We start from the raw sequence: 115,343 nt of genomic DNA, 5'->3' as shown, positions 1-115,343 counted from the left end.
ATACAACGTTTTTTACAGCTAACTTTATACTATTGGCATCATTTTCACTTAAAGTAAAATTCCATGAAATTAAAGTTGGATCTTTCTTGTAAATCACAGTATACAAAGTACAAGCCGCAGCATACGAGCCGGCGGCGGAAGGATGTGAAGCATCGCTTGCATATAAATTTAAACTTGGATTATTCATCCGAAGGTAACGCCAAACTGCACCTCCGGGAGCTACTTCTGCGTCATTATTTTGTGCCATAAATAAATAAGATGCTTGAATTGCATCGTCCATTCCTTCATAGGTGCAGGTCCACGGAATAAACGGACACAGACTTGGATCGCCACTTTCCCTTCCCCACGTCATGTAAAATAAGGGTTGGCTGCATTCGTTATTTTGCCTTACGGAATTGCTTAAAGTTTCAGCAAATGGATATACTTCACTCATTTTCTGAGTTTCGCTTAAAGCTATTTCCTGACTTTGAGCCTGCAGCACGACATAATCCCAAGTATTGGAATTAATCTTACTTAAAGTGGTTGCATCAGTTGCGTGATTCATAAAACGATAACCACCTGGAATATTTGAATCAAAAGTCAAAACATCACCTGTGCTATTTGCCATGTTTTGCACCAGTGACGGAACATCATTTACAGCGGTATAACTGTTTCCTAAAAAAAGCACTTTCTTAGTAATTTGCCCATGGCAAAGAAAAGGGAATACCAATACAAACAAGATGAAATATAAGAAGTGTTTCATAGTCTACTCGTCTGTTTTTAAATCTGCTCTTGGTATTTGAATAAAAAAGGTCGTTCCGATACCTGCTTCACTTTCAAACCAAATTTTACCTTTATTTTGCTCAACCATATCTTTGCAAAGCACTAATCCAATGTGGTGTCCTTTCTCGCCAGAAGTTCCTTGACTGATCGTATGTTCCAGTTTGAAAATTTTCTTTTGTTCTTCGACAGGAATTCCAATTCCTGAGTCTTTAATTGTGATCACCACATTTTTATCAATGATTTCACTTTTCAAAATAATTGAATCTCCCTTTTCACAAAATTTAATACTGTTAGAAAGTAAATTACGCAGCACTACATTCAGCATGTTTTTATCCGCAAAAACAGTTGCAGATTCGTAAATATGATTTTCAATCTGTAATTCTTTATCTACAATTTGCGTGTTCAGAATTTTCAAATTACGTTCGGCTAATACCCGAATTAAGAACACTTCAGGATTAACAATCATACCTTCCAATTGGCTTTTTGACCATTCCAGCAAGTTGTCAAGAAAGTCAGCCGTATTAAAAATATTTTCTTCTAATTTTTTCAACAACATGTTCATTTCTTCTTGCGTCAAATGTCCGCTGAAATACGAATTGAATAACATCTTTAAAGTGGCAATCGGACTTCGTAGATCATGAGAAACGATGGAGAAAAATTTATTTTTTACGCTGTTTATTCGCTCAAGCTCTATCTTCTGTTGATTTGTCAATTCATTTTGAACATGAAGCTCTTCATTCAAATTTTCTAATTCTGAATTAATCGCACTGATCTCCGTTTTCTGTTGTTGCAAAAGCAGGTTGATTTTATTTTTTTGCCTGATCTTTCTCAAATAAAGGAACAACAGTATCAAAAAAATCAATAACAGCGAACTGATGATAATGATTGCCTTTTGGTAGCTTACGTTTTTGGTGGAGATGACTTCATTATTTTTTTCTAACGTAGTATTCTCGGTTCGCATTCGTTGAAAATCAGAGAATATAAATTCGTTTTTAATTTTCTCAATATCAAGACTATCGTTCAATGCGATCACTTCCGTCTGGTATTCAAACGCTTTTTTAAAATCTTTCTTAATTTTTTTAATTTCTATTAGTTCGTCTAATGATCGAATGACAAGACCTTTAGAATTAACTTCTTTCGCTTTCTTATAAGCTAAGTTTGCACTCTTCAATCCATTTTCAATATCTCTTTCTGATACAAATACGCGAGTCAAAGTAATTAAAGCAACGGCTTCTTGGTACTTATTATCTAAAATTTTATTGTTGTCAATGGCAATTTTTAATGCTCTTTTAGCTTCCACGTATTGACCTTTTTTTAAATACAATTCACCCAAACCATAGTTAGCCAATGCAATACCATTTACATCACCTAATTTCTCGCGAATCGACAAGCTTTTTTCATAGTATTTATAAGCGTCCGCATCTTTATTTAGAGCTCGACTTGAATTTCCTAAAATATAATTACCATAAGCGATACCCGACTCATCTTTCATTTTTTCAAAACTTTCTAAAGCTTGTCGAAAATAAATTTCCGCTATTTTATATTCTTCCAAGTCAAAATAAAGGGAACCTAAATTTATGTATGTTTGATTTAAACCCTTTTGATGGTTCAGCTTTTTGAAAATTTTAAGTGCTAATTCATAATTTTTTATTGCTTCTTGTGGATTGTCTAACCGATCAAAAGTATATCCAATTCCTACATAAGCGCGTGCTTCTTGACTTGGTATTTTCTTTTCAATTGCAAGGCGTAAACCTTTAGTAAAGTAATACATCGAACTATCATAATTGGTTTTGATTCCATGGACCATCGCCATATCTAAATAGGCCAAAGGAATTATAGAGTCAATTTTATACTTTTCTGAGATATCACGCATTTGCTTTGCATAGATATATTTCTTGTCAGGGTCAATAGACGTTAAGTTTTGAGAAAGACCCCGTAAAATAGGAATTTTCTTTAAAGGTGTTTTCTCTTTTTCTAATGCAATGACAAGACTGTCTATTACTATATTTTGCGCAAAAACTGCCAAATTAGCAATTACTAAAAAAGTAGCTGTAATAAGGAATCGTTTAGTAATAAATGGATTAGACATACAAATGAAGGCTTATGATTAAATTTAGTCAATAGAACTCAGAAAATTTCAAAAAATACGGATGCAATTTTGTTAAAGGTACCAAAAATATGTTTTTATTATGAAAATAATTAAAGTCAAATCTTTTTTTATTACTATTTTCTATGGTAAATTACGTCAGTTATAATTATTCAAATAAAATTTAAAAACATACTATGGATTTCACTAAAAAAATGCTTCGCGACAATGCACTTGCAGACAAAGTTATTGTAGTAACAGGCGGCGGAAGTGGTTTGGGAAAAGCAATGACGAAATATTTTATGGAATTAGGAGCAAAAGTGGCCATCACTTCGCGCGATTTAGAAAAACTTAAAAATACTGCCAAGGAATTAGAAACAGAAACAGGCGGAATTTGCCTACCCTTGCAATGCGACGTACGTCATTACGACCAAGTGGAAGCGATGTTGCAAGCCACTTTAAAAGAATTTGGCAAAGTTGACGTGTTACTAAATAATGCAGCGGGAAATTTCATTGCTCCAACCGAACGTCTTTCTGCAAACGCATTTGATACCATTATTGATATTGTTTTGAAAGGTTCAAAAAACTGTACACTTGCTTTTGGAAAACATTGGATCGATTCAAAACAAGAAAGTTCTACCATTTTAAATATTGTAACTACGTATGCTTGGACAGGTTCTGCTTACGTCGTACCAAGTGCAACGGCAAAAGCAGGAGTTCTTGCCATGACACGGAGTTTAGCAGTTGAATGGGCCAAATACGGAATTCGTTCCAATGCCATTGCTCCAGGACCATTTCCTACAAAAGGCGCTTGGGACCGATTATTACCTGGAGATCTAGCAGAAAAATTTGACATGGCTAAAAAAGTGCCATTAAAACGCGTGGGCGATCACCAAGAATTAGCCAATCTAGCTGCGTATTTAGTTTCTGATTTTTCAGCATACATGAATGGTGAAGTAGTAACAATTGACGGTGGTGAATGGCTTAAAGGCGCTGGACAATTTAATTTATTAGAAGCCATTCCCGAAGAAATGTGGGACCATCTTGAGGCTCTGATTAAAGCAAAAAAGAATAAATAACAGCGTTATTTTATCACTGAAATCAAAACAAAAAGCCAACAGCGTAATTATGAACAAAGTAATTCACGCTGTTTTTTTGTTGATAAATAGATTTCTTAAACCCATAAATAATTGTATTTTTACGCTTCAAAATTCTATACAGTAAATGGGGAAAATAATAGCGATTGCCAATCAAAAAGGCGGTGTTGGAAAAACAACAACATCAGTCAATTTAGCGGCGTCATTGGGTGTTTTAGAAAAAAAAGTACTACTTATTGATGCTGACCCTCAAGCGAATGCAAGTTCAGGGTTGGGAATCGACATTGAAACCATTGAAATAGGAACGTATCAAATAATTGAACACAGTCACACGCCTAAAGAAGCAATTATCAAATGTTCGGCACCAAATGTGGATATCATTCCAGCTCATATTGACCTTGTCGCCATCGAAATTGAATTGGTAGACAAAGAAAATAGAGAATACATGCTGAAAGAAGCATTGGCATCCGTTAAAGATGATTACGATTACATCATTATTGATTGTGCTCCCTCTTTAGGATTATTAACGTTGAATGCGTTAACAGCGGCAGATTCTGTAGTAATTCCCATTCAATGCGAATATTTTGCATTGGAAGGTTTGGGGAAATTATTGAATACCATTAAAAGTGTTCAAAAAATACACAACCCAGATTTAGACATTGAAGGTTTACTTTTAACCATGTTTGATTCCCGTTTGCGACTTTCAAACCAAGTAGTAGAAGAAGTTCAAAAACACTTTAACGATATGGTTTTTGACACCATCATTCAACGAAATGTCAAATTAAGTGAAGCACCAAGTTTTGGCGAAAGCATCATTAACTTTGACGCCACAAGTAAAGGAGCGGCAAATTATTTAAGTTTAGCGCACGAAATCATCAAGAAAAATAGTTAGTTCATTCCATGGCAAAAGCGATAAAAAAACAAGCATTAGGAAGAGGTTTATCTGCCTTATTGAAAGATCCCGACAACGACATTAAATCCGTTGACGATAAAAATGCGGATAAAGTGGTAGGAAATATCATCGAGCTTGAACTTGATGCCATAGAAATCAATCCGTTTCAGCCGCGAAGTAATTTTAACGAAGAATCGTTACGAGAATTAGCGACTTCCATTAAAGAACTTGGTGTGATTCAACCGATTACCGTTCGGAAAATGGAGTTCAATAAATTCCAATTGATCTCAGGAGAACGCCGTTTACGTGCTTCAAAACTTGCAGGTCTAACTGTTATTCCCGCTTACATTCGAATTGCAAACGACAACGAGTCGTTAGTAATGGCTTTGGTAGAAAACATACAACGTCATGATCTAGATCCAATAGAAATTGCACTTTCGTACCAACGTTTGATTGACGAAATTCAATTGACTCAAGAACAAATGAGTGATCGCGTAGGAAAAAAACGTTCTACGATTACCAATTACCTGAGATTGTTAAAGCTAGATCCGATTATTCAAACCGGTATTCGAGATGGATTTATCTCGATGGGCCACGGTCGTGCAATCATCAGCATCGAAGATTTAGATATTCAAACTGATATTTACCAAAAGATTTTAAGCGAAAATTTATCCGTTCGTGAAACAGAAGCCTTTGTTAAGAATTACCAAGAAAGCTTAAAACCAAAACCTGTTTCAAAAGCAAAAACTACCGGTTTTGACGTAGAAGATGCCGAGAAAAAAGCCATGACCAATTATTTCGGTACCAAAGTCGACGTAAAAGTGGCAGGAAATGGAAAAGGAAAAATTACCATTCCGTTTCATTCTGAAGAAGAGTTTAAACGCATTCTAAAATTAATTCAAAATTAGTGAAAGCGTTTATCCACATAGTATTGTTGACTTTCAGCATCGGAATTTCTGCTGTTTATTCGCAAACGAAAACGGACGAACTGCAGATTGTTGCAGATACAATTATCCGAAAACCTATTGATCCACTTGCTCCAGCTCGAGCGGCTTTTTATTCTGCCATCGTTCCGGGATTGGGTCAGGCCTACACTAAAAAATATTGGAAAATTCCAATCGTTTACGGTGCACTTGGAACGGGTATTTATTTTTATTCTACAAATAACAGCGAATACCACCGGTATCGGGATGCTTATAAACAACGTTTGAAAGGCTTGGACGATGAATTCAAAGGGCAATACAACGACCAAACCTTAATTAATGCACAACGAAGTTTTCAGCGCAATCGCGATTTATCACTAATTATTACTGTTGGTTTATACGTTTTAAATATTGTGGATGCCAATGTCAGTGCCCATTTACAACAATTTAATGTAGACGACGACTTATCCTTCCGACCTGAAATTTATCCAACGGACATCAATCAAATACAAAACGTAGGTTTGTCAATGACCTACAAGTTTTAATATTTTTCAAACTAGTATTCTATGAAAATAGCGCTTTTAGGTTACGGCAAAATGGGACAAGTCATTGAACGAATTGCGTTAGAACGCGGCCACGAAATTGTCTTGAAAAAATCTAGAAATGCAAGTTTTGAAGGCCTGCAAAAGGCAGATGTAGCTATTGATTTCAGTATTCCAAATGCGGCTGTCGATAATATTTCGACTTGTTTAGAAAATGGAATTCCTGTCATTTCTGGAACTACAGGTTGGTTAGCACATTATCCAAAAATGGCGCAACTTTGTGAAGAAAAAAAAGGAGCTTTCATCTATGGTTCAAATTTCAGTTTAGGTGTAAACATTTTCTTTGAGTTGAATACTTATTTAGCGAAAATCATGTCTCAGTTTACACAATATTCGACTTCGATCGAAGAAATTCATCATGTCCAAAAATTAGATGCTCCAAGTGGAACCGCAATAACGTTAGCAGAAAGCATCATAAATAATTCGGATTATTCAAGTTGGGCTTTAGACGAAGCAGAAACTTCAGATGAATTAGTAATTAAAGCAGCACGAATTCCAAATGTTCCAGGAACCCATACCATTACTTATCAATCTCCGGTTGACACGATTGAAATCAAACATGAAGCACACAGTCGAGAAGGTTTTGCCTTAGGAGCTGTTGTCGCTGCGGAATGGCTTTTGGGTAAAAAAGGCGTTTACACCATGAAGGACGTTCTGAATTTAAAATAATTTGGCAACCATTTAACAGGTGCCTTTGTAACAATAATTATACTTTTTCTACCAATTAGAAAATGCAATAAAAACACATATTATGACAATACTTCAATGGTTCATTTTCTTCTTAGTAGTGCAGGTTATTCACTATTTGGCTACTTGGAAATTATATCAGAAAGCAGGAAGAAAATCATGGGAAGCTGCAGTTCCAATTTACAATGCGATTGTTTTGATGAAAATCATTAATCGACCAACTTGGTGGACTATTTTACTTTTTATCCCAGTAATCAATTTAATTATGATTCCTGTTGTTTGGGTGGAAACCATAAGAAGTTTTGGTAAAAACACTACTTTAGATACTGTCTTAGTATTGGCAACTTTAGGTTTTTACATTTTCTATATCAATTATACGCAAGACGTAACTTACATTCCCAATAGAAGTTTGCACTCTACAAGTCAAGCGGGAGATACTGTTAGTTCTTTATTGTTTGCAATAGTTGTTGCCACATTGGTGCATACTTACGTGATGCAACCGTTTACAATTCCAACTTCTTCCTTAGAAAAGTCATTGCTTGTTGGTGATTTTTTATTCGTAAGTAAGTTTCATTATGGAGCACGAACACCAATGACTCCTATTGCCGCTCCAATGGTACATGATACTTTACCTTTGTTAAATGTAAAATCGTATACGAAATGGCCTCAATTACCTTATTTCAGATTTCCTGGTTTTCAAAAAATTGAAAGAAATGATATTGTAGTATTCAATTGGCCGGTCGATACTGTTTATCAGTTTTTTGATCGTTCAGGACGAAAAGCAGTTTTAAAACCAATTGACAAAAAATCGAATTACGTAAAACGATGTGTTGGAATTCCAGGCGATAATCTTTCAATAAAAGACGGAGCCATTTACATTAATAATGAAATTTTGGTTTTACCAGAAAGAGCAAGACCACAGTTTCATTACCAAGTTATTTTCAAAGAGCCTGCCTATTCAGCTGTTCTAGAAGAAAATAAAATGAATGAGTATTTACCTTATTATTCGATTCCAAGAACAATTTGGGACAAACCAGAAGTAAAAGCATATTTGACTAGTGGAACAAGTACTACTCATTTGGCCGAAGTGACTCGCGACAGTACAAATGTTGTCGTTCATGGAACTATTACGCAAGAAGATTACACGAAACTGGGAATGAATTATTCGCAATTAGCGGGTGAAATCAACATGACAGAAGCCTTGAAAAATAAAATTGCAACGGATCCAAGAGTTCTTTCGGTGACCAAGGTAATTAATGAGAAAGACAAAAGTGTTTTTCCACAAACAGGTGAATGGTCAATTGATAATTTTGGACCAATTCACATCCCTGCAGCAGGAAAACAAGTTGCATTAACCACCGAAAATTTACCTTTATACAAACGAATCATTGAAGTATATGAAAATAATGATTTGAAAGTAAACGGAAATCAAATTTTAATCAACGGACAAGTAGCTACGAATTATACGTTCCAACAAAACTATTATTGGATGATGGGAGACAACCGCCATCGTTCAGAAGATTCGCGTTATTGGGGATTTGTACCAGCCGATCATATTGTTGGAAAACCTGTTTTAATTTGGATGAGTTTAGACCAAAACGTGCCTTGGGGAAAAGCCTTTGACAAAATCCGTTGGGAACGCCTCTTTACCACTGTTGGAGGTGATGGCCAACCTTATTCGTACTTCAAATTTTTCTTAATTGCTTTAGTTGCTTATTTTGGAATCACTTTTTACTTGAAGAAAAAGAAGCAAAAAGCAAATTAATTACATGCTAAAATTATAAAAAACACAAAATGGACGAGCGTCTGTTTTGTGTTTTCTTTTATACTACAAATATGGAAGCGTTACTACATCCCACTTATTTTCCGTCCATCAGTAATTTTGCTGTAATGGCGCAATCAGACAAAATAGTTTTTGAAATGGAAGATAATTTCCAAAAGCAAACGAATCGGAACCGAATGTATATTTACAGTCCAAACGGCATTCAGCTATTAAATATTCCAGTAAAACATAGTAAAGACGGATTACCTCAAAAAACAAAAGACGTTAAACTAGAAACGACTTTTGATTGGCAAAAACAACACTATAAATCTTTAGAAGCAGCTTATCGAAATTCGCCTTTCTTCGAGTTTTTTGAAGACGACATCCGTCCCATTTTCGAGAAGAAACATACCTTTCTGATGGATTTGAATTTACAAACAATCGAGATTGTATCGAAATGTTTAAGAATGCCTTTTGAAATAAACAAAACCATAGAATACCTTCAAAATCCGATTGAAACTGATTATAGAAATTTGGCAGACGGAAAAAAAGACACGAATCAATTTGAGTCTTATCCACAAGTTTTTGAGGAGAAATTTGGTTTTCTAAACAACTTAAGTGTTTTAGATTTGCTTTTTAATGAGGGAAATCATGCAATTACTTATTTGAAAAATCAGCAACTATAATTACTCGGTCTTCGCTTCGCTTAAAACGGTGAATATTGGGAAATGGTCCGAATCTACTACTTCAGGAAAGTTATTGAAGTGTTTGACTTTAAATTTCTTATCGGCAAAAATGTAGTCAATTCGAGCGGGATAATATTTGAAATCGTAACTTTTACCAAAACCACTTCCCGCCTCTTCAAAACTGTCTTGTAAATCGCCACGAATGACACGATAAACATACGAAAATGCACTGTTATTCATGTCGCCACACATAATGATTGGATACGGACATTCTTTTTTATGCTCCATTAAAATCTCGGCTTGTTGTTGTTGCACTTTAAAAGCACGACTCATTCTGCGAAACATTTTTTCCGACTTTTTTTGGTCAATTCCTTGAATGTCATCATTTATTTCGCTGACTTCAGGCGTGATGCTGATGGATTGTAAATGCATGTTGTACACTCTAATCGTATCTTTTTCGCGCTTTAAATCAGCAAAAATGACATTGTTATCAGAATGAGGAAAAACAATTTCACCCGAATTTATAATTTTATAATTCGAGAAAATGGCTTGTCCTGTTTTGATTTTATTTCCCTTCGATAAAATGAATTTGTACGGAAAATAACTGTAATCAAATTCCGGTGCGAATGAAAATTCTTGAATGCAAAGAATATCCGGTTTCTTTGATTTGACGAAATCGGAAATTTCAATAGGAACGGTTTTTTTCTCCGACCATTCGAATTTATTAAACAAACGAACGTTGTAACTCATCACTTTTAAGTCGGTGATTTCAGAAGTAAATTTCGGACTTGAAAATTTATAAAACTTGTTGATAAATGTAATTCCCAATAAAAGTACCACGCCAGAAAGTAAAATTTGGCGTTTGAACTGAATTCCCCAATATATAAAATACAGCACATTTATAATCAACATCATCGGTAAAAACAAAGTCAAAACTGATAATAACGGAAATGTTTTGGGTGCCAAAAAAGGCAAGACGTAGCCGACAATGGTCAATACAGTCAACACTATATTGAGAAAAAACATCATCTTATTAAACCACGAAAGTTTCCGCATAGTTGTAGGCTGTGTATTTTATTTTCCGGCTCGAAACAAAAAATCTTTCTCTTCTTTACTTAAAGCATCGTATCCCGAAGCGCTAATTTTATCTAGAATTTCGTCGATTTGTTGTTGGGTTTTATCTTTTTTTACAATTTTACTTTCCGTTGAAATCGGTGGTGATGGATTGTAATTTTTATGCACTTTTTTAAACGGTGTCTTTTTCTTTTTCGGAATCGATTTATTAACGAAAAAGTCGATTATTTTAGTAATTCCATCAGTCAAATCAGTTCCTTTTTTTAACAAAGTCATAAACAGGTAACCAAATAAAGCACCCCCTAAATGTGCCAAATGTCCTCCCGTATTCGCCATTGGTAGCTGAATCAAATCCAACGCAATTACAATAGCGGCAATGTGCCATAATTTCACCCGACCAATAAACATCAACCGCATTTCCATATAGGGATTGTAGGTTACGGTAGCAAATAAAATCGCCATAATTGAACCCGAAGCACCAACTAATGTTGAACTTGTATTTTCAAATACAGGCAATACCAAATAACTTGCAATATAAACTAATCCAGCGAAGATTCCACCCAAAATGTATAACCCCAACAATTGTTTTTGATTGAAATACGTAATAAACAATCGCGTCGAAAAGTGCAATACAATCATGTTAAAAAACAAATGAAAAATACCCGAATGAAAAACCGCATACGTAATTAATGACCATGGTTTCCATGCCAAAGAAGACGGTAGAGAATCTAAACTTACGTAATATAAATAGTCGATATGTAGACCAAACAAACTCAATAAGCCAAACACAATCGCAGGAATAGCAAACAAGCCCACGTTCCAGTAGATTAGTTTTTGGGCAATTCCTCCCGTGCGGTATTGCAATTTTAAATCGTCAAGTATGCTCATTCTTTTTTAAAATTTAATTCCAACGGTTTTTATCAAACTGCGATTTTTTCCAATAATACATCATTAAAAATCCGGTTAATGCGCCACCTAAATGGGCAAAATGTGCAATTCCTGAACCTCCGCTGAAAATCGCTTCTCCTTTGAATCCTAAAACTAAATCTATTAATAAAATTCCAGGAACAAAATATTTGGCTTTGATTGGAATGGGAATAAACATCAAGCCCAATTGTGCGTTTGGAAACATATAAGCAAACGCCACTAACAATCCGTAAATCGCTCCGGAAGCTCCAACAGCGGGAACTTTACTTTTACCAACTGCTTCAAGAATTATATTGATTTGTTCATAATTAGCTCCTACTTTTTGCATCAGAGTTTTAAACGGACCATCTATAATTCTTCCATTAACATCAAATGCAGTACTATAATCTAAATTTAATAACGTATGAACTTCAGCTTTTGAAAAATTTAACGACGAAACCTCGTTTAAAAGTGAATGAACATCGTAATAAGTATAGCCCAAATGCAATAAAGCCGCACCTAAACCACAAGAAATATAGAAAAACAAAAACTTTTTCGCTCCCCAAAAATGTTCCAAAGCACTACCAAAAGAATATAATGCAAACATATTGAATAAAATATGCATGATGTTCGGCATTTGAGCATGCATGAACATGTGTGTCAAAGGTTGCCACACTTGGAATTTGTCATTTTCAAAAAAGTATAAGGAAAACAATTCATACGCTTGTGCACCTAAAACTTGCGAACCAATGTAAAAAATAATATTTATAATCAATAACTGCTTGACAGTTGGCGTGATGTTCATCATATTGCAAATTTTTTATCTAAATCTTCCACTCTTATGGTGATAAAAGTTGGCTTTTGAAAAGGAGAAACATTCGGGTCTTTACAAGCAAAAAGTCCGTTGACTAAATTTTCTTGTTCCTTTTCGGTTAAATAACTTCCGGTTTTCACGGCTAAACTTTTCGCCATGGATTTGGCAATACTGTCGTTTTGACTGAAACTATTTTCCGGGATTCCGTCTTGTAAATCACCTAATAATTGTTCTAATAAAATCGAAACTTCACTTTCGGTTACATTCACAGGAATGCCAGAAATTTGTACATATTCATCGTTGGTTTCTTCAAAAACAAAACCTGTATTCACTAATGCTTCTTGCAATTCTGCAATCAAATGCATTTCATTCGACGAAAAAAACAAGCGTAAGGGAAACAATAATTGTTGGCTTGAAGCTTGATGAATGGTCATGTTTGACAGAAATTGTTCGTACAAAACACGTTGATGCGCTCTTTGTTGGTCCACAATTACCATTCCTGATTTAATCGGATTGATGATGTATTTTTTATGCAGCTGATAAGTTTTATTAACGACTTTCTGAACGTCTGTATCTTCAAATAAAGAAGAAGTCACCGTTTCACTTTCAACCTCTAAATCTGCTACATCCGTAAAATCATCCGTCGCTGCATTCAAACCTACATACAAACTTTCCCAACTTCCGCTTGATTTCGTTGGCGCTCTGTAACTCGTATTCGACGTTGCCCGTTCATTTTGCACATTGGCAAACGGATTGAAATTTCCATCCACTTGAATCGTCGGAAACGCACTTTCTTTATTTTTGTATTCGTAAGGAGTATCTAAATTGGCATCTCTATCAAAATCCAAAACAGGAGCGACATTAAATTGGCCCAAACTGTGTTTTATCGACGAACGTAAAATCGCATATAACGCGTGTTCATCGTCAAATTTAATTTCCGTTTTCGTGGGATGAATGTTGATATCAATCGTATGTGGAGGAACGTCGAGGTATAAAAAATAACTTGGTTGGCACCCGTCTTTCAACAATCCATCGTAAGCAGCCATAATTGCATGATGCAAATAACCACTTTTTATGTAGCGATTGTTGACAAAGAAGAACTGTTCGCCCCGACTTTTCTTGGCAAATTCAGGTTTGCTTACAAATCCTTGAATCGTTACAATTTCAGTCGTTTCTTGAACAGGAACTAATTTCTCATTGGTTTTCCCTGAAAAAATATTTACAATTCGTTGTCTTGAATTGCTTGGAGGCAAATTAAATAATTCGCTTCCGTTGTGGTAAAACGTAAAATAGATGTTGGGATGAGCCAATGCCACACGTTGAAATTCATCCACAATATGACGGTGTTCCACAACATCCGATTTCAAGAAATTACGTCGTGCAGGAATATTAAAAAACAAATTTTTAATAGCGAATGAAGTGCCTTTCGGTAAAACAGATAATTCTTGCGAAACCAACTTACTTCCTTCGATGATAATGTGATGACCTAATTCCTCTTGGTCTTGACGCGTTTTCATTTCGACATGAGCGATTGCCGCAATTGAGGCTAAAGCTTCACCGCGAAACCCTTTGGTATGCAAAGAAAACAAATCTTCCGCATGGCGGATTTTAGAAGTGGCGTGACGCTCAAAACAAAGTCGCGCATCCGTAACACTCATTCCTACACCATTATCGATGACTTGCACCAATGATTTTCCAGCATCTTTTATAATTAATTTGATGTCGGTTGCTTTTGCATCTACCGCGTTTTCTAACAATTCTTTCACCACAGAAGCCGGTCTTTGTACCACTTCTCCAGCGGCAATTTGGTTGGCAACATGGTCGGGAAGTAATTGAATAACACTTGACATTAATAGAAATCTTTTAGTTAGAATTTTTTGCACAAAGCGGTACAAATTTAGCGATTTTATCTCGGTTTGTCTGCCTTATGCAATCATAATTAAATCAAAAAACCCGCAACAATTAAGCTACAGGTTTTGACTATTTAAATTAAAAAGAATTTACAACTTTTCAATTTCCTTTACACTTTCTTCTAATAAGAATTGGTGTTCTTCAATCATTTTACTGTTGTGAAATTGGTAACTGAAACTGGCTTGATGTCTTAAAAAAGCCATTTTAATGGCTGCAATTGCTGCTTCAGTGCCTTTGTTTCCATGAATCCCTCCACTTCTATCAATGGATTGTTGTTCGTTATTATCGGTCAATACGCAGAAAATAACCGGAACATCTGACAACACGTTCAAGTCTTTAATTCCTTGCGTCACGCCGTCGCATACAAAATCAAAATGTTGGGTTTCGCCTTTAATGACGCTTCCAATCACAATTACCACATCGGGCTTTTGTGTTTCAATCATTTTTTTAGCACCATACACAAGCTCAAAACTTCCAGGAACATTCCAACGGATAATTTTTTCTTGCAAAGCACCACAATCTAAAAGTGCTGTGATTGCACCTGAAAAAAGGCCTTCAGTGATGTGGTGGTTCCATTCAGAAACAAGAATCCCAAACCGAAAATCTTTCGCGCTTGGGATTTTGTTTTTATCGTAATTGGATAAATCTTTATTCGCAGTAGCCATTTTTATACATTTTAAATTCAGCCCTAAAAGTAATTAGAAAATCTGAAATTTAAAAGTAAATTATTGTGCTAATCCAATCAAAGCATCAATTCCTTGAGCTTCAGCAGTTGCTTCGTATTTATCTTTAATATCTGTGAAAAATTTCAACGCTTCTTCTTTATTTCCTAAAGCTAAAGCTGTTTTTCCTGCTTTCAAAGTGAAACGTGGTGTTGTAAAATCGTTCTCATTTGAAGAAAGTGCTTTTTTATAAAAATCTAGCGCTTCTTTCATTTGGTTTTTCTGTGAATGAGCATCACCAATTGCTCCAAGAGCTAAAGCTTTCAACATTACGTCATCAGAACTGAATTTATCTAAATACGTAATCGCGTCATCAAATTTACCTGTATTCAAATAAGCCATTCCAGCGTAATAGTTTGCTAAATTACCTGCATCTGTTCCTGAAAACTCATCAGCAATTTTTACAAAACCTAACTTACCTTCAGCACCATTTAATGCCAAATTATATAATGAATCCGAAGCCGTTCCGTCAGAAGCCAGTTGGAAATTCTTTTGAGCCACATACATTTCGTTCGTCGCATCTACCTCTTTTGGTTCAACTACAAATTTAGTGTACAGGAAATACGCAATCGCCGCGATAAAAGCAGCAGCTACAATTCCCAAAATTAATTTTTGGTTTCTAGCAACAAAATCTTCTGTACGAGAAGCCGTTTCATCCAAAGAATTAAAGACTTCAGCAGTTGTACTGTCTTTCTCGTCAATGTTTACATCTTCAATATAATCATTGTCCATTTTATCGTCCTTAACTTTAGGTGCTTTGTATCCTCTTTTATTATACGTTGCCATTTAAATTTAATTTAGTGAGGTGCAAAAATAAAATTTTTATTGATATTTGAAAGGAGTTTCCAATGATATTTTTTTATATTTCAAAAACACTCCAAAATTACGGCACTTTTTTTGTTACTTTACGGCAAATATCTTCCTAAAAGCAGGCTTTTTAACATGCATTTAAAAAAATTATCCCTTTTCAATTATAAAAATTTTTCCGAAATTGATTTCGATTTTGACCCTAAAATCAACTGTTTCGTGGGGAAAAATGGCATTGGAAAAACTAATGTGCTTGACGCCATTTACCATCTCGCCTACGGCAAAAGTTATTTCAATCCTCTAGCGGTTCAAAACATTCGCCACGGGGAAGAATTCTTTGTCGTGGATGCTGAATTTACCAAACAAAACCGAACCGAACAGATTTTATGCAGTTTAAAGAAGGGTCAAAAGAAAATTTTGAAGCGAAATGGAAAAGTCTACGACAAGTTTTCAGACCATATTGGTTTTATTCCACTCGTAATTATTTCGCCGGCCGACCAAGATTTAATCATTGAAGGAAGCGAGACCCGTCGAAAATTTATTGACAGCGTAATTTCGCAATTAGACCGAAGTTATTTACAGCAACTCATTCAATATCAAAAAATAATCAGTCAGCGAAATGCTTTGCTGAAATATTTTGCTTTAAATCATGTTTTCGAAACGGACACGTTGACTATTTACAACGAGCAATTGCAACATTTAGGACAAACTATTTTTGAAAAAAGAAAAGAGTTCCTCGAAGCTTTTATTCCAATTTTCACCAAACACCATCATGCGATTACCGGTTCTGCAGAAAAAGTGCGATTGGTGTATGAAAGTAGTTTGCACGAAACGAATTTATTGCAATTACTAGAACAAAATATCGGTAAAGACCGCGCGTTGCAATATACAAGCGTCGGTATTCATAAGGACGATTTGTTATTTGAAATTGACGAATATCCGATAAAGAAATTTGGTTCGCAAGGCCAGCAAAAATCGTTTTTAATTGCGTTGAAATTAGCCCAGTTTGAGTTTGTCAAAAAAGAAAGTGGTGAAAATCCGATTCTGCTTTTCGATGATATCTTTGACAAATTGGACGAAAGTCGTGTCGAGAAAATCATTAAAATGATTGACAACGAACAATTTGGCCAACTTTTCATTTCAGATACGCATCCCGAACGCACCGAAAACATTATAAAATCAACGAATCAGAGTTATCGAATATTTAACCTTTAACTCGACAGAAATCATTATTTTTACCTTTTAAAATTTACAAAATTATGAACTACTTTAAAATTATATTAGCGGTATTTAGTTTCACTTTATTTTCTTGCCAAGGCCAAGAATCAGCTAAAGTTGAACAATTAGATGCGAAAACCTTTAGCGAAAAAGTAACAAGGAATGGTGAAGTGCAACTTTTAGACGTTCGAACGCCAGAGGAATTTAGTGACCAACATATTTTCAATGCGAAAAACATCAATTGGTTTGATTCTGATTTCGCAGATAGAGTTGCTGTACTGGACAAATCAAAACCGGTTTATGTGTATTGCAAAAGTGGTGGACGAAGTGCGAAAGCATCGGCAAAACTGTCAGAAATGGGTTTTACAAAAATCTACGAATTAGATGGTGGAATGATGAAATGGAATGCCGCAGGATTATCAAAACCAAGTACGGAAACCATCGGAATGACGCAAGACGATTTCAATAAATTATTGATTTCGGACAAAAAAGTGCTGATTGATTTTTACGCTGAATGGTGTGCTCCTTGTAAAAAGATGGGTCCGTATTTAGATAAAATGACTACAGAAATGGCCGATAAAGTAACCATTATTCGCATTGATGCTGATAAAAATAAAACGTTAGTTGAGCAAATGAAAATTGACGGCTTACCTACATTATTACTTTATGAAAATAAAGAATTGAAGTGGAAAAACCAAGGTTTCATAAGTGAACAAGATTTGATTAAAAAACTTTAAGATGCTTTCAAAAGATTCTTTACAATTCATCGATGATTTAACGGCAAACAACAACCGCGATTGGTTTGTCGAAAACAAAAGTCGGTACGAGAAATTCAAAGCCGATTACCATAATTTAGTAGCTGCATTTCTAGCAGAGATGAAGCCATTAGATCCTTCTTTGGAATTATTAGAAGTTAAAAACTGTACTTTTAGAATCAATCGAGACATTCGTTTTTCAAAAGACAAAACACCGTATAAAAATCATTTGGGCGTTTGGATGTCAACGGGTTTTAAAGGCTCAAATCGAGCGGGATATTACATTCATCTTGGCAAAAAAGATAGTTTTATCGCAGGAGGACTTTACGGTCCTGAAGCTGTCGATCTGAAAAAAGTAAGAAAAGAAATTGCTTTTTTCTACGATGATTTAGAGGAAATTGTACAAGAAAAATCATTTAAAAAAATCTTTGGAGGTTTAGACCAATCGAACAGTTTGAAAAACGCACCAAAAGATTACGACAAAGAGCATCCTGCGATTGCATTTTTAAAATTAAAAAGTTTCACTGCTACACAGAAAATAAATTATACAGACGCTACTCAACCTGATTTTGTAAAGAAAACGGTGGAAAAACTCATTCTCTTAAAACCATTAAATGATTTTATCAATCGCGCTTTGGCAACTGAAAATTAAATAATGCAAAAGCGAAAAATTCTCTTTTTAGGAGAAACCTATCGAGCCGATGCCATCACTTGGATGAATGGCTTGAAGGAATTTGGCGATTTTGATATTGTAACTTGGGAACTTCGAACTTCTAGTAAAAGCAAAATCAAACGTTTATTCCGATTTGCAGAATTTTATACCGCAATTTTTAAAATTCGACGAATTATAAAAAAAGAACGTCCTGATATGGTAATTGCGGAACGAACCACCAGTTATGGTTTTTTAGCCGCAATTTCTAGAATGCATCCCATAGCAATTGCACAACAAGGAAAAACCGATTTGTGGCCTGAAAACTCGATTTCGATTCCCTTAAAAAAATTCTTACAGAATTACGCGTTCAAAAAAGCCGATTTAATTCACGCTTGGGGTCCAATTATGGCTTCCCACATGAAAAACGTGAATGTCGATATGAAGAAAGTATTGGTTTTACCAAAAGGAATTAATTTAGAACATTTTCAATTTAAAAATGCGCCAGAAAACACGCAAAAAATAACCGCAATTGTCACGCGTTCTTTATTACCTGAATACCGACACGAAATTATTTTGAAGGCTTTCGCCAAAATCAAGCAGCAAAATATTGATTTTAAATTGACCATCGTAGGTGATGGAACTCAGCAAAATCGGTTAGCAGAATTGGCACAAGAACTAATGATTTCAGATGAAGTCATGTTTTCAGGAAGAATTGATAATTCCATTTTACCGCAACTATTGCAGCAATCTGATTTTTACATCAGTATGCCGAATACCGAAGGCGTTTCCGCATCTTTATTTGAAGCGATGGCGTCAGGTTGCTACCCAATTGTAACCGATATTGAAGGAAATCAGAGTTGGATTCAACACCGAGAAAACGGACAATTAGTAAAAGTAGACGATGCGGATCAATTGGCAACTGAAATAATTTGGGCTTTTGAAAATCCGAAATACCGAGAAAAGGCAGTTTCACAAAATCGAGCCTTTATTGAAAAACACGCAAATTACAGTGTGAACATGAAAATTATTTCAGACAAATACCACCAACTCATCGTTGATTTTCAATCTAAAAATTAAATTTATTTTTACTTCAAAAGCAGTTTAAATAGGTTAAATTTGAACCGTAAAATTCACATGCTATCTTATGGAACTTCTTGCTAATTTTTCTTTAAAAAACCACAATACTTTTGGCATCGAGGCAAAAGCTAAAGAGTTTATTGCCGTTCATTCAATTGAAGAATTGCGAAAAGTATTGCAGGAAAACGCTTCCAAAAAGAAATTTATATTGGGCGGCGGAAGCAATATGTTGCTAACGCAGGACATTGATGCTTTAGTGATTCACGTAGATTTAAAGGGAAAGAAAATCCTTAAAGAAACTGAAAGTCACGTTTGGGTGGAAAGTCAAGCAGGCGAAAACTGGCATGAATTTGTATTGTGGACTTTGGAACACGATTTCGGAGGATTGGAAAACATGTCTTTGATTCCGGGAAATGTAGGCACGACACCCGTACAAAACATTGGTGCTTATGGGACAGAAATTAAAGATACGTTCGATTCCTGTGAAGCGATGGAAATTGCTACACAAGAAATGAAAACCTTTGTGCATTCAGAATGTAAGTTTGGTTACCGTGAAAGTATTTTTAAACAAGAAGCGAAAGATCAGTATATTATTACTTCGGTGGTTTTTAAATTGACGAAAGTAAATCACACTATTAAAACTTCGTACGGCGACATCATCGCTGAATTGGCAAATCAAAACGTTACAAATCCAACGTTGAAAGACGTCAGCAACGCGGTTATTGCCATCCGGAGAAGCAAACTTCCTGATCCAAAAGAACTGGGGAACAGCGGAAGTTTCTTCAAAAATCCGATTGTTTTAAAAAGTGATTTCGAAAAAATACATCCTAAATTTCCGGGCATGAAATTTTACGAAGTTTCAGAAACTGAAGTGAAAGTTCCTGCAGGTTGGCTCATTGAACAAGCCGGATTTAAAGGAAAACGTTTTGGCGATGCTGGAATTCATAAAAATCAAGCGTTAGTTTTAGTCAATTATGGTGGAGCGACAGGTCAAGAAATTTTAGCGGTTTCTCACGATATTCAGCAAACCGTTTTTGAGAAATTTGGCATTCGTATTGAAGCCGAAGTGAATGTCATTTAAGCAGTAAGCAACACTTTTATCGCAAATAATTTTACCGATTATAACAGCAAAATAGCCTGTTTTAATTGGCAAAAAAAATGTTTTTTATAACCCTATTTTTACAAGAAAGTTTTACCTAATTTTGCACCCGATTTTAATAGGGTAAAAACAACATGATACTAACTGTACTTTTTTGGATTTTTGTAGCTGTAGTCGCAATTCAATTTTTGTATTACATAGTGGTTTTTGGAAAGTTTTCCTTTGTGAAAGCCAAGAAAAACAATCTCAAAAAGATTCCTATTTCTGTAATTGTTTGTGCGAAAAATGAAGCAGAAAATGTTACTAAATTTATTCCATTATTAATTCAGCAGAACTATCCTGATTTCGAAATTATATTAATTGACGACGCTTCAAGCGATGCAACTTTAGATATTTTTGAAGCCTACGAAAAAGAGCACGCCAATGTTAAGTTGGTAAAAGTCGTAAACAACGAAGCTTTTTGGGGAAACAAAAAATTTGCTTTAACGTTGGGAATAAAAGCAGCAACAAAAGAATATTTACTTTTTACAGATGCGGATTGTTATCCCACTTCTCCCAACTGGATTGCCGAAATGAGTTCCCATTTTACGATGCAAAAAACGATCGTTTTAGGGTATGGAGCTTATGAAAAAATACCGAAATCATTTATAAATAAAATCATCCGTTTTGAAACAGTACTTACTGCGGTTCAATATTTTTCGTGGGCGAGAATAGGAAAACCGTACATGGGAATTGGCCGAAATATGGCGTACAAGAAAGAGGAGTTTTTCAATGTAAATGGATTTATTGACCACATGAAAATTCGCTCAGGCGACGATGATTTATTCATCAATCAAGCCGCAACTCGCAAAAATACCACCGTTTGTTATACATCAGATAGTTTCACTTATTCAGAGCCAAAAACGACTTATAAGGAATGGTTTACACAAAAAAGAAGACACGTTTCAACGGCAACTTTTTACAAATCATTTGACAAAATGCAGTTGGGCCTTTTCTTCCTGACGCAATTACTCACTTTTATATTGCCTATCATTTTACTTGCATTCCAATTTCAATGGATTGCAGTAGTTAGTTTAGTTGCTTTTAGGTATTTATTTTCGTGGATTTCACTTGGCTTTGGAGCCGGAAAATTAAATGAAAAAGATGTGATGTTTTGGTATCCAATTATTGAAATTGTCCTTATCTTCACGCAACTGAACATGTTTGTCACCAATCTTTTTTCGAAACCAGCACATTGGAAATAAAAAAACAAATAGAAAAAGCGAAAAATGGCGATCAAATTGCCTTTACGTTTTTGTTGGATTATTATTGGAATGAAGTCTACGGTTTTATGCTCAAACGCACTGAAAACGAAACCGACACGGACGACATTACCATCGAAACTTTTGCGAAAGCATTTGACAAAATCAGCACCTACAACCCTGAATTTCAGTTTAACACTTGGTTAATTGCAATTGCAAAAAACGTACACATCGATTTGTTGCGCAAAAAAAAATCGTCTCTATTCGTAGAAATTACAGACGAGGAAGATTATCAAGCCTATAATGTAGCAGATACCACTCCATCAGCTGAAGATGAATTGATTACGGAACAAAACTTATCGCAACTGCTGCAATACATTAAACAATTGAAACCGCATTACCAGGAAGTGATTCAATTGCGTTATTTTCAAGAGCTTACTTATCAAGAAATTTCAGATAAAATTCAAGAACCCTTGAGTAATGTCAAAATCAAATTACTTCGTGCTAAAAAATTGTTAGCTGAAATCATTAAAGACCACCGTTAGGCTAATTTGGAGCGAACCGCTTGGGCTTTTTCAGCAATCCATATTCGCATCATCCTTCCAGCTCTCCCGAAAAAACGGGAGGATCTTCCCTCCTGCCGCGGCTATTTAATTATTTGTATTATTTTAAACCTTTTAACAATAAATACAATCACAATTGCGTTAAAAGAATAAACAATCCATACGTCATGAAACACATCTACTTTAACCCTAATTTATTTACATCATGGCAAATCAAAGTATCTACAGCGAAGAATGGATTGACGTCGTATTTGAAAACCGCAACAAAGAATACGGTGCGTATCAATTGCGGCATGAAAATCCAAAAACCACTTTAAAAGCATTAGGAATTGGTGTTTTGTTACTGACTTTTTTAGTTTCAATTCCAATGATGATGAATCTTTTTGGAACAAAACCAACGGCAACTGCTTCAATTCCTGAACTGGTAACACCACTTGTAATTTCACCCGTAATTTATCCTCCAAAAAAAACAGATACGAAAGACCTCTTTCCTCCTTTAACTCAGAAAGAAAATAAGAAACCAAAAACCGATATAAAAAAAGAAAATCTAATTGATCCAAAAGTAACTGAAGCCGAAAATGCAGTCACAGAAATTGCTCCAAATGATGATCCGCAAGAAAATGATGTAGAGCCAATTGATGGTGCAATTTTAGGAACAGAAAATAGTGGCGTAAAAGGAGGAACTGCAACACCATCAGGAACTACTGAAAGTGGAACAAGTGGGGCTGACAATGGAAGCCACGTTGCCGCGGTATTAGACAAACAACCCACATTCCCTGGTGGAATGACCAAATTTTACAATTATGTGGCTCAAAATTTCAAAACTCCAGAGACAGAACTGGCCAACTCAATTAAGGTCTATGTTTCATTTGTGATTGAGAAAGACGGTACAATGACTGATATTCAAGTCTTGCGAAATCCCGGTTTTGGTCTTGACAAAGAAGCTATTCGTGTTCTAAAAAGCTTAAAGACCAAATGGACTCCAGGAATTTTAAACGGAAAACCCGTTCGAACCGCCTACAACTTACCTATTTTGATCAAGCAAAATTAGCAAAACCCAATTATAAATAGAAACCGCAAGAAACAATTCTCTTGCGGTTTTGTCTTTTACATAAGTCATGATTTAAATACATTTAACGACTTTTTAAAATCTATATCCTTATCTTTGCACTTTCAAAAAATGTATCTATGGAAACCGTTTTAGAATCAAATATACTTCCGACAGCAAAACCAAAATGGCTGAAAGTAAAACTACCAATAGGGAAAAAATATACTGAACTTCGAAGTTTAGTTGATAAATATTCACTGAACACCATTTGTACTTCGGGAAGTTGTCCAAATATGGGTGAATGTTGGGGAGAAGGAACTGCAACGTTCATGATTTTAGGAAATACATGTACCCGTTCTTGTGGTTTTTGTGGTGTAAAAACTGGCCGACCAGAAACGGTAGATTGGGACGAACCCGAAAAAGTAGCACGTTCTATTAAGTTAATGAACATCAAACACGCCGTTGTAACAAGTGTGGATCGTGATGACTTGAAAGATGGTGGTTCCATTATTTGGATTGAAACTGTAAAAGCAATTCGTAGAATGAACCCAACAACGACTTTAGAGACTTTGATTCCAGATTTTCAAGGAATTGAACGAAATATAGACCGGATTATAGAAGCGAATCCTGAAGTAGTTTCGCATAATATGGAAACTGTAAGACGATTGACGCGTGAAGTGCGAATTCAAGCAAAATACGACCGAAGTTTAGAGGTTTTACGCTACTTGAAAGCGAATGGAATCAACAGGACGAAATCGGGAATTATGTTGGGCTTGGGCGAATTAGAAGAGGAAGTAATCCAGACGTTACATGATTTACGCGATGCAAATGTGGATGTAGTAACGATTGGTCAATATTTACAACCCAGTAAAAAGCATCTTCCAGTCAAAGAATACATCACACCAGATCAGTTTGCGAAGTACGAAAAAATTGGATTGGAATTGGGTTTCCGTCACGTAGAAAGTGGTGCTTTAGTGCGTTCTTCATACAAAGCACAAAAGCACATTTTATAAGCACAATTATTGAATTCCATTTTCTAAATGAATACAAAAACAAAAATTGCCATCAATGGTTTTGGTCGAATTGGACGAAATTTATTCCGTCTTTTATTGAACCATCCCACTATTGAAGTTGTAGCAATTAATGATATCGCAGACAATCGTACCATGTCGCACTTAATTAAGTACGACAGCATTCATGGTGTATTACCTTACGAATGCAGTTATGATGACAAGGCTATTATCGTAAACGGAAAATCTTATTTTTTCTCTCACGAACGTGAACTTAAAAATTTACCTTGGAAACAGCATGCAATTGACATCGTTGTTGAATGCACCGGTAAATTCAAAACATTTGACGAATTAAATACACATATTTTAGTTGGCGCTAAAAAAGTAATTCTTTCAGCACCTTCTGAAGTGGATTCCATTAAAACCGTGGTTTTAGGTGTAAACGACCATATTTTAGACGGTACAGAAACGATTATTTCCAATGCAAGTTGCACGACAAACAATGCAGCTCCGATGTTGAAAGTTATTGACGAATTATGTGGAATTGAACAAGCGTATATTACAACGGTTCACTCCTTTACTACTGATCAAAGTTTACACGATCAACCGCACAAAGATTTAAGAAGAGCTCGTGGTGCCAGTCAGTCAATTGTTCCTACAACAACAGGTGCTGCAAAAGCATTGACAAAGATTTTTCCCGAATTTGAAGGAAAAATTGGCGGAAGCGGTATTCGCGTCCCCGTGCCTGATGGTTCGTTAACAGATATTACTTGCTATGTAAAAAAGGAAGTAACTATTGAAGAAATCAACGAGCGATTTAAATTTGCTGCTGAAAACCAACTTAAAGGTATTTTAGCGTACACCGAAGATCCAATCGTTTCTGTTGACATTATTGGAAACCAAAACTCATGTGTCTTTGACGCGCAATTGACTTCTGTCTTACATAAGATGGTGAAAATTGTCGGTTGGTACGATAATGAAATCGGTTATTCTTCCCGTATTATTGATTTAATTGAACGTATTTCTCCTTCGAAATAATAACGAAAATATAAAACAAATATCATTTCGTTATTTAAAAATTCCTTTTAACTTGCAGGGCTTTACTTAAACTAAAATTGATGATAGTACTACCCAAATTTATCAAAAATCTACTGCTCGTTATACTGTTTTTTTGTTTTTCAAATACTGCAGTTCAAGCCCAATGTGTTCAAATTGAATCTTTATTAGTTGCCGCTTGCGGAACCCCTGAAGGGCATAATGAAATGGTGCGTTTTAAGGTTGGATCTACAGCATTAAATGCAAACAATTTAACAGTTGAATGGCCTAGTAATAATGGTTGGATTAATGTAGTTCAAAATGGAGTTACATCGGCAAAGGTTGCTATTTTAAATAATAATATCATTTTGGCAGGAGGTTGTGGTTCATTGCTTGAGCCAGTAGGAGGAGTTTTACCTGCTAATGCAACTGTAATTCTAGTCACAAGTTATCAGTTTGACACAGAAGCCAATTCTTTTGGAGCTTTAAATGAAGATATTTATATAATTTTTCATAATTCCATTGAAAATTCGGGATACCTTACAAATAATTTTGGAACAACAAATGTTATGAGAACTGTCAAAATTAAATTTGGTGCAAGTTGTTCAGATACTGTAATATATAATAAAACATTGTTGACTGGAGGTTTTGGTGGATCTGTGAACTTTAATCCTGCTGGTGTTCCCACATATTATAATAATGGTTGTTCAGCACCTGTTCAACCTTTTACAGTTGATGCTGGACCGCCAACTTTAACAAAATGTGCAGGAAACGTTTTAAATTTAACAGGCACATCACAAGGCACTCAAAGTGTACAGTGGACGGCGACAGAAGGAAGTTTCAGTAGTCCAACAGCATTAATTACTACATATACCGTTCCTCCAACGGCATCTGGAACAATTACCGTGACTTTGACGGGAACGAATACTTGCGGATCAACAATTAGCGACTCGATACTCATCACCGTAAATCCTTCTGTAACTCCGGTATTTGCAATAAATAATAATTTGTGTAATGGTCAAGCAGCACCGATTCTTCCAACGACTTCAGATAATGGAATTGTGGGAACTTGGTCGCCAACGACGGTAAGTAATACAGCGAGTGGAACGTATCTTTTCACACCTAATACGAGTTCTTGTGCGAACACATATACATTAAATGTAACAGTTGGAACAGAAACAACAGTCCCTACTTTCAACGCTGTTGCTCCAATTTGCAACGGCGAAACATCAGCGGCTTTACCAGCAACTTCTACCAATGGAATTACAGGAGTTTGGTCGCCAGCTTTAAACAATACAGCGACTACAATCTACACGTTCACCCCAAATGCGGGACAATGTGCAACAACTGTAACATTGACCATCACCGTTTATTCAAACGTGACACCAACATTTAATGCAATTAATCCAATTTGCGAAGGCGATACAATAGCACCACTTCCAACAACTTCTAACAATGGAATTAGTGGAACTTGGCTACCTGCCTTAAACAATTCCGCAACAACAACTTACACATTTACTCCAAATGCTGGACAATGTGCTACAACTACAACGTTGACCATCATCGTTAATGCAAATGTAACACCTACATTCGCTGCAGTTAATCCAATTTGTGAAGGCGAAACGTTAGCGCCACTCCCAACTTCTTCAAACAATGGAATTACCGGAACTTGGGCTCCTGCATTGAATAACACAGCAACAACAACTTATACTTTTACTCCAAACTCAGGACAATGTGGAACTACCACAACATTGACGATTACCGTAAACAGCGGTTCTGTCACTCCAACGTTTAATGCAGTTGCTCCTGTTTGTCAAGGAACGACTTTAACAGCACTTCCTTCCACTTCAACAAATGGAATTTCAGGAACTTGGTCTCCTGCATTAAATAACAATGCAACAACTACCTACACATTCTTACCTAATTCTGGTCAATGTGCGACAGATACAACTTTAACTATTACTGTAAACCCAACTGTAAATCCAACATTTACGGCTGTAGCGCCAATTTGCGAAGGCGAGACCTTGAATCCACTTCCTACATCATCAACTAATGGAATTACAGGAAATTGGTCTCCGGCTGTGAACAATACTCTAACGACAACTTATACGTTCACACCAAACACGGGTCAATGTGCAACTATTGCAACATTGACAATTGTAGTAAACCAAATTGCAACACCAACATTTGTAAGCGTAAATCCCATTTGCGAAGGCGATAATTTAGCACCGCTTCCTACGACTTCTCAAAATGGAATTACAGGAACTTGGGCTCCTGCTTTAGACAATACAACTACAAGTACGTACACGTTTACTCCTACTTTAGGACAATGTGCAACAAACACTACACTAACTATTATGGTTAACAATGCAGGAGCAGTAACTCCAATTACGGGAAACAGTTCCGTTTGTATAGGTGAAGAACTACAACTTTCAAATGCAACTGCTAGTGGAACATGGAACAGTAATAATCCAAATGTCGCCACTATAGACGCCAATGGTTTAGTAACACCACTTAGTCCAGGTTTTGCTCAAATTGTTTACACTACAACCTCTCAATGCAACGCAAGTTATTTCGATATTACTGTTTACTTGCCGCCAAATCCACTATTAACTGATCAATTTATTTGTTTAGATCCAATCACAAACAACTATTTAAATTCAGTTAATTTGCAATGTGGTGTTTCAAATGCAGATCATACCTTTGAATGGACTTTGAACGGCCAACCTTTACCAACAATTACAAATCTTCATGTAGCAACAGAAATAGGACTTTATACTGTTAACGTTACCAATAACACTACAGGTTGTAAAGCCGAAGCTTCTGCAACTGTTTCCGAGTCTTCCATTGCTATCGCAGAAGCGACTGTAAATGAAGATTTTGATAAAAACCAAATCATCACAGTGACTGTTACAGGAGGTTCAGGTGAATACGAATACCAACTGGACAACAATTGGCCTCAAGCCAGTAACCAATTTGTAGTTTCGCAAGGAATATATACCATAACGATAATAGACAAAAATGGCTGCGGAATCAAGGTTTTAACGGTTTTCGCTTTAAACTATCCTAGGTATTTCACTCCAAATAACGACGGCTATAACGATACTTGGTTTATCGAGGGATTATCCAATCAGCAAGAAGCTCAGATTTTTATATTTGACCGTTTTGGCAAACTGGTTAAATCAATTAAGCCGTATTTGAATGAATTTTGGGATGGAACTTTAAATGGTTATACCCTTCCTTCAACCGATTATTGGTTTACCTTAAACTACATCAATAAAGATGGCCTGAATAATGAATTTAAATCCCATTTTTCTCTGAAAAGATAACAAACATTAAAAAAGGACTTCAATTGAAGTCCTTTTTTAATAAAATTTAATACTGCATAATCAGTTCACGAATTAATTTCCTAACGTGCGGTTCAGCACTTTTTGCAGCCTCCAAAACTTCGGCATGCGTGATGCTTTCAATATTATCAGCATCTCCCATATCGGTAATTACTGAAACTCCAAAAGTTTCTAACTCCATGTGTCGCGCTACAATTACTTCAGGAACCGTTGACATACCCACACAATCTCCGCCTAATCTTTTCACCATACCATATTCAGCTAGTGTTTCAAACGTTGGGCCTTGAAGTCCTAAATAAATACCGTCGTGTACGTCAATTCCTGATTTTTCAGCAATTTCTTTAGCTTTAGCAATCATTTTTCTTGAAAATGGTTCGCTCATGTTTACAAATCGTGGTCCTAAACGTTCGTCGTTCTTTCCTCTCAAAGGATGTTCTGGCATCATGTTAATTTGGTCTTTCAATATAACAATTGAACCCACTTTATAATTCGGATTTACACCTCCCGAAGCATTCGAAACAATTAATTTCTCCACACCCAAATATTTCATTACACGAACGGGAAACGTCACCTCTTTCATATCGTACCCTTCATAGTAATGAAAACGGCCTTGCATCGCCACTACATTTTTAGCTCCAATTTTTCCAAAAACCAAAGCACCTTGATGTCCTTCAACAGTCGAAACAGGAAAGTTAGGAATTTCTGTATAAGGCAATGTAAATTCGATTTTGATATCATCAGTAAAACTTCCCAATCCTGAGCCTAATATCACACCATATTCGGGTGTGAAATTCGTTTTATTCTTAATGTAATTTACGGTTTCTTGAATTTTATTCCACATATTTTTTTTACTATTGAATTGTTGCATTTAAAAATAATTCTTCTACCAAAAATAGCAAATATTACGATGAGAATGCTTCATTTTCACAAGAACTCCTTAAAACGGGTCTAAAATAGAGTCGGTTTTTCTTATATTTGTTAAAAGCGACAATATCCACCGCCTCTCCATTCATTTAAGTGTGCACTTTTATTCTGTTGCATTGAAAAATCCCATCTTATCTTCGAATGATGAGTTTTACTTTTTTTGAAAAATGATCTGATAGGTTCGTTTAAAAAAGCAAGGTGTGAAATTATCCTATATTACTAAACATGAAAAAAGAAACCATCCAACAACTCATCGAATTACGACATATTTTACACCAAAATCCTGAACTTTCAGGATTAGAATTTAAAACCGCCAAACGAATAATTGAATTTATATCAGAATGCAATTCAACAGAAATACTACATCCCATTGGCGAAACAGGAATATTAGCAACTTTCAAAGGTAAAAATCCTGGTCCTACGACTTTAATTCGTTGTGAATTGGATGCTTTACCTATTCAAGAAATTAATAACTTCGAGCATAAATCAGGTATTGAAGGAGTTTCGCATAAATGTGGACACGACGGACACATGGCGATTTTATGTGGTGTTGCAACCTTACTTTCAGACGAAAATAATTTTAATGGAACGGTTCATTTGCTTTTTCAACCTGCGGAAGAAGACGGCGAAGGAGCAAAAAGAGTGTTAAATGACCCGCTTTTCAATCAAATTAAACCTGATTTCGTTTTTGCTTTACACAATTTGCCTGGTTTTTCTTTAGGTCAAATTGTAGTAAAAAATGAGACTTTTTCTTGTGCGGTAAACAGTATGATTATTCAACTTTCGGGAAAAACAGCGCATGCTGGGGAACCTGAAAACGGAATAAATCCTGCTTTAGCAATTTCAGAAATTATTTCAAATTTCAATCTTAAAATCCAAAGTGATATTTCGCTGGAAAGCTATTGTTTGATTACTCCAATTTACATTAATATGGGTAAAAAAGCATACGGCGTTTCTGCTGGTTTTGGAGAAATTCATTTTACCATTAGAAGCAACAGCAATAAAAATATGGATCGAATCCAACGAGAATTAATTGATTCTGTGACACAAATTGCAACGAGTCACAAACTAAAACCTACAATTGATTGGGCCCAACAATTTCGTGCCAATGAAAATAACAAGGAAGCAGTTTCCTTCATTCGAAAAGCAGCAGAAATCAACGGTTATGATATATTCGAAAAAGAAACACCATTCAGTTGGGGAGAAGATTTTGGCTTATTTACCGAATATTTTCCTGGAGCGATGTTTGGTTTAGGAGCGGGTGAAAATGTTCCTTCCTTACACAATCCGGACTACGATTTCCCCGACGAATTAATTCCAATTGGAGCTAAAATGTTTTACCAAATTATTAAAGAAATTCACCATGCACACTAATTCTCATATAGAAATCAATCAAAACGCGCTTCAAAATAACATTGACTTTCTAAAAAAATTATACGGTAAAAAAGTAATTCTTTCGTCTGTAGTCAAGGGAAATGCTTACGGACACGGAATTCCTGAATTTGTTCGAAGCGCATTTTCTTGCGGCGTAACTCATTTTTCGGTTTTTGATGCGGATGAAGCACGAGCGGTCAAAAAAGAATTGCAAGACAAAGTTTCAATATTGATTATGGGATTTGTTTCGGACGAAGATATTTTTTGGGCAATAGAAAACAATGTTTCATTTTACGTTTTTGATAAAATCAGAATGCAGAAAACGATTAAAATTGCCAAAAAATTAAACAAAAAAGCAACCATTCATATAGAAGTAGAAACTGGCATGAACCGAACGGGTTTTGAAAAAAGTGAACTTTTGTGGGTTTCAAAAATGTTGAAAGAAAACACAGATACATTGATTTTCGAAGGACTTTGTACGCATTTTGCCGGTGCGGAAAGTGTTTCTAATTTTTACAGAATAGAGAAACAAATTTCAAATTTTACCACAGCCGAAACTTTTTTTAGAAAGGAAAATTTGGTTCCAAATATCAAACATTCCGCTTGTTCAGCAGCATCAATCATGTTTCCTGAAACTCGAATGGATTTAGTTCGTATCGGAATTATGCAATACGGATTGTGGTCGAGTCCCGAAGTTTTTGTCCATTATTTGAATTCTAAAAAGATAAAAAAAGACCCATTGCAACGGATAATTTCTTGGAAAAGTGAAGTGATGAGTGTCAAAAAAGTCAATCCGGGTGATTATATTGGTTACGGAACGAGTTTTATGGCTTCGGAAAAAATGAAGGTTGCCGTTATTCCTGTTGGTTATTCACATGGTTACAGTCGGTCATTGAGTAATCACGGACGGGTTTTGATTAACGGAAAACGGTGTATGGTCATTGGAACGGTAAATATGAATATGTTAACCGTCAATGTAAGTGATTTAGAAACTGTAAAGAAAGGCGATGAAGCTGTATTAATAGGAAATCAGGAAGATATTTCAATTTCAATCGCCTCATTTAGCGATTTTAGCAATACCTTAAATTACGAATTATTGACACGTTTGGATAAAGGAATTCCGCGAAAGATTATTTAGTTGAAAACTGTTCAACAAAGTCTAAAATCGATTTGTCAAACACATTTGCATTTCCAAGAAACTCGCTTTTAATCGGTAAATAAAACAATTGTTCTTCGGGAAATTTATCCGCAATTCGAACATAATCCTTCTCGGTTGTAACAATTAATTTGTTGTTTGCTTTGGTTATAATATCTGAAATCTCATTTTCAGAAAAATCATGATGGTCGGGAAATTTCATAACTTCATCATCTTCTTTCTTCAAATAATCGAAAAATGGTTCGGGTTTCGCAATTCCGGCAAGAAGTATTTTATCCAATTTTTGGATTTCAGCAACGGGAATTTGCCCACTTTTTGAAAATGCAGCATCATCGTAATTTATTGCAGTGAAAAATAATTGCTGATTCGAATTCAACTTTAATTTCGCCTTAATTTTATTTTTTTCGTCAAGCGAAAGTGTTGGTGGACATTTTGTTATAATAACAATTGTCGCACGATGCGCTCCACTCCTACTTTCGCGTAGATTTCCCGTTGGCAGCATAAAATCATCGCAATACAAATCAGTATATGCTGTCAACAAAATGTATAAATCTGCTTTTACCTTTCGGTGTTGAAAAGCATCATCGAGTAAAATAATTTCGGGTGGATTTTTTTGTGCCAATAATTGTTGAATTCCATTCGTTCGGTTGGCGTCAACAGCCACTTGGATTTGGCGGAATTTTTGAAAATACTGAAAAGGTTCGTCGCCTAAAATTTCTGCATTTGAAGTTGCATTAGCCAAAACAAAACCTTCCGATTTCCTTTTATATCCGCGACTTAAAGTGGCAATTTTATATTTTTCTGAAAGCAATCGGATTAGATATTCAATTTGGGGAGTTTTACCGGTTCCACCCACGCTTAAATTTCCAACAGCAATAACTGGAATATCAAACGATGTGGATTTCAAAATGCCTTTATCAAAAAAGAAATTTCGAATTGAAGTAATGAAACCATAAATTATGGCGAAAGGAAAAAGTAGTATGCGGAGAAATTTCATAAATTATTTATCGGAATAATGACCCATGGCGGAAATGACGAATACTGTTACAATTTCAGCTTCAACAAAATAAACTAATCTATCTTTCTGATTTATTCTTCTAGACCAAAACCCATCCAATTCATATTTTAATGGTTCTGGATTCCCCTCACCTTCAAACGGATGTTCAATTAAATCTTGAAGAATTTTCTGAATTTTCTTTATACTTCCGCGATTTCCGGACTTGTAATGTTGTGCAATTTGCTTTTCTGCTTCTGCCTTTATTTCAACCCTAAACTTCCCCATATATCGCTTGGATCAATTACTCTTGTTGTCGGACCTTTGGCAGCCTCCAAAACCATTTTTACAAATTCTGGATTATAGGGACTTTCTTCTGTTTCCAAATTCGGTTTAGGCTCTTTTTTAGTTTTACGACTCGTTTTATATTTTGCTCCACTTTCAGCCACGAAATTGCTACCAGATTCGGGACGATTATTTATCGGCACGCCATCAATTGCACTAAGTTGCACATCACCTTGTTCTGAATATAAAGCTTCTATAAACTCCAAAAAAGCCATGCCTTTTATGGAATTTTCATCGACTTTTATTGTGAGCGTTTTCATAACCATTTTGTTTGATTTACAAATATACAAAAATCGGACAACTTAATTTTCTGTTGAAATCCAATTTCAAAAGTTATCTTCTTTATCTTTGAAAGCTAATACTATTTTCAAAAGCAAAATAATGAAAATAAAAGAAATTTTAGCCGTTTTAGAAGAAATGGCGCCATTGGCCTATGCCGAAACCTTTGATAATGTTGGCTTATTGGTTGGAAACAAAGAAGAAAATTGTTCAGGCGTTTTAGTTTGTCACGATGCTTTAGAACGTGTTATTGATGAAGCAATTGCTAAAAAATGCAATCTAGTGGTATGTTTTCACCCAATCCTATTTTCGGGTTTGAAAAAAATTATTGGTAAAAACTACGTCGAACGTTCCCTTATAAAAGCCATCAAAAATGACATCGCGATTTATGCGGTTCATACGGCTTTGGACAATCATAAAAACGGCGTGAACAAAATTTTCTGCGACGCTTTAGGATTGATAAACACTAAAATTCTAATTCCAAAGTCGAATTTCATTCAGAAATTAATCACTTTTACTACTCCTGAAAATGCAGAAAAAGTCAGAACTGCTTTATTTCAAGCGGGTGCAGGAACTATTGGGAATTATGAAAATTGCAGTTTTAATTCAAATGGAACCGGAACGTATAAAGGAACGGGCGACAGCAATCCTGTAATTGGAGCTAGAAATGAATTTGTACAAGCAGACGAAATTAAAATCGAAGTCACCTTTGAAAAACATTTGCAACGCCAAATTCTGCAAGCTTTATTTGAAAATCATATTTACGAAGAAGTCGCTTATGAATTGTATGATTTGCAAAATCTACATCAAAATATCGGTTTAGGAATGATTGGCGAACTTCCTGAAGAAATGGATGAAATGGAGTTTCTACAATTGGTAAAAACCAAAATGAAAGCCGACGGAATTCGGCACAGTACTTTTTTAAATAAAAAAATCAAGAAAGTTGCCGTTCTAGGAGGTTCGGGAAGCGAAGCGATTTCTAAAGCAATTCAGGCAGGTGCAGACGCTTTTTTAACAGCTGATTTAAAATACCATCAGTTCTATGAAGCTGAAAGTCAATTGCTTTTGGCTGATATTGGTCATTTTGAAAGCGAACGGTATACAAAAAATTATATTGTTGATTATCTTACGAAAAAAATGCCTAATTTTGCAATCATTTTATCAGAAGAAAATACAAATCCTGTTAAGTACTTATAATATATGGCGACTACAAAAGAATTGAGTGTTGAAGACAAATTAAGAGCAATTTACGATTTACAATTGATTGACACGAGAATCGACGAAATCAGAAACGTAAGAGGTGAACTTCCTTTAGAGGTTGAAGATTTAGAAGATGAAGTGGCGGGTCTTAATTCACGTTCTGAAAAATTAAAAGCAGATTTGGAATCGATGGAAGAGCAAATCAAAAGCAAGAAAAATGCCATTGACGAGCACCAAGAATCGATTAAAAAATACACAAAACAACAAGAAACGGTTCGTAACAACCGTGAATTCAATTCGTTGACAAAAGAAGTTGAATACCAAGAATTGGAAATTCAATTGGCTGAAAAGCACATCAAAGAAATGAAAGCTTCGATGGAATACAAAAAACAAATCATCGAAACTTCTACGGAACGTTTAGAGCAAAAGACTTCTCATTTAGGTCATAAAAAATCTGAATTAGATGCAATTATGGCTGAAACTTCTAAAGAAGAAGAATTTTTGAATAAAAAATCAGCTGAATATGAAGCGTTAATCGAACCTCGTTTGTTAGCCGCTTACAAAAGAATCAGAAGCAGTGTAAGAAACGGTTTAGCAGTAGTTTCTATTGAAAGAGGTGCTTCGGCAGGTTCTTTCTTTACGATTCCACCACAAACACAAGTGGAAATTGCAGCTCGTAAGAAAATCATTACTGATGAGCACTCGGGTCGAATTTTAGTAGACAGCGTTCTTGCAGAAGAAGAAAGAGAAAAAATGGAAAGCTTGTTCTCAAGTATCTAAAAAAATATCTTAAGCCTCGAAATTCGAGGTTTTTTTTTATGAAAAAAATAAAATATTTCCTTCTTACGAAATCAGTTGGCTTTGGGTTGAACGTAGCAAGTTACTTTCAACCTAAAAAGGCAGCACTTATTGCGTATCGTTTATTTAGCGAACCAAGAAAAGGGAAGTTGCATAAAGAAAACTTACCGGAAATGTTGCAGAATGTCCCCTTGCAAAATTTTGATTCGGACAAATACTTTTTGGAAACTTATACTTGGAAAGGGAATTCAAATACAATTCTGCTTGTTCACGGTTGGGAAAGTAATACCTCACGTTGGGAAAAATTACTTCCCTATTTACAACAAACCGGAAGTACGATTGTTGCACTTGACGCTCCAGGTCACGGACTTTCTGGTGGTAAAGAATTTAACGTAGTAAAATATGCGAGTTATATTGAAACGGCAGTACAACACTATCAACCGACCGTCTTAATTGGACATTCCATAGGTGGTGCGGCTTGTATTTATTTTCAATCGCATTTTAAAAGTGAATTTCTAAAAAAGATGGTAATTCTTGGAGCGCCATCGGATTTGAAAACGTTGATTGGAAATTACGTACAACTTTTAAGCTTGAATAAGCGAATGAATACTTTTCTTGAAGCTCATTTTTCAGAAAAATTCAATTCAGAAATCGATGCGTTTTCGATGGCGGCTTTCGCCAAAGAAATTCAGATTCCGGGTTTACTCTTTCATGATGTACACGACGACGTGGTTGCCTTTGGCGAAGGCCAAAAAATCGCCGCTTCTTGGGAAAACGCAAATCTTATAGAAACGCAAGGTTTAGGTCATAGTTTGCACGACGAAAAAGTGTACAAACAAATTATTGATTTTCTCCAATCATAAATATTACTGCTTCACCACTTTTTGTGTCGCTGAAAATCCGTTTTTAGAGTTAATTTGTACAAAATAAACTCCTTTTGCTAAATTACTTACGTCAATTTGAGCTTGTTGATTTAAGTGTGCTGAAAGTACTTTTTGTCCCAAGTTATTGTAAACCGCTACTGAAGAACCTTCTGAAAATTCAGGAGAAGCAACTATATTTAGAAAGTTTGTCGCTGGATTTGGTGCAATACTGAACGTTGGTTTCGTATTGCTTTTTACTTCTAATAAATAATCATTATACACCTTTTGCATCGCTGACTGCATATTTGGAAACGGCCCAATATTTCCTTGGAAAGTACTGGTTTGCGGAATACCTGTTTCTTGCAAGATAGCTCGCATTTGCAAAGCGGTTAAATAAGTTCCCGTTAAACTATGATGGTACGACTGCAAAACGGCTACACAAGAAGCTACAATAGGTGTTGCTGAACTTGTTCCGTTAAACAATGGTGTATAAGATTGATTGAAATCATTACTGAATTTAAAACCATTTAGCTCGGGAATATACCCAGTTGTATAGACATTTTGTCCCCAACCTTGCACATTGACACGTGAACCGTACGTACTAAAATACAATTTGCTATGACTGGTATTTGAAGAGCCACCACCAACAATTATTGCTCCACTATCACCTCGATTCATGTACGATGTATAGTAAGCTCCATCTAAATTTTGGCTTCCATTTCCTGCCGCTGCAACTATTATTGCTCCAATAGCATTTCCTGCAACAGTTAAGTCATAAACTACTTGATTGATTTCTGCCACAACGTACTCACCATTTTGACCCGTATCTTGCATTTCATAAATGACAACATCACCAGTTTGCGCATTTGCAACTGCTTGAGTTACCGCATTTATTCTATTGTAACCTGATTGTTGCCACTCCGGATACAAAATCATTGCAGTAGCTCCATGAGCCAAACCTGAAACACCGTATGTTCCTTTATTCGCATATACAACACCAAAAACACAAGTTCCATGTTCCGTATAATCTAAACCTGCATCAGTGCTAATATTCATACCTGTTGCAATACTTGCTCCAGTTCCTACAAACTCTTCGTGATTTAAATTTATTCCATATTCTATATTTCGGATGGTAATTCCTGTTCCTGTTTGAAAATTATCCCAAGCGTACTGCATATTTACACCAGGATTTGCTCCAATGTATCCTTGTTGTGCTTGATAATTCGAAGTCGTAGGCGGAATATCTGCTGGAGGTTTAATCGCTTCAGCACTAATCAGACTGCAGTACACAACTCCTTTTAATTTTTGCAATTGCAATCCTAAATTGTATAAATTCTCGTTTGTAGGATTGTCGATTTTTATTTGAAAAATGGATCTTAGAATGGCTACTTTATCCGATGTTTTACTCACTAGTGCTTCTTTTTCCTCCATTGCAGAAAATTGCTCCTCTGAAAGTTGAATTCCACGAAGTAACTCAATACCATACGCTTTCTGTAAATGTTCAAAACCTTGAATTGCACTATTTGCTTGATTTGTAAATTGCAAATTACCTGCATTAATTATCCCATTTTCAAAACGAATATATAAATCATGCGAATTACTAGGCGATAAACGGAGTGACGAAGTATCTTCCTGTCCAAATAATACCGTTGAACCAAAAAGAATCAACAAAAAGAAAATATTTTTCATAATAAAGTGTTGCAGTTAAAAACGAACGGTAAAAGTAATGATTCCGAGATGCAATAATACGATTGAAACGACTCAAAATTTCACCCACGCGTTTTATTTTGTTACTTTTGCAGTATGGAAGAAAATTTGAAACGTCTGAATAAATTTATTAGCGAAACGGGTTATTGTTCTCGACGAGAGGCAGATAAATTAATCGAGCAAGGATTGGTAATGCTTAACGGTGTTGTTGCCGATTTAGGAACGAAAGTTTCTAACGCTGATGAAATTAGAATTGATGGTAAATTAATCCGCGAAAACACTAGAAAACATTTGTATCTGGCTTTCAACAAACCTGTTGGAATTGAATGTACCACGAATTTAGATGTTCCTAATAATATTGTAGATTACATCAATTATCCCGAACGTATTTTTCCTATTGGACGACTTGACAAAGCTAGTGAGGGCTTAATTTTCATGACAAATGATGGGGATATTGTGAACAAAATTCTTCGCGCAAGAAACAACCACGAAAAAGAATATATAGTCACTGTAAACCGACCGATAACCGATCGTTTTATTGAAAAAATGGGAAATGGCGTACCCATTTTAGATACGATTACCAAAGAATGTAAAGTGGAACAAATTAGTAAATACGTCTTCCGAATTATTTTGACGCAAGGTTTAAACAGACAAATCCGTCGAATGACTGAATATTTAGGATACGACGTGACAGCTTTAAAACGAACTCGAATCATTAATATTTCACTAGATATTCCATTAGGTCGTTACCGAGAATTAACGGATGAAGAATTTACTCAAATGAATGAACTTATCGCTCCATCAATAATGACTGAAGAAGCAAGTTTGCCAAAAATCGTATCAGAAGAAACTCGAAATAAAACTCCTTGGCGAAAAAACCCACAAACAACTGCGACCAAAAGTTTCGGTCGACCTTCACCAAGAAAGTAATTTTTAAAAGTAGCTCCTACTGGAACTATTTTACATCTTTAAAAATATTTTGAAAGTAAAATAAATAAATTAGATTGCTGAATTTTTGTACATTCACCTCCTGAAATAGTAGAATTAAAAAACAATTATTTCGAATATGTGATTAACTATTAATTAATTAAGATATGATGAGCAACAATACTTCTTTTTCTGCACAATTTAAACTTTTATTTTTCACTTTACTACTTAGTGGTTTTTCGGGTTTTGCCCAAGATAAAATCATTAAAAAAGGAGGAGAAACTTTAGAGGTCAAAATTTTGGAAGTAGGTCCAAATGAAATCAAGTACAAATTGTTTTCAGAACCTGAAGGTCCAATTTTTATTATGGATAAAGACCGTATTGTGGAAGTTGTCTTTGAAAATGGCCGTATTGAAAAGTACGTTTCGCCATTAAAAGATACTGAATTTTATGTGGATCAAAAAAAGCGTGCCTTGAAGATGAACTTCATTTCTCCTCTTTTGGGTTATACGCAAGTGGCTTACGAACAAAATTTGAAACCCGGTAGAAGTTACGAAGTATCTTTAGGAATTATCGGCTTGGGTAGAAATCAAGAACTAGAATATTGGAACGGAACAACACATAAAGAAAACCAAGCTGGGGTTTTTGGTAGTTTTGGATATAAATTTAAACGCGTTCCAGACTTCACAGCAAACAATCAGAAGTACGGACATATATTGCAAGGATTCTACGTAAAACCGGAATTAATGATTGGTTATTTGTCTAACGACGGTTTTAATTATGACACTCAAACCAGTGTAAAAAGAAAAACTACTTTTGGTGCTGCATTAGTTAATCTGGGTAAACAATGGGTTTTCTCCGATTCTTTTGTAATTGATTTATATGGTGGATTGGGTTATGCTTTAAAGACGAGATCAGATAATGATGGAGACTATTACAATTCAGAAGGAAGATTGTATGGCGTAATCACTGGATCGGATGACGCAGATTTCGCAGTTTCAGGTGGATTTAGAATCGGTTTTCTTCTTAAATAAGTCCTTTTACTTTCAAATAGAAAACCTCGAAATTATTCATTTCGAGGTTTTTTCGTATAATTTCTACAGCATTTTATTTTAGCTTAAAAAATAAATTTTAAAACCATTTTTTTCTCATAAATAGAAAGACTCCTAATGCAGAAAACAATATAGAAACCGAAATTAAAATTGGCATTCCGTAAATGTTTCCTTCAAGTGAGTTAGGCACATTCATTCCGTAGAAACTTGCAATAATCGTTGGGATCAACAATATAATAGAAATCAACGTCATTTTTTTCATGATATCGTTCAGGTTGTTTGAGATAACTGAAGCATATGCATCCATCATACCTGTTAAAATGTCGCTGTAAATCTTGGTCATTTCAAGTGCTTGTCTCAACTCAATTTCAACATCTTCAACAAGTTCAGGGTCGAGGTGTTCTTGATTAGTACGCTTCTTGATTCGGTAAACCACTGTACTATTTCCTTTAATGGAAGTCATGAAAAACACTAAACATTTCTCAATATGCAACAATGCTTGAAGCTCCTCGTTTTTGATGGATTTCTCCAAATTATCTTCTGCCACTTTAATTTTGTGGACAATTTGTTTCAAGTATTTCAAATACCAAACACCGGAAGACAACATCAATTTCAACACTAAATCAAAATCATTCTTGATGTAGGTTTTCTTCTTTGTGGTGAAATTGATAAAATCTTGAATGACTTCATTTTCGTGAAAGCAGATTGTCACAAAAACAGACTCATTAAAAATAATTCCAACTGGAACTGTATTAAAGGGAAGTTTTACGTCATTGCTAAGAATTGGAATGCGGAAGATTACTAATTGCCAACCATTTTCAAATTCAATGCGTGGTCGCTCATCAACGTCATTGATATCGTTGTAAAAATCTTCTGGAATTTGAAGTTCTTCGAGAAGGTATTTTTTTTCCTCGGATGTGGGATTTTGGAACGCAATCCAATTTTGAGACTGCATTTCACTGGCCTCGTATAAACCAGAATTGTTTTTGTAGTGTGTTTTCATACAAATCGCTATTATAAATAGTGATCTATATGAATCACTATTCTACATTAAAAAAAATATCCTATACCTGTCTGATTTCATTGTTACTTATAAAAGTGGTGCAAAAGTATCCTATTAAATCGGTATAAAATACAAAGGAGGATTCTTTTAAGTTATTTTTAGTTTCATAAAAAAAACCTTCTTGAAAGAAGGTTTTTTTTATATTATTTTCTGTATTTCCGTTGCTCTCGAGCTAATAATGTGTTTTTCAATAACATTGCGATGGTCATTGGTCCGACTCCACCAGGAACTGGTGTGATGAAAGATGCTTTTTTTGATACATTTTCAAAATCCACGTCACCTGTAATTCGGTACCCTTTTTCAGCAGTTTCATCTTTAACACGTGTAATTCCAACATCAATAATTACGACACCGTCTTTAACCATTTCTGCTTTCAAATAATTTGGCACACCTAAAGCGGTAATTACAATGTCTGCTTGAGTAGTTATTTGAGCAATATTTTTTGTATAACTATGCGTTAAAGTTACCGTCGAGTTTCCAGGAAATCCTTTTCGTCCCATTAAAATACTCATTGGTCTTCCTACAATGTGACTTCTTCCAATAACTACAGTGTTTTTCCCTTTTGTTTCGACATTATAACGTTCTAATAATTCCAAAATTCCAAAAGGTGTTGCCGGAATAAAAGTAGTCATATCTAGTGCCATTTTTCCAAAATTCTCTGGGTGAAATCCGTCCACATCCTTACTTGGGTCGACCGCCATCAATACTTTTTGTGTATCAATTTGAATTGGCAAAGGCAACTGAATGATAAAACCATCGATGTCATCATTCTCGTTTAACTCCTTAATTTTGTTCAGCAATTCGGTTTCAGAAGTCGTACTTGGCAATTTCACCATCGTAGATTCAAAACCCACACGTTCGCACGCTTTTACTTTACTACCAACATAAGTCAAACTCGCGCCATCATTTCCTACAATAATTGCTGCAAGATGTGGTACTTTCTCTCCATTAGCTTTCATGATATTTACTTGAGCAGTAATCTCATTTTTAATATCATCCGAAGTTTTCTTTCCGTCTAAAATTGTCATTGTTTTCTTTTGTTTCAGGTTTGAAGTTTCAAGTCTAAAGTTGTGTTAGTGCTTAAAACTAATTGTAGTTAGATATTATTTATTTGGGCATGACCCAGAAAAGGGGTCGGGCTGTTCGCTCCCGCTTTTATTGTCTCGTCCCAAAAGACGAGACAATACAGAGCTCCACTTCCATCCCTCATGCAAAAAATTAAGGTTTAAAACTTCTTTTCATCGAAACTTTAAACCTTAAACTTTAAACTTTTATTTCATTCCGGGCATTCCACCTTTCATGCCGCCCATCATTTTCATCAAGTTTTTTCCGCCTGGACCTTGCATCATTTTCATCATTTTGCTCATTTGGTCAAACTGTTTCATCAATTGATTGACTTGTTCGATTTTCGTTCCAGAACCTTTTGCAATACGTGCTTTTCGTTTCACATCGATAACTGCAGGTTTTTTTCTTTCGATAGGCGTCATCGAATGGATAATTGCTTCTATATGTTTAAAAGCATCATCTTCAATTTCTACATCTTTCATCGCTTTTGAAGCACCAGGAATCATTCCAACTAAATCTTTCATATTACCCATTTTCTTCACTTGCTGAATTTGGGTCAAGAAATCGTCAAAACCGAATTCGTTTTTGGCAATTTTCTTCTGTAATTTTCTTGCTTCTTCTTCATCAAATTGTTCTTGAGCACGCTCTACTAAAGAGATAACGTCACCCATTCCCAAAATACGTTCGGCCATACGAGCGGGATAGAAAACGTCAATCGCTTCCATTTTCTCACCAGTTCCGATAAATTTAATTGGTTTATTAACCACAGATTTAATCGAAATCGCAGCTCCACCGCGAGTATCACCGTCTAATTTTGTCAAGATCACTCCGTCAAAATTTAATCGGTCGTTAAACGCTTTCGCCGTATTCACCGCATCTTGACCCGTCATTGCATCCACAACAAATAACGTTTCCTGTGGTTGAATCGCTGCGTGAACGTTTGCAATCTCGTTCATCATTTGCTCATCAACAGCAAGACGTCCAGCCGTATCGATAATAACAACATCAAATCCATTTGCTTTTGCGTAAGCAACTGCTTTTTGCGAAATGTCGACAGGATTCTTATTGTCAGGTTCAGAATACACTTCCACACCTACTTGGTCACCCACAACATGCAATTGAGTAATTGCTGCAGGACGATAAATATCACAAGCTACCAATAACGGTTTCTTGTTCTTTTTTGTTTTTAAATAATTGGCTAATTTTCCAGAAAAAGTAGTCTTACCAGATCCTTGTAAACCTGACATCAATATAATTGAAGGTTTTCCTGAAAGGTTAATTCCAGCAGCATCGCCACCCATTAATTCAGTCAATTCGTCCTTAACTAATTTTACTAATAATTGTCCCGGCTGCAAAGTCGTCAATACATCTTGACCAATTGCTTTTTCTTTTACTCTTGTAGTAAATTCTTTGGCAATTTTAAAGTTGACATCGGCATCTAATAAAGCACGACGAACTTCTTTCAAAGTATCGGCAACGTTGACTTCGGTAATTTTACCGTGTCCTTTTAATATATGAAATGCTTTGTCGAGCTTGTCGCTTAAATTATCAAACATAAGAATGTATCTTTTAGAGGTGCAAATATAAGAGAAACGCCTTAAGTTTCAAAGCGTATGAAGTTCAAAGTTTTGGAGAAAAGTATGGAAAATTTAATAATGTGAATTTAATTAATAATTATCTGATTCGATATTATTAGCTGTTTTCCTTGAAGGTTATCAAAGCCTTGTAGGTATCGGATTATTTAGAATTATACCTACAAGGTCAAAAAAAAGACCTTGCAGGAAAACGACAGAAGTTTCAACAAATAAAAAACCAACTGTAATAGTTGGCTAATTTATAATTTTCTCAAATCGAAGGAAGTTACTTGATTCACCATCATCGCTTACTGTTGTTAATTCCAGTTTATTTTTTGTTCGACTTTCAATGTGCCATTCGTCAGCTAAATCAATAAAGTATTCAGGACCTGAAAACACTATTTCAAAATCAATCTCATCGTCAAAGCTGTTTTTCAAAGCACTCCAACTGCCCATTAATTCTTCTGTTCCATTTGATGCAGCAAGAATATTGTTTTCACTAAAAACAAAAGTATATCCATCAAAATGTATAGTTTGATCTGAGCCATTGTGTACGAATCGAGTCAATTTCCAAGTTCCTGAATTTACTGTATTCGTAATCTGCTGCGAAACATTTCCAGAAGTAGAAAGATCCGTTTCGTCTGAAGAACAAGCGAAGCCGCAATATAACACAGAAATCAAAACCAGAAAACTAAACACTTTTTTCATTAGAATAACTTTAACACTACGTATCTAACGCAGAAAAATATTCGATAGTATTATTTCTTTTTAAAATTGGAAATAAATAAAGGGTTGTGGTCCACTTGAAGCAGTTGCAAACACAATCCAAAACACGAAAGCTAAGACTAAAGCTTTCATTACTATTGGTAACTTGCCAAATGTATCTTGCAAGAATTGAATGAAATTTTGTGGTAGAAAATGCCAAACAAATCCAATAAGCATTACTATAAACACGTTCTGATATCCTTGAATAATCGTCCACCATTGGCTAAGGTTTACTTCCACTTTACCAATGTTTTCAATCACCTGAAAAGCCGTTGCAAAATCTCTTGCTCTAAAGAAAATCCAGCAGAAAACTACGAAATGAAAAGTAATAAGCACACTTACGAAACGAATCGCCCAGTTTTTTGGAATGTTGAAATACTCTTTAAAAAGACGTTCTACAACCAAAGCACTTCCGTGTAAAGTTCCCCAAACTACGAATTTCCACGAGGCTCCGTGCCACAATCCACCCAATAACATCGTTAAGAATAAATTGATGTAGGTGCGAAATTTTCCTTTTCGGTTTCCACCTAATGAAATGTATAAATAATCGCGTAACCAAGACGATAATGAAATATGCCAACGTCGCCAAAACTCCGTAATCGAACCCGATTTATAAGGGGTTCTAAAATTCAGCGACAGCTTGAATCCCATCAATAACGCAATTCCAATCGCCATATCTGAATATCCAGAGAAGTCGCAATAAATTTGGATTGCATAACCGTAAGACGCCATCCAGTTTTCAAAAGCAGAATAACTATTTGGCGCATCGAAAACGCGGTCCACAAAATTAAGCGAGATATAATCTGAAATTACGGCCTTTTTTAAAACTCCGCCAATGATTAAAAACAACGCTTTATTGACATCTTCCCGACTCAAATTCAGCTTTTGATAAATCTGCGGAATAAACTCCGATGCTCTAACAATCGGTCCTGCCACAAGTTGCGGAAAGAACGACAAATAGAACATGTAATCTATATAACTTTTCGTTGGTTCAAGTTCGCGACGGTAAATATCAATCACATAACTCATCGATTGAAACGTGTAAAATGAAATTCCGACAGGCAAAATAATGTCGTAAAAAGATAAATTACTATCGAAAATACCGTTATAATTATCAATCAAAAAATTGGTGTATTTGAAATAACCCAACAACGTTAGATTAATCACAACACTTAAATACAGATAAAATTTCCTGTAAAATTTTAAAGTTTCACTGTATAAAAGCCGTGCTAAATTATAGTCTAAAACTCCTGTAAAAATTAGTAATCCAACGTAAATCCCACTTGATTTGTAATAGAAAAATAGTGAAAACGCAACTACATATAAATTACGCCAAAAGTGCGTGGTAGATTTTGCGATTAAAATGTAAAGTGGATAAAACACCAAAAACATTCCCAAAAACAAGGCAGAGTTAAACAGAATCGGCTCTTTTGCACTATACACAAACCAATGCTCCACTGTATTCCAAGTGAAATTTTCAAAAATAGAAGTAAACCAATCCATACTATTCATTGATTATCGCTTTTGATTTTTCATAATTCTCAAATGCTTCAATGATTGCTTTGGCCAATAAATTTCCTTGCTTCACGTAACCTGCTTTTGTATAATGTACTCGGTCTGGACCAATCAAACCTGCTTTCGCATTCTGATTAATGCCGTATAAACCACCCATATCTGTGTATAAATCCCAAACCGCAACTCTCCTACTGTATGCCAAATCGATGATTTTTTTACTGTAATCAGCTACGAACGTATTTGGATATTTTCTTTTGAACAATGATGGTGGAGGTGTTGAAATGATAATTTCAACAAACGGATTTTGCTTTCTCGCATTCGAAATAAACAAATCCAATTGCGCAATAAAAGCATCCGAATTCATATTGTCAAACGATTCATTGGTACCAAAAGACAATACTAAAACATCAGGATGCAATGCTTTTAACTGCTCAAAAAACAACGGATATTTATTGTAATCGGAGAATTTAGCGCCATTTACACCCGAATTATGATAAACAATACCTTTGTCATTGTTTTCTAAAATAATTCCATTCAGTTCAAACACATTCTCGTCTTTATTTGGAATTAAGTAAATCTTATCTAACAAATTTTCACTTTTGTAAAAATGCGAAAAAGCGTCCTTTTGAATTTCCAACGGGATAAATTCAGAACGGGAAATACTTCTATTCTGCTTTTCATTCGTAGGAATTTTCAATGTTTTTCCGGCGCGAATGTTATTCGATTTCAAACCATTTGCTTTTTTCAAAGCTGTAATCGAAACGTTATATTTATCAGCAATCGCACCTAAAACATCGCCACTTTTTATTTTATGCGTGATTGTTTTCGGCACTTGCGATTCGAATACGATTGTTTTTTTGGCTGTAGCCAAATCAAAACTCGGAATATTATTTGGCGTCAGAATTTTAATCGTGGTGAAATAATTATTGCGTTCTTTTGCATTCAATTCAATGGCAAAATCCTCTTTTCGCGCTTGAAGCAAAATTCCGGTCAAGCCAATATTTGCCGAAGAAACTGGAGAAACATTTCTAAAACTAGTAAAACTACCATTCGAAGAAAACCGAACATCCCAAGGTCCATTTGTTTTGGCCAAATTATAGGGAAAAACCAATCCACGACCTCCATTTCCATACTCCTTTTGCAAACGCTCACGAACCACATTCGTCATCAAGTCTGCTTGAATGTGCGAATCTCCAATGTGAAGAAAATTAATTTTCTGCTTTGAATCAGTAGATTTCATCTCCGCTAACTTTTCATAAAAACAAAGCAATGCATCCGGATTTATTAATGCAATTTCAGTTTCCAAAACCGCAATTGAATCCACAGAAATAGAGTCGGTTTCTACATAAGAAGAATCGATTTCTTGTGCTTGGCTTTTCGAGAAAAACAGCAGAAAACTTAAAATAAAAAGTATTTTATTCATGCGGTTCTGGAGTTTCTGTTTTTGAGAAAATGGTATCAATCAGCGATTTCTTTTTTGGTGGTATTACTTTTTTATTTTTCCGCAATACTTTATATTGTTGGTAACCTTCATCAAGTTGGTCGTAAATAATTTTTGCAATTTTCTTTGCACCTCGGAAGTTGAAATGCGTATAATCTTTATTGGCTAAAGCCGGTTCTTCCTCCGTCCATTTGACCATCGAACCGTCACCACCCATTAAAGTGTATAAGTTTATATAACTCGATTGGGTTTTTAAAGCGTAACGTTTTTGTGACAAAGTCAACGGAACGACTGCCGAATCGGTTTTCATTTCCAAATCATATTTGCTGGATTTATCAGCCGTCGAAACCACTAATATTGAAACTCCTGGAAAACATTCTTTCAGTCGATTGATGGTTTTGGTCATGCTTCTGTCGTACCAAGTGTAATCTTTGGTGCCGTAATTCAACACGTTTGTACCGTAATGTAAAATGATTAAATTGTACTGTAACTCATTTTGAAAAGCTTTCATTGTCGCTACATCAAACTTGGAAATCGGAATTCCTGAATTTCCTCTTTGTGAGAAATTGTCCACGTGAACGCCTACTCCATCATCAAAATTAAATCCGTAAATTGGAATTGAATCTGCTTTTGAAAAGTTGGCTTTAAATTGTTTTATAGGTGCATTTGAAAGCGAAAGTGTATTCAGAATTTTATTAGGCATCAACGTTTTACGAATGGTATCTTTTCCTAAAACATAGCTAATTCTTCCGGTTTTATTTTTACCACTTCCGTAAAAAAGCGTCGGATTATCAAGTTGCGTATTGTATCGAGAACGTCCTGCTTTATATTTTACCCAAGCAGAATGTGCGGTATCATTTGCAAAGAAAACGTGTCCATTTACGCCAAAAGAACGCTGTGGATATTTAACGTTTAAATAAGATTGTGTTTTCCAATTTCCGGAAAATTCATGTTGAACCGAACTTCTTGACGCCGCTGATTCCGAAGTTATCGCTACAAAACCGACACCCTGACCACCAAATTTCTCTTGGAAATAAGTACGGAAATCTTGGACAATCATGTCGCCATCCGTCATTGAATCACCAAAATAAGCAATCCGAACTTTCCCTTTTTTATTGGTTTCTAACTGGTATAATTGTTCGAAAAACGGAATTAAATACTGGTTTCCTTTGTAGTTTTCAAATTTTTCTTCTGGGAATTTAATACCGTCATTTTCTTCAAAAACAATAGGTTGCTTCGCTAAAGAATCATCTTTAGTCATGATTTTTTCAACTAAATCAGGTTCAGCATCAAATGCATCGAGTAACATGCTGTCAATCAAAACATTTTTAGTACTTCCTGCTTTTTCAGAAAATATTTTTTTAGGCAAAAACTGCTTCAATCCCAAGAAAAAAACCGTGGCCAAAACCAAGATAAGAAAAGATTGTAAAAAGTAGGACGAGTTTGTTTTCACTAACTAATTATGAATTACATTCTGTTTGGAACCGAAATTCCCAATAATTTAAATGCTGACGCGATAGTTTCGCCGACTTTCTTTGAAAGTTGAACACGGAACATTTTTGCATTTTCATCGTCTGAACCTAATATTGGCACAGTTTGATAAAATGAATTGTATTCCTTAACCAAGTCGTATGTGTAATTTGCAATCAAAGCTGGACTGTGATTTACAGCTGCATTTTGAATTACTTCTGGATAAGAAGCCAACACTTTAATCAACTCTTTCTCCTTTTCATGCAGAGGGATTTCGTTTGCCGAAAAAGTTATTGAAGCAAAATCAAAATCTGCTTTTCTGATAATCGACTGAATTCGAGCGTACGTATATTGAATAAATGGTCCTGTATTTCCTGCAAAATCAACTGATTCTTCTGGATTAAACAGGATTCTCTTTTTAGGGTCGACTTTTAAGATGTAATATTTCAAAGCTCCAAGACCAATAGTTCGGTACAATTCTGTTTTTTCGTCTTCGCTGTAACCGTCTAATTTTCCTAAATCTTCAGAAATAGTTTGAGCCGTTTGCATCATTTCATTCATTAAATCATCTGCATCCACAACCGTTCCTTCACGACTTTTCATTTTGCCGGATGGTAAATCTACCATTCCGTACGAAAGATGAAATAAGTTTTTAGACCAATCGAATCCCAATTTTTTCAAAATCAAGAACAACACTTTAAAGTGGTAATCTTGTTCGTTTCCAACAGTGTAAACCATTCCGCCAACATCTGGAAAATCTTTTACACGTTGAATTGCCGTTCCAATATCTTGCGTCATGTAAACCGCAGTTCCATCCGAACGCAACACGATTTTTCTATCCAAACCGTCTTCCGTCAAATCAATCCAAACCGAACCATCAGGGTCTTTTTCAAAAATTCCCTTTTCTAATCCCATTTGAACGACTTCTTTTCCTAATAAATAGGTATTGCTTTCGTAATAATAAGAGTCGAAATCAACGCCCATATTTTCATAAGTCGTTGCAAAACCATCGTAAACCCATTGGTTCATTGTTTTCCAAAGTGAAATAACTTCTGGTTTTCCAGCTTCCCAATCTAAAAGCATTTGTTGTGCTTCTAAAATTAAAGGCGCTTGTTTTTTAGCATCTTCTTCAGAAAGTCCGGTTGCCATTAATTCGCTGATTTGGCCTTTATAAGCTTGGTCAAATTTCACATAATAATTACCCACAATTTTATCTCCTTTTAAACCCGTAGATTCTGGAGTTTCGCCGTTTCCGAATTTTTGCCAAGCCAACATTGACTTACAAATATGGATTCCACGGTCGTTGATGATTTGAGTTTTATATACTTTTTTACCGGAAGCTTTAATAATTTCAGCAACAGAATAACCTAATAAATTGTTTCTTACGTGACCTAAATGCAAAGGTTTGTTGGTGTTTGGTGAAGAATATTCAACCATTACTGCTTTATCATCAGGATTTGGTTCAACCGTTCCAAACTTTTCATTTCCTTTTACTTCATTGAAGAAATCCAAATAATAATTGGCAGAAATAACAATGTTCAAAAATCCTGAAACTACGTTGAACGCTTCTACTTCAGCAACATTTTCAACTAAATAAGTTCCGATTTTGTTACCTAAATCAGCAGGATTTCCTTTAATAACTTTCAATAAAGGAAAAATAACCATCGTAATATCGCCATCAAATTCCCTGCGTGTCGCTTGAAACTCAATTGTATCGATGTTGATTTCGAATAAAAGGGCAACTGCTTTTTTAATTTCGGGCGTTAAGATGGAAATAAGTGACATAATTGTTATTTTTTTAGGGTGCAAAGATAATTGGAATTAGTGAATTTTATAGTGTATTAAACGAATATTAATTAGCTGAATTTACGGTTCATTACAAAAGTAGATTTGACGCTAAAAACACCGCTTTTGAACAGATTTAAAGACCAAAATGCTTGAAATTTGTCAAAAATCAATACTTTTATACTTGGAATTTCCTTTGCCAAAATACCAACTCCATTTAAACCTCAACATCAATGTTTGATTTTCGCCTGAAAGTTTTTTACACGGTTGCTAATCGACTCAATTTTACAAAAGCCGGAGCTGAACTTTTTATCACACAACCCGCTGTTAGCAAACATATTCGAGAAATTGAGCAACAATATAATGTACAGTTATTTGACCGAAACGGCTCCAAAGTGCAACTTACAAGTGCAGGATTGATTCTGTACAAACATTGTCAAGCACTATTTGCAATTTATAAAGAGTTGGATTTTGAATTGCATAATCTAAACTTACTACAGAAAGGTGTTTTGAAAATTGGAGCGAGTACTACGATCGCACAATATGTTTTGCCAGCGGTATTGGCTTCTTTTCGTGAAAAGTTCAGCGACATTGAAATCTCGTTGTTCATTCACAATTCTGAAAAAATAGAAGAAGCATTGCAAAATCAGTCGATCGATTTGGGGATTATTGAAGGACAAACCAGGAATCATGCTTTGAAATACACGACATTCTTAAAAGACGAAATCGTTTTGACGACTAAAATAAACAATCCACTTAACAAAAAAGGAACGATTTCGCTCAAAGAGTTGGCAAATATTCCTTTGCTTTTGCGTGAACCTGGTTCGGGAACTTTAGAAGTAATCATGCATGCTTTGAAACCTTTTACTATTTCTATCAATCAATTGAAAAGCGAAATGCAGTTGGGAAGCACGGAAAGTATTAAAGGCTATTTGCAAAATTCAAACTGTTTTGCGTTTTTATCCGTTTATTCTATTTTGAATGAATTGCATCATAATACTTTGACTATTGTGGATATTCCGAAATTGAGTATTGAACGTAACTTTCAGTTTATTCAACACCATGGAGCCACAGTTGGACTTTCGGAATTATTTATGACCTTTGCCAAAAGCAATAACTTTAAGTAATGACTCATTACTATTTTGAATTTAAAATAAAACAGCTTCAACCGTAACTTTGTACTATAAATTTAGAAATCATGAAGTTTTTCAACAAAGACATAATTAACGACCACAATACTTTTTGGGAACAAAACAAAGTTAAAGTAGTCGTCTATTGGATAATTGTAGTATTATGTTTAGTAGGCATTTTATCTCCACCTCTTGCGTTATTTATCGGAATTGTGATGGCGCAAATTGGTCATCCTTATGCAAAATTAAACAGCAAACTAACGTCTAAATTACTGCAAATATCAGTTGTAGGCCTTGGTTTTGGAATGAATTTGACAAGTGCAATTATAGCAGGAAAAGAAGGAATTATTTTTACCGTCATTTCAATTTTCGGAACCTTATTATTGGGTTATGGTTTGGGAGTAATTATGAAAATTGAGAAAAAAACGTCCTTCCTGGTTTCTGCTGGAACAGCAATTTGCGGAGGAAGTGCCATTGCCGCCGTTTCACCTGTAATCAAAGCGAATGAAGAACAAATATCCGCTTCTTTGGGAACGATTTTTATTTTAAACGCTATTGCATTATTTATTTTTCCGATGATTGGACATTATTTTGAATTGTCGCAACACCAGTTTGGACTTTGGAGTGCGATTGCTATTCACGATACAAGTTCTGTGGTTGGAGCAGCAAGTAGTTATGGTGCGGAAGCGTTGCAAACGGCTACCACAGTAAAATTAGCTCGTGCTTTATGGATCATTCCGGTAGCATATTTGGCCATGCAATTATTCAAAAACAAAGACAGTAAAGCTAAAATTCCATACTTTATTGGTTATTTTATTTTGGCTTTGATTGCCAATACGTATTTGCCGTTTGTACAGCAGATAAGTCCTTACATTGTTGACATCGCTAAAATTGGATTGACCTTAACCCTGTTTTTAATTGGTACAAGTTTATCTGCAAAGGTCATTAAAGCAGTTGGTGTAAAACCTTTAATTCAAGGTGTCATTTTGTGGGTTACGATTTCGGTAGCTGCTTTATATGTGGTTATTCACCTTTCGGCATAAATTAAATTTCAACTTAAATTATTCAGGAGCAACTTATTGCAAAATAAGTTGTTTTTTTTTGTAACATAAATAAACTTTTAGTGTCTATTAAGGCAACAATCATTAATTAATCAATCATACAATCAAAAAATCAATCTCATGAAATTACAAGTACTCTTTTGGTTTCTTTTAGGAACCGTATTTACAATGAATGCCCAGAATCCGGGTATTGCTACAGGAAAAGTTGTTGACCGAGCGAATAATCCCGTTTCGTATGCTACTATTTCAATAAAAGACGGCGAGAAAGTCTTAACGGGCGGCATCACTGACGACAATGGAAATTTTGAAATTAAAAACATCCCGTCACAAGCATTGACCATTGATGTTCAATTCATCGGTTACAAAGCGTTCACAAAAACGGCTGATTTTTCAAAGCAAAAAACAATTAACTTCTCAAAAATTATTTTGGAAGAAGAGGCCACTCAATTGACAGGTGTTGAAATCGTACAAGAACGTTCCACAATTGAACAGAAAATTGACCGAAAAGTCATCAATGTGGGCCGTGATTTAACCACCGCTGGAGCAACGGCTTCTGAAATCATGAACAATATTCCTTCTGTGAATGTCGATCAAGATGGCAAAATTTCACTTCGTGGAAATCAAAACGTACGTGTTTTAGTGGATGGCCGTCCTACAAATATGGACGCGGCTCAATTGCTGAAACAAATTCCATCAACTTCCATTAAGAAAATCGAGTTGATCACAAATCCAAGTGCGAAGTACAATCCAGAAGGAATGTCGGGAATTATCAACATCGTTTTGCATAAAAATTCGAATGATGGATTTAATGGAAGTTTCAATACCGGCGTCACTCTTGCGGAAACGCCAAAATTCAACAACTCGATTGACATGAATTACCGCAGAGGAAAAGTCAACTTTTTTGGTAGCGGTGGGAATAATTTTGGAGAACGATTCAACGAAGGTTTGATTCAGCGTTTTGATAATAATTCAAAACAGGTTTTGGACATAGTAAACGACAACGAATCTTATTTGTACAAATTAGGAATGGATTTTTATATCAATGATAAAAATACTTTGTCCTTTTACACGAACCAAAATGCGTCAACAGGCGACGGAATTGTGAATACTGACGTTCAGTATTTGAACAATGATTTATCAAATTTATTTCAGAAATCAAATTATTCGACCAACAATCATACAGGAAGTTACAATTTGATTTTCAAACATCTTTTTGCGAAAGACGGACACACCTTGGATTTTGAAGGAAATTACAACGACTACAAGCAAAAGCAAGATGCTATGTTTGATACTTCAATTTTCGAAGTTGGAAATCCTACAACTGTTTCAGAACAATTGATTTACAAGGACAATATTGAAGACCGACGAAAAAACGGAACTTTTAATATTGATTATGTAAATCCGTTGAACGAGAAATCGACATTAGAATTGGGTTCAGAAGCAAGAATTGTGCGAACTGAAAACGATTATGTTACGCAAAATCTAGATGTCCCAGTTGCTCAAAGAGTTTCGAATTACACGTATGACATTGACATTTACTCTGCTTATGCGACTTTCGGTCAGAAATTTGACAAATTCAGTTATCAAGTAGGTGGTCGTTTTGAAAGTTACAAAGCAACGGCCAACTTAAATAAAGGAGCTACGACTTTTGAAGATAAGTATTTTACATTTTACCCATCGGCTTATTTGACGTATAACTTGAATGAGAAAAACATGTTTCAGTTGAGTTACAGCAGACGTGTGGACCGTCCAAGTTTAGAGCAAACAAAACCGATTCGTGAGTTTTCAACACCATTGGTTACCTCTCTAGGGAATTCAGAATTAGAGCCACAATTTACAAATTCGTTAGAAGTAAATTACACGAAAATGTTTGCCAAAAGCTCCTCAATAACAGCAGGTGTTTTTTACAGAATCATTGACAATGAAATCAGCAGAACTTTGTTCAGCGATGAAACAACAGATAATCCAAATGATTTAATCATGTCGTATGCGAATTTTGACAACAATACCGCTTTTGGTTTTGAACTTTCAGCAAATTATAAAATTACGAAGTGGTGGGATATTCAACCGGCTATTGACTTTTCAAGTATAAATCAAAAAGGTTTGGTTCAGGTGTTAAGAACTGGTACAACGAATACGTTTGATTTTGTAACGAAAGAAGTAGAAGTGAGTGCTTTCAACGTAAGATTAAACAGTAATTTCAAAGCAACAAAACGTTTGAGCTTCTTACTTTTCGGATTCTACCGCGGTGGAGTTGATGGGATTCAGAACAACAGCAAGGAAATGTACAAAATTGACAGTGGTGCACGTTACTCCTTATTAGACGACAAAATGTCCATCAGTTTGCGTTTCAACGATATGTTTGACACCATGAAATATGCTTTTGATTCTAAAAATCCTTACCCAAGTCAAGGTCAATTTTCTTGGGAAAGCCGTTCGGTTTATTTAGGAGTAAACTACCGTTTTGGTGGTGGAAAAAACCGTGCATTAGCAAGAAAAATCCGCGACGACAACACGCAAAAAGGTGGTGGCGGAATGTTCTAATATTGAATAGCATTTGAGTTAGTTAGTAAAAAACCCCGAAGAGATTTAATTCTTTTCGGGGTTTGTGCATTTTATTGAATAGATTAATTTTCCACAGTTACTCGGAAACTGACGACTGTCAACCGATAACTGTCAACTTTCTCTACCACTTCATTAAGTGAAACCCCTTCGCGAACCTTAAATTACGTACAACGCAAATAAAAACCTTTGCGTACTTCGCGGTAAAACCTACAACATACAACCTACAACTTCCCCTACCACTTCATAACCACACTTCCCCAAGTAAATCCGCTACCAAAAGCCGCTAAAACGACCGTATCTCCTGATTTGATTTTCCCTTGTTCCCAAGCTTCCGTCAAGGCAATTGGAATCGAAGCCGCGGTTGTATTTCCATACTTCTGAATGTTATTAAAAACTTGGTCGTCATTCAATTTGAATTTATGTTGAATAAACTGTGAAATCCGCAAATTTGCTTGGTGGGGAATCAACATATCAATATCTGAAACTTGCAAGTTATTCGCTTCCAATCCTTCTTGAATTACTTCTGCAAAACGAACTACTGCATTTTTAAACACGAATTGCCCATTCATATAAGGCAAGTAACTTTCGTCATTTTCCTTGTCTTCTTCATTTAAAATATCCGTCACCCAACGACCGCCCATTCCTGGTGCTTTCACGATTAATTCCTCGGCATGTTGTCCTTCAGAATGCAAATGCGTCGATAAAATTCCCGTAGAATTATCTTCAGACCGACTCAAAACTGCCGCTCCTGCTCCATCGCCAAAAATCACCGAAACGCCACGTCCACGAGTCGTCATGTCTAATCCAATGGATTGTACTTCTGAACCAATGACCAAAATGTTTTTATACATTCCCGTTTTTATATATTGATCGGCAACCGAAACCGCATACACAAATCCCGAACATTGATTTCTGACATCTAAAGCGCCAACCGTTCGTAAACCCAGTTCTTTTTGAACCGCAACTCCAGGTCCTGGAAAATAATAATCGGGGCTCAAAGTTGCAAAAACTACAAAATCAATATCAGTATTTGCAACACCAGAACGTTCTAGGGCAATTTTAGCCGCTTTCACTCCCATAGAAGTTGTCGTGTCTTCTCCGCGAATAATATGTCGGCGTTCTTGGATTCCTGTCCGTTCCTGAATCCATTCGTCCGTAGTTTCTATAATTTTTGACAAATCTTCGTTCGTCACGACATGATCTGGAACATAATAACCAAGTCCCGTTATTTTTGAATTGTACATACAATTTAATTTAGTTCATTAAGAATAGCAAAAATATCATTGTCATTACTATTACAGCTACAATTTACTACATTTTTTAAAAATAGTCACAAATTAAACCAATATAGTCTTTATTTTTGCCTAATTGCTTTTGCTATTGATAACAAGTAAAAGATATAGGAAAATAAATCCCCTTCAATAATTTATCGTAATGAGTTCATTTAAAAGTTCAACAGTACTAAATTATTCCTCCTCATTTTACTGCAAAAAAAAAGAAGATAACTATCCCGAAGTTTCGGGACTCTTGAAATTCTTAACAACGGGTAACGATAACTCCATAAGTGTGGTCGGCATGTAATCGGTTTACTTCACTATCTTAAAATTGAATTTGGTGTTCAGTGATTTTCAATTCGTTCAACATAGGCTTCATTGTTCGTTCTTCGAACGTAACTAAGCCTTTACTGTTATGGCTAGTATTACTTTCTGTCATAGTTAATTATAACTTCAATTTTCGGTGTCCATTCAATTCCGCCAATATTATACATTTTTGAGTCAACCATTATGAGCGAATGTCCATTATAAACATATGTGTCGTCCCGAAATTTTATTCTTTTTCTTTTTTCATTGTTAACTTGTGGAATGTCAAATTCAGCGATAAACACTTTATTACCTACGATTTTGTATGTCAATTCATAATCTTCTTCCATTTCGCAGTTATAACTGATTCCTTTACCGTTAGCTTGAAATTTTAAATACGATTCACAATTGTCAAATGGTCTGTAAAACCATTGATTATTTACTAAAAAGTCAGTTGAGATTGTCTCTATTTTGACTGTATCTAATATTGATTTAAACAATTCTTGCCCAACTTTCTTTTCAGTTTCTTGGTCTGTATTTTTTTTCGTCAATGGTAATTCTCTCTCTTTTTTTCCGGAATTAGTTGTCTGCTGTTCATTTTGACTTGTTTGTTGTCTACAAGAACTTAAAAAAGTCAAAGCAATTAATGTCAGTATTGTTGTCTTCATAATATTAGCCATAACATTTGGGTATATGAAAAGTAGCGGCTTAAAATGCGATAAATTTCGGTTAAAACCTAAATTTCGTGAAAAGCGAAAAATTTCGATTTAGCACTGAACTCGCTATTTTTTATATACCGTGTTGTAGCTAGTTTTATCGCATTAAGTTTATTAAACCATAAGCTTTCCGAGTATGAATTTTGAATTCCTTATCGTCATCAATAATTTTAATTTTTTGATATGTTCCCGCAAATACTAATTGATTGTCGGCGGTTTTAATCAGATTATCTAAAATCGTAATAAATTCTTGAATTGAATATTTTTTTACACTTTCTGAATTTTTTCCACTTGCATTTGTAATCGATGTCTTTACTTTTATTTTATTTTCAATCTTTTGAATTTTTGATATTGAAATATAAATTCCGTTATGTACACTTTCAATCGCTACTATAAATTCGGAAATGTTTTTAGCCATTATTTTTTCCTTAATCAATTCAATTGCTTGTCCCGCTGATTTAGAATAGTCAGTCTGAATAACTTCAGATTTAGCAGGTGTTTGAGCATTGCAAAAAGATATATTTGCAACTATTATTAATATCAATATGAATTTTCTCATTTAGGGTTTTCTTAAATTGGCTACAACGTTTAGTATAACCTCAGTTACGGCTAAATATGCGAGGTTTTTCGGTTAAGCACTAACGTTAGCAATTACGCGTGGATTCGGACGCAGTCGAATCCGCCGTAATTGCGGTTATACAGTGTTGTAACACGTTTTTATTCCGCTAAATATTGTATTCAACTCTATTTCTCTCTTTTCAATTCCATCCATTTTATTAATATTTTGTCCAAATATCTTTTTCCAAAAACCTCTTTTTGTGAAGTCATAGGAATAACTAAAGTTTGGGTTAAAGTCAGCAATATAAAGTTTGGATTTTAGAATTTTATCATTTTTTACGAATTGAACTTCTTTACCTTTTAATCCGCTTTCGAGTATTGAGAGAATACCGTTTCTATTCCGTTCATTAAATTCCAACGCTGGATTTCCGTAAGTTTTTCCGTCCTCACTGAAATCGTGTTGATAAAAGTATTCTCCTTCCACATATTTGTTATAACCGGGAACTGTTGGATTGAAAGTTTGCAAGCAGATTAATAAATTTTCTTTTAGATATTCAGCTCTTATTTCGGTCAAAGAATTTCTGTCAGACGATTGGAATGTCTCGATTTCCGCTTCTCCTTTAAATTCAGTTATTGGATTTTCAAATTGTCCGCTGTCGATTAAAACTCGGTTAATAAACTCTTTCCAATGTTTGAATTCCTGCATTTTCTTGATTTGGTCAAATGTGTGGTAACGTCAGTTCGTCTAAAAACCCTTCCAAGTTCCTATCTAAACTTATTTTTGAAGTAAATATAACCCATTTCCCAAACAATAATTCCGTCTTTTAAAGAATAAACACAGAATTAAGTCCAAAAATATCAACTCGGAAAAAGCTTTAAAAACAGTCCTACGGGAAGAGTAAAACAAAGGAGTACGTTTTAAGTACATTTTCAACATATTTAGATCAACGAGATTGAATATGCGCTTGAGATTGTAAGCCGTGAAAATCAATCCTACATCAGCACTGGCATGTTTGATGGTTTTTTTGGTCATGATGATGTAATAGAAGTCCCATTGGCGTTTAATCACGCCGTACGGATGTTCTACAATGGCTTGACGTCGGCGGTAGGTTTCGTAATTGTTTTCAATTCGGACTTTAATTTGATAAATCAAATCCGCATGTTGAGAGCGTTCAATGAGTCGGCCTCGCGCGTTTTTGGTACACTTTTTAAAAAGTTCACAACTCAAGCAAGCGCTGGTTTTGTAATGCTTCATTTGGGTAACCGACTTTCCGTTTTTCTTGGAATACCAATTCCCGTTGGTGGTTAAAATCTGATTGGCGGGACAGGTAAATGAATCGGTTTTTAAATCGTATTTAAAATGTTCCACATCAAAAGCCAAATCTGGAGCTTGAGCGGCAACACTTGGAATGGCAACCATAATATCAATTTTCAAGCGCTCGGCATACGCAAATTAACTTCCCGTGTGATAACCTTTGTCGTAAATCGCTATAAAATTGTTGTGGCCTAAAATGGTTTTAGTTCTGCGAAGCATGCCACCCATGGCTTTAGAATCGTTTTCATTGGTCACTTTAAAATCAATCGGAATATTGTGCAAAGCATCCACCACGGTTTGCACATTGTACGCCACTTCAGAAATATTATTCCGAGTCATAATCTGCCGACTATCCGGATCCGAAGTCGAGATTTGTGTCACGCCTGTAGTGTCAATCGTTTCTTTGTAGTTTAAATATTTGTCTTTTTGCAACTGGTGTTTTCGAACTTTGGATGCGACCTCTATTTTAAGCAATTCATCGCCATCTTCTTGCGCAAGCACTTTGTTGTATTCCGCAAGTTTGTTGTCAATGTAAGCGATGTGACGCTCAATTTTAGCCGGATTAAAATTATTTTTCTTGGAGTTTTGAGCCCGAAGTTTAGTGCTATCTCCAGCCACAAGGCTTCCGCCAATGAGTTCAAAATGCCAAGCAAGATTCACCGTTGCGCGAAAAATACGAGCGATGGCTTTAGGATTGTCTTTTCTGAAATTGGCAATCGTATTATGGTCTGGAACCAAGCTTTTCATAAGCCAAATAAGCTCGATATTCCGAACACATTCTTTCTCTAAAACCCTAGAAGAACGCATCCGATTAAAGTAACCGTAAATAAAAAGTTTGAGTAAATCCGAGGGATGATAAGCAGGACGACCGTTTTCAACAAAGCTAAAATCAAAACCAAAATCAGCTAGTTTTAAACGGTCCACAAACAAGTCAATGAGTCTCACTTGATTGTCTTGTGCGATTGCCTGATCCATAGAAGAAGCAAAAAGGGGAATCTGACTTCTATCTCTGCCGATGATAAATTTACTCATAAGTCACTTTTTAAAACTACATAAGCAGTTCTTAATCAGCACTAAATGTAATAAAAAGCAGCGTTTTATGCAAGTTTTTGGAGTGGTGTTTTTAGGGAAATTGGATAAAAAGAGAGGAGGTTTTTAGACAGTTTGACGTGTTGCCGCTTGTGGCAGTTGCGTAAATTTAAGACAAAAGATTACAAGTACAAAACTCCTCGTGGAATTTTCGGAGAAAATTCCGAACACAAGCCAAGCCTAGCAATTGCTACAAACGGCTGTTAGGCAACGTTTTTTTATTATTTTTTCAATTTCAGAATCGGTTTTAATTTTCTTTCCACTTTCTGTAAATTCATAAAGTAAAGGTTCTTCAGATATTTTTCTAATAAAATTTTTGTCAATAAGTAAGTTTAAATATCTTGAAATTTCCTTTTTAGTGTCATAAGTCATTTTGGAAACTTCAAAAATTTGAAAACCCATATTTTGAATAGGTTCAGTACAATTATTCGATTGCAACCATAATTGTTTAAAAAGAGTTTTCATTGTCTTAAAACGCAATTTGTCAGTTTCTAAATCTTCAATGATTTCATAGGTTTCCATTATATACTTTTCGTATTTCTCTTTCGAAACTCCGAAAAACCAACTTTTTTTAGGTTTCTCCACAATTCGCTTATAAAGAAGTCGGATTTTAATATCGCTTTCGTAATTCGGAAAACTGTCTAAAATTTGACGTTTTGAAATTTGTCCGCAAAAAAATTTTCGAGCCATATAAGCTGCATATTGTCTATCGGATTTCTGTTTGTTTTCGGTCATTTTCTAAATGTTGCCTAACGTCTTGGCGCTACAAGATGTTTGGGATTATAGATGCGATATTTTTCCATTATGCACAAGTTTTCCAAGTACAAAACCATATTTAAATTCAGCCTAAAACCCAAATATCTTGTAACGGCTGTTAGCAGAGGTTTCTTTAACTCCAACTCATATTAATTAGAACTCTGTTATTTTTGATTTCTACTTTTCCGCCCATTGCACCATTTTCCCCGGGATAGATTTCATAAACTTTTGTTTTGCCTTTAAATTTCGGAATAGCATTTTTCAATCTTTTACTGTTTTCAATCCATCTCTGAATTTCGATTTGATTTGAGTCAAATTCTATAATGTATTGCCTTGTAAATGTACTTCCACGCTTTTCAATTTCCACATTTTCAATATTTTTTGGCAATTGTGATAAACCGCCCATTTCGATAGTAGCTTCTATTGATTCTTCTCGTTGCCAAGGGAAAACTATATTTGCAAAATATCCGACAACAAAAATTCCACAACTAAGAATTCCAATAATAAAAATGAAAAATAAAATTTTCTTAAACTTCATATGTTTTAGTTTTTCCGAATTTTTTCTGAAATCTCTGCCAACGTTTATGTGTAAGAATAGTTGCGGGTTTGTATGCGAGGATTTTCCGAAGGAAAATCAGACGTAACAAACACGCAAAAACCTTTGATTAAGCGCTAAACCATAATTATTTTTATATGGTGTTAGCAAATGTTTTTTTGTTTTGAACTTGTCATTTATTAAATTCGGAAATTCGGCGTTTGACTAATAATCTCGCAATTTAGGTTTTCTGATTTTATGGAAATTTCCACGTAAAATTGCAAGCGATTCCAACTTTTCAATATTAAGTTAATATTGAAAAATAAAACCGAATAATAACAATATTATCGGTATCAAATTTATGAGTAACCATATTGACTTAACAAGTCCGTTTTCAATTTCTTTTGTTCTTAATAATTTTACCTCATTCAAAATAGACCAGATTATCGAAATTATCATCAATATACTTCCTAAATATTTTCCAATTTCATAAATTAAATTCAAATCAGTTTCCCATAAATTGAATGTTAAACTGCGAATCACAATTCCTATTACATAAATTATTAAAATTAAGATTGTATTTCTTTTTAATTTTTTCATTTCATTATGTGATTTTTTCTAAAATATTTGCCAACGTCAGTTCGTCTAAAAACCCTTCCAAGTTCCTATCTAAACTTATTTTTGAAGTAAATATAACCCATTTCCCAAACAATAATTCCGTCTTTTAAAAAATAAACACAGAATTAAGTCCAAAAATATCAACTCGGAAAAAGCTTTAAAAATAGTCCTACGGGAAGAGTAAAACAAAGCCGTACGTTTTAAGTATATTTTCAACATATTTAGGTCAACGAGATTGAATATTTGCTTGAGATTGTAAGCCGTGAAAATCAATCCTACATCAGCACTAGCGTGTTTAATGGTTTTTTTGGTCATGATGTAATAGAAGTCCGATTGTCGTTTAATTACGCCGTACGGATGTTCAACAATAGCTTGACGACGTCGATAGGTTTCGTAATTATTTTCAATTCTGATTTTATTTTGATAAATCAAATCCGCATGTTATGGGCTGTATTTATTCTTCCCAAAAAGTGGTTTTTAAAAATTCTATTTTATTGTCGGCGGTTATTTCTGCTAAAATTAAATAACCTTTTCCATATTCAGCCGAATATTTTATTTTTGTAATTTCCGCTGTCAATAAGCTATATTCGGGATAGTAGTAGTATTCTATTTTAACATCTGGTTTAATAATTTTTCTCTTCTCTAAGCATCTTGAATTTAGCGTTAAAATTGGTTTTGATAAAAACTTAATTTCAAGTCTTCTGCTGGCTTGTTCTAGTGAAATTTTTTCTTTATTCTCAATTATTTTAGCGACTTCAGATTGTAAGAACGGAAAGCATATTCCTTCTTTTACTAATTCGGTAACTTCATAATTTAATTTTGTGTTTTCTGAGTTACTTTCTTTAAAATAATTTTTTATTTCATCTGAGTTTTCTATGTAGTTAGAGATTTCTGTTATTCCACCGCATAATTTTTCTGAATAATAATCGATAACAATAGTCTTTTTTGTGCTGCAAGACGCTAAAAAGGCGACTGAAATCATTACATAAATTGTACTTTTTCTAATCATAAGTTTTTCTTCAGTAGTGTTTTTCAGTAATATAGCCCATAACGTTGATATATATGAGCTGTGGCGTGTTTTAGCACTAACTCTCCAAATATAGAACTAACTTTGGGAAATGCGTAGATTTTCCAAATCGACACAGACCAAGCCATGGCTTATATACGGTGTTGTAGAGCGTTTTACTTCACAGTTATTTCAATATCTTTTACATCCATAAATTCCTCAAGTGATGCTCCGAATTCTGCATTTATTGGATTACAATGTCCGTGAATTCTAACTTTCGTGTTTTTATCAAAATCAGTTTTTGGTAAACCTTGCTTAAAATTCAATTCTGGTATTTCAATTATAATTTCGTCGTCAGTTTGCGATATTGAACCTTTAAAAGTCTTTTTAAATGGATTGTTCCGTGAGATTCTATATTCTGAAATTTCAGTTTTTTCAAGGAATACGCCACTCCGTTTAGTCCAACTTTCATTGTGAACATTTTTTTCATTGTTCATTAAAGCGAAAGAAATATCCAAATTCTTGAAATTTTCATAAAATCTTAATTCTTTTTCATCTATGCTTTTCATAACAGCTGTCAATTCAAATTCATCGCCAATTTGGTATGTTGTTTTATCAGTCGTGAAAAATCTTTCAGTTTCATAAAAGTTATCTGTTTTACAACTAACTATTATAAACAAAATAAATATTAAATAAAATGATTTGCTCATTAGATGATTTTTTTCAAATGCTCTACAACGTTCCCTTGCTACAAGAGGTTTGGGATTAAATTAAGCCTTATTTTCGGATTTGCCTAAACTTCCCTGATACAAAACCATTTTCAAATTAAGCCAAATGCCCAAATCTCTTGTAGCAAGTGTTACCAGCAGTGATTATTTCTTCACGAACTCTGTTGAAATATTATTTCCCCAAGGCATAGTTTTCAAAACAATTTGTTTCTCATTCGGCTCAATTTCTAACCATAATTCACTTTTTTTAATAGAGTCAAAATCTAGAATTAGTATTGGCGAATCGATTTCCTCAATTTTCCATTTTCCTTTGCCGACATTATTATATTGTCTGGATTTATTCAGAGTGAAAGTCTCGTTGTCAAAGATAATGAGTACATTTTTTTCTTTTCCGAGATTGTAGTTACCTACGATTTTACTTTCCAAATTTAGCTGAAATATAGAAACTAATGCAAGATGAAGTAATGGTAGAGCAAGAAAACCTAACCCAATATAAAGAGTTTTATTTGTATCTCTTTTTCTAATTTTGAAAATACCGATAAGAGTTAATATTATACCAATCAAAGGACTGATTATGTAAAGGGGAAATATCCAAAGTGCTTCCATATTTTATCTTATCATAGTATTTTTGGTCCGTATCATTGCTGGTAACGTTGATGTATATGAGCTGTGGCGTGTTTTAGCACGAATCTCTCCAAATATAAACTAACTTTCGAAAATCCATAGTTTTTCCAAGTAAGCACAGACTAAGCCATAGCTTATATACTGTGTTAGCAGCTGCGCTTATTTACAGTATGAATTTCGAATTTCACCATTCTTATCCTTAAAAATTATATTAAAGTCTCCGAAAATGAAATCAAATTTCCCTTCCGGCTCCATATTTTCATACTCTAAATTATTTTTATTTTTTATAATCCACTCTCTCCATAACTGTAATTCGGCTTTTGACGGTATATAACAAAATCCCGCATAATTCAAGTCGATCTCTTTTGGAAATATTTGAGTTAGACAAGCCAAACGATTTGGAATTTTTATTTCTGCTTCGAATTTTTCGATTGCGTCAATTGCCGCTAATGCTTTGTCACTCGCCTTGATTTTGTTTTGAGCTTTCGAAAAAGTAATAAATAGTATAAGTATTACAGTTAAAAAATATTTCATCTAGTAGTGTTTTTTTTGCGTTGCTGCTAACGTTTTGCAGCTACCCGAAGGGCGGGATTTTTACCACTAAACTTCATGCGGAGAAATGAACTTTCGGCTACCACAAATGTGTCTGCGAAGAGCGAAACCCCGCCTTTTGGGTAGGTGCTGTTATGGGCTGCCCTTCTGTCTTTCGTAGTCATTTCGTGCAATTGTCTAATTGGTCAATGGTCGTGAGAATAGCTGGATAAAAATATTGTCCTGTTGAATGTTGTAGCTTGATTTTTTCTATTTCGGTTTTAAAGTTGTCAAGGGTCGTGGCATTTATTCCAATTTGTCCGAGTGTCGCTTTGAATAAAAAGTCAAAATATTTTTTGTCTGGTCTGTTTGATGGTTTTATTAATTGTCGGCAAACCAAACCTGTTGTCCCGTCTTGAAATGTTTGTTTGTCTAACGCAACTATGTCGCCTGGGATAAACTCACATAAATTAATTGGGTCATTCTCGTCAAACTCTTCGTCAGGCAATATTAGATATTCATTGTCGTCAAGTTTGTGTGCATTTGTCGGAACCCAAGCAGTTGCACCGTCAATTAACCGAACATAAACTTTGTCCGTTGCTTCTTTTATGTTGTCAATATCGATGTTGTTGTCAGTCACTGTGGTCGTCTTTTAGGGTTGCCCATAACGTTTTTGTATAAGAATGGTTGCGGGTTTGTATGCGAGGATTTTCCGCAGGAAAATCACACGTTACAAACACGCAACGACCATTGATTAAGCACTAAACAGCAATTATTTTTATACGGTGTTACCCAACGTTTTTATTTCGTTTAAATTCAGTTTGTATTAATTGTTCAAGTTTCCCGAAATCATATTTTAGAGTATTGGATGTAATCGAAAGTGGTGTTCCATACATTTTCATATTCGAACGCATAAGTTTGGCTTTCATTCCGCTTTTTGCTTTTCCGATATATTTTTCAGGATTCGTTACGTTAATCAGCAGAAATTTTGTCGACATAACTTGCTTTGTTATAATATCGGTTATATCATTCCATTCAATTAGTCCGACACTCGATGCGTTTGAGTTGCCCGTTATTCCGTTTGAGTCAATTGTCAGTCCTACTTTTTTATCAAACAGTTTTTTAAATCCGAAAATTCCTGTCGCACCAAAAAACAAAACTCCTAAAATTCCAACTCCTTTTATTACCATTGGATTTCTCAATAATCTAAATGAATGTTGTTGAAAAGTGTCTGCATTTAAAAACAACCAAATTCCTAAAATCACAAATAGTAGCGAGCCTCCAATTCCGAAGAATAGTTTGTTTTTGCTTAATGGTATTTCAATTTTTTCTTTCAATTAATTCAGTTTCTTGGTTTTTTTTCAAATGTTGGGTAACGTTTCTCGGCTTGGCGATGTGGCGGATAAAGAAGCCGAAACTTTCTATAATTACTGAACTTCAAAGGAAGCAAAAATCTTCGATTTAGCTCCAAACCCGCCATATTGCCAAACCGATGTTACCACACGTTTTTTTACTCGAAGTGTTCATATTTAAAGTAAAGTGGCACATATCCTCTTATGCTTTTCAATAGTCCATTTTCGTAATAATTATAGATTAGAATGTATTCATTTACTCTATCATTCATAAATACACTTTTAATTTCTGACTTTAAAAGACGACCTTGCTCATTAAAAGCATTTTTAATTGTTTTATTATCGTCAAGTCTTTGTCTATCAGTTTTATCAGAATATGAATAAGTTTCGCTTTTTCCATTAATTGTAATTTGCTTTTTTTTCAATTTTGCTTCCACAACATATCCGTAAAATCTTTTTACATAAAAATCTCTTTCGTATTCCTTAGTCTTCCTGTATGTGATTAATGTGTCTATCTTAATTGTAGTTGTCGATGTAAATGGATGATGAGAATAGGTGGTTTCGCTACTAGGATTTTCAAAATTGCTCTTAAAGTACTTTGACGAAATCAACAAGTTATTTTCATAATAAAAAAATGTTTTTTCGGTGCTTACTGAATTATTATGATGATAAATTATAGTGTCTATTTTATGAGTAATTTTATCAAGTTCATCATAACTATAGGTTGTCACTCTATCAATTGATTTTGCCTTCCTTGTTTTTTTGTTATATGATGCACTATATTTTTCAATACGAATTATTTTTCCGTTTCTGTCAACTTCAACAATTTCGGATAAGTCTTTGGGTGAATTTTCGTAAACAAAAATTCTTTTAACTTTCTTGTTTTTGTAAACACTGTCAGGTTGCCACCGATTTTCAATTTGTCCAAAACTCAGTATTGAGTTAAAAAAAATCAATATTATAGTGGCAATTGTCTTCATTTTTTCTTGGGGGTCGTTTTTCTTTAAAATGTGTGGTAACTTATATATACACGCTACTCCGTAGCGCCAATACACCCAAATTTGGATGTATACACGCTACTTTATAGCGTATTATTTGTTTTGTAAATATACTTTATTTTTTCATAAATCGTCAAATGGACTTTTTATTTGCTGAATACTTTTAGTACTTACAGGTACGTAAATTTAGGTTGATCTGCCTATTTTACCTCTCAATCACAAAACTTCACAAATCCCTCTTCACTCGGCGTTTTACTCCGGAATAATTTTCACTTTTTTCAAACCTAAAAAAACGCCCTGCTACAGTATTCCTATTTTCGCCTACCTAAAGCACCTCTTTTTTGCTAAAAATAAAGCGAAATAAAACATTTCGTAAATAATTTTCAAAGAATATCAACTAACTAACATTCAGAAAAATAATTAAAAAATACCCATTAGTAGGGAGTTTTTGTAAGCCAATTGATTTCTACATTTACAAAACAAGTTAGACAAATAAAGGAACAAGTATTCAAAGTCCATTACGAATCAACTGTCTTACTTGATATTTACAAACCTTTAAACCAACAAATTATGGAAATCAAAAGAACCTATGCAGGGAAAGACGTAGAAATGCTAATCACCATTGACACCATCATGGAAAACGCCTTAAAAAATCAAGTTTTTCTGCAAACTAAAAGAAGTACATGGACGCCTGCTTTTTTAGAAGGCATCAAATCAGAAATTGACACTGTCGTACAAACTTTTATAGGTAAAGACAACGTCAAAGAACTAAGAGCCGCAACCACCATTTTAAAAGGCATTCAAGCACCAGCTTTAAACGACCTAGCCGAACTAAAGGTTCAAATCGAAGCAGATTTTGCAGAAAACACCGCCGGAAAAAATGAACTTTTAAATACCCTAGGATTCAAAGCGTACAATAATGATGCAAAAAAAGGGGACCAAGAAGCATTAATCAGCCTGCTCTACCAATTTAAAAAAAATGCAACCACACAAGTAATTCAACAAATAACGAGCAAGGGAACAGCAACACAACTCATTACAAAAATCACCTCCTATGCTGACGCACTTAAAAATGCAAACGTAACACAAGAAGTGCAAAAAGGAAGCAGAAAAGAAGCTACAAACGAAGCAAAAACGGCCTACAATGCCATCTATCAAAAGGTAATTCCTATTGCTAAAATAGCAACTAATTTCTACAAAGACAACCAAGCAATTAAAGAACAATTTAGTTACACAAAAGTAAAAAACAACCTCAACAACAATAAAAAACAACAAGAACCAAAACCGTAAAATACGATACCGCACCACCAACTTAAAACTTCTAACAAGAAGTTTTTTTTTATGCCAAATCAGCGCTACCACTCCTCAAACAGCTCATAAAAATGCACACCACGTTCCACAAAAATTCAGTCCACCCCACAAGTAGTCAACACAAACCGCTTCGCTGCTAAATTGAGCCTCTTCGCTGCTGATTTAAGTGTCTTCGCTACTCTTTTATAAGCCTTCGCTACTAATTTGTGGGTCTTCGCTAATCATTTATGTGTCTTCGCTGCTAATTTATAGGTTCTCGCTACTAATTTGTGGGTCTTCGCTAGTCATTTAAGTGTCTTCGCTATTCATTTATAGGTCTTCGCTACTGATTTGTGGGTCTTCGCTGCCCTAAAGTACAATCCCAAAGACTGAACAATATTTTGTGTAAACGCTTTTTTTGTTTTTTTTTGCAAGTAACATAATCACGAACATTAAAGACCAAGAGCCGCTCTACCGCTCTGAACCTTCACAACAGCTTCAGAAAAAAAATCCCTATCTTTCACCTCTAAAAATAATTTAACCAAAAGAACATGAAAAACATCTTGTACCTACTGCTCTTTATTGCATTCAGCACGGCGAATGCACAAGAAAACCTCACCTACCAAAAGCCGCCAAAAGAAATCCTTGACCTCGCTGATTACGAGCGTGCGCCATCCGTTTCCATGGATACTAAAAAGGAATACATGCTCCTTTCCTACCGAAACACCTATAAAACACTAGACGAATTGAGTCAAGAAGAAATGCGTTTAGGAGGATTACGCATCAATCCAGTTACTAATATCTCCAGTTCTACAACATACATCAGTAACTTGAAAATCAGAAAAATCAAAGGAACGGCAGAAATGCAAGTAAGCGGTTTGCCTGAAAATGCAAAGATTACAAACATCGCTTGGTCGCCAAACGAGCAAAAAATATCCTTTTCAAACACTACAAATACAGGGGTTGAATTATGGGTTATTGACGTAGCATCTGCACAAGCAAAACGATTAACGGATGCAACGGTCAACAGCAATATGGGAAATCCGTTCAGCTGGTTTAAAGACAACAATCACATTTTAGTAAAAATGTTGCCTAAAAACCGCCCAGCATTAATTGACGTTAAAAAAGACATGCCACTTGGTCCAACAGTTTCCACAGCAGACGGTTCGGTTTCTCAAAACAGAACCTACCAAGATCTATTGAAAAACAAAACAGACGAAACTAATTTTGAAACCCTAGTGAGTTCTGAATTGTACAAAGTAGATTTAAACGGAAACGCAAAACTTTTTAAAGAGGCCAACCTGTATGCAGGAGAAACATTCTCACCTGACGGAAATTATTTGATGATCACTACGCTTGAAAAACCATTCTCCTACATCGTTCCCCTCAATCGTTTTCCAAACAAAACTGTAATTTACGATGCAGATGGAAAAGTAATTAAAGTGGTTAACGAATCGCCTTTAAATGAAATCATGCCTAAAGGATTTATGGCCACTAAAAAAGGAAAGAGAAGCATGAATTGGAGAGCCGATGCTCCTGCCACTTTATATTATGCCGAAGCATTAGACGAAGGAAACCCAGCAAATGAAGTTCCTTTTAGAGACGAAGTATTCACTTGGGACGCTCCTTTTAACCAAGCGCCAAAATCGTTTGTGAAAACGGTGCAACGCTACGGCGGAATCACATGGGGAAATGCAACTACAGCAATCCTATCGGATTATTGGTACGACACCCGAAATGAGAAAACCTACATGATGAATCCATCGGCTTTGAATGAAACTCCTAAATTAATTTGGGACCGCAACTCACAAGACATCTATTCTGACCCAGGAACTTTTGAAACCATTAAAAATCAATATGGAAGATACGTTCTGGCAATCGACAACAACAAGGCATTCCTAATTGGAAAAGGATTCACAAAAGAAGGACAGTTTCCGTTCATTGATAATTTTGATTTGAAAACGTTTAAAACGACCCATCTATACCGATCCAATTACAAAGACAAAGTAGAAGCCATTTACTCAATTGAAGATTTGAAAAAAGGAGAAGTCTTAGTGCAGATTCAATCCAAAACTGAATATCCAAACTATTTCTTCAGAAACATCAAGAAGAAAAACAGTTTGACAGCAATTACGGCTTTCAAAAACCCATTTGAAAGCATCAAAAACATTCACAAAGAAGTAATTAAATACCAGCGAAAAGATGGTGTTGGACTCTCAGGAACCTTGTATTTGCCTGCCAATTATGACATGAAGAAGAAAGAGAAACTTCCTTTATTGATTTGGGCATATCCAGAAGAATTTAAAGACAAAAACAGTGCGGGACAAAGCAGTGCCAACTCAAATGAGTTTACATTCCCATACTACGGTTCATTTGTATACTGGGTAACGCGTGGTTATGCGGTTTTAGACGATGCTTCTTTCCCAATCATTGGCGAAGGAACCACAGAACCTAACGATACTTTTATCACTCAATTGGTTGACAATGCGGCGGCGGCAATCAATGCCGTAGATAAATTAGGATACATCAACCCAAAGAAAGTCGCAGTGGGCGGACATTCCTACGGTGCATTTATGACAGCAAACTTGCTGACACATTCCAACTTATTTGCCTGCGGAATTGCAAGAAGTGGCGCTTATAACAGAACCTTGACTCCTTTTGGTTTCCAAAGCGAACAACGTAACTATTGGGAAGTGCCTCAGATTTACAACGAAATGTCGCCATTCATGAACGCTAGTAAAATGAAAACACCGATGTTATTAGTACACGGTGAAGCCGATAACAACCCGGGAACTTTTACTTTGCAAACTGAACGCTACTTCCAAGCCTTAAAAGGTTTAGGAGCTCCAGTACGAATGGTACTTCTTCCTAAAGAAAGCCACGGATATGCTGCAAAAGAAAACATTCTGCACTTATTATGGGAACAAGACCAGTTTCTAGAAAAGTATTTGAAAAACTAAACCAACGTTTATTTTAGTAGAAAAGGTTGCTGCAATTATAATGCAGCAACCTTTTTTTTTATTACTACATTAAAAACACATTTAGGCTTAGTAGATCCATACAAAAAAAGAACAATTGAGTGCTTTATTAAAGCGTTACATCAGCACTGTCGCGGAATCTTATAATTATATTCAATGATTATTATATTTTACAAATAAGTAATTTTAAGTATATTTATACATTCTTATAATACGATATATAGATGAACCATTCTTTAGAAAATGATTCAGAACGAATCGCCGCTTTAAGCAAATACGACATTTTAGATTCGCTTTCTGAACAAGAATACGATGACATCGCTTTTCTAGCTTCACAGATTTGCGACACGCCTGTTTCCACGATCACGTTTATTGATGATAAACGGCAATGGTTTAAATCCCGAGTGGGATTACCACATCAAGAAAGTCCTCGTAGTACCTCATTTTGTTCGCTAGCTTTAGAATCAGCAGATCCATTTGTAAATATTCCAGACCTGTTTCAGGACGAAGCATACAAGAAAGTCGCCTTAGTTAATGGACTTAAGGCCGGATTTTACGCAAGTATTATTTTATTCGACCCGCAGACAAATACGCCTATCGGAACACTTTGTGTAATTGATAGTAAACCCAGAACATTGACCGAAAATCAAATTTTAGGACTTAAAAAACTAGGCAATCAAGTTTCAAATTTATTGAAAATCCGACTGAAAAATAAAGCACTTCAGGTGGTCAATACGGAACTAAACATTCAGTACGACGAGCTGACCCAATTTGCCCGAGTAGTTTCACACGATATTAAATCACCTTTGAATAATATTATTGCACTCTCTAACTTACTGAAAGAAGAATATTCCAGTCAACTGGACGAAACAGGCGTTCAATACCTCAACTACATTTCAGAATCTTCCGATTCGTTAAAACAATTTGTAGATGCAGTTTTGAAATACCACAAAAGCAATAATGAAGAATTTTTAAAGAAAGAGTCAATCGATTTAACCGAAGTAACAAAAGCAGTTTTTAAATCACTAAACTCTAAAAACAATTTTGAATTACTAATTGAACCAAATTTAACTATAGTTTCGAATGCAATTGCCATCGAACAAATTTTACTTAATTTACTATCTAATGGAATTAAGTACAATAAGAACGAACAAGTAATCCTAGAAGTGAAGCTTTTCGAAAATGATATGGACTACAAATTAACTGTTTCGGACAACGGAATGGGAATTTCAGAAGCACATTTTGCCACCATCTTCTCGTTTTGCAAAACGTTAGATGTTAAAGATCGGTTTGATAGTTATGGAACGGGCATTGGTTTATCAACGGTAAAAAATATTGTAGATAAGTTGGAAGGAACAATTTCCATCGCGTCAAAAATCAGCGAGGGAACTACATTTACAATTTTATTCAAGAAATAGAAGCGTAAATTAATTGACCTGCAAATTCAAAAACCGAATTGAAAATTAATTATCGACGGTAGGCTACCACTTCTTCATCAACGGTCAAAAACACATGCTCTCCATCCGGAATAGGAAATGAATTTTCAAAAAACAATACCGTTCTATCGTAGACGCCTTTTACTAAAAACGTGTTTCCTTTGTAATAGGATTGTTTTACGGTCACTTCCAAATTGCTTTTTTCCGTTAAAAACAATTCATGTGAATACACTAAAATAGGATCTTCACTTCCAGCCTCAGAATCCAATAAGTTGAGTGGAATTTCATTCACTTCACCATACAACGAACCGACGTATTTACTTTCAGGTTTCAAATAAATTTTAGCAGAAGCATCGTGTGCTAAAATTGCTCCACCTTTCATGACAATAGTTTCATCCGAGAAAGAAAGCGCGTCAACACTATCGTGAGTGGCAATAATGCACGTAATTCCTTTGCCTTTTAAGTAGGCAAACAAATTTCTACGCAAAGCCCCTTTTCTAAAACTATCAATATTACTAAACGGCTCATCTAATAGCAGTACTTCAGGTTCAACGGCTAAAACGCGAGCTAAAGCCACACGTTGCTGTTGACCGCCACTTAAATATTTTGCTTTTACATCAGCAAATTCGGTCATTTCTACCATTTCAAGTAGTTCTTGAATGCGTTGCTTTTTTTGTTCGGGATAAATATTTGAAAGAAATTTTCCTACATTTTCAGCTACAGTAATAAAAGGCATCAAGTCAAAATCTTGCGCCAAATATTTCATTTGATCCATTCCTGGAACAAGATTGTATTTAGGACCTAAAACCGGCTTTTCATTCCAAAATAGTTGACCTTCATTCAAATCATAAAGACCATAAATTAATTTGAGAAGCGTACTTTTTCCGCATCCGCTTTCGCCAATGATTGCTACATTAGCGCCTTTTTCAATACTGAAACTGACGTCAGCGATCACTGTTTTTGAATCGTATGCGAATGAAATATTTTGAACTTGAAGCATTTTAAAACTCTTTTTTTAGAATTGCAAAAATACAATCTTTATGACGGTTTTCCTTAAGAAAAAACCGCTAATTACTAAAAAAGTAAAGAGCGAAATCCATTTCTGAATTTCGCTCTCAACCAATTAACCAATAAAAAAACTATGAACCTTTAATATATTGTTGAAAAGTATTTGTGTGTACTTTCGCTTTTAAATCGTGCAGTAAATTATACAATCCAAAAAATGTTCTGTTGATGTACAAGAAGTGTTTTGAACCTCGATTGCCATTCATTTTTCGCAATTGCGTGTCTTTTGAAAATTCTTCACCCATACTTGCAATTTCTCCAAAAAACCCTTCATCCGAAAAATCGAAGGAATCGCCGTGAAATGGTTTTGTGAACAAACGCAATAACTGGTGAAACAATCCTGTAAAATAAATTACTTCTTCAGGAGTATCATCCGTTCGAAGAATTTCTAATTCGTATAACTTAGCGCGAAATAATTCGGGATTATCAATCACTTCCGGTCGTGCTAATTCAAAATATGGCACATAAAAATCTTCGGGAATGTGCTTGATGCAACCAAAATCAATTGCAATTAAATTTCCTTTCGTATCAATCAAGAAATTCCCAGGATGCGGATCTGCATGCACTTGTTTCAAACCGTGAATTTGGAACATATAAAAATCCCACAACGCTTGTCCCAACTGATCTCCTAAAGCGGCATCGGTATTTTTTGGTGCGAATTCAGATAAATGTTGGCCTTCCATCCAATCCATCGTCAATATCTTTTCAGAAGACCATGCTGGATAATACACAGGAAATTTTAAATTTGGAATCGCACTACACGCTTCTGCAATCTTCATTCCTTGTCGCAATTCTAAATCGTAATCTGTTTCTTCTAATAATTTATTTTCAACTTCTTTAAAGTACTTTTCAGAATCCTTTCCTTGCAAATTAAACATCTTGACTGCAAATGGTTTCACAATCGACAAATCGGAACTAATGCTTTCTTTAACGCCAGGATATTGAATTTTAACGGCTAGTTTTTTCCCGTCTTTAGTGGCGCGATGTACTTGACCAATACTTGCTGCATTCACAGATTCAGAAGTGAAAGTATCAAAAAGAACTTCCGGTTCGTAACCCAAATACCTTTTGAATGTCTTCCGCACCAATGGAGCTGAAAGTGGCGGTACTGAAAACTGTGCCAGTGAAAATTTTTCCACATAAGCTTTCGGCATAATGTTTTTGTCCATACTCAGCATTTGAGCGACTTTCAAAGCACTTCCTTTTAGATTTTTCAATCCATCGTAAATGTCTTCTGCATTATTTTCGTTGAGTTTATCTCGATTTAAAGAAGGGTTTACTATTTTTTCGCCATAGTACGAAATGTAGTTTCCGCCTATTTTAAATCCGGTTTTCACCAATTGACCCGCTCGTTCAATCTTTGTTGTTGGTATTTTATCTAAGGTTTTCATAGCTGTTTTTTTTAAAAAAAATTACATTTTGCGTTCACTCCAAAGAAATTTCCCCAAGTCGATAATATTTTCTAACGGCTGTGAGTCTAATAAATCAACAACAGTATTCACCGATTTCTCAATAATAATATCTGTTTTTTCAAAACTTTTTGAATTGTCGCCCATCCAAAATTTTAAAATCAACAAAAACTGAATCCAAGAGCCTTCGCTGTAAACGGGCTTTGTAATCTTCGATAATTTACTGCTTTTTAATTCTTCTGTCGCAATATTGTTTTTTACGAATTCTTTAAAAGTCATTCGAAATTGCTTCAACTGCATTAAATTACTCATTCCTTGTTTGTTGTCTTTTAAAACAAATAACACGTAACTTCTGTTGAGCGTTAATATCTCAAACAATGTAAAGTATAAAGTCAGCAGTTTATTTTTTGGAGAATAAGTAGCAAAAGAATCGTCGTTATGCAAAGTGGTAATTGCATTTTCTAAAAATTTATTCCAAATTTCTTGTTTCAAATTATCGAATGACCCGAAGAAAGTATAGAAATCACTCTCGTCAAAACCGTTCTTTTTGCAAAAAGCATAAATCGTTTTCGGTCCCTCCTCGCCCATTAAAACATGCTCCATGTATAGAGTAATGATGTGATTATCATCAATTAACTTTTCATCAGGAATAATTTGCGTAATAGTTTTCTTTGCAGTTGCCATCTTTAGAATATTAATTTATTGGTGATGTAAATTTACTTTCAAATATTTCTGAAACATAAAAACATTTGTTAAAAGTCTTTCAAATAAAATGAAGCACAAAAAAAACCGATTCTTTCGAAACGGTTTTTGATATACTTGTAATAGGAAACTATTGTTTCGCTTCTTTTTCAGCGTCTTGTTTCATTTTCTCATTTGCAGTAATTGCAAATTCTACACGACGGTTTTTACTTTTTCCGTCAGCAGTTTCGTTAGAAGCAATTGGATCAGCAATTCCCATCCCGATTACTTGAATACGGTTTGATTTAATTCCTTTACCCGATAAATAACTTTTTACTGAAGCAGCTCTTTGTTCTGACAATTTCAAGTTGAAATCTGCAGGTCCAGAACTATCAGTATATCCGTAAATAACGATATCCGTATCTGGATATTGATTAAATACACCTACTAATTTATCTAAGTTGTTTTGAGCTGCTGCAGTCAATGAAGATTTATTTGTATTAAATCGAACTGCATTTTCATTCAATGTCAATTTAATTCCTTCTCCTACTCTTTCCACCTCAGCACCAGGAACTGCATTGTCAATTTCTCTTGCTTGTTTGTCCATTTTGTTACCAATAACTCCACCGGCAACTCCACCAACAACTCCACCAAGAACAGCACCTAAAGCACCATTTCCACCTTTTCCAATGTTATTTCCTAAAACTCCTCCAAGAACAGCTCCAGCAACAGCACCGATTCCAGCACCTTTTTGAGTGTTGTTTGAATTTTTAACGGCATCACAACTTGTAAATGTCGTTCCTAATAATGTTAATGCAGCAAGAGCTACAACTGATATTCTATTTTTCATAATTTGTCTTTTTATTTAATTAGTTTTTTTGAAATTGATAAACCACATTAGTTGATTTTCCACCAATTGTAACCATATCGATTAATTGAAATGAATTTTCACTTTGATTAGCAACATCTAAAATGTAACCATCTCTTACTTTCTTCGCTTTTTCTCCAGCATTTAAAACCTTCAAAACGAATTGTCCTTCTTTATTAACGAACCAAGAAATAGGAGAACTAAAAGACATACAGTCTGATTTAGTCAAACTCATTTCACCTTTGTTGTTGTTTGAAATAAGTTTCCACTTACTTCCTTCAAAACATTGTGAATCTGCCAATCCAAAAGATTGTACCTTAATATATTCTGAACCAATATAGGATACAGAACTAATTGTCCAGTCGCCTTTCATCATGCGTTCAGTTTTGTTGTCCACTGCGGTGTTCGTAACCGACTTTGATTTACATGACACAAAAAATAGTGTGATCATGCTAAGTAAAAGTAATTTTCTCATTGTTTGGTAATTTTAGTTTCGTACAAAGATACATGAATAACCCTTCAAATGTTAAAATTAAAATTACAACATTTCGTGATTAAGTATCAAGACATTTTGTCACTTTAGCAATTGTGGTACTTTATTTGAAAATGATTTAGCAGTTTTAAAAATGTTAATAATTTTAAATAATATAAGCTATGACAACAGGAAAAATCAACGTTTCAGTTGAAAACATCTTCCCATTAATAAAGAAGTTTTTATACAGCGATCACGAAATCTTTCTACGTGAATTAATTTCAAACGGAACAGATGCTACGCTTAAATTAAAGCATTTAATTAGTATTGGCGAAGCCAAAGTAGAATATGGCAATCCAATGCTTGAAGTTAAAATTGACAAAGAAGGAAAAAAAATCCACATTATTGATCAAGGTTTGGGGATGACTTCGGAAGAAGTAGAGAAATACATCAACCAAGTCGCGTTTTCTGGAGCGGAAGAATTTTTAGAAAAATACAAAGATTCGGCTAAAGATTCAGGAATTATTGGTCATTTTGGATTGGGATTCTATTCGGCATTTATGGTTGCTGAAAAAGTAGAATTGATCACAAAATCGTATAAAGACGAACCAGCAGCTCATTGGACGTGTGACGGAAGTCCAGAATTCACATTAGTTGCATCTGACAAAACCACTCGTGGAACAGAGATCATCTTGCATATCGCCGAAGATTCTTTAGAATTTTTAGAGGAAAACAGAATTTCAACTTTGCTTCAGAAATACAATAAATTCATGCCCGTTCCGATTAAATTTGGAACAAAAGAAGAAACACTTCCTACACCAGAAGATGCTCCTGAAGATTTCAAAGCGGAAAAAGTGGAAGTGGACAATATCATCAACAATCCAAATCCAGCTTGGACAAAAGCACCAACTGAATTAAAGGACGAAGATTATAAGGAATTTTACAGAGAACTGTATCCAATGCAGTTTGAAGATCCATTGTTTCACATTCATTTGAATGTAGATTATCCGTTTAACTTAACGGGGATTTTATATTTTCCAAAAATGAGTTCTGACTTACAAATTCAGAAAGATAAAATTCAGTTGTACCAAAATCAGGTTTATGTAACTGATAATGTAGAGGGAATTGTACCGGAATTTTTGACAATGTTAAAAGGTGTAATTGATTCTCCAGATATTCCGTTGAATGTTTCGCGTTCTTATTTACAGTCTGACGGAGCGGTTAAGAAAATTTCAAATTACATCACTCGTAAAGTAGCCGACAAATTGAAAGCGTTGTTTACTGAAAATCGCGAAGATTTTGAGAAAAAATGGAACGATATTAAAATTGTTTTGGAATACGGAATGCTTTCAGAGCCTAAATTCTACGAAAAAGCAGGAGCCTTTACTTTATACCCAACGGTAGATGACAAATATTTTACGTTAGAAGAATTAAAGGAAAAAGTAAAAGACTCTCAAACGGATAAAGATGGAAAATTAGTGATTCTTTACGCAAGTAATAAGGAAGCACAACATTCGTATATCGAAACGGCTAAAGCAAAAGGCTACGAAGTTTTGGTTTTAGATTCTCCAATTATTTCGCATTTGATTCAAAAATTAGAAGCAGACAATGAAAACTTGACATTCGTTCGAGTGGATTCAGACCATGTGGATAATTTGATTAAGAAAGATGAAGACACAATTTCTAAATTGTCAGAAAGCGAACAAGAAAGCTTGAAAACGGTGTTAGAAACATTGGTTCCAAAACCAACCTACAACGTACAACTTCAAGCGATGGACAGTCATTCAGCTCCATTCATTATTACGCAACCTGAATTTATGCGAAGAATGAAAGAGATGAGTCAATCTGGAGGCGGTGGAATGTTTGGAATGGGAAATATGCCTGAAATGTATAACTTAGTGGTGAATACCAATTCTGATCTAGCAAATACCATTTTGAATACTGCAGATAAAACACACCAGGAACAATTGGTAAAACAAGCGTTAGATTTGGCTAAACTTTCTCAGAATTTATTAAAAGGAGAAGACTTAACTGCGTTTGTAAAACGTAGTTTCGAATTGGTTAAATAATTCTATTTTACAGATAATTTAAAAATCCCTACTTGTAGGGATTTTTTTTATGTCTGGTTTTAGTAGATTTGACTATTACTAATCATTAGATTTACAAGATGTCCAATACTACTTATACTGCAAGAGGAACTTTTACCACAGTGCGAACCGCAAGAGTTGAAATCTGCATTCCAGCACAAATTCCTGACAAACCCACAAGTACAACGCTCTACAATTTCTCAAAAAGAACTTCGAGTGGGATTATAAATGCTGTTTTTTGCCATTTCAATAATGATTCTCAACAACCTATTGAGCACAGCGACTTTGACTATGTGATGGATTTTGAAATTGATAAATTAAATCGTTATGCGGAAGCTGCAGAATTTGATGAATCACAACCGGAAACGTTATTTATATTTTACCACAACACAGATTGTAGTGCAACAGATAAAGCTTTCTTTTTTTCTGATTTAGAAAACATACTTGAAAATGTAAGAAATAACGGTAATCAAAGTGGTGATGCGGAAGGATCAACTAGCAAAACGAGTTCTTCAAATAGTGGGCCTAGGAAAGTTGGCTTAAGTTTAGTCATTAAATAGCGCATAAAAAATGGGTCAAAATAGTAAAACTTGGTTTGTATACTTATTCATGTTTCTCTTTTTAAGTGGAATATTAAAAGCGCAAGAAGTAGATTTTGCAAAAATTGACACGCTTATAACAAACGGAAAAAACTATGCTGCTTTACAAAAAATCAATACGTACGATACGTTAAGCATAAAAAAAAATGATTTAGCACTTCTTCATCTTTATAAAGCAAAGTGTTTTGCCGCTGAAAACGAAAATGCAAAGGCATTTCTTACTTATTTAGCAGCCAAAAGAGAATATTTTTCGATAGATAGCATTGACAAAGCGATGGATCTTAATTTAGAAATCGCTTTTCTTCTCAGTACTGAGAAAAACAATCGAAAAAAAGCAGAAATGTATATTGACGATTATTTAAAATATGCTTTAAAAAAGAAGGACAATTTAATTATTGCAAAGGCATATTCCAGTTGGGGTTCTTTAATAATGGAAGAACAGCCCGAGAAAAGTTTTGACTTGTTTAAAAAATCACTACAGTACAGCAAAATAGCAAACAACGACGATCAATTTGAAAATTTATATTCTAACCTTGGTGTTTTATACAATGAAATTTTGCAAAAGCAAGATTCTGCAATTTACTATATTGATAAATCTATTGAGTATAGTAGAAGAATTAATAATCAGTACGGAATCTGCATCAGTTTAATTAATAAAGCCAGTTGTTACTACAGTAAAAAAGACTACCCAAAGGCCCTAGCACTTTTGAACAAAGCAAATGAAATAACCTTACTTCGGAACGAAAAAATAATCAAAAGTTATATTTATCAGTTTTTAGCCGTAAATTACAATGAATTAGGTGATTTTAAGAATGCATATAAAAACCTCTCTAATTATGTAGATGTTCAGGAAGAATTTAATTTTGACGAGCAAAATAAGAAAATCTCAGAATTCAACATACAGTATCAAACCAAGGAAAAAGAAATTGAGAATTTGACGTTAAAAGCAAAAGTACAACGAAATCAAATTATCACTTATACCACTTTAGGTGTACTCTTAGTAGCAATAATACTTTCGGTATTGATCTATAAAAACAGTTCAAAAAAGAGAAAAATTGCTGAACAGGCACAGATGATTCAAGCACAAAAACTAGAAAAAACGTTAAGAGACCGCGAATTACATGATATTGATTTGATGTTGAAAAGTCAAGAAATAGAACGACAACAGATTGCAAATGAACTGCACGATAATTTAGGCAGTTTATTAGCCACCTTAAAATTAAATTTTCAAAATATCAACAGATCACAGAATGCAACCAAACAAAAGCTTTTTGAAAAAACGGACGCACTTTTAGAAGAGACCTATCAAAAGGTACGAAACATATCGCATCTCAAAAACATGGGAGTGGTAGGTAATGAAGGTCTATTAGTTTCTGTAAAAAAGATGGCTGAAAAGATGACGGTTATCAACCGGTTGGATTTTAATGTAATTCCATTTGGGTTAACGCAACGATTGTCTAATTCTGTAGAAGTTACTCTTTTTAGAATCATACAAGAATTGTGCACAAACATTATCAAACATTCAGAAGCAAGTGAAGTAAGTATATATTTGACGCAACATAATTTAGACCTCATTAACATCATCATTGAAGACAACGGAAAAGGATTTGATTACAGAGTAGTAACAAAAAAAGATGGTATTGGATTGAAAAACATTGAACACAAAGTAGAACAAATGGGCGGAACTTTTACAGTAGATTCTATTATTTCAAAAGGTACGACCATTATAATTGATTTACCGTTATGATCAGAATAGTAATTGCAGAAGACCACCAATCCCTGATTGACGGCATAAAATTGTCTTTGCAAAACGAGTTGGATATTCAAGTTATTGGCGAAGCAAACGATGGCGAAGCTTTGATTGACTTGGTGCGCCTCAAAGAGCCAAATGTAGTCATCACTGACATTCGCATGCCAAAACTGGACGGTATTTCTGCAACACGAATTATCAAAACTGAATTTCCAACTATTGATGTCATCGGTTTTAGCATGTTTGATCAAACGGACGCTGTCGCTCAAATGCGTGATGCCGGCGCTTCAGGTTACATCATGAAAAATTCATCACTTGCTACCTTAGTTGAAGCTATTCGAACAGTAGCTAAGAAAAAGTCGTTTTTTGATTCAAATCTGATGATTGAAAAAAATACAAGTTTAACTGAGGAAATAATATTAAGCAAAAGGGAACTGGAAATTTTAAGACTAATTGGCGAAGGTAATAGTTCCGTAGAAATTAGCGAACTCTTATTTATTGGAAAAGCAACGGTTGACACGCATCGAAAAAATATTTTAAAAAAATTAAATATGCACGGCAAGAATGATTTAGTTCGGTATGCCGTGGAAAGAAAATATGATTTCACTTAATAAGCGGAATTACTGTTTTTAATCTACAGCGAACTTTCGCCTAAAAACGATCTGGTTTTATATTTTGTAAATTATAGAAGACATCGGTAATTAAATCCTATATTTGTCGCCCTTTTTAAATTTTAGGATATGACCCAAAACAATCTTCTTAAAGGTGTTTTTCTTGTGGCGCTTGGAGCTACAAGTTATGGAATGCTTGCTACTTTTGTAAAAATTGCCTACAACGAAGGTTATACCACCGCTGAAGTAACAACTTCTCAATTTATATATGGATTGATTGGACTTTTAATTGTGAATTTAATTCAACGCAATCGAACTAAAACCAAAATTGTAAAACCAACCAAAAAAAATATCCTTCACTTAATTGTAGCTGGAACTTCTACAGGTTTGACCAGTTTATTTTATTATTTAGCCGTTAAATATATTCCTGTCTCAATTGGTATAGTGATGTTGATGCAAACCGTTTGGATGGGTGTTTTATTAGAGTGGTTTCTTGATAAAAAAGCGCCTTCTTTACAAAAAACACTTGCTGTTATTGTGGTTTTGATAGGGACAGCCTTAGCAATAAATATTTTTAAAATTGATTTTAACGATTCTTCCATTAATTGGTCAACGGGAATATTTTGGGGACTTTTAGCAGCTGCTTCCTTCACTACAACTATGTTTACCGCAAACCGAATCGCAACGCATGTTTCTGCAGCACAACGCAGTTTATTAATGTTAATTGGTGGTGCAGTAATCGTCTTCTCGTTTGCATTGGTAACACAAGTGACGCCATTTAATCTTGAGATCTTCATGAAGTGGGGAATTATATTGGCTTTATTTGGTACTGTAATTCCACCCTTATTGTTAAATGCGGGTTTTCCACATACGGGAATTGGTTTAGGAAGTATTGTTGCTTCTTTAGAGCTTCCCGTTTCAGTACTAATGGCTTATTTTTTATTGAATGAGCAAGTGGTTTTAATTCAGTGGTTGGGAATTATTCTAATTATAACGGCAATTGTCATTATGAATTTTAATTTCAAGCGGAAATCAAAAATGATGTAATTTATTTTTGCTACTTTAGACCTAAAACTAAGCCGATGACTTTTGACTTACCATGGCATTTATATTTAATGGCGGCTATTTATATTCTCGCTGGATTCAATCATTTCAGAAATCCAAGGATCTATTTAAAAATCATTCCTCCGTATTTACCAAATCCTAAATTGCTCAATAATGTAGCGGGAATCGCAGAAGTACTTTTGGGAATTTGTCTTTGTATTCCTATGTTTTCCAAAGCAGCAGCATGGGGATTAATCGCATTATTGTTTGTGGTTTTTCCTGCTAATTTGTATATGTTTACGAATAAAAAAGCAGGAATGGGATTGCCTAAAATTGTTTTATTTTTAAGATTGCCTTTGCAAATTGCATTGATGGTTTGGGCTTACTATTATACTTTATAAACATCTCATGGAAGCACTATTTTCGAACGAACCGATTCTATTTGATTTAAAAGATGCAGAAGTAAGCTATATCCCTAGTTTCCTTGACGAAAAAGCAGCTGGTGAATTATTCAATAAGTTATTTTCAGAGACGCCGTGGAGAAGTGATTCAATAACGATTTTTGGAAAAACACATCCACAACCTCGCTTAACGGCATTTTATGGCTCCGAAAATTTAGATTATTCCTATTCGAACATAAAAATGAATGCAAATCCGTGGACGGAACAACTTTTAGCATTAAAAAGCAAAATTGAAGCCCAGTCGCAAAGCACTTTTAACAGCGTATTACTGAATTTGTACCGCGATGGAAAAGACAGTAACGGATGGCATGCAGATAACGAAAAAGAATTAGGGACAAACCCAATTATTGCCTCTGTAACACTAGGAAGTGAACGGTTTTTTCACTTAAAACACAATACAAATAACGATTTTAAATGCAAAATAAAATTACAAAATGGCAGTTTACTTTTGATGAAAGGAGCTACTCAGCACTTCTACAAACACCAAATTCCTAAAACAATGCAAGAAATTGGTCCTCGAATCAATCTTACCTTTCGTACAATCAAATAATTTTGTTATTTTTATCACCCAATCTTTCAGCAAAAGTTATTTAAAATAAAACTTTTAATACATTTTTAAATTTGAAATTTACATTAAAAAATAAGATTGACATTACTTTTTTTGCGGTAGCACTTGTCGTTATTGTCTTAATTATTACGTCATATAATCGAGCAGAAGCCGTTAAACAAAATAGAGCAACGATTTATCAAACGAGTACTGCAAATACGTTATTAGAGAAAATACTATCCACCACAATTGATATCGAAACAAGTTCAAGGGGTTTTGCCATTACGGGAAGCCCTGAATATTTAGATGCATTTATAGAAAAAAATTCAGAAATAAACAAATGGATTGATTCGCTACGGTCTTTGAAAATTGATAATTCTCATGAAATTTTAAAATTAGATTCCATTGAAGATTTAATTTTAAAGAAAATCACATTTAGTGATAGCACAATTTTAAGACGGAAGAGAGACGGAATGGAAAGTGCCGCAAAACTGATTGAAACCGGTCGTGGAAAAGAGATCATGGACAGCATTAAAGTTATTGTTGCCAAGTACCAAGAACAGCAAATCAATATTCTTTCCAACAAACTAAAGCAAACAGAGGACACAGTTCAAACCCGCAACATGCTTTTTTTGGCGTTCGTGTTTATCATTTCATTATTGATTTTTATTGCTTATATTTTAATCAGAAAAGCAGTTCATAAAATTGCAGAGCAAGACGAAATCCAAAGAAATTTAATTGAAGAGTTGAGTGTTCAGAACAACCAACTGAATGACTTTTCAAGTATTATATCGCATAATCTTCGTGCTCCAGCAGCAAACATTACGATGCTCATTGAAACTTACGACGAAAACGGAGGTGTGGAAGAAGCAAAGACCGTTTTTGAAATGTTGAAAAAAGTGTCGCAAAATTTGAATGAAACTTTAAACCATTTGATTGACATTATGAGTTTGAAGGCCACTAAAAAAATAGAAATTGATACCGTAAAATTTGAAACCGTATTAAACAAAACAATTGAGAATTTACAAGGAGAGATTTTACATAAAGATGCCGTTATAAAGACGGATTTTTCAGAAGCACCCATCGTAAATTATCCAATCATCTATTTAGAAAGTATTTTTCATAATTTAATCAGTAATGCACTGAAATATGCAGCTCCAGATCGTAAACCGGTGCTTAACATTTCAAGTCAAATGATCGACGGTCAAATTTACTTGAACGTACAAGACAACGGACTGGGAATTGATTTAAATAAATATGGATCAAAACTATTTGGGATGAATAAAGTGTTTCACGAACATCCCGATGCAAAAGGTATTGGACTATTTATGACAAAAATGCAAGTGGAACGTTTTGGCGGGAAAATTGTGGTGAAAAGTGAGGTTAATGTCGGAACAATATTTACAATCCTCTTTACATAGACGATATGGAAACAATAATCACGTATTTTGAAACTATTTCTTCGCTGCACCGCGGATTGATTTTAGCAGGCGGAATTGCGTTGTTTTGGATTATTGAAAATAGCACACCGCTTCACGTATTTGGCTACAAAAAGAGGAATCACGCAGGAATAAATATCTTTTTCACACTGACAACTATCGTTGTAAATTTTGCTTTAGCCGGACTTTTATTAGCTACGGCAAATTATGCCTTTGAGCACAATTTGGGAATCCTGAATCAAATCCCGGATTTGAATAACATCGTTTATGCTGTATTGGGTTTATTACTTTTAGACCTTGTTGGTGCATACTTTGCACATTGGGTACAACATCGTATTCCGGTTTTGTGGCGATTTCACCTCATTCACCACACCGACGCGTATGTGGACACGACTACAGCAAATAGACATCATCCAGGTGAGAGCGTGATTCGATTTATTTGCACAATTCTTGCTATTCTAATTGCCGGTACACCAATGTGGCTTGTATTTCTGTACCAATCTTTATCTGTTGTTTTCTCGCAATTTAATCACGCAAATATCCAGTTACCAAAGAAACTAGATACTTTTATCAGTTATTTTTTAGTTTCACCTGATATGCACAAAGTACATCATCATTATATTTTGCCCTATACAGATACGAATTACGGAAATATCTTCTCGATTTGGGATCGCATTTTCGGTACCTTTTCTAAATTATCCAATAGTGAAATCGTTTACGGCATTGACACACATCAAAATATTGAACATCAAAGCGATATAAAAAGTATGTTGAAAATTCCATTTCAAAAAAAAATAAAATAGAACAGAAATAAATTTTTAAAAAAAATACGTATTACTGTATTATTGTTTTGATTTTTTTCTTAATATTGACTGATAAATTAACCCCTAAAATTATCTGAATTAATTTTCACCTAATGAAGAAGAATAAACATATCGAATTAAGTTGGGAACAGAATGAGAAATTGATTACCCTTGCCTTAGAAGAACGAAATCCTTTTGAAATTATCAAAAAAGAATTTGGCTTTGCAGAGCGAGAAATCATCGAAATCATGAAAAAACGATTAACTGCAGAAAAATTTGAACATTGGAAAAAGAAAGCTATGGCAGCTAAACCTAAGCCAAAACCTCAAAAAGTGGATGATTTTGACGAAGATCTTGACGGTAAATACTATATAAAAAATAAATTTGATTAAAACGTAACTTCTGCTTCTGCAGAAGTTTTTTTTTGGCCAAATTATAATTATGTTAAAAAATAGTTTAACTTTGTTTAAATAATTATTAACTTTGTTTAATAAACTAAACTTAATTATAATGAATCCTAAACTTCCAGCCAGTTGCCCTAGTTGTGAAAGTCAACTTTCTGTGACGGAATTGAGCTGTCCAGAGTGTAGAACAAAAGTTTCAGGCACTTATGCTTTGCCAATGTTGTTGCAAATTCCGGAAGAAGAGCAACAGTTTATTTTAGATTTTTTTCTTTCAAGCGGAAGTCTAAAAGAAATGGCGAGCCAAATGGGAAAAAGTTATCCTACTGTGCGAAACAAACTCGACGATATTATTGAAAAAATAAAAAATCTTCAACTAAAACAATCGCTATGAAAAAGATAATCTTCAATCCTTTCGAACAATTTTCCGAGCGACCGTTAATTTTATTTGGAATTGCTGCAACAATTTTACTAAGTATGAGCGGTTCTTTTTTCAACGCCCGTTTTGACGGTGTACTCGATTTGCACTTTTCAACTCCTACATTTTTCATAAATACCTTGACAGACAATGTTATTAATGTGGTCATTTTATCGTTAGCGTTCTTTACGTTGGGAAAAATAAGAAATCCTAAAACACGTTTCATTGATGTTTTTACAGCAAGTTTGATTTCAAGAATTCCGTATTATTTTCTACCTTTTTTCAATTGGAACAATATAGTAATGGTTGAAAGCGAGAAACTTCTTCAGCAATTTCAGACAACAGCTCCAGGTGCTGTTCCACAATTTGAAACAAGCCAATTGCTTATTTTATTGGGATTTACTGTCGTTACATTTCTTTTTTTAGCATGGTTTATTTATCTCTTATACAAAGGATATAAAGTGGCCACCAATGCAAAAGGCGGTGTCGAAATAGTGCTTTTTATCGTCGTGTTAATAAGTGCTGAGTTATTTTCAAAAATCATATTCTATCTACTAAATTAAAAATATTATGAAAAAGCTATTAATGATCCTAGTCGCGTTATGTAGTTCATTTTCCTTTGCACAAGATCTTACAGGAAGTTGGACTGGCGTTTTAGAAATACAAGGAACAGAACTTCCCCTCGTATTCAATATTACAAAAACTTCAACAGGATATAGTGCCACTATGGATAGTCCTAATCAAGGTGTGAAAGGCATTGCTGTAGATGAAATAACATTTGCCGATAAAAAATTACTGATTCAAGTTAAAGCTGCCGGAATAAAATACACCGGAGAATGGCGATTGGAGACGGACATAACTGGTACATTTGAACAAGGTGCGTTTTCAGCTCCAATGCATTTAAGCAAAGAAATCGTAGAACTTATCAGACCGCAAGAGCCTATTAAACCTTATCCGTATTACACAGAAGAGGTGAAGTTTACAAATTCAGTGGAGAACATCGCATTAGCTGGAACGCTTTCTTTGCCAAAAAAACAAGGTAAATTTCCCGCCGTAATTTTGATTTCAGGAAGTGGTCAACAAAATCGTGATTCAGAAGTTTTAGGGCATAAACCTTTTTTAGTGATCGCTGATTACTTGACCCGAAATGGAATTGCTGTTTTGCGTTACGACGACAGTGGTGTCGGCGAATCAAAAGGAGATCCAACGTTAGCTACTTCTGCAGATTTTGCAAATGATGCTAGAGCCGCGATTGCCTATTTAAGAACACGTTCTGAAATCAATTCGAAAGAAATTGGTATTATCGGACATTCTGAAGGAGGAATGATTGCTCCAATGATTGCGGCAACAGATAAAAACATTGCTTTTCTAATTTTACTAGCAGGAACTGGGGTTCCCGGGGACGCACTTTTAGTAGACCAAAATTATGAAGTGGGAAAGAAACGAGGAATGACGGAAGACCAATTGCAAAAAGCAAAAATTACCAATCAACAGATTTATGATATCTTAAAATCAAAAGACGACCTTTCAACAGTGAAGAAAAATCTGACTGCTTATTTACAAACAGAAATTAACAAAACTCCTGAAGCAGAACGACCGTCACAAGATGAAATTGCAGCGGTAATTCAGCAGCAAGTAAACGGGATTGCGATTCCTTGGTTCCGTTATTTTATTTCGTACGATCCAAAGGAAAATTTGAAAAAAGTAAAGTGCCCAGTACTCGTTTTAAATGGTGAAAAAGACATTCAAGTCACTGCCAAGTTAAATACAGAAGCAATTTCAACCGCTTTGAAAGAGGGTAGAAACAAAAATGTAACGGTGCAAATTATTCCTGGATTAAACCACTTGTTCCAACATTGCACCACTTGTACCGAAAAAGAATATCGCAAACTTGAAGAAACATTCGCTCCTGAGGTTTTAACGACAATGAGTAACTGGATTAAATCCAAAGTAAAATAAAAAATTTGAAAGAAGGAGAAAATTAAATTTTTCTCCTTTTTTATTAATAGCAGGTAACAATTTTACGAAATTGAAGTCTAACACTTAAAACTAATATTTTCGCAAGATGATTTTTAAACCTAAAGCATTTTTATTTTTCGCATTACTTTTATCTGTGTTCGGATGGTCTCAATCCAAAATCCAGGTATTTATGGATTTAAATAAAATCACGGATGACCAAGTTACCGTTTTAGTGAACGTGCCAACAACTTCCGCATCATCATTACTCTACAGTGTTCCAAAAATTATTCCTGGAACGTACTCCGAAGATGATTATGGAAAATATATCGTCGATTTTAAAGCATTTGATGCAAAAGGAAAGCTTTTAAATGTGTCAAAAATGACGGAGAATTCTTGGCAAATTGCCGATGCAAACAGAGCAAAAACGATTACTTATAAAGTAAACGACACCTACGACATTGAAGATACACATGAAATTTTTTCGCCAGCGGGAAGCAATATCGACAAGGGCAAAAATTTCATGATCAACACCCATGCTTTTGTAGGCTACTTTGATGGTTTTGCAAATTCACCTTACGAACTGACAATTCTTCATCCTGCACATCTTTGGGGTGCAACAGCGATGAATGATTTGGACGCATCCAAGAAGAAAGACGTTTTCGCAACAAGCAGGTATTCAACATTAGTTGAAAATCCCATTATGTATTCCAAACCGGATTATACCACGTTTACTATTCAAGGAATGGAAATCTTGATTGCCGTTTATTCGCCTAACGGAATCGTTACGGCTAAAAGTATTACGCCTGAAATGAAAAAAATGATGACGGCTCAGAAAAATTTTCTTGGTGATTTTAATGCTACAAAAAAATATGCAGTGCTACTCTATTTAGCGGATAATTCTAAACCCGATGCAGCAGGTTATGGCGCTTTAGAACATCCTACAGCAACAACCGTTGTTATGCCCGAAGCTTTGCCACTGGCAGAATTGCAAGAACAATTGAAAGATGTAGTTTCCCATGAATTCTTTCACATCGTAACCCCGTTAAGTATTCATTCTAAAGAAATTCAGAATTTTGACTACAACTCTCCTAAAATGTCCGAACATTTATGGATGTACGAAGGAGTCACCGAATATTTCGCAAATTTATTTCAGGTCAATCAAGGTTTGATATCTGAAGATGAATTTTACAAAAGAATGGCGGGGAAAATTGCCAATGCTTCTACCATGAACGACATGTTGCCTTTTACAAGGATGAGTGCCAATGTACTGATTAAACCTTATAAAGATCAATATTTGAACGTCTACGAAAAAGGCGCTTTAATTGCAATGTGTATTGACATTGAAATTCGAGAGCAAAGTAATGGCAAAAGTGGTATTTTGGATTTGATGAAGCAACTTTCAAAAGAGTACGGGACCGAGAAAGCATTTGACGACAGTGAATTATTTGCAAAAATAACTAAATTGACCTACCCATCAGTGGGAAATTTTCTATCAAAATACGTCAGTGGTCCTACTCCAATTCCTTATGTTGACTATTTTTCTAAAATGGGCGTTACAAAAACAATGGTAGCAACCGATGGGAATTTATTTATAAAAGAGCAAGCACCTTTAATCACAATCGACCCCAACACAAAAGAAATTAGTTTTATTCCCTATGCTCCATTACATCCCTTTCTACAAAAGATTGGTATTGAAAGTGGCGACATTTTACTGTCCGTAAACGGAAAAGCATACAATTTAGACAATATCAACGACTTAATTATGTGGAGTATGTCTCTGAAGGAAAATGATGAAGTTACTTTTAAGATCAGACGTGATGGAACAGAACATACATACACTGGAACAGCACTTCTTCCCAAAGAATTAATTCCGGGATACAAATTCACAGACAGCACAAAAGCATTACTTAAAGAAGCTTGGTTGAAAGGATAAGTAGTCCAAAACCAAATCCAAATATAATCCTCAAATAAGTCACTTGTTTGGGGATTTTTTTATTATTTTGCCAAAAAATTAAACCACATGAAAAACGTTTTTCTTGCACTTGCAACAGCGCTAGTTATTACAAGTTGTTCTGATAAAAATTCAGATGCTAATACACACATCACAGGAAATATCAAAGGATTTTCAAACGGAATGTTGTACTTACAAAAAATGAACGACAGTACTTTAGTTGCAATCGATAGTGTAAAAATACAGGGTAGTTCTACATTTAAATTTGACTTTAATTTAGAATCGCCAGAAGTAGTGTATTTAGTACTTGACCGTGGTGTGACGAAATCAATCGACAATAGTTTGCCTGTATTTGCAGAACCAGGAACGATGACTGTGGACACAGATCTTAAATACTTTTATGCAAGTGCGAAAGTAACAGGCTCAAAAAATCACGAATTATTTGAACAATTCCAAAAAATCAACAGTAAATACAACAGTGAAATACTTGATATTTCAAAAGAAAAATACGATGCCTTGCGTTTCAAAAGAGTGCAAGACTTAGATAGTATTGAAAGCAAATTAAACAAAAGAGTGAGTAGAAAGTATTTATACGGTATTAATTTTGCGCTTACAAACAAAGAGTACGAAGTGGCGCCATACGTAGCTTTAACTGAGCTTACAGGTGCCAATATAAAGTACTTAGACACCATAAATAATTCGATGTCTCAAAAGGTAGCACAATCAAGATACGGAAAGCTACTAACTGAATACCTCAACGAAAGAAGAAAAGAAAACTAGTTTGAATTTTTGTTTGAATATCAAATGCAACTCTAAACAGAGTTGCATTTTTTTTTAGTACAAGGTAGAAGCCGATTGTATTAATTTACAGTACATGTGTTATCTGTTTTGACATAGAACTCGTTCTAAATAAACACTAAATTATAAAGCACAAAAAAAACCATAACAAATAAATGTTATGGTTTCTGTATTGAGCCGGCGGAGGGACTCGAACCCACGACCTGCTGATTACAAATCAGCTGCTCTAGCCAACTGAGCTACGCTGGCGTCTCATTACGGGTGCAAATATAAGACTGAATTTTAAATTTCCAAATAAAATTTCAGATTTTTTTGCACTTTTTTTTCTTACAATGCGTTGATTTTAGCAACTAATTGATTAGCAGTTTCTTCTAAATCTTTATTGATTTGAGAAAAGTGTGCTTTTTTATTTTCAACATTTTTTGCATTCACTTTTGAGATCAAAGCGTCAAATGCAGCAATTGCTTCGTCAATTAAAGCATCTGTTTCTACACTTGGTTTTCCAGTTGTAGTCATTTCGTACAAGTAAACTGCTTCGATAATATCACCTAAAACGTAGTTGATGTCTTTCTTTAAATTCTTAATATTGGCCATTTTATTTTTATTTTAATTTCCGTTTGCAAAAGTACACATTATCTTCTTATATCCGCCTATTTAATATAAATTTCTAAAATCGAAGCATTTCCATGCAACACGTAATTTTTCAGTGCTGCTGGAATCAAAATTGTATCTCCTTTTTTGTACTCATAAATAGATCCTTCACTTTCAAAAGAGAAAGCACCTTCTACACACATATAAACAGTAAAAGAATCACCCTCTTTAGTGACTTCAAGCGTTTCGGCTAATGGAAGAAAATTTGTTGTAAAATAAGGACACTCCACAATTGGATTGGACTTATTGGGTTCTTTGAAGTAAAACTTTTGGGTTTCTTGTTTCTGGTAATTAATTGCTTCTAAAGCTAAATCAACATGTAATTCGCGTTTATTTCCAGTCTCGTCTCTTCGATCAAAATCATATAAACGGTAAGTGATATCAGAAGTCTGCTGAATTTCGGCGATTACAATTCCTGCTCCAATAGAATGAATCGTTCCCGTTTCAAGAAAAAAAGCATCGCCTTCTTGTACCGTAATTTGGTTTAAAATAGTTGGTAATTTATTGCTTTGTAATTTTTCCAAGTACTCACTTTCTGTTGCATTTTCTTTAAACCCAACAATAATCTCAGCATCTTTATCGGCTTGCATGATGTACCACATTTCAGTTTTCCCTAATGAATTATGGCGTTCTTTCGCTAAAACATCATTGGGATGTACTTGAATAGACAAATCTTCTTTGGCATCTAAAATCTTAAATAGCAATGGGAATTCTTTTCCAAAGCGCTGATAAACAAAAGTGCCAAGAATTTCAATAGGAAAAGATTCAATCAAATCCGTGATTAATTTTCCTTTAAAAGCGCCATTAGAAATTATACTGACTGCATTTTGAACCGCTGAAAGTTCCCAACTTTCGCCGGTAGTATTAGACACAATTGATTTATTAAATTGCGTTTTAAGTTTTTCGCCACCCCAAATTTTTTGTTTCAAAATAGGGTCAAATTGTAATGGATAGAACTGCTGGTGCATCAAAAAATGATTTTAACTAAATTGAAACTATTTATTCCCTTTATAAGAAACAAAATTACGAGGAGTTTCGTACAAGATCACTTCTAAATCATGTTCTTTAGTAATCCTTGCGCGAAGTTTATTCCATATTACCACTACAATATTTTCCGCGGTAGGATTCAGCTCTTTGAATTCTGGAACGTCTAAATTTAAATTTTTATGGTCAAAAGAATCTTCAATTTCGTACTTAATCAAGTCTGAAAGTATTTTTACATCCATGACGTAACCCGTTTCAGGATCAATCTGTCCTGTGACACTAACCGTTAAATCATAGTTGTGGCCGTGAAAATTAGGGTTGTTGCATTTTCCAAAAATACTTTGGTTTTTTTCATCACTCCAATCTTTGCGGTACAAACGATGTGCAGCGTTGAAATGTGCTTTGCGTGAAATAGTAACTTTCATAATAGTATTTTATTAAATCGTATGTTCTTCGATATAATGGTAAAATTTATCGAAAATAATTTTAAACCAAACCGTATAAATACCGGGATTTTCTTGCATGTCTTTTCGGACTGCTTCGATTGACATGTATTTCCAATTTTCAACCTCTTCCCCATTAATAATCGGTTTTTCATCAGAATATCCAATCATCACATGGTCAAGTTCATGCTCAGTCAAACCGTTGTCAAAAGGCGCTTTATAAATAAAGTGAAATAATTCTTTTAGTTCAGCAGTGAAACCCATTTCTTCTTGCAAACGTCTTGCTCCAGCTTGTACATTTGTTTCGCCACTTCTTTGGTGACTGCAACAGGTATTGGTCCACAACAAAGGAGAATGATACTTATGCGAAGCTCGTTGTTGCAGCATAATTTCGTTGTCTTTATTTAAAATAAAAACAGAAAAGGCACGATGCAATACCGCTTTTTCATGTGCTTCCAATTTAGGCATTAAGCCAATTGGTTCATCTTGTTCATTTACTAGAATAACTTGTTCTTCCATCATACTATACTCATATAATTTTCAAAAATACGAAAAACTTATTAGGTAAAAGCCGTTTTACAGCATTGTGAAATATTTAACGAAAGTTGAAGAAAAAGGCCTTCATTAAAAATAAATAATTACTTTTGGAACCTATTGTAGAGGAGCAAGAGACTATCTCTCAAGTAATAAAACATCTATTTAACCAGTACTAATAAACCGAAAATGAAATTAAAATTTACACTTCTAGTCCTTTTTATTAGCTGTTTTGCTCAGGCAAAAGAGGTAAACGCTACACTCTTTTTTACAGATGGTAAATTTGAAACAGGAGTACTTGATTCATTTCTTGAAGACAAATTTTTTGATTTCAACTTTTTTGGAACTTTTGAAGAAGGATTAATTTACAACGACAAAACAGTCAAGTTTAAAAGAAATGAGGATTCAGAATCAAAAAAAGTTGCGATTGCAGCTATTGACAAAATAGTAATCCATTACGACGGTTTTGACAAAGAGTACAGGGCTTTATTCATTAGAAACATTGACCGAAAAGGTTTTTTACAAGAAAGCAAAGTCAAAATTTTCCTGCCTTTATTGCGAAGTGGAAAGATCAATGTATATGGTTTTTACCACACGGAAAGCAGTACTAATCCCGGCGGAAAATTTCCTTCTGGCAAAACTTTTACTGTTAGCGAAATTTTCTATTACCAAAATGCCAATGAAAACTATGCTATTGATTACTACAACATTGAGATACAAGATATTTTTAATTTGCGTGATAGAATGGCAAACCCTTTAAAAGAATTATTCAAAGATTGTCCAGCACTTGTTAAAAAAGTGGACAACTATATGTATGACAAAAATCTTTCTAAAGAGGAAAAAAAGAAATTAAAAGCCGAAAGCAAAAACATGTATAAAGCGACTCAAAAAGAATACAACAAACTACCGAAAGACCAAAAGCGGGGCGACTTGTTACTTTTTCACCAATACAATATGAAAATGTTTGACGAGCTTTTACTGGAGTACGAAAACTGCAACTAGGTTACGAAATACTTTCTGCAATTTTCAATGCACATTTTTCACCGTCAATTGCGGCAGAAATAATTCCACCTGCATAACCGGCTCCTTCAGCACAAGGATACAATCCTTTTATTTGCAAATGTTCTAGTGAAATTGGGTCGCGAGGAATTCGAACTGGTGAAGAAGTTCTGGATTCTGGGGCGTGTAAAATGGCTTCGTTCGTCAGATATCCTTTCATCGATTTGCCAAATTCAACAAACCCTTCTCGCAAGGTTTGTGTTAAAAATCCTGGAAATACGCGTCCTAATTCTATTGAAGTAGTTCCAGGAACATACGACGTTTTAGGTATCGATTCGGAGACTTTACTTTGTGTAAAATCAATCATACGTTGTGCAGGAACTTTTTGCGTTTCTCCCGCTAATCGCCACGCTTGCTGCTCGATACTTTTTTGAAATTCCATTCCAGCAAGAGGTCCAAATTTTTCAAAAGGTTTAAAATCTTCTAATTTTAATTCGACCACAATACCAGAATTGGCTGTTGGCTGGTCTCTTTTTGAAGGCGACCAACCGTTTGTCACAACTTCCCCTGGACTTGTGGCACAAGGTGCAATAACGCCACCAGGACACATACAAAACGAATATATTCCGCGACCGTTTACTTGCTTGACAATAGAGTATGGAGCTGGTGGAAGAAATTCTCCCCGAAAATCACAACTGTACTGAATTTTATCAATTAATTCCTGTGGATGTTCTGCCCGAACGCCTAAAGCAAAAGGTTTCGCTTCAATAAATATTTGTTTTCGGTGCAACAATTCATAAATATCACGAGCCGAATGTCCTGTTGCTAGAATTAAATGAGATGCTAGAATTTTATCGCCATTTTGAGTGACAACACCTTCAATAGAATTATTTTTCACAAGAAAATCAACAACTTTCGTGTCAAATAAAACTTGGCCACCAAACTCGATGATTTTCTCTCGAATGGCTTGAATAATTTTAGGTAATTTATTGGTTCCAATATGCGGATGTGCATCAACCATGATATCGGCTGGCGAACCAAAGGCAACGAATAACTCTAGAATCCGATCTACGTCGCCGCGTTTTTTTGAACGTGTGTATAACTTTCCATCGGAATACGTTCCTGCTCCACCTTCACCATAACAATAATTTGAATCTTCATGAACGATGTGATCACGGTTAATCGCTTTCAAGTCGCGTCGGCGTTCTTGCACGTTTTTCCCCCGTTCTAAAACGATTGGTTTTAATCCCACTTCAATCAATTGCAAAGCGGCAAAAAGTCCGGCCGGTCCTGCTCCAACGACCAGCACTTCTCTTGCATTTGAAACATCTTTGTAATCTGGTAATTCAATTTGCTTTTCAACAATAGGTTCTCCATGAAAAAAAACAACCACTTTTAAGTTGATTTTAATTGCTTTTTGTCGCGCATCAATCGAGCGTTTCAAAATCGAAACATGCTGAATTTCAGCAGAACTGATGCGTTCTAATTTTCCAATATGCGCTTTTAGCAAATCAGCATTTACTGCAATTTCAGGGGCAACTTGGAGCAAGAGTTCTTTAGACATGAATCGTTTATTTTTTTACAAAAATAGCGATTTTTTAAAACATAAGCTTCAAGATGATTGAGGTTATCCTTACTATTTACTTTGTAGTATTTTTCATTTCAAAAGATCGCAAGGCAAAAGATGCTAACCAATGTTCACCCTCATAATTCCCATCCACAACGGAAGGAAGCGAGAAAGTCAAATGCGTATCTGCAAGTTCTTGTAAGTGTGAAAATTCCTTTGGATACTGCTGTATTAAATAATAAAAATTCCAAGCGCGACTGAAATTCAATCCATCCAAATGTACTAAATGTCCATCCGTTCGATCCGAAACTCGAGCCACATCCCAATTGTATTTCCGATTAAATAATTTTAGCGCGAATTGTTTCGTCCAAACTAAAAAAATTTTCGCAGGCAGAACACGTTGCATAATTCCCAACTCCTCTAAACATGGCGACAAGAAATCTGTACCACTTGGTTCCCAGTCAAAAGGGCAATTTTCGTCTTTTTGATATAGTCGGATTGCATTTTCAGAAATACTTTGGCGCAAAGCCTCGTTTTTAGAATAAACGGCATAATCCCACGCCAAGTTCATCCCGAAAGCCGTGTTAGAATGCGTTCCTGCTCGAATGGGATAATTTAATTTGGGTAAAAACTCGATATACCGACTCGCGATAATATCGGTAAGTGGTTGCAGGTTTTGTGCTAAATTTTTCGCGTAAGCATCAGAAGATGAATCGAGTTCCATTTGTAACTTTAGTAGCCAAGCCCAACCATAAGTACGTTCAAACGACTTTTCATGAGGTTTTGAAAGGTATTCAATTTCTTTTTGAATATTTTCTTTAGATAAATTGACTTGTAACTTTTTAATGACTTCGGCACGAGAATTCAATTCAGGAAAGTGATTTAGCAAATAAACTAAACTCCAATGTCCGTGCACCGAGGAATGCCAATCAAAACAACCATAAAACGCAGGATGTAATTCTTTCGGAGAAGCTATTTCAGAACTGTCAATTAAAAGTTGGCTTAACTTATTGGGATACTCTTGTTGCAAACATTTGATAGGTAGAGTGGCCAAATGATTGGCTTGTTCCGCCGTGAGGATTTGAGCAAAACTAGAAGAAGCTACAGTTAGAAATAGCAAAATATATTTGTACATACGGGATACTTTTACTCAAAAATACGCATTTTGAAGTAAGTTAGTTACTTGAGTTCTACAAAAAATGGATAAACGATGAAGTACGGAGTTTAAAAAACTAGGCTATTTATAAAAACGGCGTATTTTTGCATTAAAACACAAACAAAATGGAACGTCAGATAAAATTAATTTGGGATTTTAGAGGTCAAGCAGCTGCGAAAACTGCTGAGCATCATTTGGTTCATCTAAAAGAATATATTGAAAGTGAAAAATTACCATTAGACAATACTGGTTTTGAAATCATTAATGACATGTACTCAATCGCTTATATTGTAGTTACTGATGCACATATGATTCAGATACGCGATACTTTAAAACCGCATCGTGGTGAACTTTACGAAGTAAAACTTTAGCGCACTTTTGCAAAATTAATAGTTCTTTCTGTTCGAGAATTCATTAAAATAAAAAATCCCGATTGTCGCGTGACAATCGGGATTTAAGTTTTACGCTAAAAGCGTGTGTTCAAATAATTATTTTTTGATCACTTTTACATTTTTAGTAATTCCTTTTACGGTTACTTGCAAGATGTAATTTCCAGCTGCCATAGTAGCCATGTCAATCGTCACTTTAGAAGCATTTGTGTTTCTATTGTAAACCATTTGACCTAACATATTGTACAGTTGAACACTTTGAATGGCTTCTGAATAATCCACAGTTAAGACATCTTGAACTGGATTTGGATAATAACGAAGGTTACTAATTTCAAACGAAGGAGTTTTTAAATCTACTCCTGCAGTTACTGCTAAACGAGTGGTACTTTCACATCCATTAACCGTCTGGGAAGCATAGTAAGTTGTTCCTGAAACCAGTACTGTAGATGTTGGCAAAACAGTTGAACCTGTTGCATCACTGTACCACATAATACTACTACCCACTACTGTAAAGTCTGCTAAAGTTTGACCAGCTGTAAAATCTTGAGTTGCTGTTCCTGTTGGTGCAGGTGTACTTCCAATAACTACTGCTACCATAGTTCTTGCACTTTCACATTCAGCAACTGTTTGAGAAACATAGTAGTTTCCAGAAGCTAATGTAGTTGTGCTAACCAATGCCGTTCCACCTGTTGCCGCAGCATACCACTTTAGATCTGTACCAGTGGCTACTAAATCAGCTACTGTTGCAGCGTTACAGAATGTTTGCGTTGAAGCAGTTGGTGCAGCAGTAACGTTTAAAGTTACGGCAACCATCGTTCTTGCACTTTCACATCCAGCAACTGTTTGAGAAACATAATAGTTTCCAGAAGCTAAAGTTGTCGTGTCAGTTAAAGGAGTTAAAGTTGTGTCATCAGCATACCACTGAATTGTTGAACCAACTATTCCTGTCGCTACTAAATCAGCTACCGTTCCAACGTTACAGAATGTTTGAGCAGTTGCAGTTGGTGCAGCAGTAACATTTAAAGTTACTACAACCATCGTTCTTGCGCTTTCACATCCAGCAACTGATTGAGAAACATAATAGTTTCCAGAAGCTAAATCTGTTGTGTTAACCAATGCAGTTCCACCTGTTGCGGCAGCATACCACTGTAAATCTGTTCCTGTTGCTACTAAATCAGCAACGGTCCCAACGTTACAGAATGTTTGTGCAGTTGCAGTTGGTGCAGTTACCGTCTCAACAGTTAAAACACCACTCACATTAGTTGTACCATCCCAAATTCCTCCACCAGTAGCAGTATAACCGCCATAAACATAGTTTCCAGGAGTGTATACGAATCTACTCGCTACGTAATAAGTACCTGCTGTTAACGGTCCAAATGTCATTTGATATTCGTCGTTATTATCAACTTGTACGTTAAAACTAGCTAATTCCCAGCTTGCTTCAGACCATGTTGCAGGATCTGTGTTTGCTGAATTTTTTCCAATCCAAGCTGTTATTCCAGCTCCTTGACCTGCAGCTTCAGTAACTCCCGCTTTATACACTTGAGCATAGAAAGTCTGAGTAGCACAATCTGTGATTGTTGCAGTACCAGGGAATTGTAAATTTGCATAAGAAATACCGCAATCAATAGCTGTAATTTCTATATCTGTAGTTGAAGTACAACCTAACGAAGTACTCGCAAGAGCTGAGTAAGTGGTCGTAACGCTAGGTTTTGCATAAACGCTAATTTCCGGCGTTCCAACATATGGAATTGTTGCAGCAGCATCTAAGTAAAGATTCGTAGTTGGAGACCAAGTAGGCAATTCAAATGACTTAGCTATAATTCCTCTAGTACGACTCGAACTTTGTTCTCCACAAGTACTATTTGCATGTGTATAAAATCTAATGTCAGATGCAGTTGTTGAAGTCCACTGAAGAGGAGTTTGACCCGCCGCGTACATAACAGTTCCTGCTGAATTACTGATTGTAATATAATCTGTAGCAATAGAAGAAACAAAAGTGTAATTAACATTTGCTAATGCAGAGACTACGCTGTATTCACTCGCGTAACCAACTGTAGTTACAACATTAACCGTTGTACCGTCAAGAATAGAAGGACTGAAAGTACTCGCTGGATACTGACCATTAACCTCAGTTAAGCAGCCTCCAACCATTGGACTAATAGCTCCAACGCTCAATTTTACTGCAGAATCACCAATACACAATGAAGTTGCAGAAGCATTAATTACGACAGCACTTGGTAACGGATTAACAGTAACTTCGTAAGTTCCTAAATTAGAACAAACACCAGCTGATTGTGATGCTGTCAATGTATACGTTGTCGTAGTAGTAGGACTAAACATCCAACCACTTGTTGCATTACCTGTAACTCCTTCAACTGGAGACCATACATAAGTATCATAATCTGAAGCACCTGTTAAAATCGTAACTGCTGTTGGAGTTGTTTCTCCGCTACAAATAGTTGCAGTAGTTCCATCAAGGGCAAATGCTGGAGGAGCTGTTACAGTTGCAACAACCGGTACTCTTGAAGAGCCACAAACATTGAATCCATTTATGGTAAATCTCGGACGATTTAAAGTTGTTCCTGCAGCACTCGTTTCTGCCAACATATCAGCTGGTGTCAAATTATCTCTCTGACGGTATGATGTCGATGTAAAACCAACATTATCCACTTTCATTCCTGAAGAACTCGCTGTACTAGCAGCCGGTACACTACTCCAAGAAATAGAAATAACAATATTTGACAAACCATCCCAGTTAAAAACGCTATCTGATCCAGCACCTGTGCCGAATGTTAAAGTGTTAACTACATTAGGAAGAGGCATAAATCCATCATTTGCAAGTGTTCCCTTATATACCTGTTGTAATCCGGAAACAAACGTGGTGGTTGCTAATTGTTGAGAAGTAGCACCCATTTGCACTGTAAAACCTTGATAGGCTTGTCCAGCTGTTGTAGTTTCAAAACCTAAACTTGTAATGATACCTGCAGATATACCTGCCGCGGTCAATTCTGAAGCTTTGATAATATATTGTGTTTTAGCACCACCCCAAACTCCTGGAAGAAATGAAGAGCCAGAACTACTACTTGTTGTTGCTCCTAAACCCAGTACAGAATTTACAACTGAGCTTTGCTCTGCTGACGCATAAAATGTTGTAGTAGTACTTATTGACGGAGTGTTAAAAGGCGTACCTGCTCCAATTGGCGCTCCACCTGTCGCATTTGTATACCAAGATACCGTAGCTCCTGCATTTGCTGTAGCAGCTAAAGTTGCACTTCCAACACCACAAATTGAATCTGGTGTAGTAGACGTGATCACATTTGAAAAGTTAACTTGAACGGGAGTAGAAGTCCCTGTGTTTGTTGTACAAGTTACTTGAGCTCTGTAGTAGTTATTAGCAGTTGGAGTTAATGTTACCGTAGCATCACTTGCTCCAACTATTGGTGTATAGACCACACCGTCTGCTGAACTTTCCCAAATGTAAGTAATCCCTGTTCCTGCAATTACATTTTCCAACGATAAAGTCAATGATTGACCACTGCATAAAGTTGAAGTTGAGGCAATCGTGTTTCCAGGAACTGGTGTTCCCATACAAACATTAGAATTCGCATAAGAAATAAAACCTGTGAAATCTGCTGAAGGAACAGACATATTAGACTCCGTTGAAGGAGGCGGACCTGCATCATATGTTGCAACACTTCCAAAAGCGTTACCATATATTCCAGCAGCTGCCGTTCCTAAAACAGGAATGCTGCTAGAAGTAATTCCTGCATCACTTAATTTTACATCGATATCTGTATAGGTTCCACTAATTGCAGAAACTGCCCATCTTTTTGATGCAAGTGAATTAATAGATGTATTAACTGTTCCTGTATTTGTATTAAAAGTTTCTGCTTTGAACACTGAAATTGCAGTTGTAGAAGGTGCAATAGCAACAGGCATGTATTCCGCTTTACCAACTGGGAATGTTACAAAATTTGTATTTCCACTAGCGATAGTTCGTGCAAATGGACCATTAAACATCGTTGTAGCACTTGGCGTACCAGAAAAAGTTGCAGTTGCAGTTGCAGTTCCTAGCGTCAAAAAGTTAGTTGCTGTAGTATTTACGATACCTGATATCATATTTAATGTTCCACTAACAGATATTGGCGTATTTAAAGTTATTCCGGTACTATTTGTATTATTTATGTTTACGGTTCCAAAACTCGCTGTTGGAAGAGTTGCCGAATTTCTAAATATACCCGAACCAGAAATACTTTGAGCATTTGCACTAGCTGAACCAGTACCGTTTGTCCAAGTAGCTAAATTTAAAGCGATTGTCGAAGTTACAGTACCGTCATTACTAATATTTCCTGCTACATAAGTAGTTGATGACATCTGATATTCACCCGATAAAATGATTAAATCTCCTAATATTCCAACTGTAGAATTAGTTTTAACAAATCTATTAGTTCCTGTCAATGCATCAACTTTCAAACTTCCCACTGAATAATAGTACGAACCAGGGTATAAATAGACATAAAATCCATTTGCACCTCCACCAGCTGTCGTCGATACTCCGTCACCAAATTTAATAGTATGTAGAGGGCTTGCTGCATTTGCAGCGCCACCTTGCGAAATTGAAAGTGAATAATCTGAAGTCGAAGCGCTAGCGTGTGGATCTACGATTGTAATCGTTCCTCCCGTCAGGTTCAAATTAGAAACAGCAGTAGCGGTTACTCGTACTATTGGCGTACCTGTCGCAACAGAGTTACCCACTACACCATCACTTCCATCAACGTTAATAATACCACCTGATTGATTGAATATAGAGCCTGAATTATTCATTAAATTTCCATTAATGTTTAACGTTCCTCCACTAACAGTTAATGTTCCGTTGTTCACTACAAAATTATTATTTAATGTACAACCTGCAGTTAAATCACCAGCAGCTACCACTAAAGTAGCACCGTTATTAATAGTAATTGATTTTGAGATATTTCCTGCACCTGATGAAGTAACAGTATGTCCGCCACTGATAACAATTGCATCAGTACAAGTTGGCACACTACCTTTATTCCATGTAGTTGCATTGTTCCAAGGACCACTAGTAATAGGTGAGAAGAGCAACTCAGCCGTTCCAATACCAATATATAATCCAGAAGTTGCTAGTAAATCTGCTTCGTTTACAGCGGAACGTTGTGCTGCCGCACCTGCAAAAGTGGGTTGATTTGTTCCAGAAATTGAAGCCGTTTCTCCTACAACTCTACTTGTTGCCGCACTAGCTGAATAAGCCTCGGGAGCGAAGATTGAAACGATGTAACTTCCTGCTGAAGGCATCGTTCCTTGGGTTGTAACTTGAAATTTACCATTAAATCGATCCGTTACTGTGTACGTTCCATCGGTAATTGACATACCATATGTAAGTGTGGTTTCATCCGTATATTTCACAGCATATTGACCACCATCAACAGGTAACGTTCTACCAAGATAAAGTAATCGTGGTTGTCCTGCTGCATTTATAAAAGGATATCGTCCTCCTTGCGCAGTTTGAATTGAGGCTGGCCCTAAAGTAGTATATCCCGTTGCTCCAGCACTCCACCATCTAGAAAATGTTCCGCTTGTAAAACCTCCATTTGTAGAAGAAAATGCACCTGTACCAGTATGGATCATGGTACTAACACCATGTGTTAACTTATTCGAACCAAGATTTATTTTAGCATTACTGATGTTTAAATTATACTCTACACTAACATTGTTGAATTGCCAATCAATATTTGGAATAGCTGAACTTGTATTTGAGCACGTTAAATTTCTAATCACACCACTAACAAATGTTCCAGCACCACTAATGGTTTGTAACGCTGTTCCGTTTAGCGTTAAATTCCCTGAACTTGCTGTTCCAACGGAAAGATTAATAGAACCATCATTTATGATGTTTCCACCAACAATTAGTGTTTTACCTGCAGTGCCATTGTATACGTTGACAGTTCCCGATGCGCTAACAGCTAGGTTTTCTACAACTGAAAATGAAGTAGGTGTAGCAGTGTAATCTAATATTCCATTCACGGTAACATTTTTGGCTGATTTTCCATTAGCATCTACCGACACTGTAGTTCCCGCCGCAATTGTAGCATTATCGTAGATTGTCGGAACAATTCCAGAATTCCACGTTGCTGGTGAAGTAAAATCACCAGAAGCAATACTTACAAAATTTCCCGGAGCTGCTGAAGTAAGTGAAATATTGTCAATTGCAGCAGGTGGTTGTGTGCCTCCTACTTCATTTTTCCATGAAAATATTAATCGAACCGTAGTACCCGCTAATGCAGCTGGCAAGTAGTAAGATGCGTTTTGGACGCCTGTAGCTAAAGATCCGTTTCCAATATATGTTGCACCTGCAATTCCAGAAGGAACAGAAGTTGTTCCGGAACCGGCATGTGTAGTTACACCAACTGGTGTAACAGTAGTAGGAGCATAAAACACCTGCCACAAATCATAACTATTCTCACCTTTTTGAGCCCAATCAAAAGTCAACAAAATTTTAGTTTCGCCAACAGGTATTGTTACATCCTTGTAAAAATAATTAGTTGCATTATTTGACTGAGTGTAAGCATTAGTTACACCACCGTCGTTAGATATAAAAGCACTGTTTCCAGCAATTGAACCAGTGTTAGCAGCCGATCCAATCATCCATGGATTATTTACAGAGTTTGACTCTGTCCATCCATTAGCGGCAAAAGTAGTCCCAAGTTCAAATCCACCACCTGTCGCTGGATTTATCAAAACCGACTGGGCAGTAGCATCAAGTCCTCCAAAAAGAGAAAGGAGAAACAGTAATGCGAATCCCATCGATTTCATACTCATGGTCTGCCAATTCCTTGGCGAACCTGAGTACTCATCTAATTTGCTAGATAAATCTATCTGATTTATAAAGCCTGAGTAAAATTCGTTCATAAATAGTTTTTGTTAAAAATTAGGCTACTAAATTAACAAATAAACTATGATAAAGTTAATTTTATGTTATTTTGTGATACACAAATAGAAAGATTTATCGAATAGACAGTAAACAATGTACTTTAAAGAAACAACGATTATTAAAATCAGTAATTGGAATAATAAATAATTTATATTTCAATATATTAACAATATATTAAAACATAGATGTTAGATTTTTTATAAAAAAAAAGCCTTTCGTTAAAAAGGCTTTAATCTATTATGCTTGTCCTGCAGGACCAAAACTAAGTGGAATAGCGGGTTGTTCCGTATCTTTTATTTCACCATTGGCCATTTCGTAGCGGTGAATATTTTCTCCTAATGCTTTTAAGAGTCGTTTAGCGTGTTGCGGTGTCAATATAATTCTCGACTTCACTTTGGCCTTTGGTGTACCAGGCATGATGCAAACATAATCAACAACAAATTCAGAAGCTGAATGGTTGATTATTGCTAAATTAGAATAAATTCCTTCCGCTGTTTTTTCATCCAGTTCGATATTTATCTGTCCTTGCGGTTGGTTTTGGTTTTGATCGCTCATGTTTTTTTGGGTTTAGGGTAATGGGTATAAAATGTTGGTTTTTCAGTTCATAAAAAAACCTAACAGCGAACTGTTAGGTTTAGTAAATATAGGAATAATATAATTAGAAAAATAAATTCTTAATAATTATACTCTTCTTTGCTGATCAATAATTCATTAAAATCATCTTTAGATCCTACAAGCGTGTTGTCGTATTCTCTCATACCTGTTCCTGCTGGAATTCTATGTCCTACAATAACGTTTTCTTTCAATCCTTCTAAGTAATCTACTTTACCAGCTACTGCTGCTTCGTTTAATACTTTAGTAGTTTCCTGGAACGATGCTGCAGAAATAAATGATTTCGTTTGAAGCGATGCTCTTGTGATACCTTGTAAAATAGGTGTAGCCGTAGCTGTAATTACCTCACGTGCCACAACAAGATTTTTATCATTACGTTTCAATAGTGAATTTTCATCACGTAAATCACGTGTAGTAATGATTTGACCTGGTTTTAGCGTATCAGAATCTCCTGCATCTTCAACCACTTTCATTCCGTATAATTTATCATTTTCAACGATAAAGTCTTTCGTGTGGATCAATTGATCTTCTAAGAACAAAGTATCTCCTGGATCTTGCACTCTAACTTTACGCATCATCTGACGAATCACTACTTCAAAGTGTTTGTCGTTAATTTTCACCCCTTGCAAACGGTATACTTCTTGAATTTCATTAACCAAATACTGCTGAACAGCTGCAGGTCCTTGAATTCTCAAGATGTCATCTGGAGTAATTGCTCCATCAGACAAAGGCACTCCCGCTCTTACGAAGTCATTTTCTTGTACAAGAATCTGGCTTGAAAGTTTAACAAGGTATTTTTTGATTTCACCAAATTTAGATTCGATAATTATCTCACGGTTACCTCTTTTGATTTTTCCAAAAGAAACAACTCCATCAATCTCAGAAACTACAGCTGGATTCGAAGGATTACGAGCTTCTAACAACTCTGTAATTCTTGGCAAACCTCCAGTAATATCACTAGATTTTGACGAACGACGTGGAATTTTCACTAAAATCTTACCTGCTTTAATCTTCTCACCATCGTCAACCATCAAGTGGGCTCCAACTGGTAAGTTGTAAGAACGAATCAATTCGCCGTCTTTACCGTAAATCAATAAAGTTGGAATCAATTTTTTATTTCTTCCTTCCGAAATTACTTTCTCCTGGAATCCAGTTTGCTCATCGATTTCCACCATGAACGAACTTCCTTGTTCTAAATCTTCGTAAGCGATTTTTCCTGTAAATTCAGAAATAATTACTCCGTTATATGGATCCCATTTACAGATGGTTGCTCCTTTTTCTACAATATCACCGTCTTTTACGAAAATACTAGATCCGTAAGGTAAGTTATGTGTATTTAGAATAATACCTGTTTTAGCATCTACTAATTTCAATTCTGTTGAACGTGAAACAACAATATCCGTTTTGTTTCCTTCCGAATCTTCCCCTTTAACCGTTTTCAAATCCTCTATTTCTAAACGACCTGCAAAACGAGTAACGATACTTGATTCTTCAGACAAACCTCCCGCAACTCCACCTACGTGGAATGTACGAAGTGTTAACTGTGTTCCTGGCTCTCCAATAGACTGTGCGGCAATTACACCTACAGCTTCTCCTCTTTGCGTCATTTTTCCAGTCGCTAAATTTCTACCGTAACATTTAGCACAAATACCTTTTAAAGCTTCACAAGTCAATGGTGAACGAACCTCTACTTTTTCAATTGGTGCAGCTTGAATAGCTTTCATAATTGCTTCCGTAATTTGTTCTCCAGCTTCCACAAGAACTTCTGAATTCATCGGATTGATTACATCTTGCAATGCAACACGTCCTAAAATTCGCTCTCCTAAAGTTTCAACAATTTCCTCATTCTTTTTCAAAGCGCCAACTTCAACTCCTCTTAACGTACCACAATCTTCGATGTTTACAATAACGTCTTGAGAAACGTCGTGCAATCTTCGCGTCAAGTATCCAGCATCTGCCGTTTTCAAAGCCGTATCTGCTAATCCTTTACGAGCACCGTGTGTTGAGATAAAGTATTCAAGAATTGAAAGTCCTTCTTTAAAGTTAGAAAGAATTGGATTTTCAATAATTTCACCACCACCAGCTGTTGATTTTTTTGGCTTAGCCATCAAACCACGCATACCAGTCAACTGACGAATTTGCTCTTTAGAACCCCTCGCTCCTGAATCAAGCATCATGTATACCGAGTTGAAACCTTGTTGGTCTTCACGGATATTTTTCATTGCTAATTCAGTTAATTGTGCATTCGCAGAAGTCCAGATATCAATAACTTGGTTGTAACGTTCGTTATTAGTAATAAGACCCATGTTGTAGTTAGCAGAAATTCCTTCTACTTGCTCTCTTGCGTCAGCAATCAATTGTGGTTTTTGTTCTGGAATACGAATATCACCTAATGAGAATGAAAGTCCTCCTTTAAATGCAAATTTGTAACCCATATCTTTCATGTAATCCAAGAAAGCCGCTGTAGTAGGTACATCTGTAACGCTTAAAACGTGACCGATAATATCTCTAAGGTTTTTCTTAGTCAATACATCATTTATATATCCTGCAGCTTCTGGCACTACTTCATTAAACAATACACGACCAGCGGTAGTTGTAATAATTTTGTAAACCAATTCTCCAGTTTCATTGTAATCTTTAGCTCTGATTCTTACACGAGCATTTAATTCTACTCTTCCTTCGTTTAAAGCAATATTTACTTCTTCAGCAGAATAGAAAGTCAAACCTTCACCTAAAATTTTATGCTCCGGTGTTGACAAACGTTCTTTGGTCATGTAATACAGACCCAAAACCATATCCTGAGAAGGTACCGTAATTGGCGCTCCATTCGCTGGATTCAAAATATTATGAGAAGCCAACATTAATAGTTGAGACTCCAAAATAGCTTCAGGTCCAAGTGGCAAGTGAACTGCCATTTGATCCCCATCAAAATCCGCGTTAAATGCAGTACATACTAACGGGTGAAGTTGAATTGCTTTTCCTTCAATTAATTTTGGTTGGAACGCTTGAATACCAAGTCTGTGTAATGTAGGAGCACGGTTTAATAATACCGGGTGCCCTTTAATTACATTTTCTAGAATATCCCAAACAACTGGTTCTTTTTTGTCAATTATTTTCTTCGCAGATTTAACCGTTTTTACAATTCCTCTTTCGATTAATTTACGAATCACGAAAGGCTTGTAAAGTTCCGCTGCCATATCTTTAGGGATACCACATTCGAACAATTTTAATTCTGGTCCAACAACAATTACCGAACGAGCAGAATAATCCACACGTTTTCCAAGTAAGTTTTGACGGAAACGACCTTGTTTACCTTTCAATGAATCAGAAAGCGATTTCAACGGTCTGTTAGATTCTGTTTTAACAGCAGAAGCTTTACGTGTATTGTCAAATAATGAATCAACCGATTCTTGCAACATACGTTTTTCGTTTCTCAAGATCACTTCTGGAGCTTTAATCTCCATTAATCTTTTCAAACGGTTGTTACGAATAATTACACGACGGTATAAGTCATTCAAATCCGAAGTTGCAAAACGACCTCCATCAAGTGGCACAAGTGGACGTAATTCTGGTGGAATAACTGGAACCACTTTCATAATCATCCATTCTGGACGATTTTCGCGGTTTAAGTTAGACTCACGGAACGACTCAACAACTTGCAATCTTTTTAGCGCTTCAGTTTTACGTTGTTTAGACGTTTCATTGTTAGCAGCGTGTCTTAAATCATAAGACAATTGATCTAAATCAATACGAGCTAGCAAATCCATAATACATTCAGCACCCATTTTGGCTACGAATTTATTAGGATCGAAATCATCTAAATATTGGTTATCAGCAGGAAGGGTATCTAAAATATTCAAATACTCTTCTTCTGTTAAAAAGTCTAATCTTTTTACAGATTCACCTTCTGGATTAGTAGCAATACCTGCCTGAATAACTACATATCTTTCGTAGTAGATAATCATGTCTAATTTCTTAGACGGTAATCCAAGGATGTATCCAATTTTATTTGGCAAAGAACGGAAATACCAGATATGAGCTACAGGAACTACCAAATTGATGTGTCCTACTCTGTCTCTACGTACTTTTTTCTCTGTAACTTCAACACCACAACGGTCACAAACAATTCCTTTGTAACGGATACGTTTGTATTTTCCACAAGCACATTCGAAATCCTTTACAGGTCCGAAAATTCTTTCGCAGAACAAACCGTCACGCTCTGGTTTGTGCGTTCGGTAGTTGATGGTTTCTGGTTTTAAAACTTCACCACGAGATTCTGCCAGAATAGATTCTGGAGAAGCCAAACCAATAGAGATTTTACTGAACCTTTTGATAGGAGTCTTGTCTCTATTATTTGTATAATTGTTATTATTTCTATTATTCATCATAGTTTTTACTATTGATTTATGTGCAATTAAAAAATTGATTTTGGTTCCTAATTCACTCTTTAAAGTAAACCTTAAACCAGTACCTCGAATTACTTCTCTAAACCCCAAATTTTCATTGAAGTGCTAATTATAAAATCAGTGTGATTAAATAAAAAATCGGAACGATTTACGGGTATAAATCTTAAAAACTTTCTATTAGTAAACAGTTGCAGTCGCGGTTTACAGTATGAAACTGAAAACTGCGACTGAAAACTGTACACTGTATTTATTCTTCTAAACGAATGTCAAGTCCAAGACCTTTCAATTCGTGCATCAATACGTTGAATGATTCTGGTAAACCTGGTTCTGGCATTGATTCCCCTTTTACGATTGCCTCGTAAGTTTTGGCTCTACCAATAACGTCATCCGATTTTACCGTTAAGATTTCACGTAGAGTACTTGACGCTCCATAAGCCTCAAGTGCCCAAACTTCCATCTCTCCAAAACGTTGACCACCAAATTGTGCTTTACCACCTAATGGTTGTTGTGTAATTAATGAGTACGGTCCTATTGAACGCGCGTGCATTTTATCATCAACCATGTGTCCAAGTTTCAACATGTAGATTACTCCAACAGTTGCTCTTTGGTGAAAACGCTCTCCAGTTCCTCCATCGTACAAGTACGTATGACCGAATCGTGGAATTCCAGCTTCGTCCGTTAATTCGTTGATTTGGTCCAAAGAAGCACCGTCGAAAATTGGTGTAGCAAATGTACGATCCAACTTCTGTCCAGCCCATCCTAAAACCGTTTCGTAAATCTGTCCGATGTTCATACGAGATGGTACACCAAGTGGATTCAATACAATATCAACAGGAGTTCCGTCTTCCAAGAATGGCATATCTTCATGACGAACGATTCTTGCAACAATACCTTTGTTACCGTGACGTCCTGCCATTTTATCACCTACTTTCAACTTACGTTTCTTAGCAATGTAAACTTTTGCCAATTTCAAGATTCCAGCCGGAAGTTCATCTCCAACAGTAATCGTAAATTTCTCTCTTCTTAACGCTCCTTGTAAGTCGTTTAATTTGATTTTATAATTGTGAATCAAATCATTAACAAACTTGTTCGTTTCGTCGTCAGCAACCCAACTACCTTTACTTAAGTGAGCAAAGTCTTCCACAGAATTCAACATTTTCTGAGTGTATTTTTTACCTTTTGGTAAAACTTCTTCTCCTAAATCGTTGGTTACTCCTTGCGAAGTTTTTCCGTTTACGATGTTGAATAACTTTTCAACTAATTTATCTTTAAGCTCGTTAAATTTCACTTCAAAGCTCATTTCTAAACTGTCTAAATCCTCTTTGTCTTTAGAACGTTTGCGTTTATCTTTAACTGCTCTTGCGAATAATTTTTTACCTAAAACTACACCGTGTAAAGATGGAGACGCTTTTAATGAAGCATCTTTTACATCACCTGCTTTATCCCCGAAGATTGCACGAAGCAATTTCTCCTCTGGAGTAGGATCTGATTCCCCTTTTGGAGTAATTTTTCCGATCAAAATGTCACCAGGTTTAACCTCGGCACCAACTCTGATCATACCGTTTTCATCTAAGTCTTTAGTAGCCTCTTCAGAAACGTTAGGAATATCGTTCGTTAACTCTTCGTTACCTAATTTCGTATCACGAACATCTAATGAATAATCATCGATGTGGATAGAAGTAAAGATATCGTCACGAACCACTTTTTCAGAAATTACAATCGCATCCTCAAAGTTGTACCCTTTCCATGGCATAAATGCTACCTTTAAGTTTCTACCTAAAGCTAACTCACCATTTTGAGTTGCATACCCTTCAGAAAGTACTTGTCCTTTTACAACTCTGTCTCCTTTTCTTACGATAGGTTTCAAGTTGATAGACGTACTTTGATTGGTCTTTCTAAATTTAATTAAATTGTATGTTTTTTCGTCAGTGTCAAAACTTACCATTCGCTCTTCATCTGTACGGTCGTATTTAATAGTGATGATATTAGCATCCACATATTCAACAACACCCGCTCCTTCAGCATTAATCAATACTCGAGAATCAGAAGCAACCTGTCGCTCTAAACCTGTACCTACGATCGGAGCTTCCGGACGTAATAATGGCACAGCTTGACGCATCATGTTAGATCCCATCAAGGCTCTATTCGCATCATCATGTTCCAAGAAAGGAATTAATGAAGCTGAAATTGATGCAATCTGGTTTGGTGCCACATCGGCATAATCCAATTCAGTTGGCGCTACTACTGGGAAATCGGCATCTTGCTTGGCAATTACGTTTTCTGCAGTAATTTTTCCATCTTTATCAATTTCAATATTCGCTTGAGCGATCAACATACCTTCTTCTTCTTCTGCACTTAAATATACAGGATCAGAATCCAATACTAATTTTCCGTTAGTAACTTTACGGTAAGGAGTTTCGATGAATCCCATTCCATTCACTTTAGCGTAAACACCTAGTGACGAAATAAGTCCAATGTTTGGTCCCTCTGGAGTTTCAATCGGACATAAACGACCGTAATGCGTATAGTGAACGTCACGTACCTCAAATCCAGCTCTTTCTCTAGATAAACCTCCAGGTCCAAGTGCTGACAAACGTCGCTTGTGCGTAATCTCAGCTAATGGATTCGTTTGATCCATAAATTGAGACAACTGGTTTGTACCAAAGAATGAGTTAATAACCGACGATAATGTTTTAGCATTAATCAAATCGATAGGTGTAAACACCTCGTTATCTCTAACGTTCATTCGCTCACGAATGGTTCTCGCCATACGAGCCAAACCAACACCGAATTGAGCTGAAAGTTGTTCACCAACAGTTCTAACACGACGGTTTGACAAGTGATCAATATCGTCAATCTCTGCTTTAGAGTTGATCAATTCGATCAAGTATTTTACAATTGTAATGATATCTTCTTTGGTCAAGACTTGCTTTTCCATTGGAATATCCAACTGTAATTTTTTGTTCATTCTGTAACGACCTACTTCACCTAAGTTGTAACGTTGGTCAGAAAAGAATAATTTATCGATGATACCACGAGCCGTTTCTTCATCAGGCGGTTCAGCATTACGTAATTGTCTGTAGATATGTTCAACGGCTTCTTTTTCAGAATTCGTTGGATCTTTTTGAAGCGTATTGTGAATGATGGCATAATCAGCTTGATTAGCATCTTCTTTGTGCAACAAAATTTGTTTAACATTCGCTTCAAGGATTTCTTCCACATTATCTTTGTCGATAATTGTATCACGATCCAAGATGATTTCGTTACGTTCAATAGAAACTACCTCGCCAGTATCCTCATCCACGAAATCTTCGTGCCACGTGTTCAATACTCTTGCAGCTAATT

General features: G+C 35.3%; 100 protein-coding genes and 1 tRNA gene (2 of these 101 running past the window's edge). 48 read left to right on the top strand and 53 right to left on the bottom strand.

Annotated features, from left to right (window positions below; translation table 11 throughout):
- Positions 1 to 742, bottom strand: the 5' portion of a protein-coding gene (locus tag YWA_RS0102750) for a T9SS type A sorting domain-containing protein (RefSeq protein WP_084682974.1). 527 nt of this gene lie to the left of the window's left edge; the window shows 742 of its 1,269 coding nt (coding positions 1-742); its start codon is at positions 740 to 742; the stop codon falls past the left edge of the window.
- A gap of 3 nt (positions 743 to 745) precedes the next feature.
- A complete protein-coding gene (locus tag YWA_RS0102745; protein WP_022826965.1) occupies positions 746 to 2,851 on the bottom strand; it encodes a tetratricopeptide repeat-containing sensor histidine kinase in 2,106 nt (701 codons plus the stop codon).
- A gap of 194 nt (positions 2,852 to 3,045) precedes the next feature.
- Between YWA_RS0102745 and YWA_RS0102740 the strand changes: the two genes are divergently transcribed.
- The 7 genes from YWA_RS0102740 to YWA_RS0102710 all read left to right on the top strand — a co-directional run bounded on the left by YWA_RS0102740 (position 3,046) and on the right by YWA_RS0102710 (position 9,497).
- A complete protein-coding gene (locus YWA_RS0102740; RefSeq protein ID WP_022826964.1) occupies positions 3,046 to 3,927 on the top strand; it encodes an SDR family oxidoreductase in 882 nt (293 codons plus the stop codon).
- Positions 3,928 to 4,072: 145 nt separating this feature from the next.
- Positions 4,073 to 4,837, top strand: coding sequence for a ParA family protein (locus YWA_RS0102735; RefSeq protein WP_022826963.1), 765 nt, complete (start codon positions 4,073 to 4,075; stop codon positions 4,835 to 4,837).
- Positions 4,838 to 4,845: 8 nt separating this feature from the next.
- Positions 4,846 to 5,745 carry a ParB/RepB/Spo0J family partition protein gene (locus YWA_RS0102730; protein WP_022826962.1) on the top strand — a complete coding sequence of 300 codons (900 nt, stop codon included), beginning with the start codon at positions 4,846 to 4,848 and terminating at the stop codon, positions 5,743 to 5,745.
- Positions 5,745 to 6,305 (top strand): DUF5683 domain-containing protein, encoded by a 561-nt coding sequence (locus YWA_RS0102725; protein WP_022826961.1) that lies wholly within the window; start codon positions 5,745 to 5,747, stop codon positions 6,303 to 6,305. The genes YWA_RS0102730 and YWA_RS0102725 overlap by 1 nt, the downstream gene beginning before the upstream one ends.
- A 21-nt stretch (positions 6,306 to 6,326) precedes the next feature.
- The gene (gene dapB / locus YWA_RS0102720; protein WP_022826960.1) at positions 6,327 to 7,031 is read left to right on the top strand and encodes a 4-hydroxy-tetrahydrodipicolinate reductase; all 705 of its coding nucleotides are present in this window, start codon (positions 6,327 to 6,329) and stop codon (positions 7,029 to 7,031) included.
- An 82-nt stretch (positions 7,032 to 7,113) separates the two neighbouring features.
- Complete coding sequence (gene lepB / locus YWA_RS0102715; protein ID WP_022826959.1) at positions 7,114 to 8,814, top strand: signal peptidase I; 1,701 nt, start codon at positions 7,114 to 7,116, stop codon at positions 8,812 to 8,814.
- 71 nt (positions 8,815 to 8,885) lie between these two features.
- Positions 8,886 to 9,497: a WbqC family protein gene (locus YWA_RS0102710; protein WP_022826958.1), complete on the top strand. Its 612-nt coding sequence runs from the start codon at positions 8,886 to 8,888 to the stop codon at positions 9,495 to 9,497.
- Here YWA_RS0102710 and YWA_RS0102705 read toward each other — a convergent pair whose 3' ends face one another.
- The 6 genes from YWA_RS0102705 to YWA_RS0102680 form a co-directional block, all read right to left on the bottom strand.
- Positions 9,498 to 10,553 (bottom strand): endonuclease/exonuclease/phosphatase family protein, encoded by a 1,056-nt coding sequence (locus tag YWA_RS0102705; RefSeq protein ID WP_022826957.1) that lies wholly within the window; start codon positions 10,551 to 10,553, stop codon positions 9,498 to 9,500. It lies immediately after the preceding gene.
- 18 nt (positions 10,554 to 10,571) lie between these two features.
- Positions 10,572 to 11,459 (bottom strand): rhomboid family intramembrane serine protease, encoded by an 888-nt coding sequence (locus tag YWA_RS0102700; protein WP_022826956.1) that lies wholly within the window; start codon positions 11,457 to 11,459, stop codon positions 10,572 to 10,574.
- Between the two features lie 13 nt (positions 11,460 to 11,472).
- On the bottom strand, positions 11,473 to 12,285 hold the full coding sequence (locus YWA_RS0102695; protein WP_022826955.1) for a rhomboid family intramembrane serine protease: 813 nt from the start codon (positions 12,283 to 12,285) through the stop codon (positions 11,473 to 11,475).
- Positions 12,282 to 14,141 (bottom strand): DNA mismatch repair endonuclease MutL, encoded by a 1,860-nt coding sequence (mutL, locus tag YWA_RS0102690; protein ID WP_022826954.1) that lies wholly within the window; start codon positions 14,139 to 14,141, stop codon positions 12,282 to 12,284. The genes YWA_RS0102695 and mutL overlap by 4 nt, the downstream gene beginning before the upstream one ends.
- A 150-nt stretch (positions 14,142 to 14,291) precedes the next feature.
- Complete coding sequence (ribH, locus tag YWA_RS0102685; protein ID WP_022826953.1) at positions 14,292 to 14,867, bottom strand: 6,7-dimethyl-8-ribityllumazine synthase; 576 nt, start codon at positions 14,865 to 14,867, stop codon at positions 14,292 to 14,294.
- Positions 14,868 to 14,927: 60 nt separating this feature from the next.
- Positions 14,928 to 15,710: a tetratricopeptide repeat protein gene (locus YWA_RS0102680; RefSeq protein WP_022826952.1), complete on the bottom strand. Its 783-nt coding sequence runs from the start codon at positions 15,708 to 15,710 to the stop codon at positions 14,928 to 14,930.
- A gap of 156 nt (positions 15,711 to 15,866) precedes the next feature.
- Here YWA_RS0102680 and recF point away from each other — a divergent pair, with 156 nt between their 5' ends.
- The 11 genes from recF (at position 15,867) to YWA_RS15280 (ending at position 28,758) form a co-directional block, all read left to right on the top strand.
- Positions 15,867 to 16,946, top strand: coding sequence for a DNA replication/repair protein RecF (gene recF / locus YWA_RS0102675; RefSeq protein WP_022826951.1), 1,080 nt, complete (start codon positions 15,867 to 15,869; stop codon positions 16,944 to 16,946).
- Positions 16,947 to 16,990: 44 nt separating this feature from the next.
- Complete coding sequence (locus YWA_RS0102670; protein ID WP_022826950.1) at positions 16,991 to 17,686, top strand: thioredoxin domain-containing protein; 696 nt, start codon at positions 16,991 to 16,993, stop codon at positions 17,684 to 17,686.
- Between the two features lies 1 nt (position 17,687).
- Positions 17,688 to 18,356, top strand: coding sequence for a DUF2461 domain-containing protein (locus YWA_RS0102665; RefSeq protein ID WP_022826949.1), 669 nt, complete (start codon positions 17,688 to 17,690; stop codon positions 18,354 to 18,356).
- Positions 18,357 to 18,359: 3 nt separating this feature from the next.
- Positions 18,360 to 19,433 carry a glycosyltransferase family 4 protein gene (locus tag YWA_RS0102660; RefSeq protein WP_022826948.1) on the top strand — a complete coding sequence of 358 codons (1,074 nt, stop codon included), beginning with the start codon at positions 18,360 to 18,362 and terminating at the stop codon, positions 19,431 to 19,433.
- Positions 19,434 to 19,500: 67 nt separating this feature from the next.
- On the top strand, positions 19,501 to 20,514 hold the full coding sequence (gene murB, locus YWA_RS0102655; protein ID WP_022826947.1) for a UDP-N-acetylmuramate dehydrogenase: 1,014 nt from the start codon (positions 19,501 to 19,503) through the stop codon (positions 20,512 to 20,514).
- Positions 20,515 to 20,669: 155 nt separating this feature from the next.
- Positions 20,670 to 21,776: a glycosyltransferase gene (locus YWA_RS0102650; RefSeq protein WP_026718527.1), complete on the top strand. Its 1,107-nt coding sequence runs from the start codon at positions 20,670 to 20,672 to the stop codon at positions 21,774 to 21,776.
- Positions 21,767 to 22,318 carry an RNA polymerase sigma factor gene (locus YWA_RS0102645; protein ID WP_022826945.1) on the top strand — a complete coding sequence of 184 codons (552 nt, stop codon included), beginning with the start codon at positions 21,767 to 21,769 and terminating at the stop codon, positions 22,316 to 22,318. The genes YWA_RS0102650 and YWA_RS0102645 overlap by 10 nt, the downstream gene beginning before the upstream one ends.
- 223 nt (positions 22,319 to 22,541) lie before the next feature.
- Positions 22,542 to 23,387, top strand: a complete 846-nt coding sequence (locus tag YWA_RS0102640; protein WP_022826944.1) for an energy transducer TonB — start codon at positions 22,542 to 22,544, stop codon at positions 23,385 to 23,387.
- A gap of 137 nt (positions 23,388 to 23,524) precedes the next feature.
- Positions 23,525 to 24,397: a lipoyl synthase gene (gene lipA / locus YWA_RS0102635; RefSeq protein WP_022826943.1), complete on the top strand. Its 873-nt coding sequence runs from the start codon at positions 23,525 to 23,527 to the stop codon at positions 24,395 to 24,397.
- Between the two features lie 27 nt (positions 24,398 to 24,424).
- On the top strand, positions 24,425 to 25,432 hold the full coding sequence (gap, locus tag YWA_RS0102630; protein WP_022826942.1) for a type I glyceraldehyde-3-phosphate dehydrogenase: 1,008 nt from the start codon (positions 24,425 to 24,427) through the stop codon (positions 25,430 to 25,432).
- Positions 25,433 to 25,512: 80 nt separating this feature from the next.
- A complete protein-coding gene (locus YWA_RS15280) occupies positions 25,513 to 28,758 on the top strand; it encodes a T9SS type B sorting domain-containing protein (protein WP_022826941.1) in 3,246 nt (1,081 codons plus the stop codon).
- A gap of 46 nt (positions 28,759 to 28,804) precedes the next feature.
- On the opposite strand, the gene YWA_RS0102620 is transcribed toward YWA_RS15280, so the two are convergent.
- Entirely contained in the window at positions 28,805 to 29,617 is an 813-nt protein-coding gene (locus tag YWA_RS0102620; protein ID WP_026718526.1) for a purine-nucleoside phosphorylase, read from the bottom strand.
- Positions 29,618 to 29,925: 308 nt separating this feature from the next.
- On the opposite strand from YWA_RS0102620, the gene YWA_RS0102615 reads away from it, so the two are divergent.
- Both YWA_RS0102615 and alr read left to right on the top strand, forming a co-directional pair.
- Positions 29,926 to 31,074, top strand: a complete 1,149-nt coding sequence (locus YWA_RS0102615; protein ID WP_022826939.1) for an amidohydrolase — start codon at positions 29,926 to 29,928, stop codon at positions 31,072 to 31,074.
- Positions 31,064 to 32,212 carry an alanine racemase gene (alr, locus tag YWA_RS0102610; RefSeq protein WP_022826938.1) on the top strand — a complete coding sequence of 383 codons (1,149 nt, stop codon included), beginning with the start codon at positions 31,064 to 31,066 and terminating at the stop codon, positions 32,210 to 32,212. Before YWA_RS0102615 ends, alr begins: the two co-directional genes overlap by 11 nt.
- On the opposite strand, the gene lpxK is transcribed toward alr, so the two are convergent.
- The 3 genes from lpxK to YWA_RS0102595 are packed head-to-tail and all read right to left on the bottom strand — an operon-like array spanning position 32,205 to position 33,829.
- On the bottom strand, positions 32,205 to 33,227 hold the full coding sequence (gene lpxK / locus YWA_RS0102605; protein WP_022826937.1) for a tetraacyldisaccharide 4'-kinase: 1,023 nt from the start codon (positions 33,225 to 33,227) through the stop codon (positions 32,205 to 32,207). The genes alr and lpxK overlap by 8 nt on opposite strands.
- Positions 33,228 to 33,230: 3 nt before the next feature.
- Complete coding sequence (locus tag YWA_RS0102600) at positions 33,231 to 33,512, bottom strand: Txe/YoeB family addiction module toxin (RefSeq protein WP_022826936.1); 282 nt, start codon at positions 33,510 to 33,512, stop codon at positions 33,231 to 33,233.
- The gene (locus tag YWA_RS0102595; RefSeq protein WP_157505285.1) at positions 33,488 to 33,829 is read right to left on the bottom strand and encodes a DUF2683 family protein; all 342 of its coding nucleotides are present in this window, start codon (positions 33,827 to 33,829) and stop codon (positions 33,488 to 33,490) included. Before YWA_RS0102595 ends, YWA_RS0102600 begins: the two co-directional genes overlap by 25 nt.
- A 121-nt stretch (positions 33,830 to 33,950) precedes the next feature.
- On the opposite strand from YWA_RS0102595, the gene YWA_RS0102590 reads away from it, so the two are divergent.
- The 3 genes from YWA_RS0102590 to YWA_RS0102580 are packed head-to-tail and all read left to right on the top strand — an operon-like array spanning position 33,951 to position 36,709.
- The gene (locus YWA_RS0102590) at positions 33,951 to 35,045 is read left to right on the top strand and encodes a Nif3-like dinuclear metal center hexameric protein (protein ID WP_022826934.1); all 1,095 of its coding nucleotides are present in this window, start codon (positions 33,951 to 33,953) and stop codon (positions 35,043 to 35,045) included.
- A 3-nt stretch (positions 35,046 to 35,048) separates the two neighbouring features.
- A complete protein-coding gene (locus YWA_RS0102585) occupies positions 35,049 to 35,828 on the top strand; it encodes a zinc ribbon domain-containing protein (RefSeq protein WP_022826933.1) in 780 nt (259 codons plus the stop codon).
- A gap of 38 nt (positions 35,829 to 35,866) precedes the next feature.
- Positions 35,867 to 36,709 carry an alpha/beta hydrolase gene (locus YWA_RS0102580; protein WP_022826932.1) on the top strand — a complete coding sequence of 281 codons (843 nt, stop codon included), beginning with the start codon at positions 35,867 to 35,869 and terminating at the stop codon, positions 36,707 to 36,709.
- A gap of 3 nt (positions 36,710 to 36,712) precedes the next feature.
- On the opposite strand, the gene YWA_RS0102575 is transcribed toward YWA_RS0102580, so the two are convergent.
- The gene (locus tag YWA_RS0102575) at positions 36,713 to 38,398 is read right to left on the bottom strand and encodes a S8/S53 family peptidase (protein ID WP_022826931.1); all 1,686 of its coding nucleotides are present in this window, start codon (positions 38,396 to 38,398) and stop codon (positions 36,713 to 36,715) included.
- Between the two features lie 114 nt (positions 38,399 to 38,512).
- Here YWA_RS0102575 and rluF point away from each other — a divergent pair, with 114 nt between their 5' ends.
- Entirely contained in the window at positions 38,513 to 39,346 is an 834-nt protein-coding gene (gene rluF / locus YWA_RS14530; protein WP_022826930.1) for a 23S rRNA pseudouridine(2604) synthase RluF, read from the top strand.
- Between the two features lie 164 nt (positions 39,347 to 39,510).
- A complete protein-coding gene (locus YWA_RS0102565; protein ID WP_022826929.1) occupies positions 39,511 to 40,377 on the top strand; it encodes a hypothetical protein in 867 nt (288 codons plus the stop codon).
- Between the two features lie 97 nt (positions 40,378 to 40,474).
- Here the strand turns inward: YWA_RS0102565 and YWA_RS0102560 are convergent, their stop codons facing one another.
- From YWA_RS0102560 to argS, 8 genes are all read right to left on the bottom strand, one after another.
- Complete coding sequence (locus tag YWA_RS0102560; RefSeq protein ID WP_022826928.1) at positions 40,475 to 41,398, bottom strand: magnesium transporter CorA family protein; 924 nt, start codon at positions 41,396 to 41,398, stop codon at positions 40,475 to 40,477.
- Between the two features lie 203 nt (positions 41,399 to 41,601).
- Positions 41,602 to 42,486 (bottom strand): bifunctional 5,10-methylenetetrahydrofolate dehydrogenase/5,10-methenyltetrahydrofolate cyclohydrolase, encoded by an 885-nt coding sequence (locus YWA_RS0102555; protein ID WP_022826927.1) that lies wholly within the window; start codon positions 42,484 to 42,486, stop codon positions 41,602 to 41,604.
- Positions 42,487 to 42,729: 243 nt separating this feature from the next.
- Entirely contained in the window at positions 42,730 to 44,079 is a 1,350-nt protein-coding gene (ffh, locus tag YWA_RS0102550) for a signal recognition particle protein (RefSeq protein ID WP_022826926.1), read from the bottom strand.
- A 273-nt stretch (positions 44,080 to 44,352) separates the two neighbouring features.
- Positions 44,353 to 44,805: a hypothetical protein gene (locus YWA_RS14525; protein ID WP_022826925.1), complete on the bottom strand. Its 453-nt coding sequence runs from the start codon at positions 44,803 to 44,805 to the stop codon at positions 44,353 to 44,355.
- Between the two features lie 60 nt (positions 44,806 to 44,865).
- On the bottom strand, positions 44,866 to 46,374 hold the full coding sequence (locus YWA_RS0102540; RefSeq protein WP_022826924.1) for an MBOAT family O-acyltransferase: 1,509 nt from the start codon (positions 46,372 to 46,374) through the stop codon (positions 44,866 to 44,868).
- Positions 46,367 to 47,800 carry a LysM peptidoglycan-binding domain-containing protein gene (locus YWA_RS0102535; protein WP_022826923.1) on the bottom strand — a complete coding sequence of 478 codons (1,434 nt, stop codon included), beginning with the start codon at positions 47,798 to 47,800 and terminating at the stop codon, positions 46,367 to 46,369. Before YWA_RS0102535 ends, YWA_RS0102540 begins: the two co-directional genes overlap by 8 nt.
- Positions 47,793 to 49,271: an SGNH/GDSL hydrolase family protein gene (locus YWA_RS14520; protein WP_022826922.1), complete on the bottom strand. Its 1,479-nt coding sequence runs from the start codon at positions 49,269 to 49,271 to the stop codon at positions 47,793 to 47,795. Before YWA_RS14520 ends, YWA_RS0102535 begins: the two co-directional genes overlap by 8 nt.
- Positions 49,272 to 49,285: 14 nt before the next feature.
- The gene (argS, locus tag YWA_RS0102525) at positions 49,286 to 51,073 is read right to left on the bottom strand and encodes an arginine--tRNA ligase (protein WP_022826921.1); all 1,788 of its coding nucleotides are present in this window, start codon (positions 51,071 to 51,073) and stop codon (positions 49,286 to 49,288) included.
- A gap of 233 nt (positions 51,074 to 51,306) precedes the next feature.
- On the opposite strand from argS, the gene YWA_RS0102520 reads away from it, so the two are divergent.
- From YWA_RS0102520 to YWA_RS0102510, 3 genes are all read left to right on the top strand, one after another.
- On the top strand, positions 51,307 to 52,200 hold the full coding sequence (locus YWA_RS0102520; RefSeq protein ID WP_022826920.1) for a LysR family transcriptional regulator: 894 nt from the start codon (positions 51,307 to 51,309) through the stop codon (positions 52,198 to 52,200).
- A 71-nt stretch (positions 52,201 to 52,271) separates the two neighbouring features.
- Positions 52,272 to 53,246: a YeiH family protein gene (locus YWA_RS0102515; RefSeq protein ID WP_022826919.1), complete on the top strand. Its 975-nt coding sequence runs from the start codon at positions 52,272 to 52,274 to the stop codon at positions 53,244 to 53,246.
- Positions 53,247 to 53,384: 138 nt separating this feature from the next.
- A complete protein-coding gene (locus tag YWA_RS0102510; protein ID WP_022826918.1) occupies positions 53,385 to 55,808 on the top strand; it encodes an outer membrane beta-barrel family protein in 2,424 nt (807 codons plus the stop codon).
- A gap of 254 nt (positions 55,809 to 56,062) precedes the next feature.
- On the opposite strand, the gene YWA_RS0102505 is transcribed toward YWA_RS0102510, so the two are convergent.
- From YWA_RS0102505 to YWA_RS0102415, 16 genes are all read right to left on the bottom strand, one after another.
- A complete protein-coding gene (locus YWA_RS0102505) occupies positions 56,063 to 57,073 on the bottom strand; it encodes a 3-oxoacyl-ACP synthase III family protein (RefSeq protein WP_022826917.1) in 1,011 nt (336 codons plus the stop codon).
- A 455-nt stretch (positions 57,074 to 57,528) separates the two neighbouring features.
- Positions 57,529 to 58,077 (bottom strand): hypothetical protein, encoded by a 549-nt coding sequence (locus YWA_RS0102495; protein ID WP_022826915.1) that lies wholly within the window; start codon positions 58,075 to 58,077, stop codon positions 57,529 to 57,531.
- Positions 58,078 to 58,222: 145 nt separating this feature from the next.
- Positions 58,223 to 58,669 (bottom strand): hypothetical protein, encoded by a 447-nt coding sequence (locus YWA_RS0102490; RefSeq protein WP_157505284.1) that lies wholly within the window; start codon positions 58,667 to 58,669, stop codon positions 58,223 to 58,225.
- Between the two features lie 150 nt (positions 58,670 to 58,819).
- The gene (locus YWA_RS0102485; RefSeq protein ID WP_022826913.1) at positions 58,820 to 59,389 is read right to left on the bottom strand and encodes a hypothetical protein; all 570 of its coding nucleotides are present in this window, start codon (positions 59,387 to 59,389) and stop codon (positions 58,820 to 58,822) included.
- Positions 59,390 to 59,458: 69 nt separating this feature from the next.
- Positions 59,459 to 60,103, bottom strand: coding sequence for a transposase (locus YWA_RS15275; RefSeq protein ID WP_051126913.1), 645 nt, complete (start codon positions 60,101 to 60,103; stop codon positions 59,459 to 59,461).
- A 33-nt stretch (positions 60,104 to 60,136) separates the two neighbouring features.
- Entirely contained in the window at positions 60,137 to 61,030 is an 894-nt protein-coding gene (locus tag YWA_RS15270) for a transposase (protein ID WP_084682971.1), read from the bottom strand.
- A 237-nt stretch (positions 61,031 to 61,267) separates the two neighbouring features.
- Entirely contained in the window at positions 61,268 to 61,822 is a 555-nt protein-coding gene (locus YWA_RS0102470) for a hypothetical protein (protein WP_022826912.1), read from the bottom strand.
- A 154-nt stretch (positions 61,823 to 61,976) separates the two neighbouring features.
- Complete coding sequence (locus YWA_RS0102465) at positions 61,977 to 62,381, bottom strand: hypothetical protein (protein WP_022826911.1); 405 nt, start codon at positions 62,379 to 62,381, stop codon at positions 61,977 to 61,979.
- Between the two features lie 672 nt (positions 62,382 to 63,053).
- On the bottom strand, positions 63,054 to 63,428 hold the full coding sequence (locus YWA_RS0102455; RefSeq protein WP_022826909.1) for a hypothetical protein: 375 nt from the start codon (positions 63,426 to 63,428) through the stop codon (positions 63,054 to 63,056).
- A gap of 22 nt (positions 63,429 to 63,450) precedes the next feature.
- Positions 63,451 to 63,978, bottom strand: a complete 528-nt coding sequence (locus YWA_RS0102450; RefSeq protein WP_022826908.1) for a hypothetical protein — start codon at positions 63,976 to 63,978, stop codon at positions 63,451 to 63,453.
- 200 nt (positions 63,979 to 64,178) lie between these two features.
- Positions 64,179 to 64,712, bottom strand: coding sequence for a hypothetical protein (locus YWA_RS0102445; protein WP_022826907.1), 534 nt, complete (start codon positions 64,710 to 64,712; stop codon positions 64,179 to 64,181).
- Positions 64,713 to 64,874: 162 nt separating this feature from the next.
- Positions 64,875 to 65,336, bottom strand: coding sequence for a hypothetical protein (locus tag YWA_RS0102440; protein WP_157505283.1), 462 nt, complete (start codon positions 65,334 to 65,336; stop codon positions 64,875 to 64,877).
- A 177-nt stretch (positions 65,337 to 65,513) separates the two neighbouring features.
- Positions 65,514 to 65,888 (bottom strand): hypothetical protein, encoded by a 375-nt coding sequence (locus tag YWA_RS0102435; RefSeq protein WP_022826905.1) that lies wholly within the window; start codon positions 65,886 to 65,888, stop codon positions 65,514 to 65,516.
- A gap of 178 nt (positions 65,889 to 66,066) precedes the next feature.
- Positions 66,067 to 66,525, bottom strand: a complete 459-nt coding sequence (locus YWA_RS0102425; protein ID WP_022826904.1) for a hypothetical protein — start codon at positions 66,523 to 66,525, stop codon at positions 66,067 to 66,069.
- Between the two features lie 148 nt (positions 66,526 to 66,673).
- Complete coding sequence (locus YWA_RS0102420; RefSeq protein ID WP_022826903.1) at positions 66,674 to 67,222, bottom strand: STM3941 family protein; 549 nt, start codon at positions 67,220 to 67,222, stop codon at positions 66,674 to 66,676.
- Between the two features lie 173 nt (positions 67,223 to 67,395).
- Positions 67,396 to 68,217: a hypothetical protein gene (locus YWA_RS0102415; protein ID WP_022826902.1), complete on the bottom strand. Its 822-nt coding sequence runs from the start codon at positions 68,215 to 68,217 to the stop codon at positions 67,396 to 67,398.
- A gap of 588 nt (positions 68,218 to 68,805) precedes the next feature.
- Between YWA_RS0102415 and YWA_RS0102410 the strand changes: the two genes are divergently transcribed.
- The 3 genes from YWA_RS0102410 (at position 68,806) to YWA_RS0102400 (ending at position 73,921) form a co-directional block, all read left to right on the top strand.
- Positions 68,806 to 69,525 (top strand): hypothetical protein, encoded by a 720-nt coding sequence (locus tag YWA_RS0102410; protein ID WP_157505282.1) that lies wholly within the window; start codon positions 68,806 to 68,808, stop codon positions 69,523 to 69,525.
- A gap of 551 nt (positions 69,526 to 70,076) precedes the next feature.
- Positions 70,077 to 72,485, top strand: coding sequence for a S9 family peptidase (locus YWA_RS0102405; RefSeq protein WP_022826900.1), 2,409 nt, complete (start codon positions 70,077 to 70,079; stop codon positions 72,483 to 72,485).
- Between the two features lie 242 nt (positions 72,486 to 72,727).
- The gene (locus tag YWA_RS0102400) at positions 72,728 to 73,921 is read left to right on the top strand and encodes a GAF domain-containing sensor histidine kinase (protein ID WP_022826899.1); all 1,194 of its coding nucleotides are present in this window, start codon (positions 72,728 to 72,730) and stop codon (positions 73,919 to 73,921) included.
- A 49-nt stretch (positions 73,922 to 73,970) separates the two neighbouring features.
- On the opposite strand, the gene YWA_RS0102395 is transcribed toward YWA_RS0102400, so the two are convergent.
- The 5 genes from YWA_RS0102395 to YWA_RS0102375 form a co-directional block, all read right to left on the bottom strand.
- On the bottom strand, positions 73,971 to 74,939 hold the full coding sequence (locus YWA_RS0102395; protein ID WP_022826898.1) for an ABC transporter ATP-binding protein: 969 nt from the start codon (positions 74,937 to 74,939) through the stop codon (positions 73,971 to 73,973).
- Between the two features lie 139 nt (positions 74,940 to 75,078).
- Positions 75,079 to 76,395, bottom strand: coding sequence for an ABC1 kinase family protein (locus YWA_RS0102390; RefSeq protein WP_022826897.1), 1,317 nt, complete (start codon positions 76,393 to 76,395; stop codon positions 75,079 to 75,081).
- 21 nt (positions 76,396 to 76,416) lie between these two features.
- Positions 76,417 to 77,097, bottom strand: coding sequence for a TetR family transcriptional regulator C-terminal domain-containing protein (locus tag YWA_RS0102385; RefSeq protein ID WP_022826896.1), 681 nt, complete (start codon positions 77,095 to 77,097; stop codon positions 76,417 to 76,419).
- Between the two features lie 148 nt (positions 77,098 to 77,245).
- A complete protein-coding gene (locus YWA_RS0102380) occupies positions 77,246 to 77,944 on the bottom strand; it encodes an OmpA family protein (protein WP_022826895.1) in 699 nt (232 codons plus the stop codon).
- A gap of 19 nt (positions 77,945 to 77,963) precedes the next feature.
- The gene (locus YWA_RS0102375) at positions 77,964 to 78,437 is read right to left on the bottom strand and encodes a lipocalin family protein (RefSeq protein ID WP_022826894.1); all 474 of its coding nucleotides are present in this window, start codon (positions 78,435 to 78,437) and stop codon (positions 77,964 to 77,966) included.
- A 179-nt stretch (positions 78,438 to 78,616) separates the two neighbouring features.
- Here YWA_RS0102375 and htpG point away from each other — a divergent pair, with 179 nt between their 5' ends.
- The 15 genes from htpG (at position 78,617) to YWA_RS0102300 (ending at position 93,284) form a co-directional block, all read left to right on the top strand.
- On the top strand, positions 78,617 to 80,503 hold the full coding sequence (htpG, locus tag YWA_RS0102370; protein WP_022826893.1) for a molecular chaperone HtpG: 1,887 nt from the start codon (positions 78,617 to 78,619) through the stop codon (positions 80,501 to 80,503).
- A gap of 98 nt (positions 80,504 to 80,601) precedes the next feature.
- The gene (locus YWA_RS0102365) at positions 80,602 to 81,081 is read left to right on the top strand and encodes a hypothetical protein (RefSeq protein ID WP_022826892.1); all 480 of its coding nucleotides are present in this window, start codon (positions 80,602 to 80,604) and stop codon (positions 81,079 to 81,081) included.
- Positions 81,082 to 81,091: 10 nt separating this feature from the next.
- A complete protein-coding gene (locus tag YWA_RS0102360; RefSeq protein WP_084682968.1) occupies positions 81,092 to 82,867 on the top strand; it encodes a tetratricopeptide repeat-containing sensor histidine kinase in 1,776 nt (591 codons plus the stop codon).
- Positions 82,864 to 83,481: a response regulator gene (locus YWA_RS0102355; protein WP_022826890.1), complete on the top strand. Its 618-nt coding sequence runs from the start codon at positions 82,864 to 82,866 to the stop codon at positions 83,479 to 83,481. The genes YWA_RS0102360 and YWA_RS0102355 overlap by 4 nt, the downstream gene beginning before the upstream one ends.
- A 129-nt stretch (positions 83,482 to 83,610) precedes the next feature.
- Positions 83,611 to 84,528: an EamA family transporter gene (locus YWA_RS0102350; RefSeq protein WP_022826889.1), complete on the top strand. Its 918-nt coding sequence runs from the start codon at positions 83,611 to 83,613 to the stop codon at positions 84,526 to 84,528.
- A gap of 35 nt (positions 84,529 to 84,563) precedes the next feature.
- Positions 84,564 to 84,926: a DoxX family protein gene (locus YWA_RS0102345; RefSeq protein ID WP_022826888.1), complete on the top strand. Its 363-nt coding sequence runs from the start codon at positions 84,564 to 84,566 to the stop codon at positions 84,924 to 84,926.
- Positions 84,927 to 84,933: 7 nt separating this feature from the next.
- Positions 84,934 to 85,536, top strand: a complete 603-nt coding sequence (locus YWA_RS0102340) for an alpha-ketoglutarate-dependent dioxygenase AlkB family protein (protein ID WP_022826887.1) — start codon at positions 84,934 to 84,936, stop codon at positions 85,534 to 85,536.
- A gap of 71 nt (positions 85,537 to 85,607) precedes the next feature.
- Complete coding sequence (locus YWA_RS15265; RefSeq protein ID WP_022826886.1) at positions 85,608 to 86,954, top strand: sensor histidine kinase; 1,347 nt, start codon at positions 85,608 to 85,610, stop codon at positions 86,952 to 86,954.
- A 5-nt stretch (positions 86,955 to 86,959) separates the two neighbouring features.
- The gene (locus YWA_RS0102330) at positions 86,960 to 87,775 is read left to right on the top strand and encodes a sterol desaturase family protein (protein ID WP_022826885.1); all 816 of its coding nucleotides are present in this window, start codon (positions 86,960 to 86,962) and stop codon (positions 87,773 to 87,775) included.
- Between the two features lie 113 nt (positions 87,776 to 87,888).
- Positions 87,889 to 88,167: a DUF2805 domain-containing protein gene (locus tag YWA_RS0102325; protein WP_022826884.1), complete on the top strand. Its 279-nt coding sequence runs from the start codon at positions 87,889 to 87,891 to the stop codon at positions 88,165 to 88,167.
- A gap of 118 nt (positions 88,168 to 88,285) precedes the next feature.
- Positions 88,286 to 88,570, top strand: coding sequence for a DUF2089 family protein (locus YWA_RS0102320; protein WP_026718520.1), 285 nt, complete (start codon positions 88,286 to 88,288; stop codon positions 88,568 to 88,570).
- Positions 88,567 to 89,157 (top strand): YIP1 family protein, encoded by a 591-nt coding sequence (locus YWA_RS0102315; RefSeq protein ID WP_022826882.1) that lies wholly within the window; start codon positions 88,567 to 88,569, stop codon positions 89,155 to 89,157. The genes YWA_RS0102320 and YWA_RS0102315 overlap by 4 nt, the downstream gene beginning before the upstream one ends.
- Positions 89,158 to 89,164: 7 nt before the next feature.
- The gene (locus YWA_RS0102310) at positions 89,165 to 90,553 is read left to right on the top strand and encodes an alpha/beta hydrolase family protein (protein ID WP_022826881.1); all 1,389 of its coding nucleotides are present in this window, start codon (positions 89,165 to 89,167) and stop codon (positions 90,551 to 90,553) included.
- A gap of 190 nt (positions 90,554 to 90,743) precedes the next feature.
- The gene (locus tag YWA_RS0102305; protein ID WP_245557694.1) at positions 90,744 to 92,486 is read left to right on the top strand and encodes a M61 family metallopeptidase; all 1,743 of its coding nucleotides are present in this window, start codon (positions 90,744 to 90,746) and stop codon (positions 92,484 to 92,486) included.
- Positions 92,487 to 92,573: 87 nt separating this feature from the next.
- Positions 92,574 to 93,284, top strand: coding sequence for a DUF4369 domain-containing protein (locus YWA_RS0102300; RefSeq protein WP_022826879.1), 711 nt, complete (start codon positions 92,574 to 92,576; stop codon positions 93,282 to 93,284).
- Positions 93,285 to 93,477: 193 nt separating this feature from the next.
- Here YWA_RS0102300 and YWA_RS0102295 read toward each other — a convergent pair.
- The 5 genes from YWA_RS0102295 to idi all read right to left on the bottom strand — a co-directional run bounded on the left by YWA_RS0102295 (position 93,478) and on the right by idi (position 95,902).
- Positions 93,478 to 93,551 (bottom strand) — tRNA-Thr (locus YWA_RS0102295).
- Between the two features lie 78 nt (positions 93,552 to 93,629).
- Positions 93,630 to 93,896: a hypothetical protein gene (locus YWA_RS0102290; RefSeq protein WP_022826878.1), complete on the bottom strand. Its 267-nt coding sequence runs from the start codon at positions 93,894 to 93,896 to the stop codon at positions 93,630 to 93,632.
- Between the two features lie 56 nt (positions 93,897 to 93,952).
- Positions 93,953 to 94,921 (bottom strand): type I phosphomannose isomerase catalytic subunit, encoded by a 969-nt coding sequence (locus YWA_RS0102285; RefSeq protein ID WP_022826877.1) that lies wholly within the window; start codon positions 94,919 to 94,921, stop codon positions 93,953 to 93,955.
- 27 nt (positions 94,922 to 94,948) lie between these two features.
- Positions 94,949 to 95,362 (bottom strand): 6-pyruvoyl trahydropterin synthase family protein, encoded by a 414-nt coding sequence (locus YWA_RS0102280; protein ID WP_022826876.1) that lies wholly within the window; start codon positions 95,360 to 95,362, stop codon positions 94,949 to 94,951.
- 12 nt (positions 95,363 to 95,374) lie between these two features.
- Positions 95,375 to 95,902 carry an isopentenyl-diphosphate Delta-isomerase gene (gene idi, locus YWA_RS0102275; protein WP_022826875.1) on the bottom strand — a complete coding sequence of 176 codons (528 nt, stop codon included), beginning with the start codon at positions 95,900 to 95,902 and terminating at the stop codon, positions 95,375 to 95,377.
- Between the two features lie 201 nt (positions 95,903 to 96,103).
- Here idi and YWA_RS0102270 point away from each other — a divergent pair, with 201 nt between their 5' ends.
- Positions 96,104 to 96,916, top strand: coding sequence for a hypothetical protein (locus tag YWA_RS0102270; protein ID WP_022826874.1), 813 nt, complete (start codon positions 96,104 to 96,106; stop codon positions 96,914 to 96,916).
- Position 96,917: 1 nt separating this feature from the next.
- On the opposite strand, the gene YWA_RS0102265 is transcribed toward YWA_RS0102270, so the two are convergent.
- Together YWA_RS0102265 and YWA_RS0102260 are read right to left on the bottom strand one after the other, a co-directional pair.
- Positions 96,918 to 98,477, bottom strand: coding sequence for an NAD(P)/FAD-dependent oxidoreductase (locus YWA_RS0102265; protein ID WP_022826873.1), 1,560 nt, complete (start codon positions 98,475 to 98,477; stop codon positions 96,918 to 96,920).
- A 76-nt stretch (positions 98,478 to 98,553) separates the two neighbouring features.
- On the bottom strand, positions 98,554 to 99,615 hold the full coding sequence (locus YWA_RS0102260; protein WP_022826872.1) for a DUF2891 domain-containing protein: 1,062 nt from the start codon (positions 99,613 to 99,615) through the stop codon (positions 98,554 to 98,556).
- 146 nt (positions 99,616 to 99,761) lie between these two features.
- Between YWA_RS0102260 and YWA_RS0102255 the strand changes: the two genes are divergently transcribed.
- Positions 99,762 to 100,007, top strand: a complete 246-nt coding sequence (locus YWA_RS0102255) for a hypothetical protein (protein WP_022826871.1) — start codon at positions 99,762 to 99,764, stop codon at positions 100,005 to 100,007.
- Between the two features lie 117 nt (positions 100,008 to 100,124).
- Here the strand turns inward: YWA_RS0102255 and YWA_RS0102250 are convergent, their stop codons facing one another.
- The 4 genes from YWA_RS0102250 to rpoB form a co-directional block, all read right to left on the bottom strand.
- A complete protein-coding gene (locus tag YWA_RS0102250) occupies positions 100,125 to 106,958 on the bottom strand; it encodes a T9SS type A sorting domain-containing protein (protein WP_084682965.1) in 6,834 nt (2,277 codons plus the stop codon).
- A 259-nt stretch (positions 106,959 to 107,217) separates the two neighbouring features.
- Complete coding sequence (locus tag YWA_RS0102245; protein WP_022826869.1) at positions 107,218 to 107,535, bottom strand: DUF3467 domain-containing protein; 318 nt, start codon at positions 107,533 to 107,535, stop codon at positions 107,218 to 107,220.
- A 119-nt stretch (positions 107,536 to 107,654) separates the two neighbouring features.
- Entirely contained in the window at positions 107,655 to 111,980 is a 4,326-nt protein-coding gene (gene rpoC / locus YWA_RS0102240) for a DNA-directed RNA polymerase subunit beta' (RefSeq protein WP_026718518.1), read from the bottom strand.
- 265 nt (positions 111,981 to 112,245) lie between these two features.
- Positions 112,246 to 115,343 carry the 3' portion of a DNA-directed RNA polymerase subunit beta gene (gene rpoB, locus YWA_RS0102235; RefSeq protein WP_022826867.1) on the bottom strand. The gene runs 715 nt beyond the window's last position, so only the last 3,098 of its 3,813 coding nucleotides appear in the window; its start codon lies beyond the right edge, outside the window; it ends in the stop codon at positions 112,246 to 112,248.

The sequence above is a fragment of the Flavobacterium antarcticum DSM 19726 genome (genome assembly GCF_000419685.1).
Classification (GTDB): Bacteria; Bacteroidota; Bacteroidia; order Flavobacteriales; family Flavobacteriaceae; genus Flavobacterium; species Flavobacterium antarcticum.
This window is presented reverse-complemented; position numbering and strand designations above follow the sequence as displayed.

Bases quoted from the DNA above. Each gene is read 5' to 3' on its own strand.
- YWA_RS0102745 (WP_022826965.1), bottom strand. From the start codon at position 2,851: ATGTCTAATCCATTTATTACTAAACGATTCCTTATTACAGCTACTTTT.
- YWA_RS0102740 (WP_022826964.1), top strand. From the start codon at position 3,046: ATGGATTTCACTAAAAAAATGCTTCGCGACAATGCACTTGCAGACAAA.
- YWA_RS0102735 (WP_022826963.1), top strand. From the start codon at position 4,073: ATGGGGAAAATAATAGCGATTGCCAATCAAAAAGGCGGTGTTGGAAAA.
- YWA_RS0102730 (WP_022826962.1), top strand. From the start codon at position 4,846: ATGGCAAAAGCGATAAAAAAACAAGCATTAGGAAGAGGTTTATCTGCC.
- dapB (WP_022826960.1), top strand. From the start codon at position 6,327: ATGAAAATAGCGCTTTTAGGTTACGGCAAAATGGGACAAGTCATTGAA.
- lepB (WP_022826959.1), top strand. From the start codon at position 7,114: ATGACAATACTTCAATGGTTCATTTTCTTCTTAGTAGTGCAGGTTATT.
- YWA_RS0102710 (WP_022826958.1), top strand. From the start codon at position 8,886: ATGGAAGCGTTACTACATCCCACTTATTTTCCGTCCATCAGTAATTTT.
- YWA_RS0102705 (WP_022826957.1), bottom strand. From the start codon at position 10,553: ATGCGGAAACTTTCGTGGTTTAATAAGATGATGTTTTTTCTCAATATA.
- YWA_RS0102700 (WP_022826956.1), bottom strand. From the start codon at position 11,459: ATGAGCATACTTGACGATTTAAAATTGCAATACCGCACGGGAGGAATT.
- YWA_RS0102695 (WP_022826955.1), bottom strand. From the start codon at position 12,285: ATGATGAACATCACGCCAACTGTCAAGCAGTTATTGATTATAAATATT.
- mutL (WP_022826954.1), bottom strand. From the start codon at position 14,141: ATGTCAAGTGTTATTCAATTACTTCCCGACCATGTTGCCAACCAAATT.
- ribH (WP_022826953.1), bottom strand. From the start codon at position 14,867: ATGGCTACTGCGAATAAAGATTTATCCAATTACGATAAAAACAAAATC.
- YWA_RS0102680 (WP_022826952.1), bottom strand. From the start codon at position 15,710: ATGGCAACGTATAATAAAAGAGGATACAAAGCACCTAAAGTTAAGGAC.
- recF (WP_022826951.1), top strand. From the start codon at position 15,867: ATGCATTTAAAAAAATTATCCCTTTTCAATTATAAAAATTTTTCCGAA.
- YWA_RS0102670 (WP_022826950.1), top strand. From the start codon at position 16,991: ATGAACTACTTTAAAATTATATTAGCGGTATTTAGTTTCACTTTATTT.
- YWA_RS0102665 (WP_022826949.1), top strand. From the start codon at position 17,688: ATGCTTTCAAAAGATTCTTTACAATTCATCGATGATTTAACGGCAAAC.
- YWA_RS0102660 (WP_022826948.1), top strand. From the start codon at position 18,360: ATGCAAAAGCGAAAAATTCTCTTTTTAGGAGAAACCTATCGAGCCGAT.
- murB (WP_022826947.1), top strand. From the start codon at position 19,501: ATGGAACTTCTTGCTAATTTTTCTTTAAAAAACCACAATACTTTTGGC.
- YWA_RS0102640 (WP_022826944.1), top strand. From the start codon at position 22,542: ATGGCAAATCAAAGTATCTACAGCGAAGAATGGATTGACGTCGTATTT.
- lipA (WP_022826943.1), top strand. From the start codon at position 23,525: ATGGAAACCGTTTTAGAATCAAATATACTTCCGACAGCAAAACCAAAA.
- gap (WP_022826942.1), top strand. From the start codon at position 24,425: ATGAATACAAAAACAAAAATTGCCATCAATGGTTTTGGTCGAATTGGA.
- YWA_RS15280 (WP_022826941.1), top strand. From the start codon at position 25,513: ATGATAGTACTACCCAAATTTATCAAAAATCTACTGCTCGTTATACTG.
- YWA_RS0102620 (WP_026718526.1), bottom strand. From the start codon at position 29,617: ATGTGGAATAAAATTCAAGAAACCGTAAATTACATTAAGAATAAAACG.
- YWA_RS0102615 (WP_022826939.1), top strand. From the start codon at position 29,926: ATGAAAAAAGAAACCATCCAACAACTCATCGAATTACGACATATTTTA.
- alr (WP_022826938.1), top strand. From the start codon at position 31,064: ATGCACACTAATTCTCATATAGAAATCAATCAAAACGCGCTTCAAAAT.
- lpxK (WP_022826937.1), bottom strand. From the start codon at position 33,227: ATGAAATTTCTCCGCATACTACTTTTTCCTTTCGCCATAATTTATGGT.
- YWA_RS0102600 (WP_022826936.1), bottom strand. From the start codon at position 33,512: ATGGGGAAGTTTAGGGTTGAAATAAAGGCAGAAGCAGAAAAGCAAATT.
- YWA_RS0102595 (WP_157505285.1), bottom strand. From the start codon at position 33,829: ATGAAAACGCTCACAATAAAAGTCGATGAAAATTCCATAAAAGGCATG.
- YWA_RS0102590 (WP_022826934.1), top strand. From the start codon at position 33,951: ATGAAAATAAAAGAAATTTTAGCCGTTTTAGAAGAAATGGCGCCATTG.
- YWA_RS0102585 (WP_022826933.1), top strand. From the start codon at position 35,049: ATGGCGACTACAAAAGAATTGAGTGTTGAAGACAAATTAAGAGCAATT.
- YWA_RS0102580 (WP_022826932.1), top strand. From the start codon at position 35,867: ATGAAAAAAATAAAATATTTCCTTCTTACGAAATCAGTTGGCTTTGGG.
- YWA_RS0102575 (WP_022826931.1), bottom strand. From the start codon at position 38,398: ATGAAAAATATTTTCTTTTTGTTGATTCTTTTTGGTTCAACGGTATTA.
- rluF (WP_022826930.1), top strand. From the start codon at position 38,513: ATGGAAGAAAATTTGAAACGTCTGAATAAATTTATTAGCGAAACGGGT.
- YWA_RS0102565 (WP_022826929.1), top strand. From the start codon at position 39,511: ATGATGAGCAACAATACTTCTTTTTCTGCACAATTTAAACTTTTATTT.
- YWA_RS0102560 (WP_022826928.1), bottom strand. From the start codon at position 41,398: ATGAAAACACACTACAAAAACAATTCTGGTTTATACGAGGCCAGTGAA.
- YWA_RS0102555 (WP_022826927.1), bottom strand. From the start codon at position 42,486: ATGACAATTTTAGACGGAAAGAAAACTTCGGATGATATTAAAAATGAG.
- ffh (WP_022826926.1), bottom strand. From the start codon at position 44,079: ATGTTTGATAATTTAAGCGACAAGCTCGACAAAGCATTTCATATATTA.
- YWA_RS14525 (WP_022826925.1), bottom strand. From the start codon at position 44,805: ATGAAAAAAGTGTTTAGTTTTCTGGTTTTGATTTCTGTGTTATATTGC.
- YWA_RS0102540 (WP_022826924.1), bottom strand. From the start codon at position 46,374: ATGAATAGTATGGATTGGTTTACTTCTATTTTTGAAAATTTCACTTGG.
- YWA_RS0102535 (WP_022826923.1), bottom strand. From the start codon at position 47,800: ATGAATAAAATACTTTTTATTTTAAGTTTTCTGCTGTTTTTCTCGAAA.
- argS (WP_022826921.1), bottom strand. From the start codon at position 51,073: ATGTCACTTATTTCCATCTTAACGCCCGAAATTAAAAAAGCAGTTGCC.
- YWA_RS0102520 (WP_022826920.1), top strand. From the start codon at position 51,307: ATGTTTGATTTTCGCCTGAAAGTTTTTTACACGGTTGCTAATCGACTC.
- YWA_RS0102515 (WP_022826919.1), top strand. From the start codon at position 52,272: ATGAAGTTTTTCAACAAAGACATAATTAACGACCACAATACTTTTTGG.
- YWA_RS0102510 (WP_022826918.1), top strand. From the start codon at position 53,385: ATGAAATTACAAGTACTCTTTTGGTTTCTTTTAGGAACCGTATTTACA.
- YWA_RS0102505 (WP_022826917.1), bottom strand. From the start codon at position 57,073: ATGTACAATTCAAAAATAACGGGACTTGGTTATTATGTTCCAGATCAT.
- YWA_RS0102495 (WP_022826915.1), bottom strand. From the start codon at position 58,077: ATGAAGACAACAATACTGACATTAATTGCTTTGACTTTTTTAAGTTCT.
- YWA_RS0102485 (WP_022826913.1), bottom strand. From the start codon at position 59,389: ATGCAGGAATTCAAACATTGGAAAGAGTTTATTAACCGAGTTTTAATC.
- YWA_RS15275 (WP_051126913.1), bottom strand. From the start codon at position 60,103: ATGGTTGCCATTCCAAGTGTTGCCGCTCAAGCTCCAGATTTGGCTTTT.
- YWA_RS15270 (WP_084682971.1), bottom strand. From the start codon at position 61,030: ATGAGTAAATTTATCATCGGCAGAGATAGAAGTCAGATTCCCCTTTTT.
- YWA_RS0102470 (WP_022826912.1), bottom strand. From the start codon at position 61,822: ATGACCGAAAACAAACAGAAATCCGATAGACAATATGCAGCTTATATG.
- YWA_RS0102465 (WP_022826911.1), bottom strand. From the start codon at position 62,381: ATGAAGTTTAAGAAAATTTTATTTTTCATTTTTATTATTGGAATTCTT.
- YWA_RS0102450 (WP_022826908.1), bottom strand. From the start codon at position 63,978: ATGATTTCAGTCGCCTTTTTAGCGTCTTGCAGCACAAAAAAGACTATT.
- YWA_RS0102445 (WP_022826907.1), bottom strand. From the start codon at position 64,712: ATGAGCAAATCATTTTATTTAATATTTATTTTGTTTATAATAGTTAGT.
- YWA_RS0102440 (WP_157505283.1), bottom strand. From the start codon at position 65,336: ATGGAAGCACTTTGGATATTTCCCCTTTACATAATCAGTCCTTTGATT.
- YWA_RS0102435 (WP_022826905.1), bottom strand. From the start codon at position 65,888: ATGAAATATTTTTTAACTGTAATACTTATACTATTTATTACTTTTTCG.
- YWA_RS0102415 (WP_022826902.1), bottom strand. From the start codon at position 68,217: ATGAAGACAATTGCCACTATAATATTGATTTTTTTTAACTCAATACTG.
- YWA_RS0102410 (WP_157505282.1), top strand. From the start codon at position 68,806: ATGGAAATCAAAAGAACCTATGCAGGGAAAGACGTAGAAATGCTAATC.
- YWA_RS0102405 (WP_022826900.1), top strand. From the start codon at position 70,077: ATGAAAAACATCTTGTACCTACTGCTCTTTATTGCATTCAGCACGGCG.
- YWA_RS0102400 (WP_022826899.1), top strand. From the start codon at position 72,728: ATGAACCATTCTTTAGAAAATGATTCAGAACGAATCGCCGCTTTAAGC.
- YWA_RS0102395 (WP_022826898.1), bottom strand. From the start codon at position 74,939: ATGCTTCAAGTTCAAAATATTTCATTCGCATACGATTCAAAAACAGTG.
- YWA_RS0102390 (WP_022826897.1), bottom strand. From the start codon at position 76,395: ATGAAAACCTTAGATAAAATACCAACAACAAAGATTGAACGAGCGGGT.
- YWA_RS0102385 (WP_022826896.1), bottom strand. From the start codon at position 77,097: ATGGCAACTGCAAAGAAAACTATTACGCAAATTATTCCTGATGAAAAG.
- YWA_RS0102380 (WP_022826895.1), bottom strand. From the start codon at position 77,944: ATGAAAAATAGAATATCAGTTGTAGCTCTTGCTGCATTAACATTATTA.
- YWA_RS0102375 (WP_022826894.1), bottom strand. From the start codon at position 78,437: ATGAGAAAATTACTTTTACTTAGCATGATCACACTATTTTTTGTGTCA.
- htpG (WP_022826893.1), top strand. From the start codon at position 78,617: ATGACAACAGGAAAAATCAACGTTTCAGTTGAAAACATCTTCCCATTA.
- YWA_RS0102365 (WP_022826892.1), top strand. From the start codon at position 80,602: ATGTCCAATACTACTTATACTGCAAGAGGAACTTTTACCACAGTGCGA.
- YWA_RS0102360 (WP_084682968.1), top strand. From the start codon at position 81,092: ATGGGTCAAAATAGTAAAACTTGGTTTGTATACTTATTCATGTTTCTC.
- YWA_RS0102355 (WP_022826890.1), top strand. From the start codon at position 82,864: ATGATCAGAATAGTAATTGCAGAAGACCACCAATCCCTGATTGACGGC.
- YWA_RS0102350 (WP_022826889.1), top strand. From the start codon at position 83,611: ATGACCCAAAACAATCTTCTTAAAGGTGTTTTTCTTGTGGCGCTTGGA.
- YWA_RS0102345 (WP_022826888.1), top strand. From the start codon at position 84,564: ATGACTTTTGACTTACCATGGCATTTATATTTAATGGCGGCTATTTAT.
- YWA_RS0102340 (WP_022826887.1), top strand. From the start codon at position 84,934: ATGGAAGCACTATTTTCGAACGAACCGATTCTATTTGATTTAAAAGAT.
- YWA_RS0102330 (WP_022826885.1), top strand. From the start codon at position 86,960: ATGGAAACAATAATCACGTATTTTGAAACTATTTCTTCGCTGCACCGC.
- YWA_RS0102325 (WP_022826884.1), top strand. From the start codon at position 87,889: ATGAAGAAGAATAAACATATCGAATTAAGTTGGGAACAGAATGAGAAA.
- YWA_RS0102320 (WP_026718520.1), top strand. From the start codon at position 88,286: ATGAATCCTAAACTTCCAGCCAGTTGCCCTAGTTGTGAAAGTCAACTT.
- YWA_RS0102315 (WP_022826882.1), top strand. From the start codon at position 88,567: ATGAAAAAGATAATCTTCAATCCTTTCGAACAATTTTCCGAGCGACCG.
- YWA_RS0102310 (WP_022826881.1), top strand. From the start codon at position 89,165: ATGAAAAAGCTATTAATGATCCTAGTCGCGTTATGTAGTTCATTTTCC.
- YWA_RS0102305 (WP_245557694.1), top strand. From the start codon at position 90,744: ATGGATTTAAATAAAATCACGGATGACCAAGTTACCGTTTTAGTGAAC.
- YWA_RS0102300 (WP_022826879.1), top strand. From the start codon at position 92,574: ATGAAAAACGTTTTTCTTGCACTTGCAACAGCGCTAGTTATTACAAGT.
- YWA_RS0102290 (WP_022826878.1), bottom strand. From the start codon at position 93,896: ATGGCCAATATTAAGAATTTAAAGAAAGACATCAACTACGTTTTAGGT.
- YWA_RS0102285 (WP_022826877.1), bottom strand. From the start codon at position 94,921: ATGCACCAGCAGTTCTATCCATTACAATTTGACCCTATTTTGAAACAA.
- YWA_RS0102280 (WP_022826876.1), bottom strand. From the start codon at position 95,362: ATGAAAGTTACTATTTCACGCAAAGCACATTTCAACGCTGCACATCGT.
- idi (WP_022826875.1), bottom strand. From the start codon at position 95,902: ATGATGGAAGAACAAGTTATTCTAGTAAATGAACAAGATGAACCAATT.
- YWA_RS0102270 (WP_022826874.1), top strand. From the start codon at position 96,104: ATGAAATTAAAATTTACACTTCTAGTCCTTTTTATTAGCTGTTTTGCT.
- YWA_RS0102265 (WP_022826873.1), bottom strand. From the start codon at position 98,477: ATGTCTAAAGAACTCTTGCTCCAAGTTGCCCCTGAAATTGCAGTAAAT.
- YWA_RS0102260 (WP_022826872.1), bottom strand. From the start codon at position 99,615: ATGTACAAATATATTTTGCTATTTCTAACTGTAGCTTCTTCTAGTTTT.
- YWA_RS0102255 (WP_022826871.1), top strand. From the start codon at position 99,762: ATGGAACGTCAGATAAAATTAATTTGGGATTTTAGAGGTCAAGCAGCT.
- YWA_RS0102250 (WP_084682965.1), bottom strand. From the start codon at position 106,958: ATGAACGAATTTTACTCAGGCTTTATAAATCAGATAGATTTATCTAGC.
- YWA_RS0102245 (WP_022826869.1), bottom strand. From the start codon at position 107,535: ATGAGCGATCAAAACCAAAACCAACCGCAAGGACAGATAAATATCGAA.
- rpoC (WP_026718518.1), bottom strand. From the start codon at position 111,980: ATGATGAATAATAGAAATAATAACAATTATACAAATAATAGAGACAAG.